A 108,473-nucleotide genomic window follows, 5' to 3' on the forward strand; every position below is an offset into this window, starting at 1 on the left:
AGCTGGCCGACGGGCACCTGCCCGAGGGGTCGGTGACGACGGTGGAGGTGCCGGCGATGGCGATCTCGTCGAGCGAGTGCCGGGACCGGGTGGCCTCGGGGCGGCCGGTCTGGTACCTCGTTCCGGACGGGGTGGTGCAGTACATCTCCAAGCGCAGCCTCTACCTGGATCCAGGCCGCTGAACTGGGGTTTCCTCGGCCGGATCCCGCCCGGGACAGATCCGGTACAAGATCGCTCAACGCTGGAGGCGGTCGACCGTGCGGTCCAGCCACGCTATGGCTGCTGCGGTCTGCGAGAGCGCGTAGTCGACCTCGGCGAGGTGCGTCCACGGTTGACCCGAGTCGAGTGCTCGGGCGTGCTCGCGTGTGACGTCGGTGAGCCGTGTCGTGAGTCGCTCGCGTCGCCGGCGGAGGAGGAGGCAGGCCTCCTGTGTGTCGAACAGGCCGACCGGTGCCCGTTCAGTGCCTGCGGTCAGGCAGCCTGCTCCGGCTCCCGGGGCACCGTGTCGTTCGCTCAGATCTGGCGGACGGGTCGGGCCGGATTGCCTGCGACGAGCACGCGATCAGGGACGGCGCGGGTGACGACGCTCCCCGCCCCGACCACGGCGTCTGCCCCGATGGTCACGCCCGGGCAGACGATGACCCCGGCTCCGAGCCAGGTGTTGCTCCCGATGTCGATCGGAAGTGGACGTTCCCAGCCCTGGCGACGGCGGTCGTGGTCCTCCACGGGGTGTTGCGCCGTCAGGAGTTGGGTGCGCGGCCCGATGCGGACGTCGTCGCCGATCGTGATCGTGGCGTCGTCCATGAAGAGGGCGTCGTGGTTGACGAAGACGCGGTTGCCGAGGGTGATGTGGGTGCCGTAGCTGCACTGGAACCGGGGAAGTACGACGACGCCGTCGCCGAGTCGTCCTGCGATCCGGCGGAGGAGTGTCTCGCGTTCGTCGTCGTCATCGGCGCCGGTCGCGTTGAACCGGTCGAGGAGGCGCCAGCAGCGACGTCGGTCGTCGACGAGGTCGGGTTCGTCGAGGTACCAGTCGTTGCGGAGCATGCGTTCCTTGTGCTCTCCCACTCGTCCAATCCTGTGTCCTGACGGTCCTCGGGTACAGATCCGGTACACACCAGCCTCGCCGATGATGTCCGACGGCGACCGGCCTCCGCCGGCGACTCCGCAGATCGGTGGCCGGCCGGTCGGCGTTCCCCTGATGGTCTTGGAGCCGTCGGAGGTGCTGCGTTCTCCCGGGGGCTCGAGTCCGGGTGGTGCTCCTCAGACCTGGGCGGAGCCGCCGTCGACGGCGAGTTCGGACCCGTTGACGTAGCTGGACGCGTCCGAGGCGAGGAAGACCGCCGCGGCCGCGATCTCCTCGGGCTCGGCCAGCCGGCCGAGCGGGACCGACGGCCCCGCGGCGGCGAGCGCGTCGGCCGGCAGCAGGTCGACCAGTCCTTGGGTGTGCGTGGCGCCGGGGGAGAGCATGTTGATCCGGTACCGGCGTGTCCCGGCGTCGTGGGCGAACCCGCGGACCAGGTTCCGGAGCGCGGCCTTGGTCGCGCCGTAGACGGGCAGGAGCGGCTCGGGACGCGACGCCGCCGTCGATCCGGTGAGGATGATCGACGCCCCCGGCGCGAGAAGGGGCAGGGCCTTCTGCACGGTGAACAGCGACCCCTTGACGTTGGTGGTGAACATTGCGTCGAACTGCTCTTCGGTGATCTCCCCGAGCGGCGCCACGATCCCGATCCCGGCGTTGGCGACCAGGACGTCGATCCGGCCCGCCTGTTCGGCGACGGTCGCGTAGAGCGCATCGAGGTCGTCGAGCCGGCCGACGTCGCAGCGGACGCCGGTGACGCCGTGTCCGAGCTCGGCCTCGACCTCGTCGAGCTGTTCCCGACGGCGGCCGGCGACGAACACCCGTGCTCCCTCGGCGTGGTAGGCCCGGGCGATCGCGCGCCCGATGCCCGCGTTCGCACCGGTCACGACGGCGACCTTGTCCTGCAGAACCGTCACGTCAGCTCTCCGCTCCCGTTGTTGACTGATCGGTCCATAACACCTGATATGGACCGATCAGTCAACAACGGGGGGTGGTCGACTCTCCGGAGCCGATCAGGGCGGGGGCAGCAGTCCCTGGAGCAGGGTCCCGGCCATGGTCGACAGGATGGCCGGGTCCTGGCCGACCCGGCCGAGGACCAGGAGGCCGAGTTGCCCGGCGAGCACCGCGTGGGCGGTCTCCTCGGGGTCGACGTGGGGGGTGACGTCGCCCTCGCGCTGCGCTCGTCGTACGGCTTCGGCCAGCAGGGTCGTCGTCGCGGCGTAGCTGCGCCGGGCCTCGGCGGCCACCTCGGCCACGTCGGTGGACAGCTCCATCGCGGTGTTGGCGAGCAGGCAGCCCCGCCGTGCCTCCGCTCCGTCGGGATCGCGCAGTGGGCCGGTCACGAAGTCACGAACGACGTCGACGGCGCGGTCGCTCTGCTCCAGACGGGTGCGCAGCATCGCGTCGTTGGCGTCGTCGTACTCGCGCAGCACGCGCAGGAACAGGCTCCGCTTGTCCCCGAACGCCCCGTACAGGCTTCCCTTGCCGAGGCCGCTGGCGGTCAGGAGGTCGTCGAGCGAGGTACCTGCGTACCCCTTGTCCCAGAACGCCGCCTGCACGGATGACAGGACCCGCTTCTCGTCGAACTGGCGGGGACGCGGCATGACGCGATGCTACCGATTCTGGACCGATCGGTTCACCATCGGAACGGTGTACCGGCCGGTGGGCCGGGGGTCGTCGTCGGTCACAGCGTACGGACGAGGTGGGTCGGGGTCCCGGGGCTGCACGGAAACTGGGGCGTCGCATGCCTCTCGTTGCGGAGCATGGGCTCCCGGTATCCCCGTGCAGCGTCCGAACTCAGACCCGCTGCAGCTCCAGCACCGGGATGATCCGCTCCGTCGAGCGCTGGTACTCGCCGAACTGCGGCTCCAGCGCGACCTGGCGGGCGTAGACCTCGTCCCGCTCGGGACCGGTGACCTCCCGCACCCGCACGGGTAGGGTCTCCGTGCCGAGCTCGACGCGGGTGTCGGGGTTCGCCAGGAGGTTGTGGTACCAGTCCGGGTTGGTGTCGGCGCCGCCCTTGCTGGCGAAGATGAAGATCCGCTCGCCGTCGAGGAGCGGGACCAGGGGCGCGATCCGCTCGGTGCCGGACCGGGCTCCCGTGTGGTGGACCAGCACGAGCGGCTTGCCCTCGAACATGCCGCCCGCTCGTCCTCCGGTCGCCCGGAACTCCTCGATCACGGCGCGGTTCATCGCCGCGAGGTCGAACGGGGCCGACGCGTCACTCATCTCGTGCTCCTCCAGGAGGTGTCCGGTGCCGTCCGGCACCGCTGGGGTCAACCTCGCCCCGTCGTCGGCCATTCCGGCGGGCCTCGCCCCGGTCGACGGGCCCGGCCGCGCCGGGTACCCAGGACCTGTGGAGTCCTTCGAGTTCGTCCGCCTGTCCGACGGGCTCGTGTACCGGTTCCACCGCGAGGCGGCCGACACGAACGGGCGGCCGGTCTACCGGCGGGCGGACGGGGTCGTGTGGTGCCGGTGGCTCGACGGTGCAGGCTGGTGCGTCGTCGACGGCGAGGACCGGAGGAACGGGTGGCCGGTCGGCGGTTCGCCGGACGGCACCACGACCCCGCCGGCGACGCGCTGGTACAGCGAGAAGGCGGGGCGGGGACACCTCTACGAGCTGCGTCCCGGTCAGTAGCCGGGTAGCGGTGCCGGAGGTGCGGGCACCGCTACCCGGCGGCCTCCATCGCCACGTCCGCCACGTCGCTGCCGCGCCAGGTGTCGGCCAGCTCCTGCATCGGCATCCCGAGCGCCTCGGCGAGGCAGGCGATCGTCCCGAACCCCGGGCTCGGCAGGCGTCCGGTCTCGATCTTGCGCAGGGTCTCGGGGGAGACCCCGGCGGCCCGGGCGAGCTCGACGGGGTCGCGGTCGCCCCGGGCCCGGCGCAGCAGCGCACCCAGACGGCGACCGGCGTCGATCTGCTCGGGCGTGAGGGGGTGGCGGACCATGGGACGAGACTAAGGTCGGTATTACTGTACCGGCAAGCGTTGGCGCTCCGGTATAGTAATACCGTGATCGAACTGAAGACGCCGGCCGAGATCGACCGGATGCACACGACCGGCCGGTTCGTCGCCGAGGTGCTCACCGAGGTCGGCCGGATCGCCGACGTCGGCGTGAACCTCCTCGACATCGAGCTGCACGTGCGCGGCATGCTCGCCGAGCGCGGCGCCGAGTCCTGCTACTGGGACTACGCCCCGTCCTTCGGGCGCGGCCCGTTCCGCAACGTCATCTGCCTCTCGGTCAACGACGCCGTGCTGCACGGGCTCCCGCACGACTACGTCCTGCGCGACGGCGACGTCCTCAGTGCCGACATCGCCGTCAGCATCGACGGCTGGGTCGCCGACTCCGCCCGGACGATCATCGTCGGCACCACGGCCGACGAGGGCGACCGACGTGTCATCCGTGCCACCGAGGACGCCCTGGAGGCCGCGATCGACGCGGCCCGGCCGGGCAACCGGCTCGGCGACATCTCCGCCGCCATCGGTGGGGTCGCCCGCGACTACGGCTACCCCGTCAACACCGAGTTCGGTGGGCACGACCTCGGCCGCACCATGCACGGCGACATCCACATCCCGAACACCGGGCGGGCCGGTCGCGGCCTCACGCTGCGACCGGGGCTGACGCTCGCGCTCGAACCCTGGTTCGCACGGACCACCGACCGGATCGTGTTCGACCCCGACGGCTGGACCATCCGCTCCGCCGACGGCTCGCGCACCGCGCACTCCGAGCACACCGTCGCGATCACCGAGGACGGCCCCCGGGTGCTGACCCGGCGCGGGCAGGACTGACCGACCGGGCAGTCCCGGGCGTCTCACCGGTGTTCACCGACCTCTCCGGCCGGCCGCTGCTGATGACCGTACGTGACGGACCGTCGGGCTCAGGTCGACGCACCGTGATACCGGTGGAAGTACGCGCGGCACCGTCCGCGACATCGATCTTGTTGCGGCACACGAGAGTTGGGAGCTCAGTGCCCACGACCCGACTTCGCGCGTTACCACCATGTGAACTCCGATGACCTGACCATGCCGATCCTCGACCGCGCCCAGCTCGCCGAGCTGCGCCGCAGCACCGGTCCGGCGCCCGCCGAGCCGCCACCGAACGCCGGGGCCTGGCTGCTGATGATGATGCTGGGGCTCGGCATCGTCGTGACGATGCTGGTGCTCGTCGTCGCCTGGAGCTGATCCCCGCCCGGACGGGATCTTGTGCCGCGCGTCACAAAGGTGAAGAGTCGCTCCGGTCCGCGTCTTCGACGGAGCAGGAGCGTGACAGAGCAGTGACGACCGTGACGACAGCGCAGCCGGCCGCGATCGAGAATCCCTTCTACACCCACGAGTTCCATGGCGACTACGAGCTGATCAGCGTCGGCGAGTTCGCGCTGGAGGAGGGCGGGGTGATCCCCGACCTGCAGCTCGCGGTCGCCACCTTCGGCACGCTGAACGCGGCGAAGGACAACGCGATCCTGGTGACGACCTGGTACTCGGGGACGCACCAGATCTTCCGCGACGTCTACATCGGCCCGGACCACGCGTTGAACCCGGAGCGGTACTTCATCGTCGTGGTCAACCAGATCGGCAACGGTCTGTCGACCAGCCCGCACAACGCCTCGGGCGCGAACGCCGGCATCGCGATGTCGAACTTCCCGCACGTCCGGATCGGCGACGACGTCCGCGCCCAGGAGCAGCTGCTGCGCGAGCACTACGGGGTCGACCGGCTCGCGCTCGTCGTCGGCGGATCGATGGGTGCGCAGCAGACCTACGAGTGGATGGTGCGGTTCCCGGACAAGGTGCGCCGTGCCGCGCCGATCGCCGGGACCGCGCAGAACACCCCGCACGACTTCCTCTACACGAAGGCCCTGGTCGAGGCGATCACCTCCGACCCGGGCTGGAACGGCGGGAACTACGCGAGCAACGCCGACGTCGAGGCCGGGCTGCGGCGCCACGCCGGCATCTGGGCGGTCATGGGCTTCTCCACCGAGTTCTGGAAGCAGGAGGTCTGGCGCGCCCTGGAGTTCGACTCCAAGGAGGCCTTCATGGCGCGCTTCCTGGAGCCGTACTTCACCGCGATGGACCCCAACGACCTGCTCTGCATGGCGTGGAAGTGGCAGCGCGGCGACGTCGCCCGCCACACCGGCGGGAACCTCGCCGAGGCACTCGGTCGCAACGAGGCCGTCACCCGGGTCATCCCGATCAACGAGGACATGTTCTTCCCGGTCCGCGACCACGAGGCCGAGCTGGAGCTGACCCCGCACGCGACGATCCGCGTCGTCGACGACCTGCTCGGGCACCTCGCCCTGTTCGGTGTCGCGCCCACCTACATGCCGCAGATCGACCAGTACCTGCAGGAGCTGCTCGACAGCCCGGCGTGACCGCGGGCCCGGGCCGTCCTCGACCCGCCCGTTCGGGGACGGTCCGGTGCACTCCGGGCACATTCGTGGCAGATACTGCCAGTAAATCGTAGGCTGGGGTCACCACCACGACCCCAGGAGTGTCGATGACCCTCGCCGCCGAGCGTCCCCGCTTGCCGTTCACCCGACCGAACCTGCTCGACCTCGCGCCCTTCTACGAGGTCCTGCGCCGTGAGGTGCCGATCGCGCCGGTGACCACCCCGGCCGGCGACCCGGCGTGGCTGGTGACCCGGTTCGCCGAGGTCCGCGAGCTGCTGGGCGACAAGCGGTTCGGCCGGTCGCACCCGGAACCGGAGAAGGCGTCGAGGATCAGCACCGCGGCCGTCCAGGACGGGCCGACCGGTACCTACGAGACCGAGGAGCAGGAGCACGGCCGGATGCGCCGGCTGCTCACCCCGGCGTTCTCCGCCAAGCGCATGCGCCGGCTGTCCGGGCACGTGCAGGAGCTCGTCGACGGCTACGTCGACGCGATGGTCGCCGACCACGACGCGTCCGCCGACGGCGTGGTCGACCTGCACGCCCACCTCGCCTTCCCGCTGCCGGTCGCGGTGATCTGCTCGCTGCTCGGGGTCCCCGAGTCCGACGGCGAGTACTTCCGCGGGCTGTCCGACCGGATGGCGACCTACTCCGGCGACGACGCCCATGCCGCCCGCGAGGAGTTCGGCCGCTACATGGCCGGGCTCGCCGAGGGCAAGCGCGCCGAGCCCGGCGAGGACGTCATCAGCGACCTCGTCGCGGCCCAGGCCGCCGACCCGACCTTCGGCTACGACCAGATGATCCGGCTCTGCGTCGGGCTGCTGTTCGCCGGGCACGAGACCACCGTGAACCGGATCGGGCTGGGCATGCTGTTCCTCATGGGCAACCGGCACGAGTGGGACAAGCTCGCCGCCGACCCCGAGGGCCGGGTCGACGCCGTCATCGAGGAGGTCATGCGCCTCGGGGCGCCCGGTGACCTGGGGCTGCTGCGCTACGCCCATGAAGACGTGGAGGTCGCCGGGGTCACCATCGCGCGCGGCGACGCGGTGATCCTCTCGGTCAACGCCGCCAACCGCGACGTCGACGTCTTCGACCACGCCGAGACCTTCGACCCCGACCGCGCCGAGCGCGGGCACGTCGGCTTCGGGCACGGGCCGCACTTCTGCATCGGCGCGAGCCTGGCCCGCACCGAGCTGCGCGCGGTGTTCGCCACGCTCGCCCGCCGGCTGCCGGACCTGGAGCTCGCCGTCGGCATGGACGAGCTCGACGTGCGCACCGACCACATCACCGGCGGGGTCCGGAGCCTGCCGGTCCGCTGGTGAGGGAGGTACCCGCGATGAAGGTCGAGGTCGACCAGCACGCCTGTGTCGGGTCGGGGCAGTGCCTGCTCACCGCCCCGGACGTGTTCGACCAGCGCGACTCCGACGCCGTCGTCGAGCTGCTCACCGACACCCCGCCGGACGGTCAGGAGCAGGCCGTGCGCAACGCCGCGCACGGCTGCCCGGCGGCGGCGATCACCGTCGTCGAGGGCTGAGCCGGCGGCGACCGACGAGTTCGGGACGCCTCCGCGGTCGACCCTGGTGTCTACGCACCGACGACCGTGGAGGCATCTCCCGTGCGCACCCTCGCGATCACCCAGAACATCACCCTCGACGGCGCCGTGGAGTTCCTCGGCGACTGGTTCGACCCCACCGCCGACGGCCAGGACGAGGTTCTCGCCGAGCTGCACCGCCAGGACGCCGCCTCCGACGCGACGCTGCTCGGGCGCCGCACGTTCTGCGACTTCCGCGGCTTCTGGCCCGCCCGGACCGACGACACCACCGGCATCACCGACTACCTGAACCAGGTCGACAAGTACGTGGTGTCGTCGAGGCTGACCGACCCGGAGTGGGAGAACTCGACCGTCCTGTCCGGGGACCCGGTCACCGAGGTCGCGGCACTGAAGGATCGGCCGGGCGCCGACATCGTCTGCACCGGCAGCATCACGCTGTGCCACACGCTGATCGCGGCCGGGCTCGTCGACGAGATCCGGCTGTTCCACCATCCCGTCGTCCAGGGTGCGGGCCGGCGGCTGTTCCCGGACGGATGGTCCACCGAGCACCTGCCGCTGCTCGACTCGCGGACCTTCGGCGCGGTCACCTACACCGCTCACGCGCTGCGCTGAGCGATCCGTCCCGTCAGCAGGTCGCGGCCCGGACCGGTCGGCTCGCCGACGGCGTCCGCCCGCCCGGCCCGACGGCGGGGCTCACGGCGCCGTCTCCTCCTGCGCGGCGGCCCGCTCGACCCGGTGCCGCACGTACCGCGAGACCAGCAGCCCGCCGACCACGGCGACGATCAGCCCGATCCAGGAGAACCGCTTCAGCCACGTCTCGGCGACGATCCCGAGCAGGTAGATCAGGGCGACCGTGCCGCCCGCCCACAGCACCGCGCCGGTCGCGTTCGCGGCGAGGAACTTCGGGTAGTGCATCTTCATCGTCCCGGCCAGCGGGCCCGCGAGGATGCGCAGGATCGCCACGAAGCGGCCGAACAGCACCGCCCAGACCCCGTGCCGGTCGAAGATCCGCCGGGCCACGGTCATGTGCGCCGGACCCAGGTGCCTGGGGAACCGGCGGCCGAGCCGGTCGAGCAGACCGGTGCCGTAGCGACGGCCCACCGAGTAGCCGATCGAGTCGCCGACGATCGCCCCCGCCGTCGCCGACGCCGCGACGGCCACCGGGTCGATGGGCGAGCCGGGGCGGGCGGCCAGCAGGGCCGCGCCGACGAGCACGATCTCACCGGGCAGCGGCACCCCGATGCTCTCGACACCGACCACACCCGCGCACAGGAAGTAGATCGCGAGCGGGGGGATCGCCAGGAGGAACGTGTCGACGTGCACCACCCCATCATGCACACGTATCGGTGGTGCGGTGGCGGCCCGGTGCGGGCATCATGCGCGGACGTGAGCACACCGCTGGAGCAGGTCTTCTGGGCCGCCCACGACGACCTGCCCCGCGAAGCGCCGGGATCGGAGGAGACGACGGCACTGCTGCTGCGCCTGGCCGGGGACCTGCCGGAGCGTCCGCGGATCGTCGACATCGGCTGCGGGACCGGTCCGGCGACGCTGCCGCTGGCGGCGGCGACCGGCGGCGAGGTCGTGGCCGTCGACCTGCACGAACCCTTCCTCCAGCGGCTGCGCAGCCGCGCGGCGACGTCCGGGCTGGGGGGACGGGTGCGCCCCCTCGTCGCCGCGATGGACGACCTGCCGCTGCCCGACGGCGAGACCGACCTCGTCTGGTCCGAGGGTGCCGCCTACGTCATGGGGTTCGACGCGGCGCTCGCCGGCTGGCGGCGGCTGCTCGCCCCGGGCGGGGTGGTGGTCCTCACCGAGGCCGAGTGGACGACCACCGAGCCGTCGCCCGGCGCTCGGGAGTTCTGGGACGCGGGCTACCCGGGGATGCGGACGACCGCGGAGAACGTCGCCGCCGCGCAGCGCGCCGGGTACACGGTCCAGGCGGTCTACCTGCTCCCCGACTCCGACTGGGACGCCTACTACCGCCCGCTGGCCCGCCGGATCGCCACCCTGCGCGAGGACGGCGTCGACCCGGCGGCGCTGGACGAGGTGGGCGGCGAGATCGCCGTCCGGGAGCGGTTCGGCACCGAGTACGGCTACACCGGCTACGTCCTGCGGCCGCGCTGACCCGGTGCCCGCGCGCCCGTGAGACCGCCGATCCGGTCGGCCCCCGCGCGCAGCAGCGCTGTCAGGTCCGGGTCGGTGACCGGCAGCCGCCCGGTCGGGCCGAGCGCGGCGAGACAGGCGACGACCCCGCCCGCCGCGTCGCGCACCGCGACCGCGACCGACGAGCGGCCGGACCGCAGTTCGTCGACCTCGGTGGCCACCCCCGTGCGCGCCACCGTCCGCAGCTCCGCGGCCAGCGCGGCCCCGGCGGTCACGGTGTGCCGGGTCAGCGCCCGCGGCCGGTCGGGGACGAGCTCCGGCTGCGCGGCCAGCATGATCTTCCCCATGGCCGAGGCGTGCGGGTGGGCGAGCAGCGTCCGCTCCCCGGGCAGCTCGTGGTCCGGGTCGCGGTCGACCAGCCGAAGCGTGCCCGCGGGCCAGTCGGCGACGAACAACCCGAACCGGACCCGGCCGCGGATCCCGGCGACGACCTCGGCCAGCTGCGGCGGTCCCTCGGCCGCGCCGGCCAGCTCCCGGGTGCGGCGCCCCAGCGCGAACCCGGACAGGTCGCTGATCCGGACCAGGTAGCCGTCGGCGACGAGCACGTTGAGCAGCCGGTACGCCGTCGCGGACGGGATGCCCGTCGTGCGCGACAGCTCGCGCGCCGTCGCGCCCGGCCCGATCCTCGCCACCGCCTCCAGCAGCTCCAGGGCCCGGCTCGCGGCGCCCGGCTCGCTCACGGCGGGTCCCCGGCTCGCGGGCTCCGCCGGACCAGCCGCGGCGTCCCCGAGGCGTCCGGGACGAAGTCGCCGGCCCCGGGCAGGACGTCGTCGCTGCCGGGCTGGTCGAACACCCCGATCCTCGCCAGCCGGTCCGGGTGACGTCGCAGGAACCGCCACCACACCGGTCCCACCGCGCAGCAGACCGCGAGGGCCACCGCGGCGCCGGTCCCCTCGGGGGTGTCGAGCAGACCGGGCAGCCGCAGCACCAGCAGGGCGCCGCCGAGCACCGCGACCGTGCACCCCAGCACGAGCACCGGGCGGGTGTGCTCCCGGATGCGCAGCAGGAACGCGACGGCCGCGACCGCGACCAGCACGTACATGAGGGTGACGAGCGCCCGCACCAGGTGGCGCACCGCGTCCGTCCCGGCCGGGGCCAGGTCGGCGAGCAGCCCGCCGAGCAGGACCACGGCCACGATCCCGACGACGGCACGGTGCGGTGTGCGCCACCGCCGGTGCACCGTCGCGAGGGCACGCGGCAGCAGCCGCTCCACCCCGAGGGAGAACGCGACCCGTGACGCCGCGTGCGCCGAGGCCGCGGCCGAGGCCAGGTAGGAGCAGGCCAGACCGGCGTGCAACGCCACCACCAGCGCGGTCGGCGCGCCCGACGCCCCGGGGTCGGACAGGATCGCGACCAGGGTCGTGGCGCGGCCGGTCCAGCTCGCCCAGGCCGCGAACGACAGCAGCGCCCCGCACAGCAGCGGGGTCCAGAGGACCACCCGGGTCACCGTGACCAGCGGACGTCGCGTCTCCGGGCCGAAGAAGGTCGCCGACTCGAAGCCGGCGAGCATGAACATCGCCATCAGCGCGACGGCGAGCAGGTCCGGCACCGGCCCGGCCGGGACCGGGGCGGCGAGGTGCGGAGCGGGGACCAGCAGCACCGCGACGACGAGCAACAGCGAGCCGATCTCCACCCCGAGCAGGGTGAGGGCGGCGACCCGCGGCCCCCGCACGAGCACCGTCGCGATCCCCACCGCGACCACCAGGTGCAGCAGCACCTGCGCGCCGGCCCCGCTCACGTCGACCCCGGCCGCCCCGGCGAGCGCGGTCAGGGCCCGGCCGCCGGCGTAGAGCGTGATCGCGGCGCTGCCCAGGTACTTCGCCCCGATCACGACGGCCGTCACGAGCGCGGCCCGGGCACCGAGCCCCTGGTAGACGAAGCTGTAGACACCGCCCGCGGCGGCCTGGCGTCGGGTGAACTGCCCGAGGCAGAGCGCCACCATCGTCACCGCGACCGTGGCGCCGACGATGACGAGCAGCCCGGACAGCGGGTCGGCGAGCCGGCCCACGACCAGGGGCAGCATCGCCATCGACGCGGCGGGCGCGGTCGTCGCCACCGACTGCGCGACCAGCTCGGTCGCGCCCATCCGGCGCCGCCCGAGCGGTGCCATCGGCGACTCTGCCCGCAGCTGGGTGTGGCCGGGGGAGAAGGACCGCGCGATGGCCCTGTCGAGGTCGGACACGGACGGCGACGCTAGGACCGCGCTGTTGCCCGGGTGTTGCGCCCGCGCGTCGGACGTCGAACCCGCGATGGGAACCCGCCGCCGGTCTTCCCGGTCCGGTTGCCGTGAACGCAGCGCCGGCGACCCGCGACCGTCGCCGCCGGTTCCGAGTATCACCGCTGTGACCGTGACCCGCAGAACGTTCATCAGGGCGCTGGGGCTGGCCGGTGGGGCCGGCGCCGCGTACGAGGCCATGGCGACCATCGGGCTCGCCCCGCGCGCCGGCGACGACCCGGCCTGGACGCCACCGTCGCGCGACGCCGCCGCGGCCGGCCGCCGCGTCCTCGTCCTCGGCGCGGGGCCCGCCGGGCTCGCCGCGGCCCACGAGCTCGGCAAGGTCGGCTACGACGTGTCCGTCGTCGAGGCCCGCACCCGGCCCGGTGGGCGGGTCTGGTCGGTGCGTGCGGGCACCGAGGAGGCCGACCTGAACGGCGAGACGCAACGCTGCACGTTCGCGCCAGGACACTTCTTCAACCTGGGCGCGACCCGGATCCCGCAGAGCCACGTCACGCTGGACTACTGCCGCGAGCTCGGGGTGGAGATCCAGCCGTTCGGCAACCAGAACGCCAACACCGTCGTCAACTACACCGACGCGGGGGCGCTGGCCGGAACCTCGGTCACCTACCGCGCGGCGAAGGCCGACACCTTCGGCTACGTCTCCGAGCTGCTCCACAAGGCCACCGCGCGCGGCGCGCTCGACGACGTCCTGAGCGCCGCGGACAAGGAGGCGCTCTCGGAGTTCCTCGTCTCGCTGGGCGACCTGTCCTCCGACGGCCGCTACCTCGGCTCCCCGCGGCGCGGCTACGCCCGTGAGCCCGGCGCGGGGACCGACGCGGGCACCCCCACGGTTCCGTACCCGATTTCCTCGGTGATCCGCAGCGGACTCGGCCGGAACTTCGCCTTCGACTACGAGTACGACCAGGCCACGATGATGTTCACCCCGGTCGGCGGGATGGACCGGATCCATTACGCGCTCGCCGAACGGATCGGCGCGGACCGGATCCGCTACGGCACGGCCGTCACCGGGCTGCACAACACGCCGGACGGGGTGACCGTCGACGTCGTCCCGGCCGCGGGCGGCCCGGTCGAACGGCTGGTGGCCGACGAGGTCGTCTGCACCCTGCCGCCGCACCTGGTGACCCGGCTCGACACCAACCTGCCCGCCGCCGTGCTGGCCGCGCAGCGCGCGGCGAAGCCCAGCTCCTCGGGCAAGCTCGGCATCGAGTACACCCGCCGCTGGTGGGAGACCGACGAGCGGATCTACGGCGGCGCCAGCAACACCGACCGCGACATCGCCCAGATCATGTTCCCCTACGACCACTTCCACGCCGACCGGGGCGTCGTCGTCGGCTACTACAGCTCCGGCAAGCGGCAGCGGGCCTTCGAGTCCCTGACCCACCGCCAGCGGCTCGCGAAGGCCCTGGACGAGGGCGCCGCGATCCACGGCGAGAAGTACCGCTCCGACATCGCGTCGTCGTTCTCCGGCTCGTGGGCGGTGACCCGCTGGTCGGAGTCGGCCTGGGCGAGCTGGGAGGCCACGAGCCCGGAGTACCGGCTGCTCACCCAGCCCGCCGGCCGCATCTGGTTCGCCGGTGACCACCTCTCGCACGCCATCGCCTGGCAGCACGGCGCGTTCACCTCCGCCCGCTCGACGGTCTCGGCGCTGCACGCCCGGGTCGCCGGCGGCGCCTGACCCCACCCCCGTTCCCCCGAGGAGTCACGATGCGACGTCCCGTTCCCGCCCTGATCGCCCTGTCCGTCACCGCCGCGCTGGCCACCGGCTGCGCCGGCGCCGCGCCCGACGCCGCCGAGCCCGGCCCGCCCGCCCTGCCCGTGCTGGAGGCAGGCGAGGCCAACCCGATGATCGCCGAGGGGGTGAGCCTGGTGAGCGGGGCGTCGCTGTACAAGTCCAGCGGCCTCGGCCCGGCCGCGGCGAACCCCGCGGCCGCGGACGGCACCCCGCAGGCCTACGTCGACGCCGGCCAGTTCCCCGGCGGCACCCTCCCCGCCGGGGTCACGATCACCGAGGCCCAGGGCATGAACGTGCTGGCCAGGATCAAGGAGAACCTCGAGGCCCGGGGCCTGCGCCTCGACGACGTCACCTCGATGCGGGTGTTCCTCGACAACGCGCCCGGCACGACCCGCGCCGACTACGCCGGCTGGAACCGCGCCTACCGCCAGTACTTCGCCAACACCGACCTGACCACCGGGGAGACGGTGCTGGTCCCGACCGGGACGGCCGCGCCCGCCGCGCCGCTGGTGCGCAACCCCGCCCGGCCCAGCCGGTTCGCGCTGGAGGTGGCGAGCCTGCCGGTCCCGGGCTGGCTGGTGGAGGTCGAGGTCGACGCCGTCTACCCGGCCGGGGTGACCCCGCGCTGACCCGGCCGGGCCCGGACGCGGCGGTACGGTCGCCGGTCGTGACCCCCGTCGTGCCACCTGCCCCGCGCCCCCGCACCGACGACGACCTGCCCGCCTGCGTCACCGTGCTGCGCGCCGTGCACGACACCGACCGGTACCCGTCGACCTGGCCGGCCGACCCGGTGGCGTTCCTGTCCCCGCCGGGGCTGGTCACCGCGTTGGTCGTCACGGCGGGCGGGTCGCGGGGCACGCCGCCCTGCTGACCGACGACCACGAACCCCGAGCGCTGCGGCTGACCCGGGTGTTCGTCGACCCGGCCGTCCGCCGGGCCGGCCACGCCCGTGCCCTGCTGGACGGGATCACCGCCGAACTCGCGGCCCGCGGCCGCGACGGGGTGCTCGACGTCGTCGAGTCCGTCCCGGCCGAACGCCTCTACCGGTCCGTGGGCTGGCTCCGCACCGGTACGGCACCCGCCGGGTGGCGGTTCCCGGACGGCCGCGAACCGGTGGCCGCGCTCTACCGGTTGCCGGTCACGCAGCGCCGAAAGGGTGACGACGCAGCGCGATAATCGGCCGTCGGTGACGCCGAGCTGCGCCGATCGGGCTACGGTGCCCCTCGTGATCGCTGTCCCCACCCCGTCGGTGGCCGGGCTGCTGCTCCGCGCGGTGCCCCAGCCCGTACGCCGGGACGCGCACGCCGCGATGCACGTCCTCGCCCCGTGGGGTGCGGTGTCAGCCCAGCTCGTCCAGGACTCCGGCGGCGGCGTCGCCGACCACGACGTGCACGTCGACGGCGATCCGGTCCACATCCCGTTCCGGGTGTCGTTCCCCTGGCCGCCGGCTGCGGTCCTCGGCCGGCTGAGCCCGCGCCGCCGCGCCGTCGTCGCCGCGTGGATGTCGCGCAGCGAGAACGCCGGGCACCGCCAGCGTGCCGTGCGCGAGCTGTTCGGCGTGCCCGAGGCGTGGGTGGTGCCGTTCGTGGTGGCGCCGTGCGGGGAGTACGTCCACGAGATCGGCACCGACGTCGACCGGTTCGTCCGCACCGAGCTGGACCGCGATCCCGGCCTCCGGGACGCCTACGCCCGGTTCGTGCGCGACAACCCCCGCTTCTTCGGCATCACCCTGCATCGCGCGGTGACCTTCCGCCAGCTGGACCACCGGTGGCCGCACCGGGACGACCCGGAGCGCAGCTACCCGCAGCTGGCGGCGCTCGACGCGCTGTCCGCCCTGGCTCGTCGGGGCGGGCGGGACCACCCGGGGTACCCGGCGCCGCCGAGTGTGACCGCGGCGCCGTCCTGAGCGCTCAGGCGGCCGGCGACGACGCGGTGCTCTCCGTGCTGATCTCCGCGCTGCCGCGGTCCAGCACCACCTCGCCGTCGACGGCGGTCCGGAACGCGACCGTGCCGCCGCCGGTGTCCCACACCGAGACGGTGAGCGACTGCCCGGGCACGACCGGCCGGGTGAACCGGGCGTCCATCGCGAGGAGGCGGCGGGGGGCGCCGCCGCAGACGGTCGCGACCAGCGCGCGGGTGGTGAACCCGTAGGTGCACATGCCGTGCAGGATCGGCTGGTCGAACCCGCCCTTCGCGGCGAACGCCGGGTCGCTGTGCAGCGGGTTGCGGTCCCCGGTGAGCCGGTACAGCAGCGCCTGGCCCGGCGTGGTCCGGTAGGTCACCTCGTGGTCGGGCGCGCGGTCGGGAACCGGGCTCGGCACGCTGTCCCCGCGGGTGCCGCCGAAGCCGCCCTCCCCGCCGAGGAACAACGTCTTCCTGCTGGTCAGCACCAGTTCCCCGGTGCTCGCGTCGACGGCATCGGCCTCGGTGCGCACCAGCGCCCCGGACCCCTTGTCCAGCACCTCGGTGACCGTCGCGGTCACCCGGACCCGTCCTTCCACCGGCAGCGGCGCGACCACCCGGAAGGCCTGCTCGGCGTGCACGACACGGGCGGCGTCCACCTCGCCCAGGTCGACCTTCGCGCCCGCGGTGACGATCTCCGCGAACGACGGCAGCACCGCCGTCCGCACGCCCGCGGTGTTCTCCGTGGTCAGCGACAGCTCGGCGGTGGGGTCCTCACCCCCCGCTCCGACGGCGATCGCGTACAGGAGCACGTCGTCCCGTGCCCACGCGAAGCTGACCGGCTCGCACTGCGTGCCCTCGAGATCGGGCGCCAGGGGCATGGGGAGTCTCCTTCGACGTTCCACCGTGAGGCGGAAACCTATCCCGCCCGGTGCCCGCCGCCCAAGTCCCCGGTGCCCGGCTGACACACTGTCGAGGTCAATCGTGGTCGTGAAGGGAACAGTGTGGTGACGGCATCACCGGAGGCGGTCGAGCTGGCGAAGGTGGCCGCGGCCGCCGCGGCCGACAAGAAGGCCGTCGACATCGTCGCGCTCGACGTGTCCGACCAGCTCGCGCTGACCGACTGCTTCGTGCTGGCGTCGGCGGCCAACGAGCGTCAGGTCCAGGCCATCGTCGACGAGGTCGAGGAGAAGCTGCGCGAGCGCGGCAGCAAGCCGACCCGGCGCGAGGGCGACAACGACAACGGCTGGGTGCTGCTGGACTTCAGCGACATCGTCGTGCACGTCATGCACACCGAGCAGCGCGGCTTCTACGGCCTGGACCGGCTCTGGAAGGACTGCCCGGCGATCGAGGTGCCCGACCCCCAGGGCGACCCGGACGGCACTGCATGACGCTGCGCCGGGTCACCCTGCTGCGGCACGGGCAGACCGAGTACAACTCCGTCGGCCGGATGCAGGGACATCTCGACACCCGGCTGACCGACGTCGGCCGCGCGCAGGCCGCGGCCGTCGCGCCGCGGCTCGCGCAGGAGCGGTTCGACCGGATCATCACCTCGGACCTGACCCGCGCCCACGACACCGCGACCGCGGTGGCCGAGGCCGTCGGGCTGCCGCTGTCGGTGGACAAGCGGCTGCGGGAGACCCACCTCGGGGACTGGCAGGGGCGCACGATCGACGAGATCGGCGTCGACGACCCGGGCGCGATCGCCGAGTGGCGGTCCGACCCGCGGTTCACCCCGCCCGGCGGCGAGTCCCGGGTCGACGTCGTCGTCCGGTCGCTGCCGGTCGTCGAGGAGCTGGACCTGGAGTACGCCGCCGACCCGGAGGACCGCTCGGTGCTGCTCGTCGCGCACGGCGGCATGATCGCCGGGATGGTGTGCGGGCTGCTCGACCTCCCGCAGTCGTCCTGGCCGGTGATCGGCGGGCTGGGCAACACGCGCTGGGCCGTCGTCGCCCGTCGTGACGACCACCCCCGCTGGCGCCTGGCGGGGTACAACATCGGTGCCTGACCTGCTGGTCGTCGGCGACTCGCTGGCCTTCCACGGACCCGAGCGACCCTGCCCGGCCGACGAGCCGCGGCTGTGGCCCAACGTCGCCGCCGCCCGGCTCGGGGGTCGTGCCGAGATCGTCGCCCGGGCCGGGTGGACCGCCCGGCACGCCTGGTCGGCGATCAGCGGGGACCCACGGGTGTGGGCGGCGCTGCCGCGGGTCGGCGCGGTCGTGCTCGGGGTGTCCGGGATGGACTCCCTGCCGTCCCTGCTGCCGACGGCGCTGCGCGAGCTGATCCCGGTGCTGCGCCCCGCCCCGCTGCGGCACACCGTCCGCACCGCCTACCGGCGTGCCCAGCCGCGGATCGCCCCGGTGCTGGCGCGGCTGCCCGGCGGGGGACCGGCGACGCTGCCGCCTCGTCTCACGGCCGCCTACCTGGAACGCTGCCGGGCCGGGGTGCACGCGCTGCGGCCCGGGCTGCCGGTGGTGGCGCTGGCCCCGTCGGTGCACCGCGCCGCCGACTACGGCCTGGCCCACCCGCACCGCGCCGCCACCGACGCCGCGGTCCGCCGCTGGGCGGCCGGCACCCCGGCCGTGACCGTGCTCGACGTGCCCGCGCTGGTCGGCGAGCACGTCCTCGGCGGACACGGCAACCCGGACGGCCTGCACTGGGGCTGGGCGGGACACTCCGCCGTCGGGGAGGCGCTGGCCGGGCTCCTGGAGCCCACGGTGGCCCGGCCGTGACCCTGCTCGGCATCGACCTGGGCACCACCTCGGTCAAGGCGGCGGTCTTCGACGACGACGGCGTCCGCGTCGCCGCGGCCCGCGCCACGCACCCGACCGCGCGTCCCGCGCCCGGCCACGCCGAGCAGCACCCGGACGACTGGTGGTCCGGGCTGACGGAGGTGGTCGGCGCGCTCGGCCCGGCACTGGCCGGGGTGACCGCCGTCGGGCTGTGCGCCCAGGTCGACACCCACCTGTTCGTCGACGGGGCCGGCGCGCCGGTGCACCCGGCGATCACCTGGCAGGACGGTCGGTGCGGCGCGGTCGCGGCGACGCTCACCGACCGGCTGTCGTCCGCGGACCGGGCCCGGCGCCGCGGTGGGACCGGCTCCGTCGACGCCTCGCACGCGGCCGCCCGCGCCGCCTGGCTCGCCGAACACCGGCCCGACGCGTGGGCCCGCGCGCGCAGGGTGCTCGCGCCCAAGGACTGGCTGCTCGAACGCCTCACCGGCACCGCAGTGGCCGATCCGCTCTCCTCGACCGGACTCCTCGACCCCGACGGCCGGTACCCGGAGTGGCTCGACCTGCTCGTCCCCGGGTTGCGCTCGATGCCGGCGCCCCTGGCCGACCCGGCGTCGGTCGCGGGGGAGACCACCGGCGCGGGCGGGCTCCCGGCCGGGCTGCCCGTCGCCGTCGGGACGATGGACGCCTGGGCGGCGCTGCTCGGCGGCGGGATCGCCGCCCCCGGCGACGCGATCGACATCGCGGGCACCTCGGAGGTCCTGGCCCTCGCCGCGGCGCCCGGCGGCGGCGCCCCGGGGATCGTCACGTTCCCGCCGTGGCGCGGGCTGCACGTGCACGCAGGACCCACCCAGGCCGGCGGCGACGCGCTGACCTGGGCGTCCGCGGTGCTGGGCGTCGCACCGGCCGAGCTGCTGGCCCGGGCCGCCGATGCCGAACCGGGGCGGGTGCTGTTCCTGCCCCAGCTCGCCGGGGAACGGGCCCCGCTGTGGGACCCCGACCTGCGCGGGCACTGGCTCGGCGCGAGCTTCGCCACCGGGTCCGCCGAGCTGGGCCGCGCCGTGCTGGAGGGGGTCGCGCACGCCGCCCGGCACGTCCTGGGCCCGCTGGAGTCGGCCGCCGGCCGCCGCCCCGAGACCATCGCCGCCTGTGGCGGTGGCGCGGCGAGCGACCTCTGGTGCCAGATCAAGGCCGACGTGCTGGACCGGCCGCTGCGCCGCACCGCCGAACGCGACGCCGGGGTGCTCGGCGCGGCGATGCTCGCCGCGCTCGCGACCGGCCGGGCCGCCTCGGTCGGTGAGCTCGCCGGACGGATGGTGCGGGTCGACCGCGAGTTCACCCCCGACCCGCGCACCCGCGGCCGCCTGGACGACGCGCACGGCCGCTACCTCGCCGCGCAGCGGGCACTGGCACCGCTGTTCCGCCCGCCGGGTGGATAGGGTCCGGCCGTGCCCCCCTCGCCGGTCGCCGTGGTCACCGACTCCACCGCACACCTGCCGCCCGGCGTCGCGGAACGGCGCGGCATCCACGTCGTCCCGCTGGAGGTCCGGCTCGGCGAGCGCACCGCCCGCGACGGTGTCGACGTCTCCGCCGCCGAGCTGATCGTCGCGCTCGCCGACCGCACCCTGCTCGTGCAGACCTCGCGCCCGACCCCGGCCGCGTTCGCCGAGCGCTTCACCGCCCTGCTCGACGACGGCGTCCCCGCCGTCGTGGCCGTGCACCTGTCGCGCGCGCTGTCCGGCACCTGGGACGCGGCCCGGCTCGCCGCGCAGGAGGTCGCCCCGGACCGGATCCGGGTCGTCGACTCCGGTGCCATCGCGATGGGCCTCGGCTTCGCCGTGCTCGCCGCCGCCGACGCCGCCGGAGCCGGCGCCACCGCCGACGACGTCGAGGCCGTGGCCGGCGCCGTCGCCGCACGGGCACGGGTCTTGTTCGCGGTGCAGGACCTGGAGCGGCTGCGCCGCGGCGGCCGGATCGGCGCCGCGTCCGCGCTGATGGGCACGGCCCTGTCGGTCAAGCCGATCCTGCACCTGCGCGACGGCCGGATCGCGCCGCTGGAGAAGGTGCGGACGACCTCGCGCGCGACCGAACGGCTCGTCGCGCTCGCCGTCGCCGAGGCGGGTCCGGGCGCACACCTCGCCGTGCACCACCTCGGCGCCGAGGACCGGGCCGAGGACATCGCCGACCGGCTGCGCGAACAGCTGCCCGACGCCGCCGAGGTGCACGTCTCCGAGGTCGGCGCGGTGATTGGGGCGCACGTGGGAGCCGGTCTGGTGGGGATCGTGGTGGTGCCCGCCGTCTGACCGCCGGGCGATGATCTCTCGGGTCGTCGCGCGAGGCCGTCGGATGCTCCGGGTGACGCCGACATGCCCGGCTCTCGCCCCGGGCCGACAGGCCCCGCCGGTGTGTAGCACGGACCGCCGACGATCCGGCCGCGCCGTGGCCCACGGCAGCGCATCGGTCCCCAATCGATCGATCCGTCCACAGGCCCGGCATCGGCCGGTCGGAACGGGGGTGGCGCACCTAGCGTCGGGTGCGTGACCAGGACCGACGCCTCCCTCGACCCGGCCCGGCGGCTCGCCGGGATCGGGACGCGCGGGCGGGTGGACGCGGTCGCGGACCGGCTCGATCCCCCGACCGTCCCGTTGCCCGCGCTGCCGGTGGCTCCCGGCGCGTCCGGACCACGTCCCGGATCACCGCCCGCCCACGGACCGGGCGCCGTCGGGCCGCCCCCGCCGCGCGCCCACCGCGCTGCCGGGCCGCCCGTGGCGGCGCCGTCCGCGTCCCGGCCCGGCACCTGGCCCGGTGCGACGCCCCTCCGGCACGACCCCGCCACCCTGCACGGCGCGACACCGGGCCGGCCCGATTCCGCCGCCCCGCACGGGCCGGAACCGGTGTGGACCGCCGATCCCTCCGCCACGCACCGCGGAGCGACCGGCCCCGTCGCGCCGGAGGAGCCGGCACCGGTGTGGACCGCCGACCCCGATGCCGGCCACCCCCTGGCCCTGCTGGCCCGGGACGACCCCGCACCGTCCGAGGAGCTCGGCGACGACGTCCCGCACGGCGGGCGGCCGTCGTGGCTGCGCCGCCGAGCCCAGCGGTGGCTGCCGCCGTCGCTGGCCGGGGCGCGGGTGGACCCGGGCCGCCCCGGTGCGCTCGCGCTGGTGGCGGTGGTGCTCGCCGGGGCGCTGGTCGCCGGGGTGGGGGTGTGGCTCGACCGTCCCACCGTGCAGCCCGTCGGCGGCCTGCCCGAGGTGACGGCGGTGCCCGGTGGGGCGGCGACGGGGGAGACGGACCGGTCCGCGGGTCCTGGTGGGCCGGCGCCCGTCGCGGCGGCACCGGTCACCGCGGGGCCGCTCGTCGTGAGCGTCGTCGGGCGGGTCGCCCGGCCCGGTCTCGTCCGGGTCCCCGACGGCGCACGCGTCGCCGACGCCCTCGACGCCGCGGGCGGCGCGCTGCCCGAGGTCGACCTCGGCGCGCTGAACCTGGCCCGCCGCCTCGGCGACGGGGAGCAGATCGCGGTCGGCGTCCCACCGGCGCCCGACGCCGCCCCGGTCCTGCCCGCCCCGGGCTCCGAGCCGGCGTCGGGCGCCGAACCGGGCGCGGCCGCCGCACCCGCCGCACCCGGCGGGAAGATCGACCTGAACACCGCCACCCTCTCGGACCTCGACGCCCTGCCCGGCGTCGGCCCGGTCACCGCGAAGAAGATCATCGACTGGCGCAGCGCCAACGGGCGCTTCAGCCGGGTCGAGCAGCTGCGCGAGATCGACGGCATCGGCGAGCGCCGTTTCGCCCAGCTCCAGGAACTGGTGCGGGTGTGACCCGCGCCGGAGCCCGCCGGCCCGAACCGGTGCCCGGGGAGCGCGACGACGAGCGTGCGGAGCAGCAGGAACGTCCCGCCCCACCCGACCTGCGCCTCGTCCCGGCCGCGCTCGCCACCTGGGCCGCCGTCCTCGCCGGGCTGCTCGGCGGCACCGCGGGCGGGATCACCGCCGCCGTCCTCGCGGCGCTCGCCCTGACGGTCACGCTGCTCCGTGCCCGGACCAGCGCCCGCGCCGCGGCGCCGTCCTCGATCGTGCTCGCCGCGGCCGGGTGCGCGCTCGTCGCGGCCGTCCTGGGCACCGTCCACGCGGCCGCGCTGGCGTCGCACCCGCTGCGCGGGCCCGCCGACCGCGGCGCCGCCGCCGAGGTCCGCGTCCGGCTCACCGACGACCCCCGGATCCTGCGCAGCACCACCGGTGGTGGCGACGAGTCCGGCGCCGCCCGGGCGATGGCGCTGGTCCCCACCGAGCTCGTCACGGCCACCGTCGGTGGCGGTCGGGCGACCACCGGCGGGAAGCTCCTGCTCCTGGCCCCGGCAGCGGAGTGGACCGGGCTGCTCCCCGGTCAGGAGGTCTCCGCCGCCGGGCTGCTCATGCCCGCACAGCGTCCCGACCTCACGGTCGCCGTGCTGAAGGTCCGCGGCGCACCGCAGGACGTGACCGCGCCGCCGTGGTGGCAGACCGGGGCCGGGGCCCTGCGCGACGGCCTGCGCGACGCGGCGGTCGCCGCACTGCCCGAGGCACCGGCGGGGCTGCTGCCCGGGCTCGCGATCGGGGACACCCGCGCCCAGCTCGCCGAGACCGAGCAGGACTTCCGGACCGCGGGGCTCGCGCACCTCACGGCCGTCTCCGGCGCCAACGTCGCGATCGTGACCGGGGCGGTGCTGCTCCTGCTGCGCCTGTTCCGGACCGACCCGCGGATCGCGGCCGCGGTGGCGATGGTCGCCCTGGTCGGGTTCGTCGTGCTGGCCCGGCCGTCGCCGTCGGTGCTGCGTGCGGCGGTGATGGGCGGGGTCGTGCTCATCGCGTTCGCCGCCGGCCGGGCGCGGTCCGCGGTGCCCGCGCTGGCAGTGGCCGTGCTCGGCCTGCTGCTGGCCGTCCCCGCCCTGGCCGTCGACGCGGGTTTCGTGCTGTCCGTCGTCGCCACCGGTGCGCTGGTGCTGCTCGGGCCGGGGTGGACGGCGGCGCTGCGACGGCGCGGGCTGCCGTCCGGGCCGGCCGAGGCGCTGGTCGTCCCGGTCGCCGCGGCGCTGGCCACCGCGCCGGTGATCGCCGGGCTCAACGGGGGAGTCGGGCTGGTCACCGTGGTGGCGAACCTGCTCGCGGCGCCCGCGGTCGCCCCCGCGACGGTGCTGGGCGTGCTCGGTGCGGTGCTGTCCGCGGTGAGCCCGGCCGCAGCGTGGTGCTGCGCCTGGCTGGCGGGGCCGTTCGTGTGGTGGCTGGTCGTGGTCGGGGACCGGGCCGCCGCGGTGCCCGGTGCCACGGTGCCGTGGCCCGCGGGCGCGGGCGGCGCGCTGCTGCTCACCGGGGTGCTCGTCGTGCTGCTGGCGATGGGCCGGGTGCCGCGCCTGCGGGCGCTGTTGCTGGCGCTGCTGGTCGGGCTCCTCGTCGTCCTCGTCCCGACCCGGTTCGCCCCGCCCGGCTGGCCGCCCACCGGGTGGCGGATGGTGGCCTGCGACGTGGGTCAGGGCGACGCGCTCGTCCTCGCCACCGGCACCCCGGGGCACGCCGTCCTGGTCGACACCGGGCCGACGGACGACGCCGTCGACACCTGCCTGGACCGGCTCGGGGTCCGGGTCCTGGAGCTCGTGGTGATCACCCACTTCCACGCCGACCACGACGGCGGCCTCGCCGGCGCGCTGCGCGGTCGGGCCGCGGGCGGGATCGCCGTCGGGCCGGTGCGGGAACCGGCGTCGGGGCTGCGCGAGATCACCCGGCACGCCGAGCGGGCCGGGGCTCCGGTGGTGGGGCTCGTTCGCGGGATGGAGCTGGGGTGGCCGGAGCTGCGCCTGCAGGTCCTCGGCCCGGTCCACCCGCCCCTGACGGTCGACGGCGGCGACGGGACGGCGGTGAACGACATCTCGCTGCTGCTGCGCGCCACCACCCCGGCCGCGACGATCCTGCTGACCGGCGACGCCGAACTGGCGGCCCAGGACGACCTGCTCCACTCCGGGGTCGACCTGCGGGCCGAGGTCCTGAAGATGCCCCACCACGGGTCCCGCAAGGTGGTCCCGGACCTGATCACCGCCGTCGCGCCGCGTGCGGCGGTGATCAGCGTCGGCAACGGCAACAGCTACCGGCACCCCAACCCGGAGCTGGTGGACCGGCTGGCCGGGGCGGGCGTCGTCGTCGCACGCACCGACCGGTCCGGTGACCTGGCCCTGACCGGCGACGACCCGGCCGGGCTGACGGTGGTCGCGCGTGGCGACCCCCGTCCGGCTCCCGGCCGGCGGGGCCGGTCAGCCCCGGTTCGCCAGCGCCTCGCGGACCGCGGAGGACGTCGACGGCACGGTCGCCGTCGGGCCGACCTCGCCGGAGACGGCGTCGAGGGTCTTGAGCCCGTCACCGGTGATCATCAGGACGGTCTCGGCGTCGGGGTCGAGCGCCCCGGCCTCGAGCAGCTTCTTGGTGGTCGCGATGGTGACCCCGCCCGCGGTCTCGGCGAACACGCCCTCGGTGCGGGCCAGGAGCCGGATGCCGGCGACGACCTCCTCGTCGGACACGTGCCCGACCGAGCCGCCGGTGCGGCGCACCGAGTCGAGGACGTACGGACCGTCGGCCGGGTTGCCGATCGCCAGCGAGCGCGCGATGGTGTCCGGCTTCTGCGGCTGGATCACGTCGTGACCGGCCTCGAAGGCCCGCGCGACCGGCGAGCAGCCGGTGGCCTGGGCACCGAACACGGTGTACGGGGTGGGCTCGACCAGACCCAGGGTGCCGAGCTCGGTGAACCCCTTGTCGATCTTGGTGAGCTGGGAGCCGGATGCGACCGGGACGACCACCTGCTGCGGGAGCCGCCAGCCGAGCTGCTCGGCGACCTCGTAGCCCAGGGTCTTCGAGCCCTCGGCGTAGTACGGGCGGACGTTGACGTTCACGAACGCCCAGTCCTCGTGCTCGGCGGCCAGCTCGGTGGCGAGCCGGTTGACGTCGTCGTAGTTGCCGTCGACGGCGAGCAGGGTGCCGCCGTAGACCGCGGTGGTGACGATCTTCGCCTGCTCCAGGGAGGACGGGACCAGCACGACCGAGTCCCAGCCGGCGCGGGCGGCCGCGGCGGCCACGGCGTTGGCGAGGTTGCCCGTGGAGGGGCAGCACAGCACCGAGAAGCCGAGCTCACGGGCGGCGGCGAGCGCGACGGCGACGACGCGGTCCTTGAACGAGTGCGTCGGGTTGCCCGTGTCGTCCTTGATCCAGATCTTGCGGACGCCGAGCGCGCGGGCCAGGTTGTCGGCCTCGATCAGCCGGGTCAGGCCGGGCTCGGTGTTCGCGTGCTGCTCGACGGTCGAGGGGACCGGCAGCAGGTCCTTGTAGCGCCAGATCGACTTCGGGCCGGCCTCGATGGAGGCGCGGGTGACCGTCGGGAAGTCGTAGGCCACCTCGAGGGGGCCGAAACAGCGCGGACACGCGAACTCCGCGGCGAGCGGGGTCTCGTGGCGGCACTCGCGGCACGCGAGAGCGCGCGCGGAGCCCAGGTCGTAGGCAGAGGTGGTTTCGGGCGCAGCAGTGAGAGTCACGAGATCTCCTCATCTGTCCCGCCGGAGGTGGCGGGCCGGAATTGGCACCGTGTTCGTCGACGTCCTCGCCGCGCGGAAGGCGCAGGTCTGGGCGGATCGTCGTGCGACGCCGGTTGCCGGGGCTTCAACGGGCCGTTCCCTCTGCCCCTCTGGATGAGCCATATGCGGTTGTGGTGCTCCGGACGCCGAGCGCCGGAATCGACGACGACGGTACGCGAACGGGGCACCGCACCGCCAGACGAGGTCGTCGTGCCGGGACGCGGCTCACCCGTTGTCGGGGGTGTGGGCCACCATGGGGGTGTGAGCAGCACGAGCGAACCGGGCCCGCTGCAGCTGGTCGTCGGGGACGAGGAGTTCCTGGCCGAGCGGGCGGTGTCCGACCTGGTCCGGCGCGCCCGGCAGCGCGATCCGGAGACCGAGCTGCGCCGCTTCCGCACCTCCGAGGTGGCACCCGGCGAGCTCGCCGGGCACCTCAGCCCCTCGCTCTTCGCGGAGGGCAGGGTGATCGTGCTCACTCATGGCCAGGATGCGAACAAGGACATGACCGCCGCCCTCGCCGACTACGTGAAGGACCCGGCCGACGGGATCGTGCTGGTGGTCCAGCACGCCGGGGGGGCGAAGGGCAAGGCGGTCCTGGACCTGATGCGCAAGGCCGGGGCGCACACCGTCACCTGCAACCGCATCACCCGCGCCGACGAGCGGTCGGACTTCGTGCGCGACGAGGTGCGTCGCCACGGCGGCACCATCACTCCCGGTGCGCTCGCGGTACTGGTCGAGGCGGTCGGGTCGGACCTGCGGGAGCTGGCGGCTGCGGCCGGGCAGCTCGTCGCGGACACCGGCGGCGCCGTGGACGAGGCCGGGGTGCGGCGCTACCACCGCGGCCGGGCCGAGTCCTCCGGCTTCGCGGTGGCCGACGCGGCGGTCGCGGGGGACCGGCGGGCGGCGATGGAGGCGCTGCGGTGGGCGCTGGTGCTCGGTGTCCCGCACGTCCTGATCGCCGACGCGCTCGCGGACTCGGTGCGCACCCTGGCCAAGGTCGGCTCGGCCGGGCGGGGCGACCCGAACCGGCTGGCCGGTGAGCTGGGCATGCCTCCGTGGAAGATCCGTAAGGCCCAACAGACGGTCCGGCAGTGGCGTCCGGAGCAGCTCGCCGTCGCCATCGCGGCGACCGCCCGGGTGAACGCCGACGTCAAGGGCGTCGCCGCGGACGCGGGGTACGCGTTGGAGCGGGCCGTGCTGGCGGTCGTGTCCGCCCGCACCCCGCGCTGAGCCCCGCGCCCGCAGCACGCGCACGGGCTCCGGCCCGGGGGCACGACAGGTCCGGAAACACGACGACGGCGCCACCCCGATGGGGCGGCGCCGTCGTGGGGAACCGGGGTGGCTCAGGCCTGGACGTCGTTGAGACGCTTGGCCAGGGCCGACTTGCGGTTCGCTGCCTGGTTCTTGTGGATGACGCCCTTGCCGGCCGCCTTGTCGAGGGCCTTGGCCGCCTTGCGCTGCAGCTCCACGACGTTGTCGGCGCCGGAGTCGGCGGCCTCGCGGAAGTGGCGGATCGCGGTCTTGACCGACGACTTCACCGACTTGTTGCGCTGCCGGCGCTTCTCGTTGGTCTTGACACGCTTGATCTGCGACTTGATGTTGGCCACGTCTGCCTCTGGTCTTCCTGCCTGCTGGTCGGCTGGTCTTGTGTACGTCCGGGTCCGCTCCGGCGGCACCGAACAGCATCACTGGAGAGAGGGTCCAGGCCGTTTCGGGCGAGCACGCCGAGCGCTCGACGCACAAGGTTACCAGCGGCGTCCTCGCCCCCTGTTCCGGGTCACCAGACGCGGTAGGGCAGGAACTTCCCGTTCAGCGTGATCACGGCCCGGTCGGCCTTCGGGTCGGCGACGCGCTGCAGGTCCAGCTCGAAGTCGATCGCGGACACGATGCCGTCGCCGAACTCCTCGCGGACCAGCTCGGAGATCGTCGTGCCGTACACCTGCACCATCTCCGAGAGGCGGTAGACCAGCGGGTCGGTGAGGTCCACCGCGGCCGCGCCGCGCTCCGGCGGGAGGGTGAGGGCGTCGACGACGTCGTCGTCCAGGTCCAGCAGGGAGCCTGCGGCCTCGGCCTGCTCGCGGGTCAGCGTCTGCTGCCCGAGCAGGGCCGAGGTGGACCACTCCAGCGAGCGGCCCAGTGCCTCGGCGATCTTGTCCCAGGTCAGGCCCAGCTTCTTCTTCCGGGCGAGCACGACACGCGCCGCGCTCAGCCGGTCGAGCGGGGGGACGGGGGTGACCGACACGGTGACTCCTCCGGGTTGGGGACTGGGCTCCTGGCCGTTCGATCGTGCGCGATCGGCCGCGTCGGGGCAACGCGGGGACGCCCGGCGTGAACAGCGTGTGACGACCTGCGGTGCCACCACGGCGGCCGCCCGGCCCGACATGGGACGATGGGTCCCAGTGCCCCGAGCCCCGAGTGCCCTGAGCACCCGAAGTGCCCGAAGCCCCACGCATGAGCGAAAGCCGAGTACAGCCGAGTGACGACGTACGCCGACCGCACGTTCACCCCGCCGGAGCGCATCCGGAACTTCTGCATCATCGCCCACATCGACCACGGGAAGTCGACCCTGGCCGACCGGATGCTGCAGGTCACGGGGGTACTGAGCGATCGTGACGCCCGGGCCCAGTACCTGGACCGGATGGACATCGAGCGCGAGCGCGGCATCACGATCAAGGCGCAGAACGTCCGGCTGCCGTGGACCGCGAAGAACGCCGACGGCGTCGAGACCGAGCACGTGCTGCATCTGATCGACACCCCGGGCCACGTCGACTTCACCTACGAGGTGTCCCGGGCGCTCGAGGCGTGCGAGGGCGCGATCCTGCTGGTCGACGCCGCGCAGGGGATCGAGGCGCAGACCCTGGCCAACCTGTACCTGGCCATGGAGAAGGACCTGCACATCATCCCGGTCCTCAACAAGATCGACCTGCCTGCCGCGGACCCGGAGCGCTACGCCGCGGAGATCGCGCACATCACCGGCTGCGAGCCGGAGGACGTGCTGCGGTGCAGCGCGAAGACCGGTGAGGGTGTGGAGGCGGTGCTCGACGCCGTCATCGCCCAGGTCCCCGCCCCGGTCGGCGACGCCGACGCGCCCGCCCGGGCGATGATCTTCGACTCGGTCTACGACACCTACCGCGGCGTCATCACCTACATCCGCGTCGTCGACGGGAAGCTCTCGCCGCGCGAGAAGATCAAGATGATGTCCACCGGCGCCGAGCACGAGCTGCTCGAGATCGGCATCGTCTCCCCGGAGCCCAAACCGTCCGACGGCCTCGGCGTCGGCGAGGTCGGCTACCTCATCACCGGGGTGAAGGACGTCCGCCAGTCCAAGGTCGGCGACACCGTCACCTCCAAGCGCAACGGGGCCACCGACCCGCTGACCGGCTACCGCGAGCCGCAGCCGATGGTCTACTCCGGGCTCTACCCGATCGACGGGTCGCAGTACCCCGACCTGCGCGAGGCGCTGGACAAGCTGCAGCTCAACGACGCCGCCCTCACCTACGAGCCGGAGACCTCGGCCGCGCTCGGCTTCGGCTTCCGCTGCGGCTTCCTCGGCCTGCTGCACCTGGAGATCACCCGCGAGCGCCTCGAGCGCGAGTTCGACCTCGACCTGATCTCCACCGCGCCCAACGTCGTCTACCAGGTCACCACCGACGACGGCGAGGAGATCGAGGTGACCAACCCCAGCGACTGGCCGGTGGGCAAGGTCGCCGAGGTCCGCGAGCCGATCACCAAGATCACCATCCTGGCGCCGTCGGAGTTCGTCGGCACCATCATGGAGCTGTGCCAGAGCCGGCGCGGCCAGCTCGGCGGGATGGACTACCTGTCCGAGACCCGCGTCGAGCTGCGCTACACGATGCCGCTCGGTGAGATCATCTTCGACTTCTTCGACAACCTGAAGTCGCGCACCCGCGGCTACGCCAGCCTCGACTACGAGGAGGCCGGCGAGCAGGTCGCCGACCTGGTCAAGGTCGACATCCTGCTGCAGGGCGAGGCCGTCGACGCGTTCTCCGCGATCGTGCACAAGGAGTCGGCGTACTCCTACGGCACCTCGATGGCGACCAAGCTCCGCGAGCTCATCCCGCGCCAGCAGTTCGAGGTGCCGATCCAGGCCGCCGTCGGCGCCCGGATCATCGCCCGCGAGACGATCCGCGCGATCCGCAAGGACGTCCTCGCCAAGTGCTACGGCGGCGACATCTCCCGCAAGCGCAAGCTGCTGGAGAAGCAGAAGGAGGGCAAGAAGCGGATGAAGACGATCGGCCGCGTCGACGTCCCGCAGGAGGCCTTCGTCGCCGCGCTGTCCACCGGGGGCGGTACGGCCACCGAGAAGCCCAAGAAGTAGCCCCGGACGCGAAGCGGGCCCGACTCCCAGCGGGGGAGTCGGGCCCGACGTGTACGTGGTGGGGGGCGGGGAGCGCGGGGGCCGCTTACATGGCCAGGCCTGCCCGGGGGCCGGGGATCGGCCCGTCGCACGGCGCGGGCCGGGCGGCGGGGGCACGGCGCGGCGACAGGATGCGCTGCACCCGCTGGCAGACGGACTCGACGACCGTCCGTCCCTCGGCAGACAGGTGCACCAGCACACGGCGCCGGTCGAGCGGGTCGGCCGACCGGTAGGCCAGCTTCTTCTCGACGAGGCGGTCCACGATCCGGGTGGCCGTGGGGGCGGGCAGCGACGTGTGTCCCGCGACCTCGCCCATGCTGCGGCCGGTGCCGCGGGCGAGCATCAACAGGACGCGCCAGCCGTCACGGCTGACGTCCGTCGAGGACGGGTTGGTGGACAGGGCTGTGGCCACGGCGTGGTCGACCCGGTCCAGGAACTCGACGACACCCGCGGCTCCAGGCGTCGGGGCAGCCATGGTGGCAGTCCCCGACGCCCGTCGACTGAAAGGCTCGGTCACGATGACGCACTGTACTTGCCGAGCGGGCGAAATCCGACCCTGTCCTGGGCAAACGTCCCCCGAGCGCCGGGCGGTCGTCACGCAGCGATGACCGACAGGGCGACGACCAGGCATTTCGTAGACCGCTTGACGTGACCCAACGACATCACGAATGCATCACACCCGGATCTCGTAACGGATCAGCGGGTCAGGACGATCTTCCCCGCCGTCCGCCCCGCGGACATCGCCTCGAACGCCTCCTTCGCGGAGTCCATCGGCAGTTCGGTCCCGATCTCCGGCGCGATCCCGGCCGTCGCGACGAAGTTCATGAGATCCACGAGCTCCTGCCGCGTCCCCATGGTCGACCCGACCACCTCGAGCTGGAGGAAGAACAGCCGCTGGAGGTCCGCGGGCGGGTTCGGGCCCGAGGTGGAGCCGCAGATGACGATGCGGCCACCGGGGCGCAGCGCCCGCATGGAGTGCTTCCAGGTGGCCTCGCCGACCGACTCCATGACGGCGTCGACCTTGCCCGGCAGCTTCGCGCCGGACTCGAAGGTGGCGTGCGCGCCGAGCCGCTCGGCCAGCGCGCGCTTCTCCTCGTCGCGGCCGGTGACCCACACCTGGAGGCCCGCGGCGCGGCCCAGCTGGATCAGCGCCGTCGAGACGCCGCCGGAGGCACCCTGGACGAGCACGGTCTGGCCCGGCTGCAGGCCCGACTTGGTGAACAGCATCCGGTACGCGGTCAGCCAGGCGGTGCCGAGCACGGCGCCCTGGCCGGGGGTGAGGCCCGTCGGGGCGGGGACCGCGTTGCGCGCCGGGACGATCACCTTCTCGGCCATCGTGCCCTGGTGGCGCTCGGTGAGCAGGGTGCGCTTCGGGTCGAGGGTCTCGTCGCCGCGCCAGTCCGGGTCGCCGATGATCGGGTAGAGGACGACCTCGGTGCCGTCGTCGAGGGTCCCGGCGCCGTCGCAGCCGAGGATCATCGGGAACTGGTCGGGCTTGATGCCGACCCCGCGCAGCGTCCACAGGTCGTGCATGTTGAGGCTGGCGGCGGAGACGGTGACGGAGACCCAGCCGTCGGGGACCTCGGGGTCGGGCCGCTCGCCCACGACGAGGGAGTCGAGGGGAGCGTCGGCGTTGGGCTCCTGCGCGTAGACAGCGAACATGGCCCCGAACCTAATGCCTGGGCGCGGGGACTACCGTGTGGAGTGTGCGCACGATCATCGACGGCTGGGACGCGTTCGAGCTGTGGCTCACCGGCCTGCCGTTCGTGGTGCAGGTCGTGTTCGTGACGGTGGTGGTCCTGCCCGCGTGCGCGCTGGTCGCGATCGGGGCCGACCGCGCCACCCGGCGCTTCGACACGCCCCGCGGGCGCCGCGACGGCGGGGCCTGAGCACTCAGACCGGCTGGGCCGCCAGCGCGGTCAGGGCCTCCGAGCAGCCCGCGTCGACGCGCAGGTCGGCGAGCTCGTCGCCCCGGGTCGCCCCGCGGTTGACGATCACGACCGGCACCTCCGCCCGGTGGGCGGCCCGGACGAACCGCAGCCCCGACATGACGGTCAGCGAGGACCCGGCGACGAGCAGCGCACCGTCCTCGGGGGTCAGCGTGGCCACCATCGCGTAGCACCGCGCCACCCGGTCCTTCGGCACGTTCTCCCCGAAGAACACGACATGCGGCTTGAGGACCCCGCCGCAGGACGCGCACGGCGCGATCCGGAACCCGTCGGTGATCTCCACCGCGGCGTCGCCGTCCGGGGCGGTCTCGACCTGCGCACTGTGCGCCTCGGTGAAGCCGGGGTTCAGCGCGGTGAGCCGGGCCGCCAGCGCGTCGCGGGCGGTGATCCGCCGGCAGTCCAGGCAGACGACCTCGTCGATGCGCCCGTGCAGGTCGACGACGCCGCGGCTGCCGGCCACCGTGTGCAGGCCGTCGACGTTCTGCGTGACCAGCCCGTCGACGACGCCCGCGGCCCCCAGCGCGGCCAGCGCGCGGTGACCCGGGTTGGGGTCGGCGCGGCGCATTCGGGCCCAGCCGACGTGGCTGCGCGCCCAGTACCGCTGCTGCGCGGGCTTCCCGGAGACGAACTCGGAGTAGGTCATCGGGTTGCGCGGGCGCGAGCCCGGGCCGCGGTAGTCCGGGATGCCGGAGTCGGTGGACAGCCCGGCCCCGGTGAGGACGACCAGGCGTCGCCCGGCGAGCAGATCCAGCGCCGCACCCGGGTCGGTGGTGACGGCGGGGGAGGGCATGCCTTCCAGAGTAGGCGCGCCCGGCGGCACCCCGCGCTCCGACGGCCGGCGTCACCGCTCCGCCCTGCCGCCCCTTCGCTCCACCTCCCGCTCCGCCGAGCACCCCTGCCTGCCGCGCGCCTCTCGCCCCGCCGCACGCGCTCGGCCCCGCCGGGGCGCCGAACGGGCCCGCCGAGTGGTACGCGGTGAACCCGTCGGGGCCGGTCCCGGGTCCGTGGTGTGCCACTCGGCGCACCCCGGCGACCGAACTGGTTCGCGATCGCACACCAGGGACGCCGAACGGCCCCGCCGGCGCGGTGTCCCGGCGATCCTGCGCCGGTGGACGTACCGGGGTGGCCCCTGATCTTCCGCGGCTCGGCCGCTGTCCGAGCCGGTCTCGTGACGGCGCGACGGCTGCAGGGGCCGGCGTTCGTCCGGGTGCTGCCCGACACCTGGGCCGCCCGACACCTCGTCCCGCTCGGGCACGCCGACCGGTGCCGGGCGGTGTCCCGCTGGTCCGGCGGTCGCGGGGTGATCGCGGGATGGGCCGCGGCGGAGCTGTCCGGTGCTCCGTGCGCGCCGGCCGGGGCGCCGGTCGAGGTGCTGCTCCCGGTCCGGGCCCGGGCCCCGGCCGGGGTGCGCGTGCGCCGCGACCGGCTGCACCCCGGTGAGATCGAGTGGCGCGACGGGATCCGGGTCACCACGCCCTTGCGCACCGCGTTCGACCTCGCCCGTGGTGAGGACGAGACCGACGCCGTCGTCGCGGTGGACGCGCTGGCGTTCCGGCACGGGTTCTCCCCGGACCTGCTGCTGCACTTCGCGGTCCGCTACCGGGGGCTGCGCGGGGTGTCCAGGGTCCCCGGCGTGCTGGGGCTCGCCGACCGGCGCGCCGCGTCGCCACCCGAGACCCGGCTGCGGTTGCTCCTGGTCCGGGCCGGGCTGCCGAGACCGCAGGCCCAGCACCCGGTGCGCGACGACGTCCGGCGCCGCGCGGTGTGGCTCGACCTCGCCTACCCCGCGGCCCGCGTCGGCATCGAGTACGAGGGTGCCGACCACACCGGCCCCGACCGGGTCCTGCGCGACGCCGCCCGGGTGACCCGCCTCGTCGACGCCGGGTGGCGGATCTACCGCTACACCCGGTTCGACCTGCGCGACGAGCCCGGGCGCATCGTCGCGGAGATCGGCCGGGCCCTGGACCACGCGCCGAGTGGTACGTCGTGAACCCGTCCGAGGGGGTCCGAGGTGCCTGACGTGCCACTCGCCGGGCCGGGCCGGGCCGGCTCAGGCCAGGGCGTGGGCGGGCCGGGCCGGGTCAGGGCGAGGCGGGGCCAGGCGCGCCGGGCCAGGGCGGGGCGAGGCGAGGCCGGGCCAGGCAGGCCGGGCCAGGGCCGGGGGCAACGGGCTCAGCCCTGCGGCACCCAGGACGGCGTCCGCTTCTCCCCGAAGGCCCGGATGCCCTCCTGCCCCTCCTCGGAGGCGAAGTAGGACGCGGACAGCGTGTTCATCGCGGCGAAGTCGTCGCTCATCGCCGCCGGGCGCTCGCGCCGCAGCATCGCCTTCGTCCCGGCCAGAGCGCCGGGCGCACCGAGGCGCAGCATCCCGGTGTAGCGGGCCACCTCGTCGTCGAGGGCCTCGGCCGGGACGGCGCTGTTGATCAGCCCGACGGCCACCGCGCGCCGCGCGTCGAAGGTCTCGCCGGTGAGGAAGAGCTCGTGCGCGGCGCGGGCGGACAGCCGGGGCAGGACGGTCACCGAGATGACCGCGGGCACCACCCCGATCCGGACCTCGGAGAAGGCGAAGGTGACCGACTCGGCGGCGACGGCGATGTCGCACGCCGCCACGATCCCGACCCCGCCGGCGCGGGCAGGCCCCGACAGGCGGGCGACGACCGGCTTCGGGGAGTCCCACAGCGTGGTCAGGATCCGCGGCACCTCGGTGACACCCTGCTGCTCGGCGCCCGCGCCCCGCGACTCCCGCAGGTCCATGCCCGCGCAGAACACCGTGCCGGTGTGGGTCAGCACGATCACCCGCACCGCGTCGTCGGCGATCGCCGCGTCGAGGTGCGCGATCAGCTCCCGGCGCAGCTGCGCCGAGAGCGCGTTGCGGTTGCGCGGCGAGTCCAGGGTGATGGTCGCGATCCCGGCCTCGACGGCCAGGTGGACGAGTGCGGGGGAGTCGACGGTGTCTGCCACCCCCGCAGACTAGGACCTCAGGCCTTCGTCCAGGTGCTGGTGATCGACACCCCGGCCAGGGCGAACAGCTGCGACACCGGGCAGCGGCGCTCGGTCTCGCTGGCGAGCTGCGCGACCTGCTCGTCGGTGCCGCCGGTGGTGATGACGGCGTCGATCCGCAGGTTCTGGAAGGTGGTCTCGCCGTCGCGGTGGGTGCCGGTGGTCATCGTCGTCGGGTTGAAGTCGGCGGCGACGTCGAAGCGCACGTGCTCGATCGTGATGCCGAGCTCCTTCGCGACGATCGAGCTGGTGACCTGGTTGCACGACGACAGCGAGGCGAGCGTGTAGGCGAGCGGGCTGGGGTGCTCGTCCTTGCCGCCGAAGGCGGGGTAGGCGTCGGTCTCGATGACGTAGTCGGCGCCGTCGACCGCGACGGTCTGCGCGACGCCGGTGCCCTGACCGCTGACGGCGAAGGTGACGAGGGGCATGGGTGAAACTCCCAGGGGTGCGATACGTGTGCGGGGGCCGCTGATCAGAGGCGGCGGTTCAGGGACACGGACAGAGCGCCCCGGCCGTCCGGGCGAGGTCGATGTGCAGCCTCCGCACGAGCGCGATCACGACGCCAGTGAACCGCACCGAACGGTTGTGCGCGACGTGATGGAGTCGACCGAACCGGCGACGCCCGTGGTCCGATGCGTGCGGTGGCGCCCGTCGTCGGGAGAGGGCTACGCTCGTAAACGGAGATTGCTCCGTTTATGGGAGGACAGCTGTGAGGATCGGACTGCACATCGCGGACTTCACCTACCCGGCCGGCCCGGCCGGGCTGGCCGACGACCTGTCCCGGATCGCCGCGGCGGCCGAGGAACAGGGCTTCGCGCGGGTGAGCGTCATGGACCACCTCTGGCAGATCCGGCCGGTCGGACCGGTCGAGACCGACATGCTCGAGGCCTACACCGTGCTCGGCTACCTGGCGGCCCGCACCGAGAAGGTCGACCTGCTGGCCTGGGTGACCGCGGTGACCTACCGCGACCCTGGTCTGCTGGTGAAGGCCGTGACCACTCTGGACGTGCTGTCGAAGGGCCGCGCGATGCTGGGCATCGGAGCCGCCTGGAACGACGAGGAGGCCACCGGGCTCGGACTGTTCTTCCCGCCGACGGCGGAGCGGTTCGAGCGGCTGGAGGAGACGCTGCGCATCGCCCGGCAGATGTGGAGCGACGACGACGGCCCCTTCGAGGGCACCCACTACCGGCTCGGCGCCACGCTGAACACGCCGCAGCCGCTGCGCAGGCCGCACCCGCCGATCCTGATCGGCGGTGGTGGGGAGAGGAAGACGCTGCGCCTGGTCGCGCAGTACGCCGACGCGTGCAACCTGTTCGGCGGCCCCGAGCTGGAGCGCAAGCTGGACGTGCTGCGCACCCGCTGCGAGGAGGTGGGGCGCGACTACGACGAGATCGAGAAGACGGTCATGACGCGGCTCGACCCGGCCGATCCGAAGGCGGCGGTCGAGGAGCTGCGCGGCTATGCGGCACTCGGCGTGCAGCACGTGCACACCATGGTGCCGGACGTGGCGGCGATCGAGCCGTTGCGGGTGTTCGGGTCGGAGATCATCCCGGCGGCCGCCGAACTCTGACCCGTCCGGTCAGCCGCCGGGTTGGCGGGGCATCGTCCGGAGGATCGCGACCTGCTGGTCCAGCTCGGCCGCGATCAGCTCGGCGTGCAGGGCGGCGGAGGCGCCGTCGTGTGCGGCGAGCGCGCGGTGGCGGCGCACCAGGTCGTCGATCGAGTCCAGCAGCCGGTCCACGGTCGAGCGGCCGGCCTGGGGTGCCGGGGTCTCCACGGGTGGGGGAGCCTCGGGCAGGGGGTGAATCAACTCTGCGGTCATGCGACGTTCTCCGTTGAACGTGTCGGGGTCGGGGCGTGTCATGCGCAGTCGTTCCTGGTCTCTCGAACTCCGTTGTACCCGCTCCAACGCTCTTTTACTGTGCGTAGAACACCGGTGCGACGCAGGACACGGTGACCGGGTGCGCCGGCGCGGTGACCGGTCGTGATCATCGCCTGTCAGGGGCCGGTCGGCGCGGTCGGCGGGCGAACGGAGGGTGGTCGTCGCGCCGGTCATGGAAACGGCGGGTGACGAGCCCGTGACGGTTCGTTGCGACACCTGTACCCGAAAGGGTGACGCAACCTAGCGTCCGGACCATGATCATTCGACCGGATGCGCGGACCGGGCTGCGTGCCCTGATCGTCGGGGCGCTCGTCGCCGTACTGGCCGTCCTCGGCCTCGCCCTGCCCGCCGCGGCCGTCGCCGCACCCGCCCCGGCCGCGCCGGCCGCCGTCGCCGCTCCCGCCGCCCCGGCCGCCGTGCCGGGGGAGGAGGAGTCCGGGCTGCCGGTGCGGGCGCTGTCGTCGCTGCCGTCGCAGGCCACCGACACCTACCGGCTGATCCGCTCCGGCGGGCCGTACCCGTACAGCCAGGACGGGACGACCTTCCAGAACCGGGAGGGGATCCTGCCCGCGAAGTCCTCGGGCTACTACAAGGAGTTCACCGTGACGACCCCCGGGTCGAGCACCCGCGGTGCCCGGCGGATCGTCACCGGATCGGGCGGGGAGTACTACTACACGGCCGACCACTACGCCTCGTTCGTCGTGGTAGACGTCTCGAGGTGAGCACCCTTCCCCGTGAGAGCGCCGGAACCGCCCCCGCCGTCGACGCGGCCCGGGGGCGGGCCGGTGGCTCCGGTCTCGTCGCCGTCGTCGAGGGGGCCGCGGACCGCACCGCGGTCCTGTCCGCCCTCGGCCGGGCGCTGAGCTTCCCCGAGTACTACGGCCACAACCTCGACGCGCTGGCGGACTGCCTGGGCGACCTGTCCTGGCTGCCCCCCGGGCCGGTCGAGCTCGTCGTCGCCGACGGGCCGCTCGCCGCGGCCGACCCCGGCACCCACGCGGCCGTCCTGGAGATCCTCGCCGAGGCCGTCGAGACGACGGCGGGCACCGACCGGCCGTTGCGGGTCACCCTGGCGGGTCCGGCGACCTGAACCGCCACGCCCGGAATCCCAGGGGTGCGTCACGACGTTGACCCCGAGGAACGGTCCGTGACGGGTGGCCGTGGACGGGGAGGAGACCTACCGTGGACGCCATGGGTCTCCGGCTGGTGAGGCGCAGGCACGTCGACCTGTGCCGCCTGCGGTGGGCGCTGTGAGGGGTCGTCCCCCTCCGCCCGCCGAACCAGGAGCGCCCCCATGTCCCGTACTCCGCACGCCCCGTCCGTCGTGATCGTCGGCGCCGGCCCCCGCGGGGCCGGTGTGCTCGAGCGGATGGTCACGAGTGCCCCCGAGCTGCTGCCCGACGCCCTCGCGGGCCCCGGCGTCGACGTCCACCTCGTCGACCCGTTCCCGGCCGGGGCGGGCCGCATCTGGCGGCACGCGCAGTCCCCGCTGCTCGCGATGAACTCGATGGCCGCTGACGTCACGATGTGGACCGACGACTCGGTCGTCTGCGACGGCCCGGTGGCGCCCGGCCCGTCGTTCTGGGACTGGGCACGGGACCTGCGCGAGCACGGTGACCCGGTTGCCGAGCTCGGTCCGGAGCTCGCCGACGAGCTGGCGCAGGTCACGGCGTCGACGTTCCCGTCGCGGCGGCTGCAGAGCCACTACCTCGCCGCGGTGCTGCGCGAGGTCGTCGAGCGGGCGCCGGCCGGGATGCGCGTGCACGTGCACCGCAGCACCGCCGAGGCCCTCGACGAGGCCGACGGCCGGCAGGTCGTGACCCTCGCCGACGGCACCGTCCTGCGCGGCGACGCCGTCGTCCTGGCCTCCGGGCACCTCGACGCCACCCCCACCGACGACGAGATCGCGCTCGCCGCCCGCGCCGCCGAGCTCGGCCTGCTCTACCTGCCCCCCGAGCAGACCTCGGACTCCGACCTCTCGGTCATCGCCCCGGGCGAGACCGTGCTGGCCCGCGGGCTGGGGCTGGCGTTCGTCGACCTCGTGGTGCTGTTGTTCGAGGGCCGCGGCGGGCGCTTCGTGGCGGACCCGGACGACACCGACCCGGACCGGCTGCGCTACGAGCCGTGCGGGCGGGAGCCGGTGCTGGTCGGCGGGTCCCCGCGCGGCGCGATCTACCACTCCAAGACCCACTACCAGCTGCGGGGCGGGCGTCCGCCGCTGCCGCGGTTCCTCACGCCCGAGGTGGTCGACGCCCTGATCGCCTCCGGTGGCCCGGTCGACGTCGCCACCCAGGTGTGGCCGCTGATGGCGAAGGAGATCGGCTGGGGCTGGTACCACGAGCTGTTCGTCGGCCACCCCGACCGTGTCCGCGCCGGGTGGGACGAGTTCGCCGAGCGCTTCGCGGCCGTCGCGCACGGCTCGCCCGAGGAGACGGCGCTGATCGCCGAGCTGGTGCCCGACCCGCTCGACCGCCTCGACCTCACCGCGCTGGACCGGCCGCTCGACGGCGTGCACGCCCCGGACCTGGAGACGCTGCAACCGCTGGTGCGCGAGCGCATCGCCGAGGACCTGCGCCAGCACGTGGACGAGCGGCACACCCCGCACCTGGGCGCGTTCGTCGCGATGCTGTCGGTCTACACCGAGACCACCCGCCTCGCCGGGGCCGGGGTGCTCTCCCCGCGCTCGCGGGCGCGGGACCTGCCGTGGTGGCAGTCGTTCTTCAACTCCGTCGCCTCCGGCCCGCCGGGGTTCCGGGTCCGCCAGATGCTCGCGCTCTCCCGTGCCGGGTACCTGCGGTTCCTCGGGGCGGGGATGACCGTTGACGTCGACGCCGACGGGTTCCACGCCACGAGCACCACCCTCGCCGGCGCGGAGCCGGTCACCTCCCGGGTGCTGGTCGACGCCCGGCTGCCCGACCCGAGCGTCTCGCGCACCGTGGACGGGCTGCTGGGCGGGCTGCTCGCCCGTGGTGAGGCCGTCGAAGAGGTCCTGTACGACGACGACGGCGCCCCGCTGCGCAACACCGGACTGCTGTCGGTCCGCCCGGCCGACGGCGCACTGCACACCGCGGACGGCGGGGTGCACGAGCGACGGTTCGCGGTCGGGCCGCACACCACGGTCAAGGTCGCGGGGGCGTTCACCCGGCCCGGGATGAACGCGCAGAGCCTGCGCTACAACGACGCCGTCGCCCGGGCCGTGCTGGGGGCCCTGCCCGGCGCCGCGGCCCGCGCCGTCCCGGCGGCCTGAGCCGTCCCGCCCGGGGTGTGCCCCGGGCGGGACCGGACTCAGACCGTCAGACCGGAGAACAGCAGGACCGCCAGTCCGAGGCCGACGGCCAGGTTGACCCCGGTCGCCGCGGCGAACACCCCGATCGGGCGCCACCCGGCCTCCCGCAGCGGTGCCACCCGGAACTCCAGGCCGATCGAGACGAAGGCCAGGATCAGGAACGTCGTCCGGAAGGCGTTGACGTCGCTGATCAGCGGCTTCGCGACGTCGGAGCCGGCGGTCGCGACGAACACGGTCGCGATCACCGAGGCGGCGAGGAACCCGAGCACGAACTTGGGGAAGCGCTCCCAGAACTCGCGCAGGCCCGGCCGGCCCGCCGAGCCGCTGCGCTCGACCTTCAGCGTGAAATAGGCCGTCAGCGCCACCGCGACGACGCCCAGCAGCGCGTTCTGGGTGGTCTTCACGATGGTCGCGATCTGCAGCGCCTCCTCGCCGACGATCGCCCCGGCCGCGCTGACCGCGGCGGTGGTGTCGATGTTGCCGCCGATCCACGCACCGGCGACGGCGGGCGACAACCCCAGCGCCCCGACGGCGGCGGGCAGCAGGAAGATCGACGGCAGCGCGAAGAGGATCACCAGGCTGGCCGTGTAGGCGAGCTGCTCCTTGCGGGCCTGCACCGCGCCGGCGGCCGCGATCGCCGCGCTGACGCCGCAGATGGACACCGCGGACGCCAGCAGGGCGCGGAGCTTGTCGTCGACCCCGGCCCGCCCGGCGAGCCACCAGGTGAAGCCGAAGACCACGGTGATCAGGACGACCGCCTGCACCACGGCCGGTCCGGCGGCGCGGACGATGACCGAGAAGTCGATCGAGGCGCCGAGCAGGACCAGACCGGTCTTGATGAAGAACTCGGTGCGGAAGCCGCCCGAGAGCCGTTCGCGCAGCCCGGTCAGGGTGAGCACGACGTTGCCGAGCAGCCCGAGCGCGATCGCGTAGACCGGGTACTCGATCGCGTCGGCGATCCCGGACAGCGCGGTGCCCTCGGCGGCGTCCGGGACGGTCTGTTCGAGGAAGCGGACGAGTCCGCCGAGGACGAGGACGACCGCGACGCCGCCGAGCCCCCACAGGACGGGGGAGCGGGTCGACGCCTGTGTCCCGGAGCCGGACCCGGAGTCGGGCCCGGTCTCCGGCTGGGTCGGCGGTGGGGTCTGGGGTTCGGCCGGTCGGCCGGCGTGCTGGTCGGTCACGGGACCAGCCACCCCGGCCAGAGCCCGGACAGGATCAGCACGAGCAGGAGGAGGCCGACGACCGTCGCGGCCCAGTCCTCGTTCAGGGCGAGCCGGCGCTGTGCGGGGACGTCCCCGGGCTCGTGGTCGGTGCCGGCGCGGGTGCCGGGCGGGGTGTCGGACGGGGTGCTCACGGGTGGCCCCCGGAGGTGGTGCGGGACATGGAGTTCCTCCACGACGAGTGGGTGCGGGTACACGGCGGCGCGTGGCCCGGCCGGGCCACGCGCGTCAGAACCGTGGACAGAACTCGTCGTAGGCGTGCGGCCGCCGGGACGGCCAGAACTCCTCCCGGTGTCGCGCGAGGTACGCGAGGACCGCGGGGTGCGTCGCGCAGCGACGGGACACCGGGGCGGTCATGGCCCCGATCGTGCGCCGTCGGGACGAAGCGGACAAGGTGTCGCCCACGGGACGGACGGGGTGTCCGGACACCGCATCCGCCCGGCCCGTGGGGAGGTCAGCTGGTGGAGACCGGCTGCTCCTGGTCGACCGGCGTCGCCGCGTCCTCGGTCCGGCTGCGGCGCAGCCGGATGACCGCCGCACCGATCGCCAGCGCCCACAGCACGAGGATGACGGCGTAGACGGCCGCGGTCACCGCCCCGCTCGCGTCGGCGGCCCGCAGCAGCGTCCGGGCGTTGGTGAGGATGATGACGCCGCCGACCGCCGAGCCCAGGACCGGCGCCGGGATGCGGGTGACGAGCCAGGCCGCCAGCGGCGCGGCCAGCACCCCGCCGATCAGCAGCCCGCCGATGGTGGAGGGGTCGAGCACCTCGTGGCCGAGCCCGACGAGGAACCCGGCGCTCGCGGCGAGCGCCACCAGGAACTCCGAGGCGCTGACCGAACCGACGACGGTGCGCGGTGCGGTCCGTCCGGCGCCGAGCAGGGCCGGGGTGGAGACCGGGCCCCACCCGCCGCCGCCGGACGCGTCGACGAAGCCGGCGACCAGGCCGAGCGGGGACAGGAACCGGGCGCCGTGCGGGGAGGTGCGGGCGGTGGCGACCTTCGGCGGCCGCACGCTGAAGCGCAGCAGGACGTAGACGCCGAGGGCGAGCAGGATCCCCGACATGAACGGGGCGGCGTTCTCGGTGGACAGCGCCGACAGCAGCGTCGCTCCCAGGAACGCGCCGACCGCGCCCGGCACGCCCAGCTTGAGCACGAGCTTCCAGTCGACGTTGCCGAAGCGCCAGTGCGAGGCGCCGGAGGCGAGCGTGGTGCCGACCTCGGCCAGGTGCACCGAGGCGCTCGCGGTGGCCGGGTTGATCCCGGCGAAGACCAGCAGCGAGGTCGAGGTGATGCCGTAGGCCATGCCGAGCGCGCCGTCGACCAGCTGGGCCGCGAGGCCGACGAGGGCGAAGACGATGAGTGTGGGCACGGACGATCCTTCCCGGACTGCCGGCGGACGCGGTCCCGGGCCCCGGCGCGTCCCGGTGGGGGACGCGGGTGCGGGGCGGCCGCGGTCACGGTGACCGGTGGTGTGGTGGGGTGGCGCTCGGCGCCGTGGGACGGGTCAGCGAGCGCGACAGAACTCGTCGAACGCGTCGAGCCGGCGCGACGGCCAGAACCGCTCGAGGTGCGCGACGAGGTGCCAGGACACCGCCGGATCCGCCTGCGAGCGGCCGGGCGACAGGACCCGGTCGGCGGGCGTGGCGGTGGTGGTCACCGATCCATGGTGGAACGCGAGCGGGGTGTCGACAAGCCGACGTCCGCAGGTCGGGACCGCGGTGAAGGTGTCCGGACAACTCCTGTGACCAGCCGGTGTCCGGGCGGAGGCGTGGACGAATCGCTGTCGTGGGCCACGGCTGTGACCCGACACACCGGGGCCGGTCCGGACACCGTGCGCCGTCGCGCCCACCCGGTGATCGCCAGCAGTGAGGGGATCGGTGCCGGTTCGGGCACCGATCCCCTCACTCGTCGCGATCATCGCCGGGTCGCGACGCCACGGTCCCGTCGGTCGCGGTCGTCGTCGCGGGGCCGGGGACGACCGCGGCCCCGCACCCGGAGCGGGTGCGGGGCCGTCGGGCGTGGTCACCGTCAGCCGGCGGCCGGCACCGCCGCGAGCGGGTCGCCCACCAGCCCGGCGGCGAGCGTGTTGCCCGTCGGCGGGTCGATCAGCAGGAACCCGCCGGTGGTGCGGACGCGGGCGTAGGCGTCGACCGGCAGCGGGTCGGCGACGCGCAGCGACACCCGTCCGATGTCGTTGATCTCCAGCTTCTCCGGGGCGGGGGCGTAGGACACCGTCTCGGTGTCCAGCCGCGACCCCAGCGCCCCCACGATCACCTGGGTGGTGCGGGTGCCGTGCTTGAGCAGCAGTCGCGCGCCGGGCAGCAGCGGCTTCTCGGCCAGCCAGCACAGCGTCGCGTCGATCTCGGAGGTGACCTCCGGGAGGTCGGACGCGGCCGCGATCAGGGCGCCGCGGGGGGCGTCGATGTCGTCGGCGAGCAGCACGGTGACGCTGAGCCCGGCCCCGGCGGCCGCCAGCGGGCCGTCGGCCGTCCGGACCTCGGAGACCGTGGTGCGGTGCCTCTCGGGCAGGACGACGACCTCGTCGCCCGGACGGACGGTGCCCGAGGCGACCTGGCCCGCGTAGCCGCGGTAGTCGTGGAGCTCGTCCGTGCGGGGCCGGATCACGTACTGGACCGGCATCCGGAACGGGGCCGTGGTGTCCGGGCCCTCGACCGGGACCGACTCCAGGTGCTCCAGCAGCGTCGGCCCGGTGTACCAGGGGGTGTGCCCGCTGCGGGACGCCACGTTGTCCCCGACCAGCGCGGACACCGGGATGACCTGCACCGCGGCGTCGTCGAAGCCGAGCGAGCGGGTGAGCTCGGTGAACTCGCGCTCGATGTCGGCGATCTTGGCCTCGTCGTACCCGATGAGGTCGATCTTGTTGATCGCCAGGACCAGACGCGGGACGCGCAGCAGCGACAGCACCGCGGCGTGCCGGCGGGTCTGGGAGACCACGCCGTTGCGGGCGTCGACCAGCAGCACCGCCAGCTCGGCGGTGGAGGCGCCGGTGACGGTGTTGCGGGTGTACTGCACGTGACCCGGGGTGTCGGCGAGCACGAACTCCCGCGTCGGCGTGCCGAAGTAGCGGTAGGCGACGTCGATGGTGATGCCCTGCTCGCGCTCGGCGCGCAGGCCGTCGACGAGCAGCGACAGGTCCGGGGTGGACATCCCCTTGTCGACCGAGGCGCGCTCGACGGCCTCGATCTGGTCGGCCAGCACCGATTTGGTGTCGTAGAGCAGGCGCCCGACCAGGGTGGACTTGCCGTCGTCGACGGAGCCCGCCGTGGCGAAGCGCAGCAGGGACCGGGAGGCGGTGTCGGCAGTGCCCGTCATCAGAAGTAGCCCTCCTTCTTCCGGTCCTCCATCGCGGCCTCGGACAGCCGGTCGTCGGCCCGGGTCGCGCCACGCTCGGTGAGCCGCGACGCGGTGACCTCGGCGATGACCTCGTCGAGGGTGGTGGCGGTGGACTCGACGGCTCCGGTGCACGAGCCGTCGCCCACCGTGCGGTAGCGGATCGACCTGCGTTCCAGCTTCTCGCCGTCGCGCGCTCCGCCCCAGGGACCCTCGGCGAGCCACATGCCGTCGCGCTGGAACACCTCGCGCTCGTGCGCGTAGTAGATCGACGGCAGCTCGATGCCCTCGCGCCGGATGTAGCGCCAGACGTCGAGCTCGGTCCAGTTGGAGATGGGGAACACACGAACGTGCTCGCCGGGGGCGTGCCGTCCGTTGTAGAGGTTCCACAGCTCCGGGCGCTGCTTGCGCGGGTCCCAGCGGCCGAACGCGTCGCGCAGGCTCATGATCCGCTCCTTGGCCCTGGCTCGCTCCTCGTCGCGCCGCCCGCCGCCGAACACGGCGTCGTAGCGGTGCTCGGCGATCGCGTCGAGCAGCGGCTGGGTCTGCAGCGGGTTGCGGGTGCCGTCGGCGCGCTCGACGAGCCGGCCGTCGGCGAGGTAGTCCTCGACGCGGGCGACGTCCAGGCGCAGCCCGTGCTGCGCGGCGACCCGGTCCCGGAACTCGATGACCTCGGGGTAGTTGTGCCCGGTGTCGACGTGCAGCAGACCGAACGGCACCTTGGCCGGCGCGAACGCCTTGATCGCCAGGTGCACCAGCAGTGTCGAGTCCTTGCCACCGGAGAACAGGATCACCGGGCGGTCGAACTCGCCGGCGACCTCGCGGAACACGTGGATCGCCTCGGACTCCAGGGCGTCGAGCGCGTCCAGGGCCGGGGTCGTGACGGCGGGGGTCACGGCGGTCTCCTCCAGGGCGGTCATGCGTGCAGCCCGCACTCGGTCTTGGCGCGACCGGCCCAGCGACCGGAGCGGGGGTCCTCGCCGGGCTTCGGCTTCGCGGTGCAGGGGGCGCAGCCGATGCTCGGGTATCCGGCGTCGACCAGCGGGTTCACCAGGATCCCGTGCTCGGCGATGTAGGCGTCCATGTCGTCGTCGGACCAGGCGGCGATCGGGTTGACCTTCACCAGGCCGAACTTCTCGTCGTAGGTGACCAGCGGGGTGTTCGCCCGGGTCGGGGCCTCCACCCGGCGGACGCCGGTGACCCAGGCGTCGTAGCCGGACAGGGTCCGCTCCAGCGGGACGACCTTGCGCAACGCACAGCAGCGGTCCGGCTCGCGGGCGAACAGGTCCTTGCCGTACACGGCGTCCTGCTCGGCGACAGACTGGTCCGCCTGCGCGTTCACGATGCGCAGCTGCGGGTAGACGGCGTCGACCGCGTCGCGGGTGCCGATGGTCTCCGCGAAGTGGTAGCCGGTCTCCAGGAACAGCACGTCGACGTCCGGCTTCGCCCGCTGGGCGAGGTCGACCAGCACGGCGTCCTGCATGTTGGAGGCGACGATCAGCCGGTCACCGAAGGTCTCCGCGGCCCAGGCGAGCACTTGCTCGGCGGTCGCGTCGGGACCGAGGTCGGCGGCACCGCGCTCGGCGGTGACCCGCAGGTCGGTCTCCAGGGCAACACTCATGATTCCGCTCCCGAGGTCTCGGGGACGCCGATCCCCACGAAGGTCACGACGAAGGTGCGCAGGCAGCCGGCGCACCACCAGGCGGCGCCGGGGACCTTGTCCGACCGTTCGGCCGGACGCAGGTCCTCCTCGCCGCAGTACGGGCAGTAGAACGTCGCGGCGCGCTCGCTCATTTCAGGTCCGCCTCGTCGGCCCGCAGGACCCACTGGGCGAAGCGCTCGTCGCCGTCGCGCTGCTCGGCGAAGCGGCGCACGATCCGCTCGACGTAGTCGCCCAGCTCGGCGCTGGTGACCTTGAGCCCGCGCAGCTTGCGGCCGAACCCGGAGTCGAGCCCGAGGCCGCCGCCCAGGTGCACCTGGAAGCCCTCGACCTGGTTGCCGTCGGCGTCGGTGACGATCTGGCCCTTGAGGCCGATGTCGGCGACCTGGGTGCGGGCGCAGGCGTTCGGGCAGCCGTTGAGGTGCAGCGTGATCGGCACGTCGGGGACGACGTCGGCGAGGCGCTTCTCCAGGTCCTCGACCAGCCGGATCGCCCGCTCCTTGGTCTCGACGATCGCGAGCTTGCAGAACTCGATGCCGGTGCAGGCCATCGTCGCGCGACGCCAGGTCGACGGCCGGGCCGGCAGCCCGAGCTTGTTCAGGTCCTCGACCAGCCCGTCGAGCTTGTCGTCGGCCACGTCCAGCACGACGATCTTCTGGTACGGGGTGAACCGGATGCGGTCCGACCCGGCGCGCTCGGCGGCGTCGGCGACGGCGAGCAGCGTCGTGCCCGACACCCGGCCCGAGGGCGGGGCGACGCCGACGTAGTTGCGGCCGTCCTTCTGCTTGTGGACGCCGACGTGGTCGATCGGGCGCTCGGGGACCGCCGGGGCGGGGCCGTCGACCAGCTTCCGGCCCAGGTACTCGTCCTCCAGGACCTGGCGGAACTTCTCCGGGCCCCAGTCGGCGATGAGGAACTTGATGCGGGCGCGGTGGCGCAGGCGGCGGTAGCCGTAGTCGCGGAAGACCTGGATGACGCCGTGCCACACGTCGGGCACCTCGTCCAGCGGGACCCAGGCGCCGAGGCGCTCCGCGATCCGCGGGTTGGTCGACAGGCCACCGCCGACCCACAGGTCGAAGCCGGGGCCGTGCTCGGGGTGCTCCACGCCGACGAAGGAGATGTCGTTGATCTCGTGCGCGACGTCCTGCTGCCAGGAGATCGCGGACTTGAACTTGCGCGGCAGGTTCGACAGCTCACGGTCGCCGATGAAGCGGCGCACGATCTCGTCGATCGCCGGGGTGGGGTCCACCACCTCGTCGGCGGAGACGCCGGCGACGGGGGAGCCCATGACCACGCGCGGGCAGTCGCCGCAGGCCTCGGTGGTCTGCATGCCCAGCGGCTCGATCAGGTTCCAGATCGCCGGGACGTCCTCGACGCGGATCCAGTGGTACTGGATGTTCTCCCGGTCGGTGACGTCGGCGGTGTCGCGGCCGTAGCGCTGCGAGACCTCACCGAGCGCGCGCAGCTGCTCGACCGAGACCGAGCCACCGTCGAGGCGCACGCGCATCATGAAGTAGGAGTCGTCGAGCTCCTCGGGCTCCAGCGCCGCGGTGCGGCCGCCGTCGATCCCGGGCCTGCGCTGGGTGTAGAGCCCCATCCAGCGGAACCGGCCGCGCAGGTCGGCGGGGTCGATCGAGTCGAAGCCGCGCTTGGCGTAGACGTTCTCGATCCGCGCGCGCACGTTGAGCGGGTTGTCGTCGCGCTTGCTGCGCTCGTTGGGGTTCAGCGGTTCGCGGTGGCCGAGCTTCCACTGCCCCTGGCCCTTCGGGCGGCGGGGTGCGGTCTTCGAGGGCGCCATGTGGTGGGTGCTCCGATGTGGGTTCGGGCGCACTCCGGCCCGGGACGGGGCGCGGAGCGGCCCGGGCGGTTCAGAAGGGGCCGTCGGGTCAGTGCCGACGACAGAGCGCGCTACGGGTCCGGTTCAGGTCCACGTGGCGACGCGCCACGAGGCGGAGACGGAGTGCGGGCACGGATACAGGGTGCCACGGTGTCCGGACTCGCCACAAAGTGATGTTCGCATCCTGGGAGAGGTGGGTGGATAGGTCCGGACGTTCACCGCCGGGACGGCCGTTCCGGCCGGAAACGCCACGCTGCGGGTGCCGGTTCGGCCATTCTCCGCCCATGACGACGCCCGACGCCACCCCCTGGCAGCACGACCCGACCCCGTCGACGGACGTGGTGCGTCTTCGGCCGCAGCCGGTGCGCGGCGCGGTCGGGGTCGTGGTCTCGGCCGTGGCGATGCTCGCCGCGATCGCCTTCCTGCGGGCGGCGGCCACCGGCTGGTCGGTGATGGACGACGGCCGCCCCGGCAACACCGTCGTGACCCGGCTGATCGGCCTGGTGTTCGGCCTGATCGCGCTGGTGGTGGCGGTCGCCTTCTTCGGCACGGCCGCGCGGATCCGGCTCGCCCGCCGCGTCGTCGTCGGGCCGGACGCCGTCGAGCTGGTCGCCCCCGTCGAGCCGGACCGTCCGGTGCGGCTGCCCCGCGGCGTCGTCCGCCGGGTCACCGTGCACACCGCGATGCGGTCCACGCCCCGGCTGCTCCCGGTCCCGGCGTTCCTGCGCCTGGAGCTGTCGGTGCCGCCGGTCGGTGCCGCCGGTCGGTGACGCCGTGTACGAGCTGTTGGAGACCGATCCGGGGATCGTGGAGTACCCGCTCGACGGGTTCGACGTCCCGGCGGTGGCCCGCGCCCTCGGCGTCCCGGTCGAGGTCCGGGTGCCGACCCGTCCGACCCGGTAGTGGCACACTCGCCGGACGTGACCTCCGTGCCGCCGGCCTTCGGGCTCTACGTCCACGTGCCGTTCTGCGCGACCCGCTGCGGCTACTGCGACTTCAACACCTACACCGCCTCCGAGCTGGCCGGTGACGCCGCGTCCCCGGACGGCTGGCTCGCCGCCGCCCGCACCGAGATCGCGCTCGCCGCCCGGACGGTGGGGAACCGCACCGTGGAGACGGTGTTCGTCGGCGGCGGCACCCCGTCGCTGATCGGCGCCGACCGGCTCGTCGCGATGCTCGACTGCGTCCGCGAGCACCTCCCGCTCGCCGAGGACGCCGAGGTCACCACCGAGTCCAACCCCGAGTCGGTCTCCCCGGAGTTCTTCGACCGGCTGCGGGCCGGCGGGTTCACCCGCATCTCGCTGGGTATGCAGTCCGCCGCCCCGCACGTGCTCGCCGTGCTCGACCGCACGCACACCCCCGGGCGCGCCGTCGCCGCCGCCCGGGAGGCCCGTGCCGCCGGGTTCGCCCACGTCAACCTGGACCTGATCTACGCCACCCCCGGCGAGACCGACGACGACCTGCGCGCCTCCGCCGACGCCGTCCTCGACGCCGGTGTCGACCACGTCTCGGCCTACGCGCTCATCTTCGAGGACGGGACCGCGCTGGCCCGCCGGGTCCGCCGCGGCGAGCTGCCCGCCCCCGACGACGACGTCGCCGCCACCCGTTACGAGCTGCTCGACGCGCGGCTGCGCGACGCCGGACTCGCCTGGTACGAGGTCTCGAACTGGTCGCTGCCCGGGGCCGAGTGCCGGCACAACCTGGGCTACTGGCGCGACGGCGACTGGTGGGGGATCGGCCCCGGTGCCCACTCCCACCTGGCCGGGACGCGCTGGTGGAACGTCAAGCACCCGGCGCGCTGGGCCGGCGCGCTCGCCGCGGGGGAGACGCCCGAGGGCGGACGCGAGGAGCTCACCGCCGACGAGCGGCACACCGAGCGGGTCATGCTGCGGCTGCGCCTGGCCGAGGGCATGGCCCTGACCCTGCTGCACGACGGCGGTCGCGCGGCCGCCGCCCGCGCCGTCGCCGAGGGGCTGCTGGACCCGGTGGCGCACGCGGCGGGCCGCGCCGTGCTGACCGACCGCGGACGGCTGCTGGCCGACCGGGTCGTCACCGACCTGCTGATCGCCGACGAGGAACCCGCCGCGACCGGTCCCGCCACCGCGAGCGGTCCCGCCACCGCGGGGGTGCTCGGCACCGCAGGCCCGGCGGGGGTCCGGTGAGCCCGCGCCGCCGGGCGCTGCTGGTCGTCGTCGCGCTGCTGGTCGCGGTGGGGGTGGTGGCCGCGGTCGTCGTCGCCCTGCCCGGCGCGTCCCGCGGCGCGCGCGGGCCCGTCGCCCAGGACCGGCCGGGACCGGTCCTGCTCGTCCCCGGCTACGGCGGCGACCGCACCGGCCTGGAGGTCCTCGCCGGGGCCCTGCGCGCCCAGGGCCGCGACGCCCGCGTCCTGGCCCTCGACGGCGACGGCACCGGCGACCTCGACCGGCAGGTGGACGTGCTGGACCGCGCGGTCACCGTCGCCACCGATTCCGGGGCGCCGTCGGTCGACGTCGTCGGCTACTCCGCGGGCGGCGTCGTCGCCGGGCTGTGGGCGGTCCGCGACGACGGCCCGGCCCGGGCCCGGCGGATCGTGTCGATCGGCTCCCCGCTGGCCGGGACGACCGTCGCCGGGTCCGCCGCCGCGCTCGCCCCGGAGGCGTGCCCGCAGGCCTGCCGCCAGCTCGTCCCGGGCTCGGCGCTGCTGGGGGAGCTCGCCGGTGCCGGGACGGCGGTGCCGTGGCTGTCGGTGTGGACCGACCGCGACCGGGTCGTCACCCCGCCCACCTCGGCCCGCCTCGACGGCGCGGTCAACGTGGAGCTGCAGCAGCTGTGCCCGGGCTCGACCGTCGGCCACGGCGCCCTGCCCGCCGACGACGCCGTGATCGGTCTGGTCGTCCGTGCGCTGTCCACCGCACCGATCGAGGCGGCACCGGCCGACTGCGGCACCCTGCGCGCCGCGGGCTGAAGTGGGCGGGCCGAGCCGGGCGAGCTCAGGCGGGCGGAGCTGAGGCGGGCTGCTGCGGGCGGGCGCTCAGCTCGCGATGTCCTTGGTCGCCAGGTTCGCCCACGCCGCCCCGACGGCGACGGCCACCCAGCCGGCCTGCACCCACGCCCCGGTGCGGGCGGCGTCGTAGAGGACCGGGTCGCGGTAGAGGTCGATCCAGGCGAGCCAGTGTGCCGTCGGCAGGAAGTCGACGAACGCGGCCGAGGCGTCGAGGGCCTGCAGCGACGCGCTGGTCACCACGACCGCGAGCACCGCCAGCGCCGCCGCCAGCGGCGAGTCGGTCAGGGTGGAGAAGAAGATCCCCAGTGCGCCCAGGGTGAGCATGCACAGCGCCAGGTAGGCCACGGTCAGCCCGGTCCGGGTCGCCAGGTCCGCCGGCTCGATCACCGTCCCGGACAGCGACGCGACCGAGCCGGGCCCGGCGTCGACCGGGGGCAGGGTCAGGCCCCCGGTGGCGGTGGTGGTGCCGGTGCCGAACACCGCGATCCCCACGACGTACGACGTCAGCACCACCAGGGTCACCGCGGTGACCACGAAGAACGCCACCGACACCAGCTTCGCCACGAGCAGCCGCAGCCGTCCGACCGGCCGGATCAGCAGGTAGCGCAGCGTCCCCGCGGCAGCCTCCCCGGCGATGGTGTCCCCGGCGACCACCGCCACGGTGATCGGGAGCAGGATCGGCAGCACCAGCGCCAGCGCGAACGCCGGGAAGATCTGCCCGTTCGTCGCGACCGCGGACAGGAACGCCGGTCCCTGCCCCGGCGGCGGGAGGATCCCGGTGGCCGAGACGACCACCGCGACCAGCGCCGGCAGCGCGCACAGCAGCAGCCAGCACAGCCACACCCGGGTGCGGCGCAGCAGCAGCGCCAGCTCGACGAGGATCACCGCGCCACCTCCCGCCCGGCCGTCGCCACCCGGTCCGAGCCGTCACCGGTGCGTTCCAGCACCACCTGTTCCAGAGTGCGGCGCTCGGGCTCCAGCGACGCCACCGGCACCCCGGCCCGCACCAGGTGCGCGTTGAGGTCGGCGGGGTCGACGGCCCGCACCACGAGCCGGTCGCCGTCGGCGGACTCCAGCGCCCGGCCGAGCACCCGCGCCGCGGCCGCCGGGGCCGGGGTGCGGACCACGACCCGGCCGGTGGGTGCGCGGAGCTCGTCGAGGTCCTGGACGAGCACCAGGTGCCCGGCGTCCATCACCCCGACCCGGGTGCACAGCGTCTCCACCTCGGCGAGCAGGTGGCTGGACAGCACCACGGTCGTGCCCCGGTCGTTCAGTGCGGTCAGCAGTGCACGCATCTCCCCGATGCCGCGCGGGTCGAGGCCGTTGGTCGGCTCGTCGAGCAGCAGCAGCTCCGGGGTGCGCAGCAGCGCCGAGGCGATGCCCAGGCGCTGGCGCATCCCCAGCGAGTACGCCCGCACCGGGCGGCGGTCGACCCCGCCCAGGCCGACCTGGTCCAACGCGTCCTGCACCCGTCGTCGCCGGTCGGCGGGCCGGTGCAGCGGGCCGCCCACCGAGCCCGCCGCGTCGAGCAGGGTCAGGTTCGCCCGCCCCGACAGTCCCGGCCAGGCGGCGGGGGACTCGACCAGCGCCCCGACCCGGGGCAGCACCGTGGCCGCGGCACGCGGCATCGGCGAGCCCAGCACCTCGATCGACCCCGAGGTGGCGTGCACCAGTCCGAGCAGCATCCGCACCAGCGTCGTCTTGCCCGAGCCGTTCGGGCCCAGCAGCCCGAACCGCGACCCGGCGGGCACCGCCAGGTCGACGCCGTCGACGGCGGTGACCCGGCCGAACCGCTTGGTCAGGGCGTGCGTCGCCACCACCGGGTCGTTCACCGGCCCGCCCCCATCAGCTCGACGGCGGCCGACTCCAGCACACCGGGCCGCACCGTCCCGGCCAGCAGCACCCCGCGCCGTCGCCGACGGGCGACGACCAGGCTGAGCAGCGGCGTCGCCACCCGGGCGGCCGAGCCGCCGGGCAGGCCCGGCACGTCCACCCCGCCCGCGGCGGCCGAGCCGCGCACGATCCCGTCGACGACCTCCGGTCCGGCCGGGACCAGCACGAACCGGCCGACCCCCGTCCCGTAGACGCCGACCCCGGGCAGCAGATCGGCGGCCGGGACATCCCCGGACAGCGGCAGCTCCACCCGGTCCCGGCCGGCGAGCCGGTCCGGCGGCGGGACCGCACCGACCCCCTGCAGCGACCCGGTCAGGTCGTCCGGGCGGGTCCGCACCCGCTCCGCCGACGACGGCGGCGCCGGGACGAGGCCGGAGCCGGCCGGCGGGACGGTCTCCACCGCCTCGAACGCCGTCTCCAGGAGCGGGCCCGCGCCGTCCCGGGCGGCGATCTCGACAGCGACCGGGAGGGCGCCGTCGCCGACGGGGACCGACCACACGTCGATCCGGCCGGCCAGGCTGTCCGGGTCGGCGGGGGTCACTCGCAGCCCGGCCGCGGCGAGCCCGGCCACCCGGCGCGGCGGCAGCGCCATCACCGGGTCGTCCGGGGTGGCGCCGAGCAGCCGGCGGGCCAGGTCGGCCGGGGCGAGGTCCGAGGCCCGCGGGAACCGCACCGGGGCGAGTGGCTCGATCGTGGTGAGCCGGTTCGCGCCGTAGTCCCAGACCTGCTCGACCTGCCCGTCGCGGTAGGTGTCGACCTCGCCGACCGGGGTCAGCTCGTCGACCCGCCAGCGGCCGGCGTCGGCGACCTGGACGCGGATCCGGGTGGTGGTGGAGAGCAGCCGGGCCGCGGACCCGATCGGCGCGACGGTGGGCAGCCCGAGCCGGCCGGTCGCCGTCGCCAGCCCGGAGTGGGGGACGACACCCGCCAGGATCCGGGCCCGCAGCGCGACCGGGTCCGGCGTCCCGGCGACGCCGTCGACGGGGAGCCAGCGGTCGGTCGTACCGGCCGCGACCAGGGCGAGGGCGCCGGCGCCGACGATCAGGGAGCGCCGGCCGAAGCGGCGTGCGGACATCACCCCACCCACCGTGCCACGCCGTGTGCCGCGGCCGCGCGACCGCGGCGGAGCTTAGGATGGACGGGGCATACCGGGGGAGGTGCGATGAGATGAACGCCGACGAACGGCGCTTCGCCGTACTACGGGCCATCGTGGCCGACTACGTGTCGACGCAGGAGCCCGTGGGCTCCAAAGCCATCGTCGACCGACACAACCTCGGGGTGTCGAGCGCGACGGTCCGCAACGACATGGCCGTCCTCGAGGAGGACGGGCTGATCGCCCAGCCGCACACCAGCGCCGGCCGGATCCCGACCGACAAGGGCTACCGTCAGTTCGTCGACCGGATCTCGCAGGTCAAGCCGCTGTCGTCGGCGGAGAAGCGGGCCGTGCAGACGTTCCTGGACGGTGCGGTCGACCTGGACGACGTGCTGCGCCGCTCGGTGCGGCTGCTCGCGCAGCTGACCCGCCAGGTCGCCGTCGTGCAGTACCCGACGCTGACCCGCTCCACGGTCCGCCACCTGGAGGTCGTGCAGCTGACCCCGGCCCGGCTGATGCTGGTGCTGATCACCGACTCCGGGCGCGTCGACCAGCGCGTCGTGGACCTGGGGGACGTGCTCGCCGACGACGACGTCGCCCGGCTGCGCGAGATGCTCGGCAACGCCCTCAACGGTCGCAAGCTCGCCGAGGCCTCCGCGGCCGTCGCCGAGCTGCCCGACACCGCGCCGGAGGACCTGCGCACCCCGCTGCTGCACCTCGCGACGGTGCTCATCGAGACCCTCGTCGAGCACCCCGAGGAGCGGATGGTGCTGGGCGGCACGGCGAACCTGACCCGCAGCCACGCCGACTTCCCCGGCTCGCTGCGCCAGGTCCTGGAGGCGCTGGAGGAGCAGGTCGTGGTCATGCGGCTGCTCGCGGCGTCGCAGGAGTCCGGGTTGGTCACCGTCCGGATCGGCGAGGAGAACGAGGCCGAGGACCTGCGCACCGCGTCCGTGGTCACCGTGGGGTACGGCTCGGGGACCCCACTGGGCGGGATGGGCGTCGTCGGGCCCACCCGGATGGACTACCCGGGCACGATCTCGGCGGTGCATGCGGTCGCCCGGTACGTGGGTGAGATCCTGACCGGTCGGTAGGCCCTTTCATCGTCGTTGTAGGTACTTCTCAGAGGAAAAGAGCCAGGTGGCACGCGACTACTACGGGATCCTGGGCGTCGAGCGCGGCGCCGACGCCTCGGAGATCAAGCGGGCGTACCGCAAGCTCGCCCGTGAGCTGCACCCGGACGTCAACCCCGATCCCGGCGCCCAGGAGCGGTTCCGGGAGGTGAGCGCCGCCCACGAGGTGCTGACCGACCCGGAGAAGCGCCGGGTCGTCGACCTCGGTGGCGACCCCCTCGACGCCCGCGGCGGGGGTGGCGGCGGCGGTGACCCGTTCGCCGGGTTCGGCGGCTTCAGCGACATCATGGACGCGTTCTTCGGCGGCACCGCGGCCGGTGGACGCGGGCGCGGCCCGCGCAGCCGGGTCCAGCCCGGGGCCGACGCGCTGATCCGGATGGAGCTGACGCTGGAGGAGTGCGCCGCCGGTGTGCAGCGCGACCTCGCCGTCGACACCGCGGTCCTGTGCACCCAGTGCCAGGGCTCCGGCTGCGCCGACGGCACCCGTCCCACCGCCTGCGACACCTGCGGCGGCTCCGGGGAGATCCAGAGCGTGCAGCGCTCGTTCCTCGGGCAGGTCGTCACCGCGCGGCCCTGCCCGACCTGCCGCGGGTTCGGCGAGGTCATCCCCGACCCGTGCCGCCAGTGCGCGGGAGACGGCCGGGTCCGGTCGCGACGCACCGTCTCGGTCAAGATCCCGGCCGGTGTCGCCGAGGGCATGCGGGTGCGCCTGTCCGGGCAGGGTGAGGTCGGCTCCGGTGGCGGTCCCGCCGGTGACCTCTACGTCGAGGTGGAGGAGGCGCCGCACGAGCTGTTCACCCGCGACGGCGCCGACCTGCACTGCACGCTCCCGCTGCCGATGACCGCGGCCGCGCTCGGCACCACGCTGCCGCTGCCGCTGCTCGACGGCACGATCGCCGAGATCGACGTCGAGCCGGGCACCCAGCACGGCACGGTCCGCACGCTGCGCGGCAAGGGCATCCCCCGGCTGCGCTCCACCGGGCGCATCGACGGCCACGGCGACCTCCTCGTGCACGTGGAGGTGGTGGTGCCGACCCGGCTGGACAAGGAGCAGACCGACCTGCTGCGCAAGCTCGCCGAGCTGCGCGGCGAGGCACAGCCGGACCTGATCGGTGGCTCGCGCAACGGTCACGGCCTGTTCTCCAAGCTGCGCGACAGCTGGACCGGACGCTGACCCGGTGACGACGGCGCCGCTGTTCCTGGTCGACGACGTCGCGTCCCTCCCGCGCCCGGGCTCCGACACGGTGCTCGACGGCCCGGAGGGGCGGCACGCCGCGACCGTGCGACGGCTGCGCCCCGGCGAGGCGCTGGTGCTCTCCGACGGCCGGGGCGGGCTCGCCCGCGCCGAGGTCGTCGACGTCGCCGGGCGGGACGCGCTGACCGTGCGGCTGCACGAGGTGACCCGGGTGCCCGCACCCGCGGTCCGCGTCGTCGTCGCGCAGGCGCTGGTCAAGGGCGACCGCGGCGAGCTCGCCGTGGAGACCGCGACCGAGGCCGGTGCCGACGGGTTCGTCCCCTGGAAGGCGGCGCGCTGCGTCACCCGCTGGGACGACGGCCCGCGCGGGGCGAAGGCCCTCGAACGCTGGCGGTCCACCGTGCGGGAGGCGGCCAAGCAGGCCCGGCGGCCGTGGCAGCCCGGGGTCGCCGACCCGGTGACCACCGCGCAGCTCGCCGCCCGGGTCGGTGCCGCCGACACCGCGCTGGTGCTGCACGAGTCCGCGGGCGACGACCTCGCCTCGGTCGCGTTGCCCGCCGCGGGGGAGGTGCTGCTCGCCGTCGGACCGGAGGGCGGCGTCGACGACGCCGAGCTCGACCGCCTCGCCGACGCCGGCGCCGTCCCGGTCCGGATGGGACCGGAGGTGCTGCGGGCCTCCACCGCGGCCTGCGTCGCGCTCGGCGCGCTCGCCGTGCGCACCGGCCGCTGGGCCCGCTGACCCCGCCGGGGCCGTCTCTTTCCGGCGATTCCGTCGTCGTGGGCCGGGTTCGGATGCCATCATCCGCCGCGTGAGTGACCATGCTCCCCGGATCGGACGTCGCGCGCTGCTGGCCGGCCTCGCCGCCTCCCCGCTGCTCGGCGCCTGCGGCAACGACGCCCCCGCGGCCCCGCGCCGACCCCCGCGTGACGAAGCCGTACCGCGGACCGAGCGGATGGCCTACGGCGGCCAGCCCCAGCAGTTCGGCGAGCTGACCTTCCCGGCCACCCGGGACCTGCCCCGCGGCACCGTGCTCGTCGTGCACGGCGGGTTCTGGCGGGCCGGCACCGACCTCACGGTCATGCGGCCGGTGGTCGACGCGCTGGTCGCGGCGAACTTCGCGGTCTGGAACATCGAGTACCGCACGGTGAACGCCGGCGGCGGCTGGCCCTCCACCTTCGACGACGTCGCGATGGCCGCCGACCACCTCGCCACCCTGCGCTCCACCCGCCTGGACCTGCGCCGGCTCGTCGTACTCGGGCACTCGGCGGGCGGGCACCTCGCGGGCTGGCTCGCGATGCGCGCGAAGCTCACCCCCGGTGACCCGGGCGCCGCGCCCGCGGTGCGGCCGGCCGGGGTGGTCTCGCTGGCTGGGGTGCTCGACCTGGCCGGCGGGATGCTGCTCGGCGACGGCGCCGTCGCCGACCTCGTCGCGGCGACCCCGGCCGCCGACCCGGCCCGGTTCCGCGCGACCAGCCCGATGGAGGCCGTCCCGCTCGGGGTGCCGTCGGTGTGCGTGCACGGCACCGCCGACGAGGTCGTCCCGCTCTCCCAGAGCGAGGACTTCGTCGCCGCCGCGACGGCCGCCGGGGACCGCTCGGAGCTCGTGCGGGTCGAGGGCGCGAACCACCTGCAGCTCATCGACGTGCGCCATCCGGGCTGGGCGGCGGCGCTGGCGGCGGTGGAACGCCTGAGCGCGCCCGCCTGACCCGCTGCCGAATCCGCGGGTGCCGTCCGCGGTCCGACCGGTACGATCGGCGCAGTCCGGCGACCCGACGTACGAGGCAGGCGAACACACTCTTGACCGGCACCGAACCCGGCCCCACCCCTCGGACCGACGAGCGGTCCGACGCAGCACCGGGCGGGACCGTCCGGTCGAGGATGGCCGTGCCGGACACCGCCCTCCTCGCCCTGCTCGGCTCGCGCGACGAGAGCCTGCGCGCCGCCGAGGAGGAGCTGACCGCCGACGTCCACGTCCGCGGCAACGAGCTGACCCTGTCCGGGGACCCCGGCGACGTCGCCTTCGCCGAGCGGGTCTTCACCGAGCTGATCACCCTGGCCGAGCGCGGCCAGCTGGTCGGCGCGGACACCGTGCGCCGCACGGTGCAGATGCTCTCGGCGGAGAACACCGCCGACGAGCGGCTCGGCGAGTCCCCGGCCGAGGTGCTGAGCCTGGACATCCTGTCCCGGCGCGGGAAGACCATCCGGCCCAAGACGCTCAACCAGAAGCGCTACGTCGACGCCATCGACGCGTTCACCATCGTCTTCGGCATCGGCCCGGCCGGTACCGGCAAGACCTACCTGGCGATGGCCAAGGCCGTGCAGGCGTTGCAGGCCAAGCAGGTCAACCGGATCATCCTGACCCGGCCCGCGGTCGAGGCGGGGGAGCGGCTGGGTTACCTGCCCGGCACGCTGTTCGAGAAGATCGACCCGTACCTGCGCCCGCTCTACGACGCGCTGCACGACATGATCGACCCGGAGTCGATCCCGAAGCTGATGGCCGCCGGGACGATCGAGGTCGCGCCGCTGGCGTACATGCGTGGCAGGACGCTCAACGACGCGTTCATCATCCTCGACGAGGCGCAGAACACCACGCCCGAGCAGATGAAGATGTTCCTCACCCGGCTCGGCTTCGGCTCGCGGATCGTGGTCACCGGCGACATCACCCAGGTCGACCTGCCGGGCAACGCCCGGTCCGGGCTGGCGGTCGTGCAGGACATCCTCGACGGCGTCGACGACGTGCACTTCTCCCGGCTCGAGAGCGCCGACGTGGTCCGGCACCGCCTGGTGTCCGACATCGTCGACGCCTACGCCCGGTTCGACGCCGTCGAGCACCGCGCGGCCGCCGTCGGCAACGGCGCACCCCGCAACGGCCCCGCGCGGCGTCCCGACCGGCGGCGGTGACCGGGGACGGTGGCCAGGGGCGGGTGGCGCCCGGGACCGTCGGTGCGGCCGTCTAGGCTGCCCCGTACATCCGTATCGGCGAGCAGGGGCAGGGCAGCGGCGACGTGAGCATCGAGGTCGTCAACGAGTCCGGGGTCGCGGTCGACGAGGCGCAGATCGTGTCGGTCGCCCGGTACGCGCTGGACGCGATGAAGGTGAGCCCGTCCGCCGAGCTGGCGATCACCGCCGTCGGGCTGGACGCGATGGAGGAGCTGCACGTCCGCTGGATGGACGAGCCGGGCCCCACCGACGTCATGGCCTTCCCGATGGACGCGCTCGCCGAGGACACCCGGCGGCCCGACGCACCGGACCTGGGCCCCGCCCTGCTCGGTGACGTCGTGCTCTGCCCGGCCTTCGCCCGGGACCAGGCGCGCAAGGCCGGGCACACCCTGGCCGACGAGCTGCACCTGTTGACCGTGCACGGCATCCTGCACCTGCTCGGCTACGACCACCTCGAGCCCGAGGACGAGCGCGAGATGTTCGCGCTGCAGAACCGGCTGCTCGTCCGCTGGCGGGAGGACCGGGCCCGCGAGCGCGCCCGGGACGCCCAGAAGCGCAGCGACGACCGGCTGCTCGGTGCCGCCGGTTTCGAGGACGAGGTCGGCCGGTGACCGGACGACCCACGACCCCGTTCTCCGAGGAGCAGAAGTGACCCCCGTCTGGCTGATCGTCGCGACGGTCCTGCTCGTCCTGCTGGCCGGGGTGTTCGCGGCCGCGGACTCGGCCCTGATGTCGATCTCCCGTGCCCGGGTGGACGCCGTCGTGCGGTCCGGGCGGGCCGGTGCGCGGGCGCTGTCGGCCGTCGTCGCCGACCGGCCGCGGCACGTCAACCTGCTGATGCTGCTGCGCGTCGCCTGCGAGACGGTCGCGGTGATCCTGCTGGCGATCGCGCTGGCCCCGCTGTTCTCCGCGCCCTGGATCGGGCTGCTGCTCGCCGCGGTGCTCATGGTGCTGGCCAGCTACGTGCTGGTCGGGGTCGGGCCGCGCACCCTGGGCCGCCAGCACCCGTACCGGATCGGGCTGCTGCTCGCCGCCCCGATCCGTGCCCTGGGCACGGTGCTCTCGCCGCTGGCGAAGCTGCTCATCCTGCTGGGCAACGCGATCACCCCGGGCCCCGGTTTCCGCGACGGCCCGTTCTCCACCGAGGTCGAGCTGCGCGAGCTCGTCGACATGGCCAGCAACCGCGGCGTCGTCGACGAGGGCGAGCGCAAGATGATCCACTCGGTGTTCGAGCTGGGGGAGACCCCGGTCCGCGACATCATGGTGCCGCGGCCGGACCTGATCTGGACCGAGCGCGACACCCCGGTGGAGAAGGTGCTGCGGCTGGCGCTCAAGAGCGGCTACTCGCGCATCCCGGTGCTCGGCGAGGGCATCGACGACGTCATCGGCATCGCCTACCTCAAGGACCTGGTGCGGGCCCGCGAGGAGGCCCGGCGCGGCGAGCGCGAGGTCGCCCTGCTCGACATCCTGCGCCCCGCGGCCTTCGTGCCGGACTCCAAGCGCAGCGACGACCTCATGCGCGAGATGCAGCGCACCCGCAACCACATGGCCGTCGTCGTCGACGAGTACGGCGGCACCGCCGGGGTGGTGACGATCGAGGACATCCTGGAGGAGATCGTCGGCGAGATCACCGACGAGTACGACTCCGAGGAGGTGCCCGAGGTCGCCGAGGTCTCCGACGGCGCCTTCCGGGTCGCGGCCCGGCTGCCCGTCGAGGACATCGAGGAGCTGTTCGCCGGGCGGTTCCGCGGCACCCCGCGCGAGGACGAGCTGCACGAGGCACTGGAGAACGCCGACGTCGACACCGTCGGCGGGCTGCTCGCCCAGCGCCTCGGCAAGGTGCCGCTGCCCGGGGCCACCGCCGAGCTGGACGGCCTGCTGCGACTGCAGGGCGAGGGCGGCAAGGACGCCCGCGGCCGGGTCCGCATCACCTCGGTGCTGGTCAGCCCGCTGGAGCCGGCCGAGACCGAGGACACCGGCCACGACGGGCCGCGCCAGGGCGCCTCGGAGTCCGACGTGCCGGACCACGTCGCGGGCGACCCCACCGAGCACGCCGGCGCCGACCGGCACTGACCGGCACTGAACGGCCCTGACCTGGCCGTCCCCGGGCACGGGGAACGACCGACGGACGTGACCGTCCCGCCGCGGGCGGGACGCGAGGAGGACCTGATGGCTGCCCGCACGACCATCCCCGCGGAGCGTGCCCGGTGACCGGGCTGCCCGCGACACCGCGCTACGACCTCGTCGTCGTCGGGGGCGGGATCGTCGGCCTGGCCACCGCGTACGCCGCCACCCGCAACGGGCTGAGCGTCGCCGTCGTCGAGCGCGAGCAGCGCCTGGCGAACCACCAGACCGGCAACAACTCCAACGTCGTGCACTCCGGGCTCTACTACGCGCCCGGCGGCTACAAGGCCCGCTTGGCCGTCGCCGGCTGCGCCGAGACCATCGCGTTCTGCCGCGAGCACGACCTGCCGCACCAGGTGTGCGGCAAGCTCGTCGTCGCGACCGAGCCCGAGGAGCTGCCCCGGCTCGACGAGCTGGCCCGCCGCGGCGACGCCAACGGCGTGGAGAACCACCGCCTCGACGAGCACGGCATCCGCACCTACGAGCCCGACGTCCGTGGCCTCGCCGCGCTCTGGGTGCCCTCGACCGGCATCACCGACTACCGGCTGGTCGCGGAGAAGCTGGGCGAGCTGGTGGAGAAGAACGGCGGTGAGGTCCACCTCGGCCGCACCGTCACCGGGTTCGCCCGCCGCCCGTCCGACGTCGTCGTGCGCACCACCCGCGGTGACCTGCTCGGCACCCGCGCCGTGGTCTGCGGCGGACTGCGCTGCGACGAGCTCGCCCGCCTCGCCGGTGCCGACCCCGGTGTGCGGATCATCCCGTTCCGCGGCGAGTACTCCGGCTTCTCCGAGCGGGCCGCCTCGCTGGTCCGCGGCCTGATCTACCCGGTCCCGGACCCGGCGTTCCCGTTCCTCGGGGTGCACGCCACCCGCGGCATCGACGGCACCGTCCACGCCGGCCCGAACGCCGTGCTCGCGCTGGCCCGCGAGGGCTACGACTGGCGCACGGTCAAGCCGAAGGAGCTGCTGGGGACGCTGACCTACCCGGGCATGGTGAAGGTGGCGCGCACGCACTGGCGCTACGGCATCGGCGAGGTCCGCCGCTCGCTGTCGACGCGCGCGATGGTCCGCCAGATCCAGCGGATGCTGCCCGAGGTCACCGCCTCCGACCTGCACCCGGCAGGCGCCGGGGTGCGGGCCCAGGCCGTGAAGGCCGACGGCACGCTGGTCGACGACTTCCTGTTCCTCGACCAGGCCGGTCCGGACGGCGCGGGCCGCCCCGGCTCGATCCTGCACGTGCTGAACGCACCGTCCCCGGCGGCGACGGCGGCGCTGCCGATCGGCCGCGAGATCCTCGACCGGCTCGGTGCGGCATGACCGGCGCACAGCCCGAGGGCTTCCGGTCCGGGTTCGCCTGCTTCGTCGGCAGGCCCAACGCCGGCAAGTCGACCCTGACCAACGCGCTGGTCGGGGAGAAGATCGCGATCACCTCCTCGCGCCCGCAGACCACCCGGCACGCGATCCGCGGGATCGTGCACCGACCGGACGCCCAGATCGTCCTGGTCGACACCCCGGGCCTGCACCGACCCAGGACCCTGCTCGGGTCGCGGCTCAACGACCTGGTGCGCGAGACGTGGTCCGAGGTCGACGTCGTCGGGTTCTGCGTGCCCGCGAACGAGAAGGTCGGCAAGGGCGACCGGTTCATCGCCGAGGAGCTGAGCCGGATCGCCGCGCACACCCCGGTGGTCGCTGTCGTCACCAAGACCGACACCGCCCGCCCCGAGCAGGTCGCCGAGCGGCTCACCGAGGTGGCGGCGCTGATGGACTTCGCCGAGGTCGTGCCGACCTCGGCGAAGTCGGGCTTCCAGGTCTCGCTGCTGTCGGACCTGCTGGTCGGGCTGCTGCCGGAGGGCCCGCAGCTCTACCCGGACGGCGACCTCACCGACGAGCCGACCGACGTGCTCGTGGCCGAGCTCGTGCGGGAGGCGGCGCTGGAGGGCGTGCGCGACGAGCTGCCGCACTCGATCGCCGTCGTCGTCGAGGAGACGATCGAGAAGAAGGACCTGCTGGAGATCTACGCGATCATCTACGTCGAGCGGTCCAGCCAGAAGGGCATCGTGATCGGCAAGGGCGGTGCCCGGCTCAAGCAGGTCGGCAGCGACGCCCGTCGCCAGATCGAGAAGCTGCTGGGCACCCGGGTGCACCTGGACCTGCACGTGAAGATCGCCGAGGACTGGCAGCGGGACCCGAAGCAGCTGCGCAAGCTGGGGTTCTGAGGAGAACCTAGACTGGGTGGATGGCCCAGCTCTACCGCGACACCGGGATCGTGCTCCGGGTGCAGAAGCTGGGCGAGGCGGACCGGATCATCACGATGCTGACCCGTCAGCACGGCAAGATCCGGGTGGTCGCCAAGGGCGTGCGCCGCACCCGGTCGCGGTGGGGCGCCCGGCTGGAGCCGTTCAACCACGTCGACGTCCAGTGCTACACCGGGCGCACGCTCGACGTGGTCACCCAGGCCCAGACCGTCGACGCGTTCGCGCCGGCGATCGTCGCGGACTGGTCGGCCTACTCCTGCGGCTGCGCGATCCTGGAGACCGCGGACCGGCTGGTGTCCGAGGAGGGCGAGCCGAGCCTGCGGGTCTACCTGCTGCTGCTCGGTGCCACCCGGGCGCTGGCCGACGGCGCCCGCGAACCGGCCCTGGTGCTCGACGCGTTCCTGCTGCGGGCCATGAGCCATGCGGGGTGGGCGCCGTCGCTGTCGGACTGTGCGCGCTGTGCGACGCCCGGCCCGCACCGGTCGTTCACCGTCGCCGGGGGCGGCATGGTGTGCCCGCGCTGCCGCCCGCCGGGTTCGGTCACCCCGGCCCCCGAGACGGTGGCCCTGCTCATGGCGCTGCTGCACGGTGACTGGGACACCGCCGACGCCTCGGGCACCCCGACCCGGCGGGAGGCCAGCGGCCTGGTCGCGGCGCACCTGCAGTGGCACCTGGAGCGCCAGCTGCGCTCGCTGCCCCTGGTCGACCGCCGCGCCCGGGTCCGGCCCGCCGCCGTCGTCGCGCCGGGTGCGCCGGGGACCGCCCCGGAACCGCCGGACGGCGGTGCGCCGACACCTCCGGACGCGCTGTCCGACTAGTGCGATCGGCCCGGTGTCCCGATCGGGCTGCCGTGAGCGGCCCGTATGCTTCGTCGAGCGGTTGACGTTCCCGGTGCGCCGCCCGCCGCGGTGCCGCCGGTCGCGGCGCACGGCGCTTCCGCCGACTCCACCGGGTGAACGTCGCTCAGGACAGGCAACCGGTTGCGCGGTCTCGTTATCCTCCTGTGATCGAGGGGACCCCAGCCCCGTCGGAGAGGCAGTCGTGAACCGACCCCACACACCGCCGCCGGACGACGACCACACCGCTCGCACCCATCGTCTCCCGGCCGCGACGCAGCGGATCCCGGTGCCGCCCACCCAGCAGCTCCCGGCCCGCACCGAGGTCATGCCGGAGTCCCCGCAGGACGGGCCGACCCGTGCGATGCGTCAGGTCCGGGCCCGCACCGAGGACGGCGCCTGGCCGGCCATCCCGATGCTGCCGGTGATCCGGCCCGACGAGTCCGAACCGCTGTCGGAGGTCGACCGGGTCCACGGGCACCGCGGGATGCGCCGGCTGCGCGAGACCATCGAGCGGCTGGAGGACCCGGCCGTGCCGGCCTGGCCCCGGCCCGACCAGCGCGACTGAGCCCGACCACCGCGGCCGAGCCCGGCCATCGGCCCCGACGTAGGGTCGGTGACGTGCCGTTCCAGCCTCCCGCACCGCATCCGTCCGGTGCCCGGCCCCCGGCGATCCCGCCGGAGCTGGTGCCGGGCCACGTCGCCCTCGTCATGGACGGCAACGGCCGCTGGGCCAACGCCCGTGGTCTGCCCCGCACGGAGGGGCACAAGCGGGGCGAGGCGTCGCTGATGGACGTCGCCCGCGGCTGCATCGACCTCGGTGTGCGCTGGCTGTCGGCGTACGCGTTCTCCACCGAGAACTGGCGGCGCAGCCCCGACGAGGTCCGGTTCCTGATGGGCTTCAACCGCGACGTCATCCGCCGCCGCGTCGACGAGATGGACGCGATGGGGGTCCGGGTCCGCTGGGCGGGCCGCCGCCCGCGGCTGTGGCGCTCGGTGATCAAGGAGCTGGAGATCGCCGAGGAGCGCACCCGCGGCAACGACGTGCTGAATCTGACCATGTGCGTCAACTACGGCGGCCGCGCCGAGATCGTCGACTCGGTGCGCCAGATCGCCCGGCTCGCCGCCGAGGGCCGGATCAACCCCGACAAGATCGACGAGCGGATGCTGGCCCGCCACCTCGACGAGCCGGACATGCCCGACGTCGACCTGTTCGTGCGCTCCTCGGGGGAGCAGCGGACCTCGAACTTCCTGCTCTGGCAGAGCGCCTACGCCGAGATGGTCTTCCTGGACACGCTGTTCCCGGACTTCGACCGGCGCCACATATGGCAGGCGATCGAGATCTACGCACGCCGGGACCGGCGTTTCGGCGGGGCCGTGGACGCCGCGACGGGCGACGCCGCGACGGGGGTGACACCGTGACCACCGATGTGATCACGGGGATGCTCGCCACCGCGAAGGGTGCGCTGGAGCGGTTCCACGACGTCACCGCCGACGACGACGGCGCGCTGACCTTCGCCCACGGCGGCGTGCTGTGCGTGGTGCAGGGGACGGAGCTGGAGGAGGGGCTGCCCGTCCTCAACCTGACCTGCGTCGTGGCGTGGGACCTGCCGGACTCCGCCGACCCGGAGCACGACGTGCCGCGACGGGTCGGGCTCGGGGTGGGGGAGGGCCTGTTCGGCACGCCCCGGGTGGTGCGCGGCGAGCGCGGCTGGGACGTGACGCTGCGCTACGCCTTCCCCGCGGCCGGGCTGGGCGAGGGTCCGATGGGGACGCTGCTCATGCTCGTCGTGTCCTCCGCGTCGAGCATGCGGGCCGAGCTCGTCGGCGGCTGACCGGCCGGCCAGGGCGGTGCCCGCCCCGGCCGCGCGGGTCACTTCTTGCGGTTGGTGCCGAGCTCCTCGGCGATCGGGTTGACCGGGTCCACGTCCTTCGTGGACTCCGACAGCCCGGGACGGGTGTGCTCGGTGCGCCGCTGCGCGCGCAGCTGCTCGGTCTCCTCGGCCGACTCGTCCGCGGTGTCGCCCGAGGTCTGGCGCGCCGGGTCGTCGTCGGCCAGGTCCACGGCGGCCACCACGGCGGCGATCGAGGCGTAGTGCTCCTCGGCCGGCACCGCCCGCAGGGCCTCGACCGTCGCGGCGTCGGCCTCGTTGCGCTCGGCGGTCCACGCCAGGTCGTCCTTGCCGGCGGGGAACTCCAGGCCGTGCAGGGCGGTGCGGACGGCGTCGGACGTCGTCGTGCGAGTGGTCATGAGGTCACCTCTCGTCGGGATGTGTCCCGACCGGGTAGCCGCTGTGCGCCGGATGATGCATCCGGCGGGGATCAGTTCCCCGGGCCGTCCGCGGTGCCGTCCCGGGTCACCGCGTCCTCCGGGGCCGCCTCGCCGCTGCCGTCGAGGTGCACCAGCGGCAGCCCCGCCAGCTGGCCCGCGGTCATCCCGTGCGCGACGCCGAGGACGTCGTTCTGGGACTTCTTCATCCGGGCGTCCACCAGGCCGGACAGGCTGTAGGCGACCCGGCCGAGCAGCCGGACCGTCGTCTCGTCGACGAGCGGGCGCGGGGTGGAGACGACGGGACGCCCCGGGGCGTCCCGTCGTTGGACTGGGCCACGCCGATCGAGTACGACTCGCGCGGGTTCACGTGCCGGGAGGCGTAGTGGTCGCGGAGCTTGAACACCATGTCGTGGAACCCGCTGACGTCCCCGTCGAGCTCCAGCGACGTCAGGTCGTCGGTGGTCAGCGTCTTCGTCCGGCCGGAGAAGCACCGCACGTAGCCGATCAGGGCGCCGGTCCACAGGGCCTCGACCAGCGCTGGGTCGGCGTCCACCCGCACCGGCCCGGACTCGGGTCCGCCCAGGGCGGTGACCAGGTGCTCGCAGCAGCGCAGCACGTACTGCAGGTCCTCGAAGACGGCGGCGAGCTGGGCCAGCTCGCCGGACTCCGGGACGTCGATCCGCCGGACCGTGGTGGGCGCGGGGTGCGTGTCCGTCATCGGTCAGACGCTATCCGGGGTGGCGATGCTCACGTGTCTCCATCTGAGACGGTCTGCTAGTTTCGTCGCCGAAGGTCACGAGTGCCAGCGCGAAGCCCCGGCTCGCTGGACGGCAACCCTCCTCCGCGGTGGGGTGCCCCGGGTGATGACCGGGCCGACGCGACACCCGCAGTCGGCAAGCGCGGATCCGTGCGCCACGCCGGGTCCCCGAGATCGGCCGGAGGCCCGATCATGACCCTCGCCCTGCCACGTCCCGTCCAGCACGCCCTGCCCCGCGTCGTCGGTGCGGACCTCACGGTCCCGCTCGTCGACGGCCGGTGGGCCCGCTACTGCGACCTCGACTCCGCCGCGTCCGCGCCGGCGCTGGAGCCGGTCGCCGCGCACGTCGCCGAGGTGCTGCCGTACCACGGCAGCGTGCACCGCGGCGCCGGCTGGACCTCGAAGGTCTGCACCGCGCTCGTGGAGAACGCCCGCGCCGACGTCGCCCGGTTCGTCCGGGCCCGCGCCGACGACGTCGTGGTGTTCACCCGCAACACCACCGATGCGCTCGGCCTGCTCGCCCGCGCCGTCCCCGGCCCGGTGGTGACGCTGGACCTGGAGCACCATGCGACGCTGCTGGCCTGGCGCGACCGCGAGCACCGCGTCGTGCCCGCCGCCGCCACCCTTGCCTCGACGCTCGATGCGTTGCGGGCCGAGCTCGCCGCCCGTCCCGACGCCGCGCTGGTCGCGGTCACCGGGGCGTCCAACGTGACCGGCGAGCTCCTCCCGGTCGCCGAGATCGCGCGGATCGCGCACGCCGCGGGTGCCCGGCTGTGCGTCGACGCCGCCCAGCTCGCCCCGCACCGGCGCGTCGACCTGGCCGGGTGGGACGCGGACTACGTCGCGCTGTCCGGGCACAAGCTCTGCGCGCCCTACGGCGCCGGGGTCCTCGTCGGCCGCCGGGACTGGCTCGACGCCGCCGAACCGCACGTCGCGGGCGGGGGAGCGGTCCGATCCGTGTCCGTCGCCGACGGCCCGGGCGGCGGCACGGTCACGGAGTGGCTGCCGTCGCCGCAGCGGCACGAGGGCGGCACCCCGAACGTCCTCGGTACCGCCGCACTCGGCGCGGCCTGCCGGACCCTGGACCCGCTGATCGACGACATCGTGCCTGCCCACGAGCGCGAGCTCGCCGACCGTCTGCACGCCGGCCTGGCGACGGTCCCCGGCCTGCGGGCCCTGTCCTGCTTCGACGACGCGGGCGACCGCACCGCGACCGTCTCGTTCACCCTGGGCGAGCTGCCCGCCGGGCTGGTCGCGGCGGCGCTGTCGGCCGAGTACGGCATCGGGGTCCGCGACGGCCGGTTCTGCGCCCACCCGCTGCTGGCGCGGCTCACCGGCGGCCGCGACGCCGTGCGCGCGTCGCTGGGCCTGCGCACCGGCTCCTCCGACGTCGACCGGCTGGTCGACGCGCTGACCGATCTGGCACGGCGCGGCCCGGCCTGGACCTACGCCCTCGTCGACGGCCGGTGGGCGCCGACCCCGGACCCGCGCCCGGCGGACCCGTTCGCCCGCGACCGGGAGCTGCCCGCCGTCCCCGGCTGCGGGGACTGAGCCCGGGCCTCAGCCCGCCGAGCAGCGGCCGCAGAGGCCGAAGATCTCGAGGGTGTGCGACACCTCGGTGAAGCCGTGCTTCTGGGCGACCGACTCGGTCCAGGACTCGACCGCCGGCCCCTCGATCTCAACGGCGGCGCCGCACCGGCGACACACGAGGTGATGGTGGTGGTGCTCGGTCTCGCAGCGCCGGTAGACGGCCTCGCCGGACGCGACCCGCAGCACGTCGACCTCGCCGCCGTCGGCGAGGGTCTGCAGGGTCCGGTAGACCGTGGTCAGGCCGATGCCCTCGCCGGCGCGCCGCAGCTCCTCGTGGATCTCCTGGGCGGACCGGAAGTCGTCCAGCCGGTCCAGTAGCGCGGTGACGGCGGCCCGCTGCCGGGTGGCGCGGATGCCGCGCGGCCCGGCGGTGGACCGCTCGGTGACCGCCGCCGCGGTCGTCCGGCCGGTCGTCTCCGTCACGTGTCCTCCTCGACGTGGGCGACGGCGTCCACCACGATGTGCGCCAGGTGGTCGTCCACCAGCGAATACAGCACCTCGCGGCCCTTCCGCTCGCCCTCGACCACCCCGGCGGCCTTGAGGACCCGCAGGTGCTGGCTGATCAGGGGCTGGGTGACCCCGAGCGCGTCCACCAGGTCGTGGACGCACCGCGAGTGTTCCAGCAGCTGCAGCACGATGGCGATCCGGACCGGTGCGGCGAGTGCCCGCAGCAGGTCGCCCGCGGCGGCCAGCGTGCGCGGGTCGCGGGTCGGGCCCGGCTCGGGCGCGGGGTGGTGGTCGTCGTCCGCGCCCGGGCCGGCTCCCGGTGCGTGCGTGGTCTGGGCTGCGGCAGACATGTGGTGGACCCGTCCGTTCCCCCGGAGGCGGCGGCCACACCCTCCGGCGCTGCTGTGCCGTACAGGCCGCACCCGACATGGTAGGCGTGTTCGTTATCGTCGCGCCGTGCTGCTGGTCTGCCGCTTCCGCGTGTCTCCCTCCGAGGAGGCCGCGTTCACCGCGCGTGTGGCCCGCGCCCTGGAACTCCTCGCCGCCCGGCCGGGCTTCCGCGGGGGTGAGGCGGGCCGGGCGATCGAGGACGCCGGGCAGTGGGTCCTGACCGTCCGCTTCGACTCCGTCGACGCCTACCGGCGTGCCCTGGGGCCGTTCGAGGTCCGCGAGCACGTGCACCCGCTGCTGGCCGAGGCCGACACGACCACCGAGGCGACCTACGAGTCCCTGGTGACCGTGACCCCCGGCGCCGCGCCCGTCCACCACCCCAGCCTGTTGAGCTGACCCTCGGACCTCGCGCACCGTCCTGCGACCTCGCAGCCGTTGCACACGGTGCGAGGTCGCAGGAACCTGTGCGAGGTCGGTCGGGCGGAGCCACCGCGGCGGGGTCGGGGGGCAGGGGCAGGGAGTGGGGATACATGGCGGGTCGGTAATCTGGGATGCCCCGTATCCGGGGACCTCCGAACCACCTTCTCTGGAGCGCCGCCAGTGGCCAGCAAGCCCACCTCAGCCAAGATCGAGACCATCGTCGCGCTGACCAAGCGGCGCGGATTCGTCTTCGCCTCCGGTGAGATCTACGGCGGTACCCGGTCGGCGTGGGACTACGGGCCCCTCGGCGTCGAGCTGAAGGACAACATCAAGCGCCAGTGGTGGAAGAGCATGGTGACCGGCCGCGACGACGTCGTCGGCCTGGACTCCTCGGTCATCCTCCCGCGCCAGACCTGGGTCGCCTCGGGCCACGTCGGCACCTTCTCCGACCCGCTGGTCGAGTGCGAGTCCTGCCACAAGCGCTACCGCGCCGACCAGCTCGCCGAGGAGTTCGCCGAGCGCAAGGGCCGCGACCCGGAGCAGGCCGACCAGAACGACCTCTCCGAGGTCCCCTGCCCGAACTGCGGCACCCGCGGCCGGTTCACCGCGCCCCGCGAGTTCAACATGATGCTCAAGACCTTCCTCGGCCCGGTGGAGTCCGAGGAGGGGCTGCACTACCTGCGCCCGGAGACCGCGCAGGGCATCTTCGTGAACTTCCTGAACGTGCAGACGACCTCGCGCAAGAAGCCGCCGTTCGGCATCGGCCAGATCGGCAAGAGCTTCCGCAACGAGATCACCCCGGGCAACTTCATCTTCCGCACGCGCGAGTTCGAGCAGATGGAGATGGAGTACTTCGTCGAGCCCGGCAGCGACGAGGAGATCCACCAGTACTGGATCGACGAGCGCACCCGCTGGTACACCGACCTGGGCATCTCCTCGGAGAACCTGCGGCACTACGAGCACGCCAAGGAGAAGCTCTCCCACTACTCGAAGCGCACCGTCGACATCGAGTACCGGTTCAACTTCACCGGCCAGGAGTGGGGCGAGCTCGAGGGCATCGCGAACCGCACCGACTTCGACCTGACGGCGCACTCGAACCACTCGGGCGTCGACCTGTCGTTCTACGACCAGGCCTCCGACACCCGCTACAAGCCGTACGTGATCGAGCCCGCCGCCGGTGTCGGCCGGTCGATGATGGCGTTCCTGATCGAGGCCTACACCGAGGACGAGGCGCCCAACGCCAAGGGTGGTGTGGACAAGCGCGTCGTGCTGAAGCTCGACCGCCGGCTCGCACCGGTCAAGGCCGCGGTGCTGCCGCTGTCGCGCAACGCCGACCTGTCGCCGAAGGCGAAGGACCTGGCCGCGCAGCTGCGGAAGAACTGGAACGTCGACTTCGACGACGCCGGCGCCATCGGCCGCCGGTACCGCCGCCAGGACGAGATCGGCACCCCGTTCTGCATCACGGTCGACTTCGACACCCTCACCGACCAGGCGGTGACGATCCGCGAGCGCGACTCGATGGCGCAGGAGCGGGTCGCCCTCGACCAGGTCGAGACCTACCTGGCGACGCGCCTGCTCGGCTGCTGAGACGACGCTGGGACCAACCCGCGCCACGAACGCCCCCACCCGGATCCCGGGCGGGGGCGTTCGTCGTCGAGGGGGTCAGCGCCGGTAGGCCAGCAGCTGCACGCCCAGCTCGGCCTCGGTGCGGCGCACCTCCTCCAGCTGCTCGGCGGACAGCGTGGCGTAGGGCGACTCGGGTCGGTAGGCCACGAGCGGGCCGCCGATGCGGTCCTCGAGCTGCCTCAGCCTGGCCAGTGCCGCCTCGTCGAGATCGGCGGGGCGCAGCGTCGGAGCGGTCATCACAACCTCCGTGGGTGATCGGGAGGCGACCCAGGGTAGGGCGGTCCCGGACCGGGCGCAGCTCGGGCACCCGGTCCGGGGAGTGCTCCTACACCGGCTCCGGCAGCAGGCGTTCCACCAGGTCGGACAGGGTCACGATGCCGACCGGGCGGTCGTCGGACTCCACCAGCGCCAGGTGCGCACGCTGCTCACGCATCGTGTTCACCGCTGTGTGGTACTGCGTGTCCGCCGGCAGGGTGAGCAGCGGGCGCATCAGGTCCCGGGCCCGGGTCTCCGGCGCCCGCGTCAGCGTGTCGCGGACGTGCACGTACCCGATCGGGGTGTCCCCGTCCCAGACGACCAGCCGGAGGTGGCCGGTCCGGCGACAGGTCGCCTGGACGGCGGCGACGTCGTCGTCCGCGGCGACCCCGGAGGGCTCGCGCGCGAGCTCGCCCAGGGGGGTCCGCTCCAGCTCCAGGGCCGTGACCAGCTGGTCACGGCGCCCCTGGTCGAGGGTGCCGGTCTTCGCCGAGTGGTCGACCAGCTGACGCAGGTCGTCGGCGTTGCGGCCCGAGGCCATCTCGTCGACGGGCTCGACGCCGCACCAGCGCAAGCAGCGGTTGGCCGCGCCGTTGAGCAGGAGCAGCAGCGGCCGCGCGACGATCATGAACCCGCGCATCGGGAGCGCCAGCATGATCGCCGACTTCTCCGGGTGCGAGATCGCCCAGGACTTCGGGGCCATCTCCCCGACGACCAGGTGCAGGAACGTCACGACGATCAGCGAGATGACGAACGACGCCACACCCGCGACCCCACCGGGGACGCCCCAGCCCTCGATGAGCGGGCGCAGCGCGTAGTCCACCGCCGGCTTGGTGATCGCACCGAGCCCCAGCACGCACAGCGTGATCCCCAGCTGGGACCCCGCCAGCAGCAGCGAGATGTCCTTGGCGCTGCGCAACGCAGCCCGCGCCGAGGCCGAGGTCTGCGCGGCCTCCTCCAGGCGGTAGTTCCGGGCGGCGACGAGCGCGAACTCGACGGCCACGAAGAACGCGCTCGCCGCGATGAGCAGGATCGACACCACGATCTCGAAGACGCTCATGCCCGTACCTCCCGGTCGTCGCCGTCCTGCTCGGAACCGGCGGCCACCGGTTCGGTCCACTCCAGGGCGACCGCCGACGGGACCCGCCGGTCGACCTCCTGCACCACCAGCCGCAGGGCGCGGTCCTCGTCGTCCGGGCCCTCCGCCGCGATCGTCACGACGACCGCGTCCCCGACGACCGGCAGCCGCTGCAGCTCGGCCATCACCAGACCGCCGACGGTCTGGTAGTCACCCTCGGGCAGCTCGGCCTCGATCAGCCTGCCGACCTCGTCGACGTGCCGGTCACCCGGGACGACCCAGCCGTCGTCGGACCGCAGTGCCTGGTCCGTCCCGGCCTGGTCGTGCTCGTCGGTGATCTCGCCGACGAGCTCCTCGGCGACGTCCTCGACGGTGATGACGCCGGCCAGGCTGCCGTACTCGTCGAGCACGCACGCCAGCTCCTCGTCGTCGGCGCGCAGCTGGGCCAGCACCTGGGGCAGCGGCAGCGACGAGGGCACCAGCACCGGGGCCCGCATGAGGTCGGAGACCAGCACCTCGTCGAACGGCCGGTCGTCGCGGTCGGCGAGGGCCAGCACGTCCTTCAGGCAGACCACGCCCACCAGCTCCAGGGCGTTCTCGGCGTTCTCCGGGGCCGCCGCCTCGGCGGGGGGCCCGAGCACCGGGTAGCGCGAGTGCTGGACGGCCATCTGGCCGACCAGGCTCTCGACGGTCGCGTCGGCACGGACCCACGACACCCGCGGCCGCGGGATCATCGCGGCCCGCGCGGTGCGGTCGCCGAAGTCGACGGCGCGGTCCAGCAGCACCGCGAGCTCCGGGTTGAGGTCACCCGAGTCCTTCGAGTCGTCGATGATCGCTTCGAGGTCGCGGGGGGTCGCCGAGTGCTCCACGTCGTGCACCGGCTCGATCCGCAGCGAGCGGAGCAGCAGGTTGGAGGCCGCGTCGAAGATCCGGATGATCCACCCGAACAGCGCCAGGTAGGTCTTGGTGGACAGCGCCAGCCACCGCGCGACCGGCTCCGGCCGGGCGATGGCGAGGTTCTTCGGGAACAGCTCGCCGAACACCATCTGGATGACGGTGGCCAACAGCAGCGCGACCGTGATGCCGATCGCCAGGCCGACCCCCTGGGGCACGTCGACGAGGCCGAGCAGCTCGGCGATGCCGTTGCCGATCAGCGGTTCGGCGACGTAACCGACCAGCAGACCGGTGACGGTGATGCCGAGCTGGGCGCCCGACAGCATGAACGACGTACGACGGGTGATGTCGAGGGCACGGGACGCTCCGGTGTCGCCCTCGGCCGCACGGGCCTTGAGGCGGGAGCGGTCCACGGCCATGTAGCCGAACTCCTGGGCCACGAAGTAGCCGGTCAGGGCAGTGATCACGAGGACCACCAGAATGCCCAGGAGGATGCCGAGGATCGTTCCGATCACCGGGCTGTCACCGCCCGGGTCTCGGGCCCGGCCGGGAGGTGCACGGCGCGGGCGGGGACGAGGACGATGCGGGGTCGCCGGCCGTCACGGGGACGGTCGGCGCGCGGACTGCAGGTGGGGTCCATGACTCCTGACTCGCGGTCTGATGGGCGTACGTGGCGTTCAACGCGTGCCGGAATCGTACGGTTCCGGAACGCTGCCGTCGCGCTGATCACTCTCTCATGGCCCGAACGGCGGTACCGGTGTCGACGCACCGGCGCCGCGGATCGTCCCGTCGTGGCCACGTCCCGCCCGTTCTCAGCTCACCGTCAGGCCCCGTCGCTACCCTGGCGACCGTGAGCACCTCGGCGACCTCCTCCGCGGCACGGCCACCGGCCGACCCCCGTCGTGACCTGGGCGCGGCCCTGCGCCGATGGGCGGTGACCGGCGGGTCGGGGATCGGCGGCTCGGGGATCGGTGTCGTCCGGGTGCTCGACCGGCACGGGTTCGGCTCCGTCGAGTCCGGCCAGCTGGTCGCGGGCACCACCGACGGCGAGGTCGGCGGCCTGCTCTACCTCGGAGCCCTCGACGACTCCGCGCATCCGCTCGCCGTGCAGGCGGCGTCCGGGGTGGCGACGGTGCGCGAGGCACACGTGGGGGAGGCCTCCGCGGTCGCGGCCGGGCTCGCCTGCGCGGGCGGGGCGACGCTGCTCGCCCACCCGCTGGCCGCCGGTCCCGCCGCCGCGCTCGGGGAGGCGCTGGAGACCGGGCGGCCCGCCGCGCTGCTGTCGGTCGTGGACACCGGCGCGGCCCTGGTCCTCACCGGGCCCGGCCTGGAGGAGGCCACCGGTGACCTCGGCGGGGTCACCGCCGCGGCGGCCGAGCAGACCCGCGCGCTGCTGCGCCGGGGCGCCACGGCCACCGAGCGGCTCGACGTCGACGGCACCGCGGTGCTGGTCGACCTGCTGGTGCCGGTCCCGTCGGTGCTGGTCGTCGGCGAGGGGGCGCTCGGCGCGGCGCTGCACGCCCAGGCCGGTCTGCTCGGCTGGAGCGCCCGCACCGTCACCACCGTCGAGGACGCGCGTGCCGCCGTCGCCGCCTTCACCGAGGCCGACGTGCTGGTGCTGCTCGACCACGACCCGGCCTTCGACGCGGTCCTGCTCGACGGCCTGGCCCACGGCCGTGGGTTCCTCGGAGCGCTCGGGTCGCGGCGCACCCAGGCCGCGCGCCGCGAGCGGCTGCTCGCCGCCGGGGTCACCGAGGACGCCCTGGCCGCGGTGCACGGGCCGGTCGGTCTCGACCTCGGTGCCCGCACCCCGGCCGAGACCGCGGTGTCGATCGTCGCCCAGGTCGTCGCGCTGCGCGCCGGGCGCTCGGCTTCGGCGCTCGCCTCCTCGGCCGGTCGGATCGGCGGATGACCGGCACCTCGTCGTGGCGCGGGCTCGGCGGCGCCCCGCCGGAGCCCGGTCCGGACCGGCGCACCGTGCGCCGTCCGGTGCGGACCGGCATGACCTGGGGCGCGCGGCTGCTCGTCGGCGGTCTGGTCATGCTCGTCGCGGTGGTCGGGGTGACCGCGCTGCGGGTGTGGCAGGTCGCCCGGGACGACGACCAGCGCCCCAGCGACGCCGTCGTCGTCCTCGGCGCGGCCCAGTACAACGGTGAGCCCAGCGCGGTCCTGGCCAACCGGCTCAAGCACGCCGAGCAGCTGTGGCGCGACGGCGTGGCCCCGCGGATCGTCACCGTCGGCGGCGGTCGCACGGGGGACCGGTACACCGAGGCCGAGGCCAGCCGGGACTGGCTGGTCGAGCAGGGCGTGCCGTCCTCGGCGGTCGAGGCCGTCCCCGAAGGTGCGGACACGCTCGGCAGCCTGCAGGCGGTCGCGGCGACCGCGCGGCAGCAGGGCTGGTCCTTGGCCCTGCTGGTGTCCGACCCGTGGCACAGCCTCCGTGCCCGCACCATGGCGCGCGACGCCGGGCTGGAGGCCTACACCTCCCCGACGCGCAGCGGCCCGATCGTGCAGACCCGGGAGACCCAGCTGCGCTACATCTACCGCGAGACCGGCGCGCTGCTGTTCTACGAGCTGACCCACGCGTCGGTCGACACCGCGAGCAGCGGGCTGGGATGACCCTCCAGCACGCCCCGGTCGACCCGGGATACACCGCCGCCGACGCGGAGCGCCGCCATCCGGAGGCACCGAAGGGCTCCGGGCTGGGTGAGCGCGGCCGCGTCGAGCGGCGCAGTCCCTACTCCCGCGACCGGGCCCGGGTGCTGCACTCCGCGGCGCTGCGCCGGCTCGCGGGCAAGACCCAGGTGGTCGGGCCGGGGGAGGGCGCCGAGGTCAGCGGCATCCCGCGGACCCGGCTGACGCATTCGCTCGAGGTCGCCCAGATCGGCCGCGGCATCGCCGAGGAGCTGGGGCTCGACCCCGACGTCGTCGACGCCGCCGGGCTGGCCCACGACATCGGCCACCCGCCGTTCGGGCACAACGGCGAGCGTGCGCTCGACGTCGCGGGAGCCGACTGCGGCGGGTTCGAGGGCAACGCCCAGACCCTGCGCATCCTGACCCGCCTGGAGCCCAAGGCCCGCTCCGGCGACGGCCGCGTCCCCGGCGGGCTCAACCTGACCCGGGCGACCCTGGACGCCGCCACCAAGTACCCGTGGCCGCGCCGCGGCGCGGAACGCAAGTTCGGTGCCTACGCCGACGACCTGCCGGCCCTGGAGTGGGTGCGCGCCGGGGCACGGCCGGGGGTGCGGAGCATGGAGGCCCAGGTGATGGACTGGGCCGACGACGTCGCCTACTCGGTGCACGACGTCGAGGACGCGGTGCACGCCGGCCGGATGGACCTGGCGGTGTTGTCCTCGCCGGCCGAGCGCGCGGCGCTCGCGGTGGAGGCGTCGCTGCGCTTCGGCGAGGACGAGGGTGCCTGTGCCGAGGCCGCCGCCCGGCTCGACGCGCTGCCGGTGGTCCGCGCGGTCCGCGGCTTCGACGCCGCCACCGCCGCGGGCGACGACCTGGTCGCGATGAAGCGGATGACCTCCGAGCTGGTCGGCCGGTTCGCCCTCGCCGCGACCGACGCGACCCTGGACACCTACGGCGACGCGCCGCTGGCCCGGCACCGCGCGGACCTGGTGGTGCCGGTCGTCGCCGTGGCGGAGGTCGTGGTGCTCAAGGCGCTGGCCACCCGCTACGTGATGAGCGACCCGCGGCGGCTGGCGATGCAGTCCCGCCAGCGCGACCTGCTGCACGACCTCGTCGCGGCGCTGTACGACCGGGGGCCCGACGCCCTCGACCCGGCCCGCGCGGAGGACTGGGCCGCCGCCCCCGACGACCGGTCGCGGCTGCGTGTCGTGATCGACCAGGTCGCGACGCTGACCGACCCGCAGGCGCACGCCTGGCACCGCACCCTCTGCCGGCCCTGACACCTGCCGGCCCCTGACACCTGCCGGCCCCCGACACCGGCCGGCCCCGAGACGCCGACGGCCCCGCCGTCCGGGTGGGGCGGCGGGGCCGGGTGGCCGGGGTCGGTGCGGGGCTCAGCGCAGGGTGATCGCGGGCTTCGCCGCGTCGGCCTCGCTGGTCACGGCCCGGGTCGGGCAGGTCCCGAGGACCCGGTCGATCGCGTCGCGCTCGGCGCTGGTCACCCACAGCTTGTACTTCTTCTTCACCGCGACCTGCCGCGCGACGTAGGCGCAGCGGTAGCGGCTGTCCGGCGGGAGCCAGGTCGCGGCGTCGCCGTCGCTCTTGCGGCCGTTGGTCGGCCCGTCGACGGCGATCAGGTTCAGCGGGTCGTTCCCGATCTTCTCCCGGGTGGCCGCGTCGAGCTGCTGGGCGCCCTTCTGCCAGGCGTCGGACAGCGCGACGACGTGGTCGATCTGCACCTTCTCGCTGGTGCCCTGGCCACGGGTGAACGCGATGGTGGTGCCGGTGTAGGAGTCACGCAGCGTCCCGGTCAGCACGACGCAGTCGTGCGTGCCCGCCTTGAACGTCTCGCGGTCCATGTCCCGGGCCAGTACCTGGTTGCGCTGGTCGCAACCGTCCCGGTCGATGTCGGCCCAGCTACGCCCGAACTGCTGGCGCGTGTAGCCGGTCTTCGGTGCCCGGCCCTTCACCGCCAGCGTCTTCAGCGTCGCCGACGCGCTGCCCGCGGCCGCACCCTCCACGGTCCCGGGGGTCACCGGGGCGATCGCGCCGACGTCGACGACGCCGGTGTCGAGCGCCGCGTCCAGCACGTCCACGAACGATCCGGGGGATCCGCACCCGGCCATCACCATCATCGTCGCCAGCAGTCCGGCGACCCGCACACCTCGAACACGCACACCGGAGATGTTCGCGAATGCGAACGCCGGAACCACGCCAACACGCCGCGTGTTCGTCACTCAGGGTGAAGTGACTTGCCAGGACGGGGTCGGTCCGTTCACAGGGTCGGGGTGGTCGGTGGCCTCGTGATCACGCTCACAGGCCCTCGGGCCACCACGGCCGGGGTGGGGCGGGAGCACGCTCGGGCTACGCGTGCTCGTCGTGACGGCGCCGTCGACCGGCCGTCCCGCCGGTCCGACGCCGGTTCCGGGCCCGGCACGCGGCCGGGCTCGGAACCGAGATCAGGCGTTGATCGCGGCCCGGTCGGAGTCGTGCCCGGACTCGACGGCGATCGTCCGCGGCTTGGCCGCCTCGGCGACCGGGATGCGGATGCGCAGCACCCCGGCGTCGTACGACGCGTGGATGGAGGACGTGTCGAGGTTGTCGCCCAGGAACAGCTGGCGGGCGAACACGCCGTAGGCCCGCTCGGAGGCGACCCACTCGACCTGGTCGGTCCCGGCGTTGGCGGGCCGCCGCTCCGCCTTGACCGTCAGGGTGTTGCGCTCGACGGAGAGATCGACGGCGTCCGGGTCGATGCCGGGGAGGTCGAACTCCACGACGAACTCGTCACCGTGACGCCAGGCGTCCATCGGCATCGCCGCCGGGCGCGACCAGGTGCCGCCGGACTCGAACGCCTGCGAAGCGATGCGGTCCAGGGCTCGGAACGGGTCGGTACGCAGCAGCATCTCGAACCACTCCCTTCCAGCCGTGCCGGTTCACGACCGACCGGCTGACTCCTCGTTGTCCTTCGTCATGTCGGTCCTCCGGAGTCCCGCTCCGGATATCTTCAGTTATAGCTGGAGATTTTCTGTTGTCAAGGGCTACTCTGGATTCGTGTCGCCGAGCTCGGTGCGCAGGCGTGCGAGTTCCGTGCGCAGGCGCTCGATCTCGCGGTGTGCCGCGCCGAGGCGGTTCTCGCTGTCGGCGAGCTCGCCGCGCAGTCGGTCGATCCAGGACGCCGAGCCCAGCGGATGCCCGTCGTCCAGCAGGGTGCGCAGGCGCGCGGCCTGCTCCAGCTGGTTGCGCGAGTAGCGGCGGTGCCCGCCCGGGGAGCGGTGCGGGTTCACCACGCCCGCGCTGTCGAGGCTGCGCAGGAACGCGGGCTCGACCTCCAGCAGGTGCGCGGCCTGGCCCATCGCGACGGTCGGGTAGTCGGGGTCGTCGAGCCGGTCCAGTGCCATGTCGGTTCCTCCCTCGCGGTCCGCGGCGCACGCTCGGGTGCCGGAGCCGGTCGTCCGCGAACCTGAGTGTGGCCACGTGATGGCGAAAATCTTAACCATACGCTAGAGGTATTGGAGAGATGACGATCCGGAAGGAGAACGCGATGAACAGGAGCAGGGTCCGCACCGACCGCCCCCGCGAGGACGTCCTCCACGTCCGCGTCGACGGCGAGCTGGACGCGGCGGCAGGTGCGTCGCTGCTGCGCCAGGTCGATGCGCACCTCGCCGTCGCCGGTGCCGGGTGGTCGCCGGTCCGGCACGTCCTGGTCGATCTCGGTACCGGGGTCACCGCGCGCGGCGCGCGGGCGCTGCACCATCTGCGGCACGTGGCCCGCAACCGCGGTCTGGACGTTCGGCTGATCGGCGCCGCCCGCGTCGCGCCGCGGACGGTGCCGGACGTCCGGGCGGTGCTGCACGGGATGCGCAACCACCCGGACCTGGACTCCGCGCTCGCCGAGCTGCCGTCGTCGGTCGTCGTCGCGGCCTGATCGGACCGGGGTGGGGTGAGGCTCCCCCCACCCCGGCTTGCCCCGGTCGTTAGCACTGCGATGAAGTGAAGGCGTGACCTCCTCGCGTTGGCTCGTCCCGGTGCTGGCCGTGCTCTTCGTGCCGCTCTGGGCGTCCGGCTTCATCGCCGGCAAGATCGCGACCGGCTCCACCGACGTCCCCGCGGTCCTGTTCTGGCGGTTCGTGATCGCGCTGGTCGTGATGCTCGTCGCCGTCGCCGTGCAGCGGCCGGGCCTGCCACGCGGCCGGGCCTGGCTGCACCTCGCGGTCACGGCGTTGCTGCTGCAGGTCGGGCAGTTCAGCTTCGTCTACAGCGGGCTCGCCTCGGGTGTGCCCGCCGGGCTGTCGAGCCTCATCCTCGGGATGGCGCCGTTGCTGGTCGGGCTGCTGACCCCGTTGCTGCTGGCGACCCGCCTGGGCGTCGGACCGGTGCTGGGCCTGCTGATCGGCGCCACCGGCGTCTACGTCGTACTGGCTGACGACCTCGGTGCCGGTCTCGGCGGCAACCTCGTCTTCCCGGTGCTGGGCATGCTGTCGCTGGCGGCCGGCACGCTCTACCAGAAGCGGTTCAACGACGGCACGCCCGTGGTGACCAGCGTCGTGGTCCAGATGGCCACCTCGCTGATCGCGACCCTGGTCGCCTGGCCGTTCCTCGGTGCGGACTGGCTGCCCCGGGCGCCGTCGGGGTGGGCGGCCGTGGCCTTCCTGGGCGTCGTGAACTCGGCGGGCGCCTTCGTGCTGATGTTCGTGCTGCTACGCCTGCGGTCCACGGTTTTCGTGTCGTCGCTGCTGAACCTGGTCCCGGCGACGACGGCGCTGGTCGCCGTGCCCGTGCTCGGGGAGCCGCTCACCGTGCAGGCGGTGCTGGGCCTCGGCATCGCGCTGGTCGGCATGTTCGTCGGCCTGGGTCGGGTGCCCGGCCTGCGCGGTCACCCGGTGACGGCCGACGCCGCCGTCCCCGCAGAGCAGCCGGACACCGTCGCCGCCGCCCCGGTGGAGCGGCCGGACGCCGACACCGCCGCACCGCCGGCGGGCGGACCGGGACGCCGGGCCGGAGGCGCCTAGACTGGCCGTCGTGGCAGGACGGATCCGGGACGCCGACATCACCGAGGTCCGCAACCGCACGCGGGTCGAGGAGATCGTCGAGGAGTACGTGGCCCTCCGCCGCGCCGGGGCGGGCTCGCTGAAGGGCCTGTGCCCGTTCCACGACGAGAAGTCCCCGTCGTTCACCGTCCGTCCCTCGCACGGCACGTTCCACTGCTTCGGCTGCGGTGAGCACGGCAGCGTCATCGACTTCGTCATGAAGATGGAGGTCATCGGGTTCCCCGAGGCCGTCGAGCGGCTCGCCGAGCGGTGCGGGGTCCGGCTCACCTACGAGGGCGGCGGCTCCTCGGTGCAGCGCGACCGCGGTACCCGCAGCCGTCTGCTGGAGATCAACAAGAAGGCCCAGGCGTTCTACGCCGAGCAGCTGCGCACCCCCGCCGGGCGGGCCGGGATGCAGTTCCTCGCCGACCGCGGGTTCGACGAGGCCGCCGCGGAGAAGTTCGGCTGCGGCTACGCCCCGGCCGGCTGGGACGTCGTCACCAAGCACCTGCTGTCCCAGGGCTACCAGCTCGACGAGCTGATCAAGGCGGGCATCTCCAAGGAGGGCCGCCGCGGCGCCATCGACCGCTTCCACCGGCGCCTGCTGTGGCCGATCCGCGACCTGGGCGGCGACGTGGTCGGCTTCGGCGCGCGCCGGCTGTTCGACGACGACGGCATCGAGGCCAAGTACCTCAACACCTCCGAGACGCCGGTCTACCGCAAGACCCACGTGCTGTTCGGCCTGGACCAGGCCAAGCGGGAGATCGCGAAGACCCGGCAGGTGGTCGTCGTCGAGGGCTACACCGACGTGATGGCGATGCACCTGGCCGGGGTGACCACGGCGGTCGCGTCCTGTGGCACGGCGTTCGGCACCGAGCACGTCTCGGTCATCCGCAGGCTGATCGGCGACGACTCCTTCGACCGCGGGGAGGTCATCTACACCTTCGACGGCGACGCGGCGGGCCAGAGCGCCGCGATGAAGGCGTTCGAGGGCGACCAGAACTTCGCCGCGCAGACCTTCGTCGCCGTCGCACCGGACGGTCAGGACCCCTGCGACCTGCGCAACAACCACGGCGACGCGGCCGTGAGGGACCTCGTCGCCCGTCGTGAGCCGCTGTTCGAGTTCGCCATCCGCACCGAGCTGCGCAGCCACGACCTCGCCAGCGCCGAGGGCCGGGTCGCGGCACTGCAGCGGACCGTCCCGCTGGTCGCGCAGATCAAGCGCGAGGACCTGCGGGACGAGTACGCGCGCCGGCTCGCCGGCTGGGTCGGCTGGGACGACATCGCCGTCGTCGTGCGCCGGGTGCGCGAGAGCGCCGGGGTCTCGCCGGAGGGGGGCCGCTCCCGACGTCGGGCCCCGCTGCCCGCCCCCAAGCGCGACGACACCCAGCTGCACCTGCAGCGCGAGGCGCTCAAGGCGGCCCTGCAGATCCCCGGCGTCGTGGGCCCCGCGTTCGACGAGCTGCCCGAGGCCGGGTTCACCCACCCGCAGCTGGCCGCGGTGCACCGGGCGATCATGGCCGCGGGCGGGGTGTGCGCCGGGCTGGACGGGTCGGACTGGCTCGACGCCGTCGTCGCCGAGAGTGCGGGCGACGACGTGAAACGCCTGGTCAGCGAGCTGGCCGTGGAGGACCTGGAGCTCCCCAAGCGCAACACCGACGAGGTCCGCTACGTCAACGGCGTGCTCGCCGGGGTCCGGCTCGGCCTGGTCGAGCGCGAGATCGCCGACCTCAAGTCGCAGCTGCAGCGCACCAATGCCGAGACCGACCACGACGAGTACATGGACCTGTTCGGGGTGCTCGTCCCGCTGGAGCAGTACAAGATCCAGCTGCGCGAGCAGGCCTCCGGGGTCGCGTCGTGACCGGCTTCTGGGCGCGGCTGCTCGGGCGCGAGCCGGTGCCCGACACGGTTGCCGACGCCCTCGCCGACTCCGAGGCCGTCGTCGCCACCGCGCAGGCCCCGGACGGGATGCTCGTGGTCACCTCGTGGGGGATCTGGCCCCCCGGCGGTGAGCGGCTGGGCTGGCACGAGATCGCGAAGGCGACCTGGGACAAGGTCAGCCTGGTCGTGACGCCGACCTCGGCCGAGCAGATCGCTCCCGGCACCGAGCTGCTGGCCGACGGGCGCCCGCTGCGGTTCCGGCTCGCCGACCCGGGGAAGGTGCCGCAGGCGGTGCAGGAACGGGTCACCCAGTCCATCCGCACCCGCAACCGGCGCGAGCTTCCTGGGGGAGGGGCCTGGGTGCTGCAGCGCCGGGTCCCCGGCCGCGACGGGCTGGTCCTCCAGGTGCGGCCCGACCCGGGCACCGACCCCGTCGCCGCGCGCCGCCTCGCCGAGGGCATCGCCGCCCGCCTGCCGGAGGACCCGTGAGCACCAGCTGGGACCCCGCCCTCTACCGCGCCTTCGACGACCACCGCTCCCGCCCGTTCCTCGACCTGCTGGCCCGGGTGGGGGAGCCCGACCCGGCCCTGAACCGGGTCGTCGACGCCGGCTGCGGTCCCGGCCACCTGACCGGGCTGCTGGCCGACCGCTGGCCGACGGCGACGGTGGAGGCGTTCGACTCCTCCCCGGACATGGTCGCCGCGGCCCGGGCCGCGGGCGTCGACGCCGCGCAGATCGACGTGCGCGACTGGACCCCGCCCCGCGACACCGGGGTGCTCGTGTCCAACGCGGTGCTGCAGTGGGTGCCCGAGCACCCCGAGGTGCTGCGCCGCTGGACGGCCGCGCTCGCGCCCGGTGCGTGGATCGCGGTGCAGGTCCCCGGCAACTTCGACGCGCCCTCGCACGTGCTGACCCGCGAGGTCGCCTCGCTGCCGCACTGGCGCGGCCGGATCGTGCTGCGCGGCGACGGGACCGTACTCGACCCGCTCGGCTACGCTGACCTCCTGGCCGCCACGGGTGCCGACGTCGACGTGTGGGAGACGACCTACCTGCAGCGGCTCGACGGCGAGGACCCGGTCCTGCGCTGGATCTCCGGCACCGCCCTGCGCCCGGTCCGCGACGCCCTCGACGACGACGCCTACGACGCGTTCGTCCGCGAGCTCGCTCCTCGGCTGCGCGCGGCCTACCCGCCGAGCGCCGACGGCAGCACCTGGTTCCCGTTCCGCCGCGTCTTCGCGGTCGCCCGCACACGCTGAGCCGCCCTGTCCCGCGCCCCCGGGACGGGGGTCATGGGACGGGGCGGGCCTCAGCGCCCGGTGTTCTGGCCCCCGCGCACCTTGTCGATCGCGCCCTCGACGCCCGCCCGAGCGATGCCTGCGGCGCCCTGCACCGCGGGGTGGTCGGCCGCCCGGTGATAGGCGCGGACGAGCTGTTCGTAGCGCTCGTGACCGGCTCTGGTGCCGAGGACGTACCCGACGGCGACACCCACGAGGAATCTGACCATTCCCCTCACCTCCGACCGCGACCGTACCCGGACCGCGGCCGCTGCCCGACCGCCACCCGGATGGGGCTCCGACCTGCGGGAACAGCGGCCGAACGGGGGGTTGCGAGACGACTGTGCGGGGTGTTGTAGAGTTCTTCTCGTCGCCGGGAACACCACCTGGAGCGGCATGAACGGTCCTCCGTAGCTCAATGGCAGAGCACCCGACTGTTAATCGGGCGGTTATTGGTTCGAGTCCAATCGGAGGAGCATTTTCCGAGGTCGATAGCTTGACCCGGGTAGCGACTCAAGATCGACCCCCAGGAAGTCCACTACTAGTGGGTTCCGGGGGTCGATGTCTTTTTAGGACCTCCAGGATCTCCTTGGCCCCGGTCGCGGCCACCAGGGCGGTTCGGTCAGTACGACGAGGAGGGGGCGGGACCACTCGGATCAGGCGTCGAAGCGGACCGTGCTGAAGTCGACCGTGCCCGAGAAGTCGGTGGTGTCCTGGAAGCCCCAGCCGATGACCTTGGCGCTCTGCGGCACGAGGTAGACCCAGGTCATGTCGGCCTCAAAGCCCGGCTGGAGCTGATCGTTGCACTCAGGGTTGCCCCTGAGCTTGTAGAGGTCGTCGATGGCGTCGAAGTTGCGTTGTTGCGAGTCGACGAGCTTGGTGTTGATCGGCAGGCTGCAGGTGAGGTCGAGGCCCACTTTGGCGTTGTTGACGACGTGCGCGGTGACGGAGACGAATCGGCCGCCTGTCTGTGGCGTCGTCTTCGTGTACTTCTCGTAGCCCGAGCCCGGTCGGAAACTGGACTCGTTCATCTGGATCGAGTCGACTGCGCGGGCGTCGGTCACGGTCAAGGTGATGCCACGGTTGCTCACTGTCTGACCGATGCTCGCCGAGGGTGGAGCGGTCGGGGTTGGCTTGGTTGTGACCGGCGCTGCTGACGCAGTGGTAGCGGGGCTCCCGGTGCTCGAGGGGGCTCGGCGCCGCATCCCGCGAGCAGGAGCAAGGCGAGGAGGACGACGACGGACGCGGCACGCATGACTACTCCGTGATGTGAGGCGATCACTCCGCCTGTCGGCAGGCTTTGCTGTCTCATTACCGCCCTCCGTCCTTGATCGTCACTCTTGATGAACGGTCGACCTGGAGCGCGTGGGCTCGTCCTCCGCAAGGGCCGACCTCGCTCACCTCGGGCCGTACACTCGGCACATGGACACCGCTCGCACCTTGACTGCCGCCGTCGCGAAGGACGGCGAGTGGTACGTCGCCCGCTGTCTGGAGATCGAGGTCGCCAGCCAGGGGGAGACGGTCGACGAGGCGCTGGCCAACCTCCGTGAGGCGTTGGAGCTGTACTTCGAGGACGACGAGGTGCCGGCTTCCTTCGAGCACCCGCTCGTGACTCCGATCGAGATCCGCATCCCGGCGTGAGCCCAGCCCTTCCTCAGGTCTCCGGCAAGCAGGTCGTCCAGGCGCTCGAATCAGCGGGCTTCGAGCACCGCTCGACCAAGGGCAGCCATGCGAAGCTCCGCCACCCTGACGGCAGAGTCGTGATCGTCCCGCTGCACCGCGAGATCGTCCGGGGCACTCTCGGCTCCGTTCTGCGGCAGGCCGGACTCAGCGCTTCGGAGTTCCTGGACCTGCTCGGCTGAGGGCGCCGTCTACCTCCCGCGGCCCAACGTCGAGAGTGGCAACGAGCCACAATCACCCGTATCCGTGCCGACGGCGTTGTGGCAGGTCATCGCCGGTTTCGAGCACACATGACTACTGACCGCGGGTCTTGATCCTGGATCGGGCGGTATCGGTTCGAGTCCAATCAGAGGAGCATTTTCCGAGGTCAGTAACTCGATCCGGGCGGTGACTCACGCTCCCCTGGGAAGCCCTCACCGATGGGCTCCGGGGGCGACGTCCTTCTGAGACCTCCAGGACGTCCGTCGCTCCGGTCGCGGCCATCTTGCGACCGAAGGAGAAGTCCTGCGTCCTGAGTGTTGGACGGATCGCGCAGCCCGCCCATGCAGCGGAAGACGAGGCGAGATCCGGCGTGGTTCAGCCCGTCGATCTGTCGATTGTCGTGGATTGCTTGAGTCGCTTGGCATGATGGTGCTGTGTCAGGCAGCTCGGCGAGGCGGTGGAACCACAACATTCACTACCACCGGCTGGTCCTGGATGCGGTGCCACGTGGCGCCCAGACAGCTCTCGACGTCGGCACCGGCAACGGCCTCCTCGCAGCGGACCTGGTGCACAGGGTTCCCCAGGTCGTCGCGATCGACCTGGACCCGACAGTTCTCCGCTCGGCACGGAGCGAGGCCCCGATGGTCGAGTGGGTCCACGGCGACATTCTGAGCCACGTGTTCCCAGCCGACTCGTTCGATGTCGTGGCTTCGATGGCCACACTGCATCACCTGCCCGATCCAGTCCAAGCACTACGGCGATGCGCTGATCTCACGTCGCCGGGCGGTCGAGTCGTCGTGGTCGGGCTGGCGAGGACCTCCCGGCCGATCGAGGTCGTGCTCCACGGCATCGGAGCCGTGCAGCACGCCGTGCTGCGTCGCCGGTACGGCTTCTGGGAGCACACAGCCCCCGTGGTCTGGCCACCGCCGCACACCTACTCCGAGGTTCGTCGCGCAGCCCGATCCGCCCTTCCCGGATGTCGTTGGCGCCTGCTGCCCATGTGGCGCTACTGCATCACCTGGACCAAACCTCTCCCGGGCACGCACCAGCCAGAGAGCAAAAGAGGAATCGTCCACGGGTGACGGCCGTGCAAGGAGCGTGCGGTATCGCTCGGCTTGCGACCGTCGCCAGCGGTCACCCACGACCATCCCGTCATGCGGGTCACCGCGCGTGCGCCTACGAGGCCGGTATCAGAACGGCCATGATGGCGCGGCTCCTGAATCAGGGACTCAGGTCGCTGATGCGCTGCAGCAACTCACTGTGCACGTCGTGGTCTGCTGCGATGACGAGTCCGTGTCCGGAGTCGACAGCGTCTCCTCTCAGGTCGGTGACGATGCATCCGGCTCCCGTGCAGAGAGCGATGCCGGCAGCGAAATGCACGCTTCCGCGAAGGTCGCCGTCGTTGACATATGCGGCTCTGTGCCCGGCAGCCACCCACGCCAAAGCCAAGGATGTGGCGCTGACTCTCGGGGTCATCCACTCTCGTAGCCCGCGGTCACCCAGGAGCGACGAAGTCACGACATCCCACGGCTCATCTGCATTCAGTTCGATGATTCGGTTCTGAGCGCTCGGACACAGGATCTGGTCGCCGGCCTCGCTCCGCGTCCCTGCGGTTACCCCGTCGGTCCAGTGGATGAGTTCGCGCCGCGGGTCGCCTACCGCCGACACAGTGGGGGTGCCGTCGATGCAGAGCGCGACGTTGAGGCCGTAGTCCCCGGCGCCGGAGGCGAAGTTGCGGGTGCCGCAGAGCGGGTCCACCAACCACATGCGCGAGCGTGCTCCACCGGACTCGCCGAGCTCCTCTCCGGTGAACGCATCACCTGGTCGACAGGCTCGAAGTATCGATCGAATCGCGCGTTCCGCATCGAGGTCCGCAGCGGTCGCGAAGTCGACCGCACTCTTCTGAATGCGTCGGAGCTGCCCACCCGGCGTCCTCCGGATCACGTCCATGCCAGCTCGTACGGCGTCGATAGCCAGCTCGACATCTGTTCCCTGCATCGACGTAACCCCCATTGCTCCGCCATGTCGTCGGCATGCGCCGGTCGGTGATGATCCCGAATCCTGCCCCGGCAGACGCGTCGGTCGAGCCCACCGACCGGACGTCGCTCCCTCCTCCTCGCACGGGGCCGATCCAGATGCCCACCCGTGCCCACGACGATCTGATCAGGCGTGCCCCGCCGGCCCGGCGGGCGAGCCCGTCGCCACCGCTGGTCCGGCGGATGACGCGCCAGGTCAGGCCGGGCTCACGGGCTCGATCAGGTCCCAGCGATTGCCGGCGATGTCGCGGAACACCACGAAGCGCCCGTAGGTCTCGGTGCGCGGATCAGTGAGGAACTCGACCCCGGCGTCACGCATGTGTGCGTATCGGCTCTCGAAGTCCTCGACCTGGAGGAAGAAGCCGACCCGGCCGGCATGCTGGTCGCCGATCGCGGAGACCTGGCGATCTCCGTCTGCCCGGGCGAGAAGGATCCCTGTCTCCGCGTCCGGCGGGCGGACGACGACCCACCGCTTGGGTCGACCGTCGTTGCTCTGAGCGGGGGAGTCCTCGACCAACTCGAATCCCAGCGCGTGGGTGAAGAAGTGGATCGCCTCGTCGTAGTCGTCCACGATGATCGTGGTGAGTTGAAGGAATACCATGCTCGCCAGGGTGGCAGTTGCACCTCCTGGTGCGCTCCGGCCGGGGAAGCGGCAGCCGACTCCCGATGCCGGAGCGGGAGGCAACGCCACGGCGGTGTCGGTGTCGATGTTGATGTCGAGACCGTCCTCGGGTGGTCCCTGAACCGTGCTCCGGGAAGACCCCGAGTCGTTCACCGACGACGGTGCCTATGGTCGAGTGCATGACCTCGTACGAGAGTTCCGACGCCGCCGTCCCAGCTCGGGACCTCCGCGTCTCGTACGCAGAGCGGGACCACGTGTCGGCCTTGCTCAACCGGCACCATCTCGAAGGTCGGCTCGACGGGGCAGAACTGGCCGACCGGCTGGCCGCTGTGTCCACTGCGGTCACCCGAGCGGACCTGAACAGCGTCGTCCTGGATCTCCCGGGGGCCCAGGACGCCGTGCCGACACGTGATCTGCTCGAACTGACGAATACCGCGGGCGACCTCCGGCGTGCCGGCGAATGGCTGGTCCCGCCGCGCGTGGTCGTGCGCTCCTGGTTCGGCAACGCTCACCTCGACATGCGTCGCGCGCGCTTCGTCACCGGTGACGTCGTCGTCGACGTGGACATCGTCATCGGGAACATCGACGTTCGGCTACCGCCGGGGGCGTCCGTGGACATCACGGGCGTGCGCGCGGCGGTCGGAACCGTCCGCGACAGGGTGGGCGAGTCGGCGTCGCGTGGTACTCCGCACGTCATCCTCGTCGGCGGTACCCAGGTGGGGAATGTGACCGCACGATGACGCCGCGCGCACCGGTCCTGGCCGGTCGGGGTCGGGTCTCCTGACCCCGCACCTGATCGGTGTGCCCATGTGGGGAGGCGGTGTACGGCACGGTCCCCGATCACACCGCCCGCGTCTCGCCGCAGTGGGATCGACACGATGCCGCAGCGGCCCTCACCCCACGTCGCGCGCCCGGATCCCCGCCTCGTGCGGATCCACCTGCTGCTCCTCGGGTGACAGCGCGAGGGTGAGGATCCGCGTCGGGTGGATCCGGATGATCGCGCTCGACCCCGTCGACTGCCCCGCGGAGTCCGCCGGCTCGGTCAGCGCCTCGCCCCGTCCCCGGATCTCGACGAACCGCACCCGCCACGGGGCGGTCGACAGAACGTCGTCGACGACGAAGGCGACCTGCCCGTTCGCGGCGACGTTGCGGAACTTGCGGCTGCGCTCCATCCCGTGGCCGCCGATGTCGATGGTGCCCAGCGTCGTGTTCACACCGAACCCCACCGGGCTGGCCTGCAGCGTCCCGTCCGGCCGGGCGGTGGCGAGCCGCCCGATCCACTGGCTGCGCAGGTAGGCGATCTCCTCGTCGGTGAACATGACGGCGACGCTAGGACCTGAATGGTGCTTCAGGTCAAGACGTGGCTCGCGCGACCGCGGCCCGCGCGTCGGCCTCCGGCATCCCGAGGGTCAGCAGGTGCCCGAGGGCGACGTCGGTCTCGTCGCCGTCCCACCGCCCCTCCTGTGCGGCGCGCATGTAGGCCAGGGAGCCGGCTTGCAGTACCTCGGCCAGCACCGGGGCCGCGGCGTGCCGGGAGAACACACCGGATCGCTGCCCGTTCTCCAGCAGCCGGACCATGATCGTGTGGAACGGGCCCATCGCGGCGCGGACCTCGTCGTCGGCGGTCCGGCGGGCCAGCGCGATGACCGGGCCGTAGCGCCGCGACGTGCTCCAGGTACGCAGGAGGGTGGCCGCGAGCTCGACGGCCGGGTCGGCCGCGTCGGGGTCGACCTCGCCGACCTTCTCGACGAAGTCCGCCGACGCCGCCCGGACGAGTGCGACCACGAGGTCGTGACGGCTGGTGAAGTGGCCGTAGAGGGTGCGCCGCACGACCCCGGCGCGGGCCGCGACCTCGTCGAGCGAGGCGTCCGGGTTCTCGCGCAGCACGGCCTGCGCGGCGTCCAGGATGGACCGCCGGTTCCGCTCGCGGGCCGACGGCCGCTCCGTCCGTTTCATCACGCGTGCATTTTTGCACGATGAGTGCAATCCTGGCGAGTGTCGAGGACACCCAGTGCGAGGAGCGGACGATGACGATCGACCACGACACCCGGCCGGTACGGCTGGACCAGGACTTCTTCGACGATCCCGACGAGCTCTACCGCCGGTTGCGCGACGAGAGCCCGGTCGTCCGCGCGACCGGGCCGAACGGGCTGACCTTCTGGATGATCACCCGCTACGCCGACGCCCGTGCCGCGCTCAACGACCCGCGGCTGCAGAAGGACTCCCGCCGGCTGCCGGAGGTGCTGCAGCGCCAGGGCGCGACCTCGATCCGCCAGTTCGCCGACTCCCTCGTCGCGCACATGCTCAACGCCGACCCGCCGGACCACACCCGGCTGCGCAAGCTCGTCGGACGGGCGTTCACCGTCCGGGCGATCGCCCGGCTGCGGCCGCGGATCGAGCAGATCGCCACCGAGCTCGCCGACGCCGCCGAGCAGGCGGGCCCCGAGCTCGACCTGCTGGACCACTTCGCCTTCCCACTGCCCATGACCGTCATCTCGGAGATCCTCGGTGTCCCGGGGGACCGCCGCGACGACTTCCGGCACTGGTCGAACCTACTGCTCTCCAGCGGGCCCGACGAGGAGCGTGGCGCGGCCGCCGCGTCGATGGCGCAGTTCCTGTCCGCGCTCGTCGCCGAGAAGTCCGCCCACCCCGGCGACGACATGCTGTCCGAGATCGTCCGCGCCTCGGAGGACGGCGACTCGCTCAGCCCCACCGAGGTCACCGCGATGGCGTTCCTGCTGCTGGTCGCCGGGCACGAGACCACGGTCAACCTCATCGGCAACGGCGTGCTGGCACTGCTGCGCGACCCCGACCAGCACGTCCGGCTGCGTGCCGACCCCGACCGGGTGCCGCAGGCGGTCGAGGAGTTCCTCCGGTACGACGGCCCGGTCAACCTCGCCACGATCCGCTTCACCGACGAGCCCGTCGAGTACTCCGGGGTGAGGATCCCGGCCGGCGAGGTCGTGCTCGTCTCGCTGATCGGGGCCAACCGCGACCCCGAGCGCTACCCGGACCCGCAGCGGTTCGATCCCGACCGCGACACCTCCGGGCACCTCGCGTTCGGCTACGGCATCCACCACTGCCTCGGCGCACCGCTGGCCCGCCTGGAGGCCGACGTCGCGTTCCGGACGCTGCTCGCGCGGTTCCCGGACATGACGCTCGCCGGCGCCCCCGGGCAGCACCGGCAGAGCACGCTGATCCACTCGCTCACGGCGCTCCCGGTGCGCCTGCACCCGTGACCGGCGCCGGGTGATCAGCCCGCGCTGAACTGCTCGCTGCCGATCACCCGGAGCAGCTCCAGGCGCCGTTCGGTCTCGCTGCGCGGCGCCGCGGTGAGTACCAGCAGCGCCTGGGACCGGTCCTCGGTGAACAGCGCCTGGCAGTCCACCTCCAGCTCGCCGAGCTCCGGGTGCAGCAGCGTCTTGTGGTCGGCGAACCGGCGTCCGACCTCGTGCAGCTCCCACAGGGCGGCGAACTCGGGGCTGCGCTCCGACAGCACCCCCACCAGCTCGCCGGCCCGCGACCGGGGCCCGAGCATCGCCAGTGCCGCCCGCAGCGTCGCGACCTGCGCGCGGCTCTGGCGGGGGCGGTCGTCGGGCGGGTACATGCGCCGGGCGTCCGGGTCGGTGAACCAGCGGAAGACCTCGCTGCGGGCGAGCCCGGCGTGGTGGGTGTGGTCGCCGAACAGCGCCCGGGCCATCTCGTTCTGCACGAGCGTCTCGCCGAGCACGGTCAGGATCAGTGCCGGGCTGTCGTGCAGCCGGTCCAGCACCCGCAGCAGCGCGGGGGCCACGTGCTCGGACACCGGGCCCGACGCCGGCGCGTTCCGGCCCGCGCACCGGAACAGGTAGTCGCGTTCCTCGGTGCCCAGCCGCAGCGCCCGGGCCAGCGACGCCAGCATCTGGTCGCTGGGCTGCGGCCCACGCTGCTGCTCCAGCCGCGTGTAGTAGTCGGTCGACATGACCGCGAGCGTGGCGACCTCCTCACGGCGCAGCCCCGCCGTGCGCCGGCGGGCACCGTCGGGGAGCCCGACGTCACCGGGACGGAGGCGGGCACGGTGCCGGCGCAGGAAGTCGGCCAGGGCTGCACGGTCCACGTCACCGAGTATCCGCGGGCACCCGCCGGGCAACCAGGGACCGGTGATCCCCCGATGACCGGTCTCTGCCGCCCCCCGTCCGCCGCGCGGCGACGGTGGGGACATGCAGATCACCGGACGCACCGTCTTCATCCCCGGCTCGACGAGCGGCATCGGACTCGCACTGGCCCTGGCGCTGCACGGGCGCGGCAACACCGTGGTCCTCGGCGGCCGGCGCCGCGACCTGCTCGACGAGCTCGTCGCCGCCCACCCCGGCCTCGACGCCGTCGAGATCGACACCGCCGACCCGGCGAGCATCACGAAGGCCGTCGCCGAGGTCCTCGACCGGCACCCCGACCTCGACGTGCTCGTCGCGATGGCCGGGATCATGCGGGTCGAGGACTGGCACACCCCCGAGGGGTTCCTGGCCTCGGCCGAGCAGGTCGTCACCACCAACCTGCTCGGCCCGATCCGGCTGATCGGCGCGCTCGTGGAGCACCTGCGGGGACGGCCGGTCGCATCGGTGGTCACCGTGTCGTCGGGGCTGGCGTTCGTGCCGCTCGCCGCGACGCCCAGCTACAACGCCACCAAGGCCGCGGTGCACATGCTCACCGAGTCGCTGCGCCTGCAGCTCGCCGACACGACCGTCGAGCTCCTCGAGATCGTGCCGCCCTCGGTGGCGACCGAACTGCTGCCCGGCCAGCAGGACAGCCCGATCGCGATGCCGCTCGACGACTTCGTCGCCGAGGTCCTCACGCTGCTCGAGGCCCCGACCCCGGGCGGGGAGGTCCTCGTCGAGCGGGTGCTGCCGTTGCGTCGTGCCGAGGCCCGCGGCGAGTACGCCGACGTCGTCGCCCGGCTGAACGCGGCCGACCCGCACTGACCGTCGCACCGCACCCGCCCCCGGACGCGGCCCGGTCCGGCGTCCGTCCGGGCGGTCGGCGCGGCCCGTAGGCTCACCCGCGCGACGACGGGGGAGGGCGCCATGACGGCACCGGGCCGGGCTCGGCAGGACCGCATCTACCGCGACGGCGTCTCAGGCGCCCGGCCCCGGGTCCCGACCGGCCCCGACGAGCTGGAGCGCCGCGCGCGGCGGGCCATGAGCCGGCGCGCCGACGCCTACGTCACCGGCGGCGCGGGCGCCGAGACCACGATGCGCGCGAACCGGGCGGCGTTCGCCCGTCGGGAGATCGTGCCGCGGGTGCTGCGCGACGTCGGCGAGCGCGACCTGACCGTCGAGCTGTTCGGCCGCACGCTGCACGCGCCGCTGCTGCTCGCCCCGATCGGGGCACTGGACCTGGTCCGGCGCGGCGCCGACCTCGCCGTCGCCCGCGGAGCCGCGGCCGCCGGGATCCCGATGGTGATCTCCAACCAGGCCGGGGCGCCGATGGAGGAGATCGCCGCGGTCGGCGGCCCCACCTGGTTCCAGCTGTACTGGTCCACCTCCGACGAGCTCGTCGACAGCTTCCTGCGCCGCGCCGAGTCCGCCGGCTGCGACGCCGTCGTCGTCACCCTCGACACCACGATGCTGGGCTGGCGCCCCCGCGACCTCGACCTGGGGCACCTGCCCTTCGCCCGGGGCATCGGGATCGCCCAGTACACCTCCGACCCGGTGTTCCGCCGCCTGGTGGAGGAGACCCTCGCCGCGCCGTCGGCCGGGGCGCCGCCGAAGGTCACCCCGCAGGCCGTGCGGACCCTGCTCGAGATCACCCGCAACGCCCCCGGACGGTTCCGGGACAACCTGCGCTCGCCCGTCCCGCGGGCGGCCGTGGAGACCTTCCTGCGGGTCTACTCGCGACCGCGGCTGTCCTGGGAGGACCTGGCGACCCTGCGCTCGCGGACCCGGCTACCGATCCTGCTCAAGGGGGTCCTGCACCCCGACGACGCCCGCCGCGCCGCCGACGCCGGTGTGGACGGGGTCGTCGTGTCCAACCACGGCGGCCGCCAGATCGACCACGCGGTCGCCTCGCTGGACGCGCTGCCCGGTGTCGTCGACGCGGTCGGCGATGCGCTGCCGGTGCTGCTCGACTCCGGGGTGCGGACCGGGGCCGACGTCGCGACCGCGGTCCGGCTCGGCGCCCGCGCCGTGCTGCTGGGGCGCCCGTTCGTGCACGGGCTCGCACTGGACGGCGCCCGCGGCGTCGCGCAGGTGCTGCAGAACGTCGTCGCCGAGCTCGACCTGGTCTGCGGGCTGGCGGGGGCCACCACCCCGGCCGGGATCGAGCTGCGCGGGCGTCCCTGACGGGTCACCCGGCGGTGCGGTCCGGCGCGCCCGGCCGCCCGCGCCGTGGCACGGTCGGACCATGACGCGTACGACGGCGACCCGTACCCGGCAGGACCTCGCCCGCCTCGCGCTCGGCGCGATGCTGGTGTTCGCCGGGACCTCGCACCTCACCTTCGCCCGCCGCGAGTTCCGTGCCCAGGTCCCGCCGTGGGTCCCGATGGACACCGACGACGTCGTGCTGCTCTCCGGGGCCGCCGAGATCGCGCTCGGCGCCGCGCTGGCCGGCCTCCCGAAGGAGCGCCGCCGGGTCGGCGGCCTGGCCGCGGCGTTCTTCACCGCCATCTTCCCGGGCAACCTCTCCCAGTACCGCAACCGCGTCGACGGGTTCGGCCTCGACACCGACGCCAAGCGGGCCGCGCGGCTGGCCGGGCAGCCGCTGCTGGTGGCCTGGGCGCTCTACGCGGGCGGGCTGATCCCGCGCCGGTAGCCGGTGCCGGCCCGGAGAACCGGGCGAACGGGACGTCCGACACGACGCGCCGGTACCCGATAGCACGTCGCCTGTAGCACAGCGGGGTCCGGTACGGCTAATGTCCACCCCGTAGGAACCGGCAAGACGCGAGGAGACATCCGGATGCCACAGGGAACCGTCAAGTGGTTCAACGCGGAGAAGGGGTACGGGTTCATCACGCCGGACGGAGGCGGGCAGGACCTGTTCGTCCACTTCAGCGCGATCCAGTCCTCCGGATACCGCAGCCTCGACGAGGGGCAGACCGTGACCTTCGAGGTCACCCAGGGTCAGAAGGGTCCGCAGGCGGACCAGGTCGTTCCCACCTGACCGCCTGATCCGACGCCGACGCCCGGGGTGCTCACGCGAAGCACCCCGGGCGTCGTCGTGTCGGGGGTCAGGACGCCAGGCGGGTCTCCAGCCCGGCGATGACGAGCTCGACGCGGCTCAGGGTCCAGCTGCGCGGCGGGTCGTCGATCCGGTCCCGGAAGACCGAGCGGACCTGGGCGTCGAACGGCTCGGCCGACTCCAGCACCTGGTCGCGACGGCGCGCGTCCCCGATGCCGAGGGGATTGGCCGCCAGCCACGGCTGCATGCCCATCTGGAAGGCGGTCGAGGCGCCCAGCACCGCGTCCTCCGCGGTGAAGCCCGACTCCAGCAGCCGGTCGGTCAGCCGCCGGAACGCCGACAGCAACGCCTCGGGGGACTCCGGCAGCCGCACCATCGCGGGCGCGAGGCCCGGGTGCTCGGCCATCACGTCGAACGTCGCCGCCGCGAACGCCAGCATCTGCTCCTGCCAACGGCCCTCGTCGGTCGCGGGGAACACGCCGTCGGTCACCACGTCGTCCACCAGCGCGGCGACGAGCGCCTCCAGGCTGGGGAAGTGGCGGTAGAACGTGGAGTACTTCACCCCGACCCGCGCGGTCACCGCGCCGACCGTCAGGTCGGAGAAGCCGAGCTCGCGCGCAGCGGCCAGCAGTGTCGCGCGGTCGGTCAGTGGCGGGCGGCCGGTGCGCCGTGCCGGTCTGCTCTCGGTCTCGGTCACGCCCGAATGCTACTGCCCGTGGCCGCGTCCGGGACAGGCTAGTCGCGGTCGGTCTGACGACTACGTGTGACCTGCCCCATCACTGGTTCATTGAGCGGCTGGTCGTTCGGCCGGCCGGACGTGCGGTCGTCTCGCAACGCAGGTCGAAGGTGACGGAGCGTCACAAAGGAACAGGCGCTCCGGCGACGATCCGGCCGAGCGTGCGCAGGCTCGGCGAGCCGGGATCCCAGTAGCCGCCGTGCGCGGCGGCGAACGCGGACTCGTCGTTCGGGGTCGCCGGGTCGTCGGTGCTCGGGAGCGCCGAACCGGGGGCCGAGTCGAACACCCGGGCACCGAACCCCGGTGCCGCCGGGTTCGGGCCGTGCAGGAGCCCGGTGGGGGCGAACCCGCGCGAGGTCGCGAAGCCCTCGACCCCGGGCACCCGGTCGATCGGGTCGTGCCGCGCGGTCGTCGCCCAGACGTGCCCAGGTGCGGTGCGGAGCTCGGAGGCGTGTCCCGCGCCGGTCCCCGGGCTGCCGACGAACACCACGTCGTCGGCGGCCAGGCCGCCGCCCCGGGCGGCGTTCCCGACCACCGTCGAGCCGTAGGAGTGCCCGACGACGGTCAGGTGCACCGGGCCCGCGTGCCCGGCCCGCAGACCGTCCTGGAAGGAGCGCAGGTCTCCAGCGGCGGCGCGGGCGGCCCCCGGGTCCGCCGCCGCGACCAGGTCGGGTGGCGCGTCGTAGCCGGTCCACAGCACCGCGGCGACGGTGGCGTCCGGCGCGGCCGCCCGTGCGGCGGCACGTGTCGCCTCGACCCGGGCCAGGTCGCCGGGCACCCCGTCCCAGCCCGCGGTCGTCCCCGGGACGTGGGTGAGCACGTGCGCGGCGTGTTCCGGGTCGCCGACGGCGAGCACGAGCCGCCCGCCGGTGCTCCCGCGCTCCAGTCGGAGCAGGTACGCGTCACCGGCGTCCAGGCGTCGGCGGGTCGCCTCCAGACCGGCCGACGCGCGCCGGGCGCGGTCCGCGCCCGCGGTGTCCCCGGCCCGGTCGAGCAGCGCCGCCCGGGACAGGAGCCGGGACAGCTCGGCGTCGAGCAGGACCCGGTTCGCCCGGTCCCGGTCGGCGACCGGTACGCCGTCCAGCCCGCCGACGAGGTCGGGCCGGGTGTGCAGCAGCTGTTCCCGTCGCACTTCGGGCAGCCCCATCCACCAGGACCGCACGGCGCCGGCGCCCGCACCGGGGGGTGGCGCCGCGGCCGGCGCGACCGGGCGGGGGGCCGCCGCGGGGGCCGGGCGGAGCGCATCGAGCGCGGCGGCCGTGGCGTGGTCGGACCGGGTCGCGGCACCGACGGCGTCGGCCACCGCGGTGGACAGGCGGGCCAGGTCCGCCCCGAAGCGCGCGACCATCGCGGGCAGCTGCCACACCCCCAGCCAGTGCGCGCCGACGCCGGCGGACAGCGTGCCGCGTTCGAGGTCGACGACGAACTGCGGGTGCACCGCCAGCGCGGCGAGCACGAGCCGGCGCTGGGCGTCGAGGACCTCGCCGGCGTGGGTGCCCAGCACCTGCGCGGCCCGGGTCGCAGTGCCCGCGTCGTCCCGCAGCCGGCGGACCTGCTCGGCGCGGTCGCGCGCGGCCGCGTCGGCGTCGGCCCCCGTCCACGACCGCGGTGCGGAGCGTTCCAGCTCGGCCGCGCGCTCGGACAGGGCCCGGGACAACCCGTCCCAGGTACCGGCACGACGCAGCCACGCACCGGGGTCGGCCGTCACGAGATCGCGCAGGGCGGGCCCGGTGCTCACGAGGCGCGCCCGGCGAACGCCGCCGCGGCGTCGTCGTCGGCGGCGCGCCAGGACGTGGCGGCCGCGCGCAGGGCCGACGCCGTCGACGCGGTGTGCTCCGCGTGCTCCCGGGTGGCCCGCGCCATCGCGTCCTCCCAGGCCGTGGCCGCCGTCCCGGCTGCGAAACCCGGCACCGGCGCGGCGGGGCCCACGAGCGCCGTGTCGTCGGCGAGATCGTCGGCGATGTGGTCGAGCGCCGCGGCGGCGGCGTCGAGGCCGTCCGGGTCGGAACGTGCCACCCCGCCCGACGACGGGTGCGGGCCGGGCACGGGCCGCCCGCTCGTCCACCGGGTCCCCGGTCGGTCTCGGTCGTGCACCGCGGCACCTCCGTCGTCGGTGGCGGGCCCGCCCGGCCCGCCCGCGTCGGACAGGAGTGTGCGTGCCGCGCGGTCCCGGCACGGGCGTTCGGTGGAATCCGGTGTGGGTGCTCTCGATCATGACCGGTCGCCGTGAGACCATCTGCGCCGGTCGGAGCAGCGGGCCGGGGCCCGGTCGGCCCCGGCCGGGGAGAGGAGCGTCGTGGTCGGCGTCCAGCGGGTGATGACGGTGCGCACCCCTGCCGAGACGGTGCTCCGGTACCTGTCCGACCACGGGAACAGCGAGATCTGGGACCCGACCGTGCGTTCCAGCACCCGTTCCGACGGTGGCGGACCGATCGTGGTCGGCGCCGCCTGGCGCACGGTGGCGGTGTGGGGCGGGCGGGAGAGCGAGCTCGACCACACGTTGCAGGAGCTGACGGCGGGCCGGGTCGTGTTCGTCGCGGAGAACCCGGCGGTCAGCGCGACGGAGGAGATCGTCGTCGAGCCCGCCGAGGGTGGGGGCAGCGTCGTCAGCTTCCACGCCCGGGTGCGGCTCAAGGGGCTGCTGAAGCTGGCGGCGCCGTTCCTGCGGCGCGAGTTCGAGCGGCACGGTGACGAGCTGGAACGCATTCTGCCCCCGGTGCTGGAACGCCTGCAGGGGTCCGCGCCGGCCCCACCGCCGTAGGCCCGCGGCTCAGCGGTCGCGCCAGAAACCCATCCGACGGCTGATCTCCCGCCCCGCGGCGACGACCTCCGGGGTGATCCGCTCGATCCGCTCGGCCGGGAGCCGGTAGGCGGGCCCGGACACCGACAGGGCGGCCACCACCGCGCCGCCGTGGTCCAGCACCGGTGCCGCCACGGCGTTGAGCCCGGTCTCCAGCTCCTCCAGCGACCACGCGTACCCGTGTCGGCGGACCCGGCGCAGCTCCTCGACGAGCGTCTCGCGGCCCTCGTCCGGCACCGTGTCCGGCATCGTCGTCGGGTCGTCGAGCACGACCGAGGCGAGCAGCACCTTGCCGCTGGAGGTGTTGTGCATCGGGGTGATCCGGCCGAGCCAGTTGAACGTGGTGACCATCGACGGGCCCCGGGCCTGGTCGACGTTCACCGCCCACCCGCGGTCGGGGATGGCGATGTTGACGGTCTCGCCGAGTCGCTCCGCGAGCGTCTCGCAGACCGGGTGGCCCTGGGTGGTGACCTCCAGGCGCTCGGCGACGCGCCCGGCGAGCGGGATCAGCCCGAACCCGAGGCGGTACTTGCCGCGGTCGGCGATCTGCTCGACCAGCCCGCGCTCCTCCAGCGCGCCGAGCAGCCGGAAGGCGGTGGACTTGTGGACGTCGAGCGAGGCGGCGAGCTCGCTGACCCCCGCCTCGCTCCGGTCGGCCAGCAGGGTGAGCAGGGTGATGGCCCGGTCGACCGACTGCACCCCGGGCTCCCGTCCGCGCACCGTGTTGCCCATGGCGCAACCCTAACCCGGCATTCGGCACGTCGCCACGCGGGGCGACCGGAAAGCGTGACCATCTCCCGCGCGAGGACGACGGGCCCGGGTTTGCACACCGACCCGTTTCCGGTGAAAGCTCGCGCCGTGCCGAGCCTCTACATCGACGGAAGTTGGACCACCGGATCCGCCGGGACCGCCCCGGTGGTCAACCCCTACGACGCCTCGACGGTCACCGAGGTCGACCAGGCCGGGCCCGACGACGTCGACCGTGCGGTCGCCGCCGCCCGCCGGGCCTTCGACGACGGGCCGTGGCGGCGGACCACGACCGGCGAGCGCGGGGCGCTCCTCGGTCGGATCGCCGACCTGCTGGTCCGGGACCGGGAGAAGATCGCCCGGTTGGAGACCCTCGACACCGGCAAGACGATCGCCGAGGGCCGCCAGGACGTCGACGACGTCACCGCCGTCTTCCGCTACTACGCCGGGCTCGCCGACAAGGACGCCGGCCGGATCGTCGACACCGGCAACCCGGCCGTCGTGTCGCGGATCGTGCACGAGCCGGTCGGCGTGTGCGCGCTGATCACGCCGTGGAACTACCCGCTGCTGCAGCTGTCCTGGAAGGTCGCCCCGGCGATCGCGGCCGGCAACACGATGGTGATCAAGCCCAGCGAGGTCACCCCGCTCACCTCGATCGTGCTGGTCGAGCTGTGCGAGGAGGTCGGGATCCCGGCCGGGGTGGTCAACATCGTGCTCGGCGACGGCCCCTCGGTGGGCGCCCCGCTCACCGAGCACGCCGACGTCGACATGGTCAGCTTCACCGGCGGGCTGTCCACCGGCCAGAAGATCATCCGGGCGTCGGCCGAGACCGTGAAGCGCACCGCCGTCGAGCTGGGCGGGAAGAACCCGAACATCGTGTTCGCCGACACCGACTTCGAGCTCGCCGTCGACTACGTGATGCTCGCGGTGTTCCTGCACTCCGGACAGGTCTGCTCCGCGGGCGCCCGGCTGATCATCGAGGACTCGATCGCCGACGCCGTCGTCGACGAGGTGGTGCGCCGCGCGCAGCTGATCCGGCTCGGCAACGGCCTCACCGACGGTGTCGAGGTCGGGCCGCTGGTCTCCGCCGCGCACCTGGCCAAGATCGAGGACTTCGTCGCCGCGGCACGCGCCGAGGGTGCCACCATCCGGTGCGGCGGTGCCCGTCCGGACGACCCGGAACTGGCGAAGGGCTACTTCTACCTGCCGACCGTCATCACCGACCTGGCGCCGGGATCGCGGCTGATCCGCGAGGAGACGTTCGGCCCGCTGCTGACCGTGGAGCGGTTCAGCACCGAGGAGGAGGCCGTCCGGCTCGGCAACGACACCGAGTACGGCCTGGCCGGCGCGGTGTTCACCGCCGACATGGGCCGGGCCCACCGGGTGGCGTCCGCCCTGCGCCACGGGACCGTCTGGATCAACGACTTCCACCCGTACTTCCCGGGCGCGGAGTGGGGCGGCATGGGCCGCTCGGGCAACGGCCGCGAGCTGGGGCCGACCGGGCTGGCCGAGTACCAGGAGATCAAGCACGTCTGGACCAACACGGCTCCGCAGCCCCAGGGATGGTTCTCGGGCCGCTGATACCGCCATGATGGCGCGACGAAACGGCCCAGGAGGTCCAGGATGACCGTTCCCGAACCCGCCCGGCGGGATCCCGCACCGGACGCGGACGGCGACGGGGGAGGGCTCGCCGAGTTCGGCTACAGCCAGACCCTCGACCGCAGCATCGGCAAGTTCGCCAGCTTCGCGGCCGGGATCAGCTACATCTCGATCCTGACCGGCACGTTCCAGCTGTTCTACTTCGGCTTCGGCACCGGTGGTGCGGCCTACTGGTGGTCCTGGCCGATGGTGTTCGCCGGCCAGTTCATGGTGGCGCTGTCGTTCGCCGAGCTGGCCGGGCGCTACCCGGTCGCCGGGTCGGTCTACAACTGGTCCAAGCAGCTGGCCGGGCCGACCGTGTCCTGGCTCGCCGGCTGGATGATGTTCACCGCCTCGGTGGTGTCCCTGGCGGCGGTCGCGCTGGCCGCGCAGCTCACGTTCCCGCAGATCTGGTCGGGCTTCCAGCTCGTCGGCGACGCCTCCGACGCGGGCGACGCCGCCGTCAACGGCGTGCTGCTCGGCGCGATCCTGATCGTGCTCACCACGGTGATCAACGCCGTCGGGGTGAAGCTGATGGCGCGGATCAACTCCACCGGGGTGTTCATCGAGCTGATCGCCGCCGTCGTCATCGTCGTGGCGCTGCTGCTGAGCATCCGCAACCCCGTCTCGGTGCTGTTCGAGACCCCGGCCCCGGCCGCGGGCGGCGGCGGGTACTTCGGCACGTTCCTCGTCGCGGCGCTCGCCTCGGCCTACGTCATGTACGGCTTCGACACCGCCAGCTCGCTCGGTGAGGAGACGGTCGACCCGCGGCGCACCGCCCCGGCGGCGATCCTGCGCGCGGTGATCGCCTCGTTCGTGCTCGGCGGGCTGATCCTGCTCGGCATCATCCTGGCCGCACCCGACCTGGCCGACCCGCGCCTGGGCACCAAGGACGGCGGCGGGCAGCTCGTGCTGCTGGAGGTCGCCGGCGGCACGATCGGCCGGATCTTCCTGATCACCATCAGCATCGCGGTGATCGTCTGCCTGCTCGCGGTGCACACCGCGGCGATCCGGCTGATGTTCGCGATGGCCCGGGACAACGCGCTGCCCGCGGGGTCGGTGCTGGCCCGGATCGACCCGAAGCACAAGACGCCGGTGGTGCCGGCGATCGTCGTCGGCGTGGTCGCGATCCTCATCCTGGTCGCGAACGTCGGCGTGCCCGAGGTCTTCACCGCGGTCACCAGTGTGGCGATCATCATGATCTACATCGCGTACCTGCTGGTCACGGTGCCGATGCTGGTGCGGCGGCTGCGCGGGCGGTGGCCGGACGAGGGCCAGAAGGGGTACTTCTCCCTGGGGCGCCTCGGCCTGCCGGTCAACGTGCTGGCGGTGCTGTGGGGCGCGGCGATGGCGATCAACCTGGCGTGGCCCCGCGAGGAGGTCTACGGCACCGGGTGGCTGCGGTTCGTCGCGTTCCTGTTCATCGGCGTCGTCGCGCTCGCCGGGCTGGCCTGGTTCCGGCTGCGCGGCCGTCACGGGCTGGGCTGCCTGCCCGAGCACCGGGCGAAGGAGATCGAGCAGGGCATGGGGGAGACGGCATGACCGACCGGTTCGACTACGTCGTGGTGGGTGGCGGCTCGGCGGGCTGCGCGCTCGCCGCGCGGCTCTCCGAGGACCCCGCGGTGCGGGTGCTGCTGCTGGAGGCCGGACCGTCCGACGTCGGTGACCCGAACATCCTGCGGCTCACCGACTGGATGGCGCTGCTCGACTCCGGCTACGACTGGGACTACCCGGTCGAGCCGCAGGAGCGCGGCAACTCCCACATGCGCCACGCCCGCGCGAAGGTGCTCGGCGGCTGCGGCTCGCACAACTCCTGCATCGCCTTCTGGACCCCGCGGGAGGACCTCGACGAGTGGGCCGCGTCCGGCCTGACCGGCTGGTCCGCCGAGGAGTGCTGGCCGCTGATCCGGCGCCTGGAGACCAACGACGGCGACTGGGACGGCCACGGCCGCTCCGGCCCGGTCAACCTCATGCAGATCCCCGCGAAGGACCCCTGCGGCGACGCCGTGCTGGCCGCCGCAGCGCAGGTCGGCATGCCGACGGTGCGGTTCAACGAGGGCCACACCGTGACCGACGGCGCCGGGTACTTCCAGATCAACTCCTTCCCCGACGGCACCCGCGCCTCGGCGTCGGTGTCCTACCTGCACCCGATCCTGGACTCGCGTCCGAACCTGGAGGTGCGCACCGACTGCTGGGCGTCGCAGGTGCTGTTCGACGGCACCCGCGCCACCGGCGTGGAGTACCAGCGCGGCATCGGCCCCGGCCGCGAGACGGTGCACGCCGACCGCGAGGTGATCCTCTCCGCGGGGGCGATCGACACCCCGAAGCTGCTGATGCTCTCCGGCATCGGCCCGGGCGAGCACCTGCGCGAGTTCGGCATCGAGGTCCGCTCGGACCTGCCCGGCGTCGGGTCGAACCTCGACGACCACGTGGAGGGCCTGGTCTTCTGGGACGCCGCGAAGCCGATGGTCACCGAGTCCACCCAGTGGTGGGAGATCGGGCTGTTCCACCGCACCGACCCGGCCCTGGACCGGCCGGACCTGATGATGCACTACGGCTCGGTCCCGTTCGACATGAACACGCTGCGTTGGGGCTACCCGACCACCGACAACGGGTTCTGCCTCACCCCGAACGTCACCCGCGGCCGGTCCCGGGGCACCGTGCGGCTGCGGACCCGCGACTTCCGCGACCGGGCCCGGGTCGACCCGCGCTACTTCACCGACCCCGAGGGCCACGACATGCGGGTGATGACCGAGGGCATCCGGCTGGCCCGACGCATCGCCGAGCAGCCGCAGCTGAAGGAGTGGATCGCCGCCGAGCTGGCGCCGGGCCCGGACGCCGTCACCGACGACGAGCTCGCCGACTACATCAACAAGACCCACAACACGGTGTACCACCCGGCGTGCACCGCGCGGATGGGCGCCGACGGCGACCCGGACGCCGTCCTGGACCCGCAGCTGCGGGTCCGCGGGGTGCAGGGTCTGCGGGTCGCCGACGCGTCGGCGATGCCGTTCCTGCCGGTGGTCAACCCGAACATCACCACGATGATGATCGGCGAGAAGTGCTCGGACCTGCTCCGGGCGGCGCACGGCTGACCCGCCGGCTCAGCCCTCGCCGACGACCTCCACCGTCGCGTGCAGCGGGGTGTCGGCGACCGAGAACCCCAGGTGCAGCTCGTAGGTGCCCGGCTCGGTCGCCCACACCCCGCCCGCGCGGTGGCGGAACGCGCGCCGCGACACCGTCACGGTGGCCGTCGTCGTGCCGGGGGCGGCGTCGACGACGGCCCAGCCGGCCAGCCAGCGGGCGGGGCGTTCGACGTCGGAGCCGGTCCGGGACAGGTAGGCCTGCACGACCTGGCGGCCCGCCCGGTCGCCGGTGTTGGTCAGGGTGACCGTCACCGCGACGCCGTCGGCCGACCAGGGCCCGGCGACGGCGTCGTCGAGGGTCCAGGTGGTGTAGCCCAGTCCGTGCCCGAACGGGTACGCCGGCGTCTCGCCGTGGCGCAGCCAGTTGCGGTGCCCGAGGTGGACGCCCTCGTCGTAGCGCAGGACGCCGTCGGTCGGGCGCCCGGACAGCACCGAGCGCTCCTCGCCGGTGGCGGGCCACGTGGTCGGCAGCCGCCCGCCCGGCTCGGCGTGCCCGAGCAGCACGTCGGCGACGGCGTCGCCGAACCGCTCGCCGCCGAACCAGCCGAGCAGCACCGCGGCCACCTCGTCGCGCCAGGGCAGCAGCACCGGTGCCCCGGAGTTGACCACCACCACGGTGCGCGGGTTGGCCGCGGCGACCGCCCGGACCAGGTCGTCCTGGTGGCCGGGCAGCGCGAGCGAGGTGCGGTCGAAGCCCTCGCTCTCGATCCGGTCGTTCGTCCCGACGACCACGACCGCGACGTCGCAGTCCGCCGCCAGCGAGGCCGCTGCCGCCACCTCGGCCCGAGGGTCGGCGACGACGGTCTCGGTCCCGACGGTCAGCGCGAACAGCGCCATCCCGGCCTCACCGCCGGAGGGGCGGAACCGGAACACCAGGTCGACGGGCGCGTCGGTGGTGATCTCCGCGGTCGCCGACGGCGCCTCGAAGATCGCCGCGCCCGGCCCCTCGTCGCCGGTCAGGACGGCCTCGGTGTCGAGCACGGTCGCTCCGTCGGCGCTCACCGTCACGTGCCCGACGGCGGCGGCCCCGATCCGGTGCGCTCCGGGCTCGGGTGACCACCGCGTCGACACCTCGACGGTCTCGGCGCCGCCGGGGATCTCTCCGCTCATCCAGATCAGCGAGGCCCCGAGCCGGTGCTCGCTGCGCAGCGCGGTGCCGTCCGCGGCGCGGAACACCGCGCGCAGGCCGGGCTCCCCGGTCACCGGGTCGGTGACCGTCTCCGGGTCGAACGGCTGCACCCCCTCGGCGACCTGCGCGCCCAGCCGGTACCGCACGCGGTCCCCGCCGAGTGCCGTGCGCAGCCCGTCGAGCGGCGCGACGACCGCGGCGGGCCGGACCGTGGCGCTCCCGCCGCCCTGGGTGCGGGCCAGCGCGGCGTTGTGCCCGAGGACCGCGACCGTCCCGAGCGCCGAGGCGTCCCACGGCAGCTCGCCGGTGTTGCGGACCAGGACACTGCCCGCGGCGGCGAGCTCGCGGGCCACGGTGGCGCCGTCCCCGGGGGCCGGGGCGGGGGGCGGGGTCGGTCCCCCGTCGAGCGCACCGACCCGGGCGGCCAGGCGCAACAGCCGGCGCAGCTTGCCGTCCACGACGGACTCGTCGACCTCGCCGCCGCGCACCGCCGCCACCAGCCGCTCGCCCCAGGTGCTCACCGGGCCGGGCATCACCAGGTGCTGCTCGGCGCGCGCCGACGCGACGGTGGTGCGCACCGCGCCCCAGTCCGACATCACGAGCCCGTCGAAGCCCCACTCGCCGGTGAGCGGCTCGGTGAGCAGCGGGTTCTCG

At 73.8% G+C, this 108,473-nt stretch carries 124 protein-coding genes, 1 tRNA gene, 1 pseudogene and 2 riboswitches (2 of these 128 only partly in view); of the genes and pseudogenes, 71 read left to right on the forward strand and 55 right to left on the reverse strand.

All coding sequences use genetic code 11. The features are described from left to right. Positions 1 to 182: the 3' end of a nicotinate-nucleotide adenylyltransferase gene (gene nadD / locus Ae717Ps2_RS07030; protein ID WP_075311333.1), read on the forward strand. 412 nt of this gene lie to the left of the window's left edge; 182 of the gene's 594 nt are visible here — the last part of the coding sequence; its start codon lies beyond the left edge, outside the window; its stop codon occupies positions 180 to 182. 331 nt (positions 183 to 513) lie between these two features. On the opposite strand, the gene Ae717Ps2_RS07035 is transcribed toward nadD, so the two are convergent. From Ae717Ps2_RS07035 to Ae717Ps2_RS07050, 4 genes are all read right to left on the reverse strand, one after another. Continuing rightward, complete coding sequence (locus Ae717Ps2_RS07035; RefSeq protein WP_075311335.1) at positions 514 to 1,068, reverse strand: sugar O-acetyltransferase; 555 nt, start codon at positions 1,066 to 1,068, stop codon at positions 514 to 516. A gap of 195 nt (positions 1,069 to 1,263) precedes the next feature. Then, on the reverse strand, positions 1,264 to 1,998 hold the full coding sequence (locus tag Ae717Ps2_RS07040; protein WP_075333151.1) for an SDR family NAD(P)-dependent oxidoreductase: 735 nt from the start codon (positions 1,996 to 1,998) through the stop codon (positions 1,264 to 1,266). Between the two features lie 96 nt (positions 1,999 to 2,094). Continuing rightward, positions 2,095 to 2,685 carry a TetR/AcrR family transcriptional regulator gene (locus Ae717Ps2_RS07045; protein ID WP_075333152.1) on the reverse strand — a complete coding sequence of 197 codons (591 nt, stop codon included), beginning with the start codon at positions 2,683 to 2,685 and terminating at the stop codon, positions 2,095 to 2,097. Between the two features lie 193 nt (positions 2,686 to 2,878). Next, entirely contained in the window at positions 2,879 to 3,310 is a 432-nt protein-coding gene (locus Ae717Ps2_RS07050; protein ID WP_043281432.1) for a nitroreductase/quinone reductase family protein, read from the reverse strand. 25 nt (positions 3,311 to 3,335) lie between these two features. Between Ae717Ps2_RS07050 and Ae717Ps2_RS07055 the strand changes: the two genes are divergently transcribed. Continuing rightward, a complete protein-coding gene (locus Ae717Ps2_RS07055; protein WP_083702287.1) occupies positions 3,336 to 3,719 on the forward strand; it encodes a hypothetical protein in 384 nt (127 codons plus the stop codon). Positions 3,720 to 3,750: 31 nt separating this feature from the next. On the opposite strand, the gene Ae717Ps2_RS07060 is transcribed toward Ae717Ps2_RS07055, so the two are convergent. After that, positions 3,751 to 4,029, reverse strand: coding sequence for a helix-turn-helix domain-containing protein (locus tag Ae717Ps2_RS07060; RefSeq protein WP_020627088.1), 279 nt, complete (start codon positions 4,027 to 4,029; stop codon positions 3,751 to 3,753). A gap of 63 nt (positions 4,030 to 4,092) precedes the next feature. Here Ae717Ps2_RS07060 and map point away from each other — a divergent pair, with 63 nt between their 5' ends. The 6 genes from map to Ae717Ps2_RS07090 all read left to right on the forward strand — a co-directional run bounded on the left by map (position 4,093) and on the right by Ae717Ps2_RS07090 (position 8,625). Beyond that, complete coding sequence (map, locus tag Ae717Ps2_RS07065) at positions 4,093 to 4,869, forward strand: type I methionyl aminopeptidase (protein WP_020627089.1); 777 nt, start codon at positions 4,093 to 4,095, stop codon at positions 4,867 to 4,869. A gap of 234 nt (positions 4,870 to 5,103) precedes the next feature. Beyond that, on the forward strand, positions 5,104 to 5,262 hold the full coding sequence (locus Ae717Ps2_RS37240) for a hypothetical protein (protein WP_158071467.1): 159 nt from the start codon (positions 5,104 to 5,106) through the stop codon (positions 5,260 to 5,262). A 101-nt stretch (positions 5,263 to 5,363) separates the two neighbouring features. Further along, entirely contained in the window at positions 5,364 to 6,446 is a 1,083-nt protein-coding gene (locus Ae717Ps2_RS07075; protein ID WP_233147475.1) for an alpha/beta fold hydrolase, read from the forward strand. 125 nt (positions 6,447 to 6,571) lie between these two features. Next, entirely contained in the window at positions 6,572 to 7,783 is a 1,212-nt protein-coding gene (locus Ae717Ps2_RS07080) for a cytochrome P450 (protein WP_075334193.1), read from the forward strand. Then, on the forward strand, positions 7,780 to 7,995 hold the full coding sequence (locus tag Ae717Ps2_RS07085; RefSeq protein ID WP_369804827.1) for a ferredoxin: 216 nt from the start codon (positions 7,780 to 7,782) through the stop codon (positions 7,993 to 7,995). The genes Ae717Ps2_RS07080 and Ae717Ps2_RS07085 overlap by 4 nt, the downstream gene beginning before the upstream one ends. Before the next feature lie 81 nt (positions 7,996 to 8,076). Beyond that, entirely contained in the window at positions 8,077 to 8,625 is a 549-nt protein-coding gene (locus Ae717Ps2_RS07090) for a dihydrofolate reductase family protein (protein WP_075311341.1), read from the forward strand. Positions 8,626 to 8,706: 81 nt separating this feature from the next. Here Ae717Ps2_RS07090 and Ae717Ps2_RS07095 read toward each other — a convergent pair whose 3' ends face one another. Next, on the reverse strand, positions 8,707 to 9,336 hold the full coding sequence (locus Ae717Ps2_RS07095; RefSeq protein ID WP_075313040.1) for a DedA family protein: 630 nt from the start codon (positions 9,334 to 9,336) through the stop codon (positions 8,707 to 8,709). 63 nt (positions 9,337 to 9,399) lie between these two features. Between Ae717Ps2_RS07095 and Ae717Ps2_RS07100 the strand changes: the two genes are divergently transcribed. Continuing rightward, positions 9,400 to 10,137: a class I SAM-dependent methyltransferase gene (locus Ae717Ps2_RS07100; RefSeq protein WP_075333153.1), complete on the forward strand. Its 738-nt coding sequence runs from the start codon at positions 9,400 to 9,402 to the stop codon at positions 10,135 to 10,137. On the opposite strand, the gene Ae717Ps2_RS07105 is transcribed toward Ae717Ps2_RS07100, so the two are convergent. Both Ae717Ps2_RS07105 and Ae717Ps2_RS07110 read right to left on the reverse strand, forming a co-directional pair. Further along, the gene (locus tag Ae717Ps2_RS07105; protein WP_020627097.1) at positions 10,116 to 10,856 is read right to left on the reverse strand and encodes an IclR family transcriptional regulator; all 741 of its coding nucleotides are present in this window, start codon (positions 10,854 to 10,856) and stop codon (positions 10,116 to 10,118) included. The genes Ae717Ps2_RS07100 and Ae717Ps2_RS07105 overlap by 22 nt on opposite strands. Further along, positions 10,853 to 12,358: an APC family permease gene (locus Ae717Ps2_RS07110; protein WP_020627098.1), complete on the reverse strand. Its 1,506-nt coding sequence runs from the start codon at positions 12,356 to 12,358 to the stop codon at positions 10,853 to 10,855. The genes Ae717Ps2_RS07105 and Ae717Ps2_RS07110 overlap by 4 nt, the downstream gene beginning before the upstream one ends. Positions 12,359 to 12,524: 166 nt before the next feature. Between Ae717Ps2_RS07110 and Ae717Ps2_RS07115 the strand changes: the two genes are divergently transcribed. Genes Ae717Ps2_RS07115 through Ae717Ps2_RS07130 form a run of 5 tightly spaced genes read left to right on the forward strand, consistent with a single transcriptional unit; the run spans position 12,525 to position 16,053 of the window. Next, entirely contained in the window at positions 12,525 to 14,090 is a 1,566-nt protein-coding gene (locus Ae717Ps2_RS07115; protein ID WP_198932145.1) for an FAD-dependent oxidoreductase, read from the forward strand. Positions 14,091 to 14,119: 29 nt separating this feature from the next. Then, positions 14,120 to 14,776, forward strand: a complete 657-nt coding sequence (locus Ae717Ps2_RS07120; RefSeq protein ID WP_075311344.1) for a Rid family hydrolase — start codon at positions 14,120 to 14,122, stop codon at positions 14,774 to 14,776. A gap of 38 nt (positions 14,777 to 14,814) precedes the next feature. Next, complete coding sequence (locus Ae717Ps2_RS38880; RefSeq protein WP_233147476.1) at positions 14,815 to 15,018, forward strand: hypothetical protein; 204 nt, start codon at positions 14,815 to 14,817, stop codon at positions 15,016 to 15,018. Continuing rightward, positions 15,015 to 15,323, forward strand: coding sequence for an N-acetyltransferase (locus Ae717Ps2_RS07125; RefSeq protein WP_233147740.1), 309 nt, complete (start codon positions 15,015 to 15,017; stop codon positions 15,321 to 15,323). Before Ae717Ps2_RS38880 ends, Ae717Ps2_RS07125 begins: the two co-directional genes overlap by 4 nt. A gap of 49 nt (positions 15,324 to 15,372) precedes the next feature. Then, positions 15,373 to 16,053 carry a hypothetical protein gene (locus tag Ae717Ps2_RS07130; protein ID WP_075311346.1) on the forward strand — a complete coding sequence of 227 codons (681 nt, stop codon included), beginning with the start codon at positions 15,373 to 15,375 and terminating at the stop codon, positions 16,051 to 16,053. Positions 16,054 to 16,057: 4 nt separating this feature from the next. Here Ae717Ps2_RS07130 and Ae717Ps2_RS07135 read toward each other — a convergent pair whose 3' ends face one another. Continuing rightward, positions 16,058 to 16,930, reverse strand: a complete 873-nt coding sequence (locus Ae717Ps2_RS07135) for a MaoC family dehydratase (protein WP_075311348.1) — start codon at positions 16,928 to 16,930, stop codon at positions 16,058 to 16,060. Between the two features lie 126 nt (positions 16,931 to 17,056). Here Ae717Ps2_RS07135 and rsfS point away from each other — a divergent pair, with 126 nt between their 5' ends. The 7 genes and pseudogenes from rsfS to Ae717Ps2_RS40255 all read left to right on the forward strand — a co-directional run. Then, complete coding sequence (gene rsfS / locus Ae717Ps2_RS07140; protein WP_020625811.1) at positions 17,057 to 17,440, forward strand: ribosome silencing factor; 384 nt, start codon at positions 17,057 to 17,059, stop codon at positions 17,438 to 17,440. Continuing rightward, complete coding sequence (locus Ae717Ps2_RS07145; protein ID WP_075311350.1) at positions 17,437 to 18,057, forward strand: histidine phosphatase family protein; 621 nt, start codon at positions 17,437 to 17,439, stop codon at positions 18,055 to 18,057. The genes rsfS and Ae717Ps2_RS07145 overlap by 4 nt, the downstream gene beginning before the upstream one ends. Then, positions 18,050 to 18,781 (forward strand): diglucosylglycerate octanoyltransferase, encoded by a 732-nt coding sequence (gene octT, locus Ae717Ps2_RS35985; RefSeq protein ID WP_139318971.1) that lies wholly within the window; start codon positions 18,050 to 18,052, stop codon positions 18,779 to 18,781. Before Ae717Ps2_RS07145 ends, octT begins: the two co-directional genes overlap by 8 nt. After that, a complete protein-coding gene (locus tag Ae717Ps2_RS07155; protein ID WP_139318972.1) occupies positions 18,778 to 20,220 on the forward strand; it encodes an FGGY-family carbohydrate kinase in 1,443 nt (480 codons plus the stop codon). The genes octT and Ae717Ps2_RS07155 overlap by 4 nt, the downstream gene beginning before the upstream one ends. A 9-nt stretch (positions 20,221 to 20,229) precedes the next feature. Then, entirely contained in the window at positions 20,230 to 21,084 is an 855-nt protein-coding gene (locus tag Ae717Ps2_RS07160; RefSeq protein WP_075311352.1) for a DegV family protein, read from the forward strand. A 234-nt stretch (positions 21,085 to 21,318) separates the two neighbouring features. Beyond that, a complete protein-coding gene (locus tag Ae717Ps2_RS40250; protein ID WP_337819493.1) occupies positions 21,319 to 22,602 on the forward strand; it encodes a helix-hairpin-helix domain-containing protein in 1,284 nt (427 codons plus the stop codon). A 593-nt stretch (positions 22,603 to 23,195) separates the two neighbouring features. Further along, a pseudogene (locus tag Ae717Ps2_RS40255) lies at positions 23,196 to 24,818 on the forward strand (ComEC/Rec2 family competence protein); the annotation flags it as partial. A 243-nt stretch (positions 24,819 to 25,061) separates the two neighbouring features. Here the strand turns inward: Ae717Ps2_RS40255 and thrC are convergent. After that, on the reverse strand, positions 25,062 to 26,330 hold the full coding sequence (gene thrC / locus Ae717Ps2_RS07180) for a threonine synthase (RefSeq protein ID WP_043280683.1): 1,269 nt from the start codon (positions 26,328 to 26,330) through the stop codon (positions 25,062 to 25,064). A gap of 6 nt (positions 26,331 to 26,336) precedes the next feature. After that, positions 26,337 to 26,490, reverse strand: a riboswitch (SAM riboswitch). 140 nt (positions 26,491 to 26,630) lie between these two features. Here thrC and holA point away from each other — a divergent pair. Then, a complete protein-coding gene (gene holA, locus Ae717Ps2_RS07185) occupies positions 26,631 to 27,599 on the forward strand; it encodes a DNA polymerase III subunit delta (protein WP_020626284.1) in 969 nt (322 codons plus the stop codon). Positions 27,600 to 27,712: 113 nt separating this feature from the next. Here the strand turns inward: holA and rpsT are convergent, their stop codons facing one another. Continuing rightward, positions 27,713 to 27,976 carry a 30S ribosomal protein S20 gene (rpsT, locus tag Ae717Ps2_RS07190; RefSeq protein ID WP_020626283.1) on the reverse strand — a complete coding sequence of 88 codons (264 nt, stop codon included), beginning with the start codon at positions 27,974 to 27,976 and terminating at the stop codon, positions 27,713 to 27,715. 170 nt (positions 27,977 to 28,146) lie between these two features. Further along, positions 28,147 to 28,611 (reverse strand): cyanase, encoded by a 465-nt coding sequence (gene cynS, locus Ae717Ps2_RS07195; protein WP_233147477.1) that lies wholly within the window; start codon positions 28,609 to 28,611, stop codon positions 28,147 to 28,149. A 234-nt stretch (positions 28,612 to 28,845) separates the two neighbouring features. Between cynS and lepA the strand changes: the two genes are divergently transcribed. Further along, complete coding sequence (gene lepA / locus Ae717Ps2_RS07200) at positions 28,846 to 30,708, forward strand: translation elongation factor 4 (RefSeq protein ID WP_075311357.1); 1,863 nt, start codon at positions 28,846 to 28,848, stop codon at positions 30,706 to 30,708. Between the two features lie 85 nt (positions 30,709 to 30,793). Here lepA and Ae717Ps2_RS07205 read toward each other — a convergent pair whose 3' ends face one another. Next, entirely contained in the window at positions 30,794 to 31,222 is a 429-nt protein-coding gene (locus tag Ae717Ps2_RS07205; RefSeq protein WP_020626280.1) for a MarR family winged helix-turn-helix transcriptional regulator, read from the reverse strand. Positions 31,223 to 31,443: 221 nt separating this feature from the next. Then, positions 31,444 to 32,409, reverse strand: a complete 966-nt coding sequence (locus Ae717Ps2_RS07210) for a zinc-binding dehydrogenase (RefSeq protein WP_075311360.1) — start codon at positions 32,407 to 32,409, stop codon at positions 31,444 to 31,446. 44 nt (positions 32,410 to 32,453) lie between these two features. Here Ae717Ps2_RS07210 and Ae717Ps2_RS07215 point away from each other — a divergent pair, with 44 nt between their 5' ends. After that, a complete protein-coding gene (locus tag Ae717Ps2_RS07215; protein ID WP_020626278.1) occupies positions 32,454 to 32,636 on the forward strand; it encodes a hypothetical protein in 183 nt (60 codons plus the stop codon). A gap of 4 nt (positions 32,637 to 32,640) precedes the next feature. Here the strand turns inward: Ae717Ps2_RS07215 and Ae717Ps2_RS07220 are convergent, their stop codons facing one another. Then, the gene (locus Ae717Ps2_RS07220; RefSeq protein WP_075311362.1) at positions 32,641 to 33,486 is read right to left on the reverse strand and encodes an NAD-dependent protein deacetylase; all 846 of its coding nucleotides are present in this window, start codon (positions 33,484 to 33,486) and stop codon (positions 32,641 to 32,643) included. Positions 33,487 to 33,804: 318 nt separating this feature from the next. Here Ae717Ps2_RS07220 and Ae717Ps2_RS07225 point away from each other — a divergent pair, with 318 nt between their 5' ends. Beyond that, positions 33,805 to 34,686, forward strand: coding sequence for a hypothetical protein (locus Ae717Ps2_RS07225; protein ID WP_075311364.1), 882 nt, complete (start codon positions 33,805 to 33,807; stop codon positions 34,684 to 34,686). Positions 34,687 to 34,868: 182 nt separating this feature from the next. On the opposite strand, the gene Ae717Ps2_RS07230 is transcribed toward Ae717Ps2_RS07225, so the two are convergent. Genes Ae717Ps2_RS07230 through Ae717Ps2_RS40260 form a run of 3 tightly spaced genes read right to left on the reverse strand, consistent with a single transcriptional unit; the run spans position 34,869 to position 36,272 of the window. Next, complete coding sequence (locus Ae717Ps2_RS07230) at positions 34,869 to 35,657, reverse strand: enoyl-CoA hydratase-related protein (protein ID WP_075311366.1); 789 nt, start codon at positions 35,655 to 35,657, stop codon at positions 34,869 to 34,871. A 17-nt stretch (positions 35,658 to 35,674) separates the two neighbouring features. Next, on the reverse strand, positions 35,675 to 36,124 hold the full coding sequence (locus Ae717Ps2_RS07235) for an OsmC family protein (protein ID WP_075333154.1): 450 nt from the start codon (positions 36,122 to 36,124) through the stop codon (positions 35,675 to 35,677). Positions 36,125 to 36,182: 58 nt separating this feature from the next. Further along, complete coding sequence (locus Ae717Ps2_RS40260; RefSeq protein ID WP_369804829.1) at positions 36,183 to 36,272, reverse strand: putative leader peptide; 90 nt, start codon at positions 36,270 to 36,272, stop codon at positions 36,183 to 36,185. A gap of 133 nt (positions 36,273 to 36,405) precedes the next feature. On the opposite strand from Ae717Ps2_RS40260, the gene Ae717Ps2_RS07240 reads away from it, so the two are divergent. Continuing rightward, the gene (locus Ae717Ps2_RS07240; protein WP_020625692.1) at positions 36,406 to 37,266 is read left to right on the forward strand and encodes an LLM class F420-dependent oxidoreductase; all 861 of its coding nucleotides are present in this window, start codon (positions 36,406 to 36,408) and stop codon (positions 37,264 to 37,266) included. Positions 37,267 to 37,275: 9 nt separating this feature from the next. Here the strand turns inward: Ae717Ps2_RS07240 and Ae717Ps2_RS35990 are convergent, their stop codons facing one another. After that, positions 37,276 to 37,518: a hypothetical protein gene (locus Ae717Ps2_RS35990; RefSeq protein WP_143510327.1), complete on the reverse strand. Its 243-nt coding sequence runs from the start codon at positions 37,516 to 37,518 to the stop codon at positions 37,276 to 37,278. Positions 37,519 to 37,832: 314 nt separating this feature from the next. Here Ae717Ps2_RS35990 and Ae717Ps2_RS07250 point away from each other — a divergent pair, with 314 nt between their 5' ends. From Ae717Ps2_RS07250 to Ae717Ps2_RS07260, 3 genes are all read left to right on the forward strand, one after another. Then, positions 37,833 to 38,300, forward strand: coding sequence for a ribonuclease domain-containing protein (locus Ae717Ps2_RS07250; RefSeq protein ID WP_075311372.1), 468 nt, complete (start codon positions 37,833 to 37,835; stop codon positions 38,298 to 38,300). Continuing rightward, complete coding sequence (locus Ae717Ps2_RS07255) at positions 38,297 to 38,668, forward strand: barstar family protein (RefSeq protein WP_075311374.1); 372 nt, start codon at positions 38,297 to 38,299, stop codon at positions 38,666 to 38,668. The genes Ae717Ps2_RS07250 and Ae717Ps2_RS07255 overlap by 4 nt, the downstream gene beginning before the upstream one ends. A 204-nt stretch (positions 38,669 to 38,872) precedes the next feature. After that, positions 38,873 to 40,825: an FAD/NAD(P)-binding protein gene (locus Ae717Ps2_RS07260; protein ID WP_075311376.1), complete on the forward strand. Its 1,953-nt coding sequence runs from the start codon at positions 38,873 to 38,875 to the stop codon at positions 40,823 to 40,825. A gap of 38 nt (positions 40,826 to 40,863) precedes the next feature. Here the strand turns inward: Ae717Ps2_RS07260 and Ae717Ps2_RS07265 are convergent, their stop codons facing one another. The 10 genes from Ae717Ps2_RS07265 to Ae717Ps2_RS07295 form a co-directional block, all read right to left on the reverse strand. Continuing rightward, positions 40,864 to 42,048, reverse strand: a complete 1,185-nt coding sequence (locus Ae717Ps2_RS07265; protein WP_083702289.1) for a YeiH family protein — start codon at positions 42,046 to 42,048, stop codon at positions 40,864 to 40,866. Further along, complete coding sequence (locus tag Ae717Ps2_RS37245; RefSeq protein ID WP_020624370.1) at positions 42,045 to 42,221, reverse strand: hypothetical protein; 177 nt, start codon at positions 42,219 to 42,221, stop codon at positions 42,045 to 42,047. Before Ae717Ps2_RS37245 ends, Ae717Ps2_RS07265 begins: the two co-directional genes overlap by 4 nt. A gap of 94 nt (positions 42,222 to 42,315) precedes the next feature. Next, on the reverse strand, positions 42,316 to 42,444 hold the full coding sequence (locus Ae717Ps2_RS39835) for a hypothetical protein (RefSeq protein WP_020624369.1): 129 nt from the start codon (positions 42,442 to 42,444) through the stop codon (positions 42,316 to 42,318). A 97-nt stretch (positions 42,445 to 42,541) separates the two neighbouring features. Further along, the gene (locus Ae717Ps2_RS07270) at positions 42,542 to 43,456 is read right to left on the reverse strand and encodes a sulfite exporter TauE/SafE family protein (protein ID WP_075311378.1); all 915 of its coding nucleotides are present in this window, start codon (positions 43,454 to 43,456) and stop codon (positions 42,542 to 42,544) included. 135 nt (positions 43,457 to 43,591) lie between these two features. After that, positions 43,592 to 43,744 (reverse strand): hypothetical protein, encoded by a 153-nt coding sequence (locus Ae717Ps2_RS37250; RefSeq protein ID WP_020624367.1) that lies wholly within the window; start codon positions 43,742 to 43,744, stop codon positions 43,592 to 43,594. Positions 43,745 to 44,115: 371 nt separating this feature from the next. Beyond that, positions 44,116 to 45,420 (reverse strand): sulfate adenylyltransferase subunit 1, encoded by a 1,305-nt coding sequence (locus Ae717Ps2_RS07275; protein WP_075333155.1) that lies wholly within the window; start codon positions 45,418 to 45,420, stop codon positions 44,116 to 44,118. Beyond that, positions 45,420 to 46,358: a sulfate adenylyltransferase subunit CysD gene (gene cysD / locus Ae717Ps2_RS07280; RefSeq protein WP_020624365.1), complete on the reverse strand. Its 939-nt coding sequence runs from the start codon at positions 46,356 to 46,358 to the stop codon at positions 45,420 to 45,422. Before cysD ends, Ae717Ps2_RS07275 begins: the two co-directional genes overlap by 1 nt. Next, positions 46,355 to 47,059: a phosphoadenylyl-sulfate reductase gene (locus Ae717Ps2_RS07285; protein WP_020624364.1), complete on the reverse strand. Its 705-nt coding sequence runs from the start codon at positions 47,057 to 47,059 to the stop codon at positions 46,355 to 46,357. Before Ae717Ps2_RS07285 ends, cysD begins: the two co-directional genes overlap by 4 nt. Beyond that, positions 47,056 to 47,232 carry a hypothetical protein gene (locus Ae717Ps2_RS07290; RefSeq protein WP_020624363.1) on the reverse strand — a complete coding sequence of 59 codons (177 nt, stop codon included), beginning with the start codon at positions 47,230 to 47,232 and terminating at the stop codon, positions 47,056 to 47,058. Before Ae717Ps2_RS07290 ends, Ae717Ps2_RS07285 begins: the two co-directional genes overlap by 4 nt. After that, positions 47,229 to 48,896 carry a nitrite/sulfite reductase gene (locus tag Ae717Ps2_RS07295; RefSeq protein ID WP_075333156.1) on the reverse strand — a complete coding sequence of 556 codons (1,668 nt, stop codon included), beginning with the start codon at positions 48,894 to 48,896 and terminating at the stop codon, positions 47,229 to 47,231. Before Ae717Ps2_RS07295 ends, Ae717Ps2_RS07290 begins: the two co-directional genes overlap by 4 nt. 323 nt (positions 48,897 to 49,219) lie before the next feature. On the opposite strand from Ae717Ps2_RS07295, the gene Ae717Ps2_RS07300 reads away from it, so the two are divergent. Genes Ae717Ps2_RS07300 through Ae717Ps2_RS07310 form a run of 4 tightly spaced genes read left to right on the forward strand, consistent with a single transcriptional unit; the run spans position 49,220 to position 51,879 of the window. Continuing rightward, entirely contained in the window at positions 49,220 to 49,705 is a 486-nt protein-coding gene (locus Ae717Ps2_RS07300) for a hypothetical protein (protein WP_075311386.1), read from the forward strand. Between the two features lie 4 nt (positions 49,706 to 49,709). Continuing rightward, the gene (locus Ae717Ps2_RS39840; RefSeq protein WP_255407899.1) at positions 49,710 to 49,838 is read left to right on the forward strand and encodes a hypothetical protein; all 129 of its coding nucleotides are present in this window, start codon (positions 49,710 to 49,712) and stop codon (positions 49,836 to 49,838) included. After that, a complete protein-coding gene (gene hemW / locus Ae717Ps2_RS07305) occupies positions 49,838 to 51,097 on the forward strand; it encodes a radical SAM family heme chaperone HemW (RefSeq protein ID WP_083695088.1) in 1,260 nt (419 codons plus the stop codon). The genes Ae717Ps2_RS39840 and hemW overlap by 1 nt, the downstream gene beginning before the upstream one ends. Further along, positions 51,094 to 51,879, forward strand: coding sequence for a lipase (locus Ae717Ps2_RS07310; RefSeq protein ID WP_233147479.1), 786 nt, complete (start codon positions 51,094 to 51,096; stop codon positions 51,877 to 51,879). Before hemW ends, Ae717Ps2_RS07310 begins: the two co-directional genes overlap by 4 nt. Before the next feature lie 66 nt (positions 51,880 to 51,945). Here the strand turns inward: Ae717Ps2_RS07310 and Ae717Ps2_RS07315 are convergent, their stop codons facing one another. Genes Ae717Ps2_RS07315 through Ae717Ps2_RS07325 form a run of 3 tightly spaced genes read right to left on the reverse strand, consistent with a single transcriptional unit; the run spans position 51,946 to position 54,886 of the window. Then, the gene (locus Ae717Ps2_RS07315; RefSeq protein WP_020624317.1) at positions 51,946 to 52,803 is read right to left on the reverse strand and encodes an ABC transporter permease; all 858 of its coding nucleotides are present in this window, start codon (positions 52,801 to 52,803) and stop codon (positions 51,946 to 51,948) included. Beyond that, positions 52,800 to 53,750 (reverse strand): ABC transporter ATP-binding protein, encoded by a 951-nt coding sequence (locus Ae717Ps2_RS07320; RefSeq protein WP_020624316.1) that lies wholly within the window; start codon positions 53,748 to 53,750, stop codon positions 52,800 to 52,802. Before Ae717Ps2_RS07320 ends, Ae717Ps2_RS07315 begins: the two co-directional genes overlap by 4 nt. Beyond that, positions 53,747 to 54,886 carry a hypothetical protein gene (locus Ae717Ps2_RS07325; RefSeq protein WP_139318974.1) on the reverse strand — a complete coding sequence of 380 codons (1,140 nt, stop codon included), beginning with the start codon at positions 54,884 to 54,886 and terminating at the stop codon, positions 53,747 to 53,749. Before Ae717Ps2_RS07325 ends, Ae717Ps2_RS07320 begins: the two co-directional genes overlap by 4 nt. 92 nt (positions 54,887 to 54,978) lie before the next feature. On the opposite strand from Ae717Ps2_RS07325, the gene hrcA reads away from it, so the two are divergent. The 13 genes from hrcA (at position 54,979) to Ae717Ps2_RS07390 (ending at position 67,222) form a co-directional block, all read left to right on the forward strand. Continuing rightward, positions 54,979 to 55,998 (forward strand): heat-inducible transcriptional repressor HrcA, encoded by a 1,020-nt coding sequence (gene hrcA, locus Ae717Ps2_RS07330; protein ID WP_075311390.1) that lies wholly within the window; start codon positions 54,979 to 54,981, stop codon positions 55,996 to 55,998. A gap of 46 nt (positions 55,999 to 56,044) precedes the next feature. Continuing rightward, the gene (dnaJ, locus tag Ae717Ps2_RS07335; RefSeq protein WP_075311392.1) at positions 56,045 to 57,211 is read left to right on the forward strand and encodes a molecular chaperone DnaJ; all 1,167 of its coding nucleotides are present in this window, start codon (positions 56,045 to 56,047) and stop codon (positions 57,209 to 57,211) included. Between the two features lie 4 nt (positions 57,212 to 57,215). After that, complete coding sequence (locus tag Ae717Ps2_RS07340; RefSeq protein WP_075311399.1) at positions 57,216 to 57,971, forward strand: 16S rRNA (uracil(1498)-N(3))-methyltransferase; 756 nt, start codon at positions 57,216 to 57,218, stop codon at positions 57,969 to 57,971. Positions 57,972 to 58,041: 70 nt separating this feature from the next. Further along, positions 58,042 to 58,938 carry a S9 family peptidase gene (locus tag Ae717Ps2_RS07345; protein WP_233147480.1) on the forward strand — a complete coding sequence of 299 codons (897 nt, stop codon included), beginning with the start codon at positions 58,042 to 58,044 and terminating at the stop codon, positions 58,936 to 58,938. 92 nt (positions 58,939 to 59,030) lie between these two features. Beyond that, a complete protein-coding gene (locus Ae717Ps2_RS07350; RefSeq protein ID WP_043279128.1) occupies positions 59,031 to 60,134 on the forward strand; it encodes a PhoH family protein in 1,104 nt (367 codons plus the stop codon). A 104-nt stretch (positions 60,135 to 60,238) separates the two neighbouring features. Beyond that, positions 60,239 to 60,784 (forward strand): rRNA maturation RNase YbeY, encoded by a 546-nt coding sequence (ybeY, locus tag Ae717Ps2_RS07355; RefSeq protein WP_020624621.1) that lies wholly within the window; start codon positions 60,239 to 60,241, stop codon positions 60,782 to 60,784. A gap of 37 nt (positions 60,785 to 60,821) precedes the next feature. Next, positions 60,822 to 62,246 (forward strand): hemolysin family protein, encoded by a 1,425-nt coding sequence (locus Ae717Ps2_RS07360; protein ID WP_075333157.1) that lies wholly within the window; start codon positions 60,822 to 60,824, stop codon positions 62,244 to 62,246. Between the two features lie 134 nt (positions 62,247 to 62,380). Next, the gene (lhgO, locus tag Ae717Ps2_RS07365) at positions 62,381 to 63,613 is read left to right on the forward strand and encodes an L-2-hydroxyglutarate oxidase (RefSeq protein WP_075311400.1); all 1,233 of its coding nucleotides are present in this window, start codon (positions 62,381 to 62,383) and stop codon (positions 63,611 to 63,613) included. Further along, on the forward strand, positions 63,610 to 64,512 hold the full coding sequence (gene era / locus Ae717Ps2_RS07370) for a GTPase Era (protein WP_075311401.1): 903 nt from the start codon (positions 63,610 to 63,612) through the stop codon (positions 64,510 to 64,512). Before lhgO ends, era begins: the two co-directional genes overlap by 4 nt. Positions 64,513 to 64,532: 20 nt before the next feature. Next, the gene (recO, locus tag Ae717Ps2_RS07375) at positions 64,533 to 65,369 is read left to right on the forward strand and encodes a DNA repair protein RecO (protein ID WP_075311402.1); all 837 of its coding nucleotides are present in this window, start codon (positions 64,533 to 64,535) and stop codon (positions 65,367 to 65,369) included. A 223-nt stretch (positions 65,370 to 65,592) separates the two neighbouring features. After that, positions 65,593 to 65,955, forward strand: a complete 363-nt coding sequence (locus Ae717Ps2_RS07380) for a hypothetical protein (protein ID WP_020624616.1) — start codon at positions 65,593 to 65,595, stop codon at positions 65,953 to 65,955. Positions 65,956 to 66,008: 53 nt separating this feature from the next. After that, positions 66,009 to 66,809: an isoprenyl transferase gene (locus Ae717Ps2_RS07385; protein WP_060712708.1), complete on the forward strand. Its 801-nt coding sequence runs from the start codon at positions 66,009 to 66,011 to the stop codon at positions 66,807 to 66,809. After that, the gene (locus tag Ae717Ps2_RS07390; RefSeq protein ID WP_020624614.1) at positions 66,806 to 67,222 is read left to right on the forward strand and encodes a hypothetical protein; all 417 of its coding nucleotides are present in this window, start codon (positions 66,806 to 66,808) and stop codon (positions 67,220 to 67,222) included. The genes Ae717Ps2_RS07385 and Ae717Ps2_RS07390 overlap by 4 nt, the downstream gene beginning before the upstream one ends. Before the next feature lie 38 nt (positions 67,223 to 67,260). Here the strand turns inward: Ae717Ps2_RS07390 and Ae717Ps2_RS07395 are convergent, their stop codons facing one another. The 3 genes from Ae717Ps2_RS07395 to Ae717Ps2_RS07400 all read right to left on the reverse strand — a co-directional run bounded on the left by Ae717Ps2_RS07395 (position 67,261) and on the right by Ae717Ps2_RS07400 (position 68,377). Continuing rightward, positions 67,261 to 67,638 carry a DUF2795 domain-containing protein gene (locus tag Ae717Ps2_RS07395; protein ID WP_020624613.1) on the reverse strand — a complete coding sequence of 126 codons (378 nt, stop codon included), beginning with the start codon at positions 67,636 to 67,638 and terminating at the stop codon, positions 67,261 to 67,263. 71 nt (positions 67,639 to 67,709) lie between these two features. After that, positions 67,710 to 67,865 (reverse strand): hypothetical protein, encoded by a 156-nt coding sequence (locus Ae717Ps2_RS38130; protein ID WP_198932146.1) that lies wholly within the window; start codon positions 67,863 to 67,865, stop codon positions 67,710 to 67,712. Continuing rightward, entirely contained in the window at positions 67,862 to 68,377 is a 516-nt protein-coding gene (locus tag Ae717Ps2_RS07400) for a hypothetical protein (RefSeq protein WP_198932147.1), read from the reverse strand. The genes Ae717Ps2_RS38130 and Ae717Ps2_RS07400 overlap by 4 nt, the downstream gene beginning before the upstream one ends. 73 nt (positions 68,378 to 68,450) lie before the next feature. Then, a riboswitch (SAM riboswitch) is annotated at positions 68,451 to 68,565 on the forward strand. Between the two features lie 43 nt (positions 68,566 to 68,608). Between Ae717Ps2_RS07400 and Ae717Ps2_RS07405 the strand changes: the two genes are divergently transcribed. Further along, positions 68,609 to 69,967: an aminotransferase class V-fold PLP-dependent enzyme gene (locus tag Ae717Ps2_RS07405; RefSeq protein WP_075333158.1), complete on the forward strand. Its 1,359-nt coding sequence runs from the start codon at positions 68,609 to 68,611 to the stop codon at positions 69,965 to 69,967. Positions 69,968 to 69,976: 9 nt separating this feature from the next. Here the strand turns inward: Ae717Ps2_RS07405 and Ae717Ps2_RS07410 are convergent, their stop codons facing one another. Together Ae717Ps2_RS07410 and Ae717Ps2_RS07415 are read right to left on the reverse strand one after the other, a co-directional pair. After that, positions 69,977 to 70,429, reverse strand: a complete 453-nt coding sequence (locus Ae717Ps2_RS07410) for a Fur family transcriptional regulator (protein WP_020624591.1) — start codon at positions 70,427 to 70,429, stop codon at positions 69,977 to 69,979. Next, positions 70,426 to 70,803, reverse strand: coding sequence for a helix-turn-helix transcriptional regulator (locus Ae717Ps2_RS07415; RefSeq protein WP_020624590.1), 378 nt, complete (start codon positions 70,801 to 70,803; stop codon positions 70,426 to 70,428). The genes Ae717Ps2_RS07410 and Ae717Ps2_RS07415 overlap by 4 nt, the downstream gene beginning before the upstream one ends. Before the next feature lie 106 nt (positions 70,804 to 70,909). Here Ae717Ps2_RS07415 and Ae717Ps2_RS07420 point away from each other — a divergent pair, with 106 nt between their 5' ends. Together Ae717Ps2_RS07420 and Ae717Ps2_RS07425 are read left to right on the forward strand one after the other, a co-directional pair. After that, positions 70,910 to 71,239: an antibiotic biosynthesis monooxygenase gene (locus Ae717Ps2_RS07420; protein ID WP_020624589.1), complete on the forward strand. Its 330-nt coding sequence runs from the start codon at positions 70,910 to 70,912 to the stop codon at positions 71,237 to 71,239. A gap of 204 nt (positions 71,240 to 71,443) precedes the next feature. Further along, complete coding sequence (locus Ae717Ps2_RS07425; RefSeq protein WP_020624588.1) at positions 71,444 to 72,850, forward strand: glycine--tRNA ligase; 1,407 nt, start codon at positions 71,444 to 71,446, stop codon at positions 72,848 to 72,850. Positions 72,851 to 72,925: 75 nt separating this feature from the next. Here the strand turns inward: Ae717Ps2_RS07425 and Ae717Ps2_RS07430 are convergent, their stop codons facing one another. The 3 genes from Ae717Ps2_RS07430 to Ae717Ps2_RS07440 form a co-directional block, all read right to left on the reverse strand. Continuing rightward, complete coding sequence (locus Ae717Ps2_RS07430; RefSeq protein ID WP_020624587.1) at positions 72,926 to 73,126, reverse strand: hypothetical protein; 201 nt, start codon at positions 73,124 to 73,126, stop codon at positions 72,926 to 72,928. 88 nt (positions 73,127 to 73,214) lie between these two features. Continuing rightward, positions 73,215 to 74,204, reverse strand: coding sequence for a CNNM domain-containing protein (locus Ae717Ps2_RS07435; protein ID WP_075333159.1), 990 nt, complete (start codon positions 74,202 to 74,204; stop codon positions 73,215 to 73,217). Then, positions 74,201 to 75,631 (reverse strand): hemolysin family protein, encoded by a 1,431-nt coding sequence (locus Ae717Ps2_RS07440; RefSeq protein ID WP_075333160.1) that lies wholly within the window; start codon positions 75,629 to 75,631, stop codon positions 74,201 to 74,203. The genes Ae717Ps2_RS07435 and Ae717Ps2_RS07440 overlap by 4 nt, the downstream gene beginning before the upstream one ends. 335 nt (positions 75,632 to 75,966) lie before the next feature. Here Ae717Ps2_RS07440 and Ae717Ps2_RS07445 point away from each other — a divergent pair, with 335 nt between their 5' ends. From Ae717Ps2_RS07445 to Ae717Ps2_RS07455, 3 genes are all read left to right on the forward strand, one after another. Then, entirely contained in the window at positions 75,967 to 77,028 is a 1,062-nt protein-coding gene (locus tag Ae717Ps2_RS07445) for an XdhC family protein (protein WP_233147481.1), read from the forward strand. A gap of 89 nt (positions 77,029 to 77,117) precedes the next feature. Next, positions 77,118 to 77,735 carry a YdcF family protein gene (locus Ae717Ps2_RS07450; protein WP_075313058.1) on the forward strand — a complete coding sequence of 206 codons (618 nt, stop codon included), beginning with the start codon at positions 77,118 to 77,120 and terminating at the stop codon, positions 77,733 to 77,735. After that, positions 77,732 to 79,030, forward strand: a complete 1,299-nt coding sequence (locus Ae717Ps2_RS07455) for a deoxyguanosinetriphosphate triphosphohydrolase (protein ID WP_075311409.1) — start codon at positions 77,732 to 77,734, stop codon at positions 79,028 to 79,030. Before Ae717Ps2_RS07450 ends, Ae717Ps2_RS07455 begins: the two co-directional genes overlap by 4 nt. 114 nt (positions 79,031 to 79,144) lie before the next feature. Here Ae717Ps2_RS07455 and Ae717Ps2_RS07460 read toward each other — a convergent pair whose 3' ends face one another. The 3 genes from Ae717Ps2_RS07460 to Ae717Ps2_RS07470 form a co-directional block, all read right to left on the reverse strand. Then, complete coding sequence (locus tag Ae717Ps2_RS07460; protein WP_233147482.1) at positions 79,145 to 79,927, reverse strand: HNH endonuclease family protein; 783 nt, start codon at positions 79,925 to 79,927, stop codon at positions 79,145 to 79,147. 282 nt (positions 79,928 to 80,209) lie between these two features. Further along, positions 80,210 to 80,653: an Hsp20/alpha crystallin family protein gene (locus Ae717Ps2_RS07465; protein WP_020625193.1), complete on the reverse strand. Its 444-nt coding sequence runs from the start codon at positions 80,651 to 80,653 to the stop codon at positions 80,210 to 80,212. A gap of 135 nt (positions 80,654 to 80,788) precedes the next feature. Further along, complete coding sequence (locus Ae717Ps2_RS07470) at positions 80,789 to 81,148, reverse strand: MerR family transcriptional regulator (protein WP_075311411.1); 360 nt, start codon at positions 81,146 to 81,148, stop codon at positions 80,789 to 80,791. Positions 81,149 to 81,291: 143 nt separating this feature from the next. Here Ae717Ps2_RS07470 and Ae717Ps2_RS07475 point away from each other — a divergent pair, with 143 nt between their 5' ends. From Ae717Ps2_RS07475 to Ae717Ps2_RS07495, 5 genes are all read left to right on the forward strand, one after another. Beyond that, complete coding sequence (locus Ae717Ps2_RS07475; protein ID WP_139318975.1) at positions 81,292 to 81,675, forward strand: hypothetical protein; 384 nt, start codon at positions 81,292 to 81,294, stop codon at positions 81,673 to 81,675. 73 nt (positions 81,676 to 81,748) lie between these two features. After that, positions 81,749 to 82,759, forward strand: a complete 1,011-nt coding sequence (locus Ae717Ps2_RS07480; RefSeq protein WP_020625196.1) for a DMT family transporter — start codon at positions 81,749 to 81,751, stop codon at positions 82,757 to 82,759. 10 nt (positions 82,760 to 82,769) lie between these two features. Then, positions 82,770 to 84,638 carry a DNA primase gene (gene dnaG, locus Ae717Ps2_RS07485; protein ID WP_020625197.1) on the forward strand — a complete coding sequence of 623 codons (1,869 nt, stop codon included), beginning with the start codon at positions 82,770 to 82,772 and terminating at the stop codon, positions 84,636 to 84,638. Beyond that, the gene (locus Ae717Ps2_RS07490) at positions 84,635 to 85,147 is read left to right on the forward strand and encodes a hypothetical protein (protein WP_075311415.1); all 513 of its coding nucleotides are present in this window, start codon (positions 84,635 to 84,637) and stop codon (positions 85,145 to 85,147) included. The genes dnaG and Ae717Ps2_RS07490 overlap by 4 nt, the downstream gene beginning before the upstream one ends. After that, positions 85,144 to 85,914 carry a trans-aconitate 2-methyltransferase gene (locus Ae717Ps2_RS07495; protein WP_075333161.1) on the forward strand — a complete coding sequence of 257 codons (771 nt, stop codon included), beginning with the start codon at positions 85,144 to 85,146 and terminating at the stop codon, positions 85,912 to 85,914. Before Ae717Ps2_RS07490 ends, Ae717Ps2_RS07495 begins: the two co-directional genes overlap by 4 nt. Before the next feature lie 50 nt (positions 85,915 to 85,964). Here the strand turns inward: Ae717Ps2_RS07495 and Ae717Ps2_RS07500 are convergent, their stop codons facing one another. Further along, positions 85,965 to 86,162 carry a hypothetical protein gene (locus Ae717Ps2_RS07500; RefSeq protein WP_020625200.1) on the reverse strand — a complete coding sequence of 66 codons (198 nt, stop codon included), beginning with the start codon at positions 86,160 to 86,162 and terminating at the stop codon, positions 85,965 to 85,967. A gap of 174 nt (positions 86,163 to 86,336) precedes the next feature. Between Ae717Ps2_RS07500 and Ae717Ps2_RS07505 the strand changes: the two genes are divergently transcribed. Next, positions 86,337 to 86,408 (forward strand) — tRNA-Asn (locus Ae717Ps2_RS07505). A 180-nt stretch (positions 86,409 to 86,588) separates the two neighbouring features. Here the strand turns inward: Ae717Ps2_RS07505 and Ae717Ps2_RS07510 are convergent. Then, positions 86,589 to 86,996 carry a hypothetical protein gene (locus tag Ae717Ps2_RS07510; protein WP_158071468.1) on the reverse strand — a complete coding sequence of 136 codons (408 nt, stop codon included), beginning with the start codon at positions 86,994 to 86,996 and terminating at the stop codon, positions 86,589 to 86,591. 358 nt (positions 86,997 to 87,354) lie between these two features. On the opposite strand from Ae717Ps2_RS07510, the gene Ae717Ps2_RS07515 reads away from it, so the two are divergent. From Ae717Ps2_RS07515 to Ae717Ps2_RS40265, 3 genes are all read left to right on the forward strand, one after another. Further along, the gene (locus tag Ae717Ps2_RS07515; RefSeq protein ID WP_020625202.1) at positions 87,355 to 87,573 is read left to right on the forward strand and encodes a type II toxin-antitoxin system HicB family antitoxin; all 219 of its coding nucleotides are present in this window, start codon (positions 87,355 to 87,357) and stop codon (positions 87,571 to 87,573) included. Continuing rightward, entirely contained in the window at positions 87,570 to 87,794 is a 225-nt protein-coding gene (locus tag Ae717Ps2_RS07520; protein WP_075311421.1) for a type II toxin-antitoxin system HicA family toxin, read from the forward strand. The genes Ae717Ps2_RS07515 and Ae717Ps2_RS07520 overlap by 4 nt, the downstream gene beginning before the upstream one ends. Positions 87,795 to 88,247: 453 nt before the next feature. Continuing rightward, positions 88,248 to 88,895 (forward strand): class I SAM-dependent methyltransferase, encoded by a 648-nt coding sequence (locus Ae717Ps2_RS40265; RefSeq protein ID WP_075333163.1) that lies wholly within the window; start codon positions 88,248 to 88,250, stop codon positions 88,893 to 88,895. Between the two features lie 139 nt (positions 88,896 to 89,034). Here Ae717Ps2_RS40265 and Ae717Ps2_RS07530 read toward each other — a convergent pair whose 3' ends face one another. After that, positions 89,035 to 89,811: an inositol monophosphatase family protein gene (locus Ae717Ps2_RS07530; protein ID WP_075334196.1), complete on the reverse strand. Its 777-nt coding sequence runs from the start codon at positions 89,809 to 89,811 to the stop codon at positions 89,035 to 89,037. A 234-nt stretch (positions 89,812 to 90,045) separates the two neighbouring features. Beyond that, complete coding sequence (locus Ae717Ps2_RS07535) at positions 90,046 to 90,624, reverse strand: VOC family protein (protein ID WP_337819495.1); 579 nt, start codon at positions 90,622 to 90,624, stop codon at positions 90,046 to 90,048. Positions 90,625 to 90,650: 26 nt separating this feature from the next. Here Ae717Ps2_RS07535 and Ae717Ps2_RS07540 point away from each other — a divergent pair, with 26 nt between their 5' ends. Beyond that, positions 90,651 to 91,211, forward strand: coding sequence for a DUF1707 domain-containing protein (locus tag Ae717Ps2_RS07540; RefSeq protein WP_075313062.1), 561 nt, complete (start codon positions 90,651 to 90,653; stop codon positions 91,209 to 91,211). 153 nt (positions 91,212 to 91,364) lie between these two features. Here Ae717Ps2_RS07540 and Ae717Ps2_RS07545 read toward each other — a convergent pair whose 3' ends face one another. Continuing rightward, positions 91,365 to 91,790 (reverse strand): PPOX class F420-dependent oxidoreductase, encoded by a 426-nt coding sequence (locus Ae717Ps2_RS07545; RefSeq protein ID WP_020622093.1) that lies wholly within the window; start codon positions 91,788 to 91,790, stop codon positions 91,365 to 91,367. Between the two features lie 34 nt (positions 91,791 to 91,824). Further along, positions 91,825 to 92,427 (reverse strand): TetR/AcrR family transcriptional regulator, encoded by a 603-nt coding sequence (locus Ae717Ps2_RS07550; protein WP_075311431.1) that lies wholly within the window; start codon positions 92,425 to 92,427, stop codon positions 91,825 to 91,827. Positions 92,428 to 92,498: 71 nt separating this feature from the next. On the opposite strand from Ae717Ps2_RS07550, the gene Ae717Ps2_RS07555 reads away from it, so the two are divergent. Continuing rightward, positions 92,499 to 93,710 carry a cytochrome P450 gene (locus tag Ae717Ps2_RS07555; RefSeq protein WP_075311433.1) on the forward strand — a complete coding sequence of 404 codons (1,212 nt, stop codon included), beginning with the start codon at positions 92,499 to 92,501 and terminating at the stop codon, positions 93,708 to 93,710. 14 nt (positions 93,711 to 93,724) lie between these two features. Here the strand turns inward: Ae717Ps2_RS07555 and Ae717Ps2_RS07560 are convergent, their stop codons facing one another. Further along, positions 93,725 to 94,567, reverse strand: coding sequence for a helix-turn-helix transcriptional regulator (locus Ae717Ps2_RS07560; RefSeq protein ID WP_075311435.1), 843 nt, complete (start codon positions 94,565 to 94,567; stop codon positions 93,725 to 93,727). Positions 94,568 to 94,670: 103 nt separating this feature from the next. Here Ae717Ps2_RS07560 and Ae717Ps2_RS07565 point away from each other — a divergent pair, with 103 nt between their 5' ends. The 4 genes from Ae717Ps2_RS07565 (at position 94,671) to Ae717Ps2_RS07580 (ending at position 97,605) form a co-directional block, all read left to right on the forward strand. Continuing rightward, entirely contained in the window at positions 94,671 to 95,429 is a 759-nt protein-coding gene (locus Ae717Ps2_RS07565) for an SDR family oxidoreductase (RefSeq protein WP_075311437.1), read from the forward strand. Positions 95,430 to 95,531: 102 nt separating this feature from the next. Further along, positions 95,532 to 96,788 carry an alpha-hydroxy-acid oxidizing protein gene (locus Ae717Ps2_RS07570; protein ID WP_075311439.1) on the forward strand — a complete coding sequence of 419 codons (1,257 nt, stop codon included), beginning with the start codon at positions 95,532 to 95,534 and terminating at the stop codon, positions 96,786 to 96,788. A gap of 61 nt (positions 96,789 to 96,849) precedes the next feature. Continuing rightward, complete coding sequence (locus tag Ae717Ps2_RS07575; RefSeq protein WP_075311441.1) at positions 96,850 to 97,257, forward strand: hypothetical protein; 408 nt, start codon at positions 96,850 to 96,852, stop codon at positions 97,255 to 97,257. Between the two features lie 144 nt (positions 97,258 to 97,401). After that, positions 97,402 to 97,605, forward strand: a complete 204-nt coding sequence (locus Ae717Ps2_RS07580) for a cold-shock protein (RefSeq protein WP_020624259.1) — start codon at positions 97,402 to 97,404, stop codon at positions 97,603 to 97,605. Positions 97,606 to 97,672: 67 nt separating this feature from the next. On the opposite strand, the gene Ae717Ps2_RS07585 is transcribed toward Ae717Ps2_RS07580, so the two are convergent. The 3 genes from Ae717Ps2_RS07585 to Ae717Ps2_RS37255 form a co-directional block, all read right to left on the reverse strand. Beyond that, positions 97,673 to 98,320 (reverse strand): TetR/AcrR family transcriptional regulator, encoded by a 648-nt coding sequence (locus Ae717Ps2_RS07585; protein WP_020624258.1) that lies wholly within the window; start codon positions 98,318 to 98,320, stop codon positions 97,673 to 97,675. A 160-nt stretch (positions 98,321 to 98,480) separates the two neighbouring features. Next, a complete protein-coding gene (locus tag Ae717Ps2_RS07590; RefSeq protein WP_075311443.1) occupies positions 98,481 to 100,097 on the reverse strand; it encodes an alpha/beta hydrolase in 1,617 nt (538 codons plus the stop codon). After that, positions 100,094 to 100,405, reverse strand: coding sequence for a hypothetical protein (locus tag Ae717Ps2_RS37255; protein ID WP_075311445.1), 312 nt, complete (start codon positions 100,403 to 100,405; stop codon positions 100,094 to 100,096). The genes Ae717Ps2_RS07590 and Ae717Ps2_RS37255 overlap by 4 nt, the downstream gene beginning before the upstream one ends. Positions 100,406 to 100,655: 250 nt before the next feature. On the opposite strand from Ae717Ps2_RS37255, the gene Ae717Ps2_RS07600 reads away from it, so the two are divergent. Continuing rightward, positions 100,656 to 101,120 (forward strand): SRPBCC family protein, encoded by a 465-nt coding sequence (locus tag Ae717Ps2_RS07600; RefSeq protein WP_075333164.1) that lies wholly within the window; start codon positions 100,656 to 100,658, stop codon positions 101,118 to 101,120. Between the two features lie 9 nt (positions 101,121 to 101,129). Here Ae717Ps2_RS07600 and Ae717Ps2_RS07605 read toward each other — a convergent pair whose 3' ends face one another. Next, positions 101,130 to 101,891 carry an IclR family transcriptional regulator gene (locus tag Ae717Ps2_RS07605; RefSeq protein ID WP_020625994.1) on the reverse strand — a complete coding sequence of 254 codons (762 nt, stop codon included), beginning with the start codon at positions 101,889 to 101,891 and terminating at the stop codon, positions 101,130 to 101,132. 126 nt (positions 101,892 to 102,017) lie between these two features. Between Ae717Ps2_RS07605 and Ae717Ps2_RS07610 the strand changes: the two genes are divergently transcribed. The 3 genes from Ae717Ps2_RS07610 to Ae717Ps2_RS07620 are packed head-to-tail and all read left to right on the forward strand — an operon-like array spanning position 102,018 to position 106,639. Next, positions 102,018 to 103,487 carry an aldehyde dehydrogenase family protein gene (locus tag Ae717Ps2_RS07610; protein WP_075311449.1) on the forward strand — a complete coding sequence of 490 codons (1,470 nt, stop codon included), beginning with the start codon at positions 102,018 to 102,020 and terminating at the stop codon, positions 103,485 to 103,487. A 42-nt stretch (positions 103,488 to 103,529) separates the two neighbouring features. Beyond that, positions 103,530 to 105,086 (forward strand): APC family permease, encoded by a 1,557-nt coding sequence (locus Ae717Ps2_RS07615; protein ID WP_020625992.1) that lies wholly within the window; start codon positions 103,530 to 103,532, stop codon positions 105,084 to 105,086. Further along, positions 105,083 to 106,639, forward strand: coding sequence for a GMC family oxidoreductase (locus Ae717Ps2_RS07620; protein ID WP_075311451.1), 1,557 nt, complete (start codon positions 105,083 to 105,085; stop codon positions 106,637 to 106,639). The genes Ae717Ps2_RS07615 and Ae717Ps2_RS07620 overlap by 4 nt, the downstream gene beginning before the upstream one ends. A 9-nt stretch (positions 106,640 to 106,648) precedes the next feature. On the opposite strand, the gene Ae717Ps2_RS07625 is transcribed toward Ae717Ps2_RS07620, so the two are convergent. Beyond that, a protein-coding gene (locus tag Ae717Ps2_RS07625) for a glycoside hydrolase family 3 C-terminal domain-containing protein (RefSeq protein WP_075333165.1) crosses the window boundary here: on the reverse strand, positions 106,649 to 108,473 show its 3' portion. 614 nt of this gene lie beyond the right edge of the window; only the last 1,825 of its 2,439 coding nucleotides appear in the window; its start codon lies beyond the right edge, outside the window — the gene reads right to left on this strand; its stop codon occupies positions 106,649 to 106,651.

The sequence above is a fragment of the Pseudonocardia sp. Ae717_Ps2 genome, from assembly GCF_001932475.1.
Classification (GTDB): domain Bacteria; phylum Actinomycetota; class Actinomycetes; order Mycobacteriales; family Pseudonocardiaceae; genus Pseudonocardia.

Bases quoted from the DNA above. Each gene is read 5' to 3' on its own strand.
- Ae717Ps2_RS07045 (WP_075333152.1), bottom strand. From the start codon at position 2,685: ATGCCGCGTCCCCGCCAGTTCGACGAGAAGCGGGTCCTGTCATCCGTG.
- Ae717Ps2_RS07050 (WP_043281432.1), bottom strand. From the start codon at position 3,310: ATGAGTGACGCGTCGGCCCCGTTCGACCTCGCGGCGATGAACCGCGCC.
- Ae717Ps2_RS07060 (WP_020627088.1), bottom strand. From the start codon at position 4,029: ATGGTCCGCCACCCCCTCACGCCCGAGCAGATCGACGCCGGTCGCCGT.
- Ae717Ps2_RS37240 (WP_158071467.1), top strand. From the start codon at position 5,104: ATGCCGATCCTCGACCGCGCCCAGCTCGCCGAGCTGCGCCGCAGCACC.
- Ae717Ps2_RS07080 (WP_075334193.1), top strand. From the start codon at position 6,572: ATGACCCTCGCCGCCGAGCGTCCCCGCTTGCCGTTCACCCGACCGAAC.
- Ae717Ps2_RS07120 (WP_075311344.1), top strand. From the start codon at position 14,120: ATGCGACGTCCCGTTCCCGCCCTGATCGCCCTGTCCGTCACCGCCGCG.
- Ae717Ps2_RS07135 (WP_075311348.1), bottom strand. From the start codon at position 16,930: ATGCCCCTGGCGCCCGATCTCGAGGGCACGCAGTGCGAGCCGGTCAGC.
- Ae717Ps2_RS07145 (WP_075311350.1), top strand. From the start codon at position 17,437: ATGACGCTGCGCCGGGTCACCCTGCTGCGGCACGGGCAGACCGAGTAC.
- Ae717Ps2_RS07205 (WP_020626280.1), bottom strand. From the start codon at position 31,222: ATGGCTGCCCCGACGCCTGGAGCCGCGGGTGTCGTCGAGTTCCTGGAC.
- Ae717Ps2_RS07210 (WP_075311360.1), bottom strand. From the start codon at position 32,409: ATGTTCGCTGTCTACGCGCAGGAGCCCAACGCCGACGCTCCCCTCGAC.
- Ae717Ps2_RS07220 (WP_075311362.1), bottom strand. From the start codon at position 33,486: ATGCCCTCCCCCGCCGTCACCACCGACCCGGGTGCGGCGCTGGATCTG.
- Ae717Ps2_RS07235 (WP_075333154.1), bottom strand. From the start codon at position 36,124: ATGCCCCTCGTCACCTTCGCCGTCAGCGGTCAGGGCACCGGCGTCGCG.
- Ae717Ps2_RS35990 (WP_143510327.1), bottom strand. From the start codon at position 37,518: ATGACCGCAGAGTTGATTCACCCCCTGCCCGAGGCTCCCCCACCCGTG.
- Ae717Ps2_RS07250 (WP_075311372.1), top strand. From the start codon at position 37,833: ATGATCATTCGACCGGATGCGCGGACCGGGCTGCGTGCCCTGATCGTC.
- Ae717Ps2_RS07260 (WP_075311376.1), top strand. From the start codon at position 38,873: ATGTCCCGTACTCCGCACGCCCCGTCCGTCGTGATCGTCGGCGCCGGC.
- Ae717Ps2_RS39835 (WP_020624369.1), bottom strand. From the start codon at position 42,444: ATGACCGCCCCGGTGTCCCGTCGCTGCGCGACGCACCCCGCGGTCCTC.
- Ae717Ps2_RS07275 (WP_075333155.1), bottom strand. From the start codon at position 45,420: ATGACGGGCACTGCCGACACCGCCTCCCGGTCCCTGCTGCGCTTCGCC.
- cysD (WP_020624365.1), bottom strand. From the start codon at position 46,358: ATGACCGCCCTGGAGGAGACCGCCGTGACCCCCGCCGTCACGACCCCG.
- Ae717Ps2_RS07285 (WP_020624364.1), bottom strand. From the start codon at position 47,059: ATGAGTGTTGCCCTGGAGACCGACCTGCGGGTCACCGCCGAGCGCGGT.
- Ae717Ps2_RS07290 (WP_020624363.1), bottom strand. From the start codon at position 47,232: ATGAGCGAGCGCGCCGCGACGTTCTACTGCCCGTACTGCGGCGAGGAG.
- Ae717Ps2_RS07295 (WP_075333156.1), bottom strand. From the start codon at position 48,896: ATGGCGCCCTCGAAGACCGCACCCCGCCGCCCGAAGGGCCAGGGGCAG.
- Ae717Ps2_RS07300 (WP_075311386.1), top strand. From the start codon at position 49,220: ATGACGACGCCCGACGCCACCCCCTGGCAGCACGACCCGACCCCGTCG.
- Ae717Ps2_RS07325 (WP_139318974.1), bottom strand. From the start codon at position 54,886: ATGTCCGCACGCCGCTTCGGCCGGCGCTCCCTGATCGTCGGCGCCGGC.
- hrcA (WP_075311390.1), top strand. From the start codon at position 54,979: ATGAACGCCGACGAACGGCGCTTCGCCGTACTACGGGCCATCGTGGCC.
- era (WP_075311401.1), top strand. From the start codon at position 63,610: ATGACCGGCGCACAGCCCGAGGGCTTCCGGTCCGGGTTCGCCTGCTTC.
- recO (WP_075311402.1), top strand. From the start codon at position 64,533: ATGGCCCAGCTCTACCGCGACACCGGGATCGTGCTCCGGGTGCAGAAG.
- Ae717Ps2_RS07395 (WP_020624613.1), bottom strand. From the start codon at position 67,638: ATGACCACTCGCACGACGACGTCCGACGCCGTCCGCACCGCCCTGCAC.
- Ae717Ps2_RS38130 (WP_198932146.1), bottom strand. From the start codon at position 67,865: ATGAAGAAGTCCCAGAACGACGTCCTCGGCGTCGCGCACGGGATGACC.
- Ae717Ps2_RS07400 (WP_198932147.1), bottom strand. From the start codon at position 68,377: ATGACGGACACGCACCCCGCGCCCACCACGGTCCGGCGGATCGACGTC.
- Ae717Ps2_RS07405 (WP_075333158.1), top strand. From the start codon at position 68,609: ATGACCCTCGCCCTGCCACGTCCCGTCCAGCACGCCCTGCCCCGCGTC.
- Ae717Ps2_RS07415 (WP_020624590.1), bottom strand. From the start codon at position 70,803: ATGTCTGCCGCAGCCCAGACCACGCACGCACCGGGAGCCGGCCCGGGC.
- Ae717Ps2_RS07430 (WP_020624587.1), bottom strand. From the start codon at position 73,126: ATGACCGCTCCGACGCTGCGCCCCGCCGATCTCGACGAGGCGGCACTG.
- Ae717Ps2_RS07435 (WP_075333159.1), bottom strand. From the start codon at position 74,204: ATGAGCGTCTTCGAGATCGTGGTGTCGATCCTGCTCATCGCGGCGAGC.
- Ae717Ps2_RS07450 (WP_075313058.1), top strand. From the start codon at position 77,118: ATGACCTGGGGCGCGCGGCTGCTCGTCGGCGGTCTGGTCATGCTCGTC.
- Ae717Ps2_RS07455 (WP_075311409.1), top strand. From the start codon at position 77,732: ATGACCCTCCAGCACGCCCCGGTCGACCCGGGATACACCGCCGCCGAC.
- Ae717Ps2_RS07465 (WP_020625193.1), bottom strand. From the start codon at position 80,653: ATGCTGCTGCGTACCGACCCGTTCCGAGCCCTGGACCGCATCGCTTCG.
- Ae717Ps2_RS07470 (WP_075311411.1), bottom strand. From the start codon at position 81,148: ATGGCACTGGACCGGCTCGACGACCCCGACTACCCGACCGTCGCGATG.
- Ae717Ps2_RS07475 (WP_139318975.1), top strand. From the start codon at position 81,292: ATGAACAGGAGCAGGGTCCGCACCGACCGCCCCCGCGAGGACGTCCTC.
- Ae717Ps2_RS07500 (WP_020625200.1), bottom strand. From the start codon at position 86,162: ATGGTCAGATTCCTCGTGGGTGTCGCCGTCGGGTACGTCCTCGGCACC.
- Ae717Ps2_RS07515 (WP_020625202.1), top strand. From the start codon at position 87,355: ATGGACACCGCTCGCACCTTGACTGCCGCCGTCGCGAAGGACGGCGAG.
- Ae717Ps2_RS07530 (WP_075334196.1), bottom strand. From the start codon at position 89,811: ATGCAGGGAACAGATGTCGAGCTGGCTATCGACGCCGTACGAGCTGGC.
- Ae717Ps2_RS07540 (WP_075313062.1), top strand. From the start codon at position 90,651: ATGACCTCGTACGAGAGTTCCGACGCCGCCGTCCCAGCTCGGGACCTC.
- Ae717Ps2_RS07545 (WP_020622093.1), bottom strand. From the start codon at position 91,790: ATGTTCACCGACGAGGAGATCGCCTACCTGCGCAGCCAGTGGATCGGG.
- Ae717Ps2_RS07550 (WP_075311431.1), bottom strand. From the start codon at position 92,427: ATGAAACGGACGGAGCGGCCGTCGGCCCGCGAGCGGAACCGGCGGTCC.
- Ae717Ps2_RS07555 (WP_075311433.1), top strand. From the start codon at position 92,499: ATGACGATCGACCACGACACCCGGCCGGTACGGCTGGACCAGGACTTC.
- Ae717Ps2_RS07565 (WP_075311437.1), top strand. From the start codon at position 94,671: ATGCAGATCACCGGACGCACCGTCTTCATCCCCGGCTCGACGAGCGGC.
- Ae717Ps2_RS07570 (WP_075311439.1), top strand. From the start codon at position 95,532: ATGACGGCACCGGGCCGGGCTCGGCAGGACCGCATCTACCGCGACGGC.
- Ae717Ps2_RS07575 (WP_075311441.1), top strand. From the start codon at position 96,850: ATGACGCGTACGACGGCGACCCGTACCCGGCAGGACCTCGCCCGCCTC.
- Ae717Ps2_RS07580 (WP_020624259.1), top strand. From the start codon at position 97,402: ATGCCACAGGGAACCGTCAAGTGGTTCAACGCGGAGAAGGGGTACGGG.
- Ae717Ps2_RS07605 (WP_020625994.1), bottom strand. From the start codon at position 101,891: ATGGGCAACACGGTGCGCGGACGGGAGCCCGGGGTGCAGTCGGTCGAC.
- Ae717Ps2_RS07615 (WP_020625992.1), top strand. From the start codon at position 103,530: ATGACCGTTCCCGAACCCGCCCGGCGGGATCCCGCACCGGACGCGGAC.
- Ae717Ps2_RS07620 (WP_075311451.1), top strand. From the start codon at position 105,083: ATGACCGACCGGTTCGACTACGTCGTGGTGGGTGGCGGCTCGGCGGGC.